General features: G+C 36.1%; 91 protein-coding genes, 1 rRNA gene and 1 other annotated feature. Of the genes, 73 read left to right on the forward strand and 19 right to left on the reverse strand.

What is annotated here, in order from left to right; all coding sequences use genetic code 11:
• Positions 1-180: 180 nt before the first annotated feature.
• Positions 181-738, reverse strand: coding sequence for a peptide deformylase (gene def / locus HNQ94_RS16975; RefSeq protein ID WP_174497435.1), 558 nt, complete (start codon positions 736-738; stop codon positions 181-183).
• A gap of 183 nt (positions 739-921) precedes the next feature.
• On the opposite strand from def, the gene HNQ94_RS16980 reads away from it, so the two are divergent.
• The 5 genes from HNQ94_RS16980 (at position 922) to lpdA (ending at position 6,826) form a co-directional block, all read left to right on the forward strand.
• Entirely contained in the window at positions 922-1,584 is a 663-nt protein-coding gene (locus HNQ94_RS16980) for a YkyA family protein (protein ID WP_246200060.1), read from the forward strand.
• Between the two features lie 449 nt (positions 1,585-2,033).
• Positions 2,034-3,116: a pyruvate dehydrogenase (acetyl-transferring) E1 component subunit alpha gene (gene pdhA, locus HNQ94_RS16985; protein WP_174497436.1), complete on the forward strand. Its 1,083-nt coding sequence runs from the start codon at positions 2,034-2,036 to the stop codon at positions 3,114-3,116.
• A gap of 3 nt (positions 3,117-3,119) precedes the next feature.
• Positions 3,120-4,097, forward strand: coding sequence for an alpha-ketoacid dehydrogenase subunit beta (locus tag HNQ94_RS16990; protein ID WP_174497437.1), 978 nt, complete (start codon positions 3,120-3,122; stop codon positions 4,095-4,097).
• A gap of 29 nt (positions 4,098-4,126) precedes the next feature.
• Positions 4,127-5,413, forward strand: a complete 1,287-nt coding sequence (locus tag HNQ94_RS16995) for a dihydrolipoamide acetyltransferase family protein (RefSeq protein WP_174497438.1) — start codon at positions 4,127-4,129, stop codon at positions 5,411-5,413.
• Positions 5,414-5,416: 3 nt separating this feature from the next.
• Positions 5,417-6,826 (forward strand): dihydrolipoyl dehydrogenase, encoded by a 1,410-nt coding sequence (lpdA, locus tag HNQ94_RS17000; protein WP_174497439.1) that lies wholly within the window; start codon positions 5,417-5,419, stop codon positions 6,824-6,826.
• A 25-nt stretch (positions 6,827-6,851) separates the two neighbouring features.
• Here the strand turns inward: lpdA and HNQ94_RS17005 are convergent, their stop codons facing one another.
• The 3 genes from HNQ94_RS17005 to HNQ94_RS17015 form a co-directional block, all read right to left on the reverse strand.
• Complete coding sequence (locus HNQ94_RS17005; RefSeq protein ID WP_174497440.1) at positions 6,852-8,378, reverse strand: serine hydrolase domain-containing protein; 1,527 nt, start codon at positions 8,376-8,378, stop codon at positions 6,852-6,854.
• A gap of 104 nt (positions 8,379-8,482) precedes the next feature.
• A complete protein-coding gene (locus HNQ94_RS17010; RefSeq protein ID WP_174497441.1) occupies positions 8,483-9,130 on the reverse strand; it encodes a response regulator transcription factor in 648 nt (215 codons plus the stop codon).
• Positions 9,131-9,144: 14 nt separating this feature from the next.
• Positions 9,145-10,311: a sensor histidine kinase gene (locus tag HNQ94_RS17015; RefSeq protein WP_174497442.1), complete on the reverse strand. Its 1,167-nt coding sequence runs from the start codon at positions 10,309-10,311 to the stop codon at positions 9,145-9,147.
• A gap of 499 nt (positions 10,312-10,810) precedes the next feature.
• Between HNQ94_RS17015 and HNQ94_RS17020 the strand changes: the two genes are divergently transcribed.
• The gene (locus tag HNQ94_RS17020; RefSeq protein WP_174497443.1) at positions 10,811-11,689 is read left to right on the forward strand and encodes a polysaccharide deacetylase family protein; all 879 of its coding nucleotides are present in this window, start codon (positions 10,811-10,813) and stop codon (positions 11,687-11,689) included.
• A 50-nt stretch (positions 11,690-11,739) separates the two neighbouring features.
• On the opposite strand, the gene HNQ94_RS17025 is transcribed toward HNQ94_RS17020, so the two are convergent.
• A complete protein-coding gene (locus tag HNQ94_RS17025; protein ID WP_174497444.1) occupies positions 11,740-11,916 on the reverse strand; it encodes an antitoxin VbhA family protein in 177 nt (58 codons plus the stop codon).
• Between the two features lie 32 nt (positions 11,917-11,948).
• Positions 11,949-12,332 carry a DUF1885 family protein gene (locus tag HNQ94_RS17030; protein ID WP_174497445.1) on the reverse strand — a complete coding sequence of 128 codons (384 nt, stop codon included), beginning with the start codon at positions 12,330-12,332 and terminating at the stop codon, positions 11,949-11,951.
• 244 nt (positions 12,333-12,576) lie between these two features.
• Here HNQ94_RS17030 and HNQ94_RS17035 point away from each other — a divergent pair, with 244 nt between their 5' ends.
• Positions 12,577-12,687, forward strand: a complete 111-nt coding sequence (locus HNQ94_RS17035; RefSeq protein ID WP_174497446.1) for a GapA-binding peptide SR1P — start codon at positions 12,577-12,579, stop codon at positions 12,685-12,687.
• A gap of 49 nt (positions 12,688-12,736) precedes the next feature.
• Here HNQ94_RS17035 and HNQ94_RS17040 read toward each other — a convergent pair whose 3' ends face one another.
• A complete protein-coding gene (locus tag HNQ94_RS17040) occupies positions 12,737-14,209 on the reverse strand; it encodes an aminotransferase class I/II-fold pyridoxal phosphate-dependent enzyme (protein WP_174497447.1) in 1,473 nt (490 codons plus the stop codon).
• 399 nt (positions 14,210-14,608) lie between these two features.
• Here HNQ94_RS17040 and HNQ94_RS17045 point away from each other — a divergent pair, with 399 nt between their 5' ends.
• Both HNQ94_RS17045 and HNQ94_RS17050 read left to right on the forward strand, forming a co-directional pair.
• Positions 14,609-15,586: an NAD(P)H-dependent flavin oxidoreductase gene (locus HNQ94_RS17045; RefSeq protein WP_246200061.1), complete on the forward strand. Its 978-nt coding sequence runs from the start codon at positions 14,609-14,611 to the stop codon at positions 15,584-15,586.
• A 4-nt stretch (positions 15,587-15,590) separates the two neighbouring features.
• On the forward strand, positions 15,591-15,869 hold the full coding sequence (locus HNQ94_RS17050) for a UPF0223 family protein (RefSeq protein ID WP_174497449.1): 279 nt from the start codon (positions 15,591-15,593) through the stop codon (positions 15,867-15,869).
• Positions 15,870-15,914: 45 nt separating this feature from the next.
• On the opposite strand, the gene HNQ94_RS17055 is transcribed toward HNQ94_RS17050, so the two are convergent.
• On the reverse strand, positions 15,915-16,538 hold the full coding sequence (locus HNQ94_RS17055) for a YktB family protein (protein ID WP_174497450.1): 624 nt from the start codon (positions 16,536-16,538) through the stop codon (positions 15,915-15,917).
• 173 nt (positions 16,539-16,711) lie between these two features.
• On the opposite strand from HNQ94_RS17055, the gene HNQ94_RS17060 reads away from it, so the two are divergent.
• The gene (locus HNQ94_RS17060) at positions 16,712-17,515 is read left to right on the forward strand and encodes an inositol monophosphatase family protein (RefSeq protein WP_174497451.1); all 804 of its coding nucleotides are present in this window, start codon (positions 16,712-16,714) and stop codon (positions 17,513-17,515) included.
• A 42-nt stretch (positions 17,516-17,557) separates the two neighbouring features.
• On the opposite strand, the gene HNQ94_RS17065 is transcribed toward HNQ94_RS17060, so the two are convergent.
• Positions 17,558-17,728: a DUF5325 family protein gene (locus tag HNQ94_RS17065; RefSeq protein WP_174497452.1), complete on the reverse strand. Its 171-nt coding sequence runs from the start codon at positions 17,726-17,728 to the stop codon at positions 17,558-17,560.
• 152 nt (positions 17,729-17,880) lie between these two features.
• Between HNQ94_RS17065 and HNQ94_RS17070 the strand changes: the two genes are divergently transcribed.
• Positions 17,881-18,228 carry a YlaH-like family protein gene (locus HNQ94_RS17070; RefSeq protein ID WP_174497453.1) on the forward strand — a complete coding sequence of 116 codons (348 nt, stop codon included), beginning with the start codon at positions 17,881-17,883 and terminating at the stop codon, positions 18,226-18,228.
• Positions 18,228-18,512, forward strand: a complete 285-nt coding sequence (locus HNQ94_RS17075; RefSeq protein WP_174497454.1) for a hypothetical protein — start codon at positions 18,228-18,230, stop codon at positions 18,510-18,512. Before HNQ94_RS17070 ends, HNQ94_RS17075 begins: the two co-directional genes overlap by 1 nt.
• A 76-nt stretch (positions 18,513-18,588) precedes the next feature.
• Here HNQ94_RS17075 and HNQ94_RS17080 read toward each other — a convergent pair whose 3' ends face one another.
• Positions 18,589-18,789: a YlaI family protein gene (locus HNQ94_RS17080; protein WP_174497455.1), complete on the reverse strand. Its 201-nt coding sequence runs from the start codon at positions 18,787-18,789 to the stop codon at positions 18,589-18,591.
• A gap of 140 nt (positions 18,790-18,929) precedes the next feature.
• Here HNQ94_RS17080 and HNQ94_RS17085 point away from each other — a divergent pair, with 140 nt between their 5' ends.
• Complete coding sequence (locus HNQ94_RS17085) at positions 18,930-19,160, forward strand: YbyB family protein (protein WP_174497456.1); 231 nt, start codon at positions 18,930-18,932, stop codon at positions 19,158-19,160.
• A 23-nt stretch (positions 19,161-19,183) separates the two neighbouring features.
• Here the strand turns inward: HNQ94_RS17085 and HNQ94_RS17090 are convergent, their stop codons facing one another.
• Complete coding sequence (locus HNQ94_RS17090) at positions 19,184-19,786, reverse strand: YhcN/YlaJ family sporulation lipoprotein (protein WP_174497457.1); 603 nt, start codon at positions 19,784-19,786, stop codon at positions 19,184-19,186.
• 123 nt (positions 19,787-19,909) lie between these two features.
• Between HNQ94_RS17090 and HNQ94_RS17095 the strand changes: the two genes are divergently transcribed.
• Positions 19,910-21,232: a PhoH family protein gene (locus tag HNQ94_RS17095; RefSeq protein ID WP_174497458.1), complete on the forward strand. Its 1,323-nt coding sequence runs from the start codon at positions 19,910-19,912 to the stop codon at positions 21,230-21,232.
• 213 nt (positions 21,233-21,445) lie between these two features.
• Here the strand turns inward: HNQ94_RS17095 and HNQ94_RS17100 are convergent, their stop codons facing one another.
• On the reverse strand, positions 21,446-21,943 hold the full coding sequence (locus HNQ94_RS17100; protein WP_174497459.1) for a hypothetical protein: 498 nt from the start codon (positions 21,941-21,943) through the stop codon (positions 21,446-21,448).
• Between the two features lie 115 nt (positions 21,944-22,058).
• Here HNQ94_RS17100 and glsA point away from each other — a divergent pair, with 115 nt between their 5' ends.
• From glsA to pyc, 4 genes are all read left to right on the forward strand, one after another.
• Positions 22,059-22,952, forward strand: coding sequence for a glutaminase A (gene glsA, locus HNQ94_RS17105; RefSeq protein WP_174497521.1), 894 nt, complete (start codon positions 22,059-22,061; stop codon positions 22,950-22,952).
• Between the two features lie 97 nt (positions 22,953-23,049).
• Positions 23,050-23,337, forward strand: a complete 288-nt coding sequence (locus tag HNQ94_RS17110; protein WP_174497460.1) for an Fpa/YlaN family protein — start codon at positions 23,050-23,052, stop codon at positions 23,335-23,337.
• 220 nt (positions 23,338-23,557) lie between these two features.
• Positions 23,558-24,763, forward strand: a complete 1,206-nt coding sequence (ftsW, locus tag HNQ94_RS17115) for a putative lipid II flippase FtsW (RefSeq protein ID WP_221452608.1) — start codon at positions 23,558-23,560, stop codon at positions 24,761-24,763.
• Entirely contained in the window at positions 24,751-28,194 is a 3,444-nt protein-coding gene (pyc, locus tag HNQ94_RS17120) for a pyruvate carboxylase (RefSeq protein WP_174497461.1), read from the forward strand. Before ftsW ends, pyc begins: the two co-directional genes overlap by 13 nt.
• A gap of 59 nt (positions 28,195-28,253) precedes the next feature.
• Here the strand turns inward: pyc and HNQ94_RS17125 are convergent, their stop codons facing one another.
• Positions 28,254-29,165 carry a COX15/CtaA family protein gene (locus HNQ94_RS17125; protein ID WP_174497462.1) on the reverse strand — a complete coding sequence of 304 codons (912 nt, stop codon included), beginning with the start codon at positions 29,163-29,165 and terminating at the stop codon, positions 28,254-28,256.
• Between the two features lie 558 nt (positions 29,166-29,723).
• Between HNQ94_RS17125 and cyoE the strand changes: the two genes are divergently transcribed.
• The 8 genes from cyoE (at position 29,724) to HNQ94_RS17165 (ending at position 36,982) form a co-directional block, all read left to right on the forward strand.
• Positions 29,724-30,677 carry a heme o synthase gene (gene cyoE / locus HNQ94_RS17130; RefSeq protein WP_174497523.1) on the forward strand — a complete coding sequence of 318 codons (954 nt, stop codon included), beginning with the start codon at positions 29,724-29,726 and terminating at the stop codon, positions 30,675-30,677.
• Positions 30,678-30,845: 168 nt separating this feature from the next.
• Entirely contained in the window at positions 30,846-32,000 is a 1,155-nt protein-coding gene (coxB, locus tag HNQ94_RS17135) for a cytochrome c oxidase subunit II (RefSeq protein ID WP_174497463.1), read from the forward strand.
• A gap of 50 nt (positions 32,001-32,050) precedes the next feature.
• Positions 32,051-33,913: a cytochrome c oxidase subunit I gene (gene ctaD / locus HNQ94_RS17140; protein WP_174497464.1), complete on the forward strand. Its 1,863-nt coding sequence runs from the start codon at positions 32,051-32,053 to the stop codon at positions 33,911-33,913.
• Entirely contained in the window at positions 33,910-34,545 is a 636-nt protein-coding gene (locus tag HNQ94_RS17145) for a cytochrome (ubi)quinol oxidase subunit III (protein WP_174497465.1), read from the forward strand. Before ctaD ends, HNQ94_RS17145 begins: the two co-directional genes overlap by 4 nt.
• A 3-nt stretch (positions 34,546-34,548) precedes the next feature.
• The gene (gene ctaF / locus HNQ94_RS17150; protein WP_174497466.1) at positions 34,549-34,869 is read left to right on the forward strand and encodes a cytochrome c oxidase subunit IVB; all 321 of its coding nucleotides are present in this window, start codon (positions 34,549-34,551) and stop codon (positions 34,867-34,869) included.
• Between the two features lie 203 nt (positions 34,870-35,072).
• Complete coding sequence (gene ctaG / locus HNQ94_RS17155) at positions 35,073-35,966, forward strand: cytochrome c oxidase assembly factor CtaG (protein ID WP_174497467.1); 894 nt, start codon at positions 35,073-35,075, stop codon at positions 35,964-35,966.
• 38 nt (positions 35,967-36,004) lie between these two features.
• On the forward strand, positions 36,005-36,463 hold the full coding sequence (locus HNQ94_RS17160; protein ID WP_174497468.1) for a DUF420 domain-containing protein: 459 nt from the start codon (positions 36,005-36,007) through the stop codon (positions 36,461-36,463).
• Positions 36,464-36,481: 18 nt separating this feature from the next.
• Entirely contained in the window at positions 36,482-36,982 is a 501-nt protein-coding gene (locus HNQ94_RS17165) for a GNAT family N-acetyltransferase (protein ID WP_174497469.1), read from the forward strand.
• Positions 36,983-37,037: 55 nt separating this feature from the next.
• On the opposite strand, the gene ytvI is transcribed toward HNQ94_RS17165, so the two are convergent.
• Positions 37,038-38,096, reverse strand: coding sequence for a sporulation integral membrane protein YtvI (gene ytvI, locus HNQ94_RS17170; RefSeq protein ID WP_174497470.1), 1,059 nt, complete (start codon positions 38,094-38,096; stop codon positions 37,038-37,040).
• A 127-nt stretch (positions 38,097-38,223) separates the two neighbouring features.
• Complete coding sequence (locus tag HNQ94_RS17175) at positions 38,224-38,598, reverse strand: YugN family protein (protein ID WP_174497471.1); 375 nt, start codon at positions 38,596-38,598, stop codon at positions 38,224-38,226.
• Between the two features lie 195 nt (positions 38,599-38,793).
• Between HNQ94_RS17175 and HNQ94_RS17180 the strand changes: the two genes are divergently transcribed.
• The 6 genes from HNQ94_RS17180 to HNQ94_RS17205 all read left to right on the forward strand — a co-directional run bounded on the left by HNQ94_RS17180 (position 38,794) and on the right by HNQ94_RS17205 (position 42,050).
• A complete protein-coding gene (locus HNQ94_RS17180; protein WP_174497472.1) occupies positions 38,794-39,234 on the forward strand; it encodes a CBS domain-containing protein in 441 nt (146 codons plus the stop codon).
• Positions 39,235-39,321: 87 nt separating this feature from the next.
• Positions 39,322-40,383, forward strand: a complete 1,062-nt coding sequence (locus HNQ94_RS17185; RefSeq protein ID WP_174497473.1) for a CAP domain-containing protein — start codon at positions 39,322-39,324, stop codon at positions 40,381-40,383.
• Positions 40,384-40,465: 82 nt separating this feature from the next.
• On the forward strand, positions 40,466-40,879 hold the full coding sequence (ylbD, locus tag HNQ94_RS17190) for a spore coat protein YlbD (protein ID WP_174497474.1): 414 nt from the start codon (positions 40,466-40,468) through the stop codon (positions 40,877-40,879).
• A 12-nt stretch (positions 40,880-40,891) separates the two neighbouring features.
• Complete coding sequence (locus HNQ94_RS17195; protein ID WP_174497475.1) at positions 40,892-41,134, forward strand: YlbE-like family protein; 243 nt, start codon at positions 40,892-40,894, stop codon at positions 41,132-41,134.
• Positions 41,135-41,197: 63 nt separating this feature from the next.
• The gene (locus tag HNQ94_RS17200) at positions 41,198-41,638 is read left to right on the forward strand and encodes a YlbF/YmcA family competence regulator (protein ID WP_174497476.1); all 441 of its coding nucleotides are present in this window, start codon (positions 41,198-41,200) and stop codon (positions 41,636-41,638) included.
• A gap of 136 nt (positions 41,639-41,774) precedes the next feature.
• Entirely contained in the window at positions 41,775-42,050 is a 276-nt protein-coding gene (locus tag HNQ94_RS17205) for a YlbG family protein (RefSeq protein ID WP_174497477.1), read from the forward strand.
• 47 nt (positions 42,051-42,097) lie between these two features.
• Here HNQ94_RS17205 and HNQ94_RS17210 read toward each other — a convergent pair whose 3' ends face one another.
• Positions 42,098-42,487 carry a DUF7147 family protein gene (locus HNQ94_RS17210; RefSeq protein WP_174497478.1) on the reverse strand — a complete coding sequence of 130 codons (390 nt, stop codon included), beginning with the start codon at positions 42,485-42,487 and terminating at the stop codon, positions 42,098-42,100.
• Between the two features lie 236 nt (positions 42,488-42,723).
• Here HNQ94_RS17210 and HNQ94_RS17215 point away from each other — a divergent pair, with 236 nt between their 5' ends.
• The 3 genes from HNQ94_RS17215 (at position 42,724) to coaD (ending at position 45,529) form a co-directional block, all read left to right on the forward strand.
• Positions 42,724-44,142 (forward strand): hypothetical protein, encoded by a 1,419-nt coding sequence (locus HNQ94_RS17215; protein ID WP_174497479.1) that lies wholly within the window; start codon positions 42,724-42,726, stop codon positions 44,140-44,142.
• A gap of 333 nt (positions 44,143-44,475) precedes the next feature.
• A complete protein-coding gene (gene rsmD, locus HNQ94_RS17220; protein WP_174497480.1) occupies positions 44,476-45,030 on the forward strand; it encodes a 16S rRNA (guanine(966)-N(2))-methyltransferase RsmD in 555 nt (184 codons plus the stop codon).
• Between the two features lie 16 nt (positions 45,031-45,046).
• The gene (gene coaD / locus HNQ94_RS17225) at positions 45,047-45,529 is read left to right on the forward strand and encodes a pantetheine-phosphate adenylyltransferase (RefSeq protein WP_174497481.1); all 483 of its coding nucleotides are present in this window, start codon (positions 45,047-45,049) and stop codon (positions 45,527-45,529) included.
• A 155-nt stretch (positions 45,530-45,684) separates the two neighbouring features.
• Here coaD and spoVV read toward each other — a convergent pair whose 3' ends face one another.
• On the reverse strand, positions 45,685-46,890 hold the full coding sequence (gene spoVV / locus HNQ94_RS17230) for a dipicolinic acid transporter SpoVV (protein ID WP_174497482.1): 1,206 nt from the start codon (positions 46,888-46,890) through the stop codon (positions 45,685-45,687).
• Positions 46,891-47,156: 266 nt separating this feature from the next.
• Between spoVV and HNQ94_RS17235 the strand changes: the two genes are divergently transcribed.
• Together HNQ94_RS17235 and HNQ94_RS17240 are read left to right on the forward strand one after the other, a co-directional pair.
• On the forward strand, positions 47,157-47,939 hold the full coding sequence (locus HNQ94_RS17235) for a patatin-like phospholipase family protein (protein WP_174497483.1): 783 nt from the start codon (positions 47,157-47,159) through the stop codon (positions 47,937-47,939).
• Position 47,940: 1 nt separating this feature from the next.
• A complete protein-coding gene (locus HNQ94_RS17240; protein WP_174497484.1) occupies positions 47,941-48,969 on the forward strand; it encodes a SepM family pheromone-processing serine protease in 1,029 nt (342 codons plus the stop codon).
• A 539-nt stretch (positions 48,970-49,508) separates the two neighbouring features.
• Here HNQ94_RS17240 and HNQ94_RS17245 read toward each other — a convergent pair.
• Positions 49,509-50,723, reverse strand: coding sequence for a nucleotidyltransferase (locus HNQ94_RS17245; protein ID WP_174497485.1), 1,215 nt, complete (start codon positions 50,721-50,723; stop codon positions 49,509-49,511).
• Positions 50,724-50,969: 246 nt separating this feature from the next.
• On the opposite strand from HNQ94_RS17245, the gene HNQ94_RS17250 reads away from it, so the two are divergent.
• The 4 genes from HNQ94_RS17250 (at position 50,970) to HNQ94_RS17265 (ending at position 53,383) form a co-directional block, all read left to right on the forward strand.
• Positions 50,970-51,485 carry a YceD family protein gene (locus tag HNQ94_RS17250; RefSeq protein ID WP_174497486.1) on the forward strand — a complete coding sequence of 172 codons (516 nt, stop codon included), beginning with the start codon at positions 50,970-50,972 and terminating at the stop codon, positions 51,483-51,485.
• A gap of 40 nt (positions 51,486-51,525) precedes the next feature.
• Positions 51,526-51,699 (forward strand): 50S ribosomal protein L32, encoded by a 174-nt coding sequence (gene rpmF / locus HNQ94_RS17255; RefSeq protein WP_174497487.1) that lies wholly within the window; start codon positions 51,526-51,528, stop codon positions 51,697-51,699.
• A 366-nt stretch (positions 51,700-52,065) separates the two neighbouring features.
• Positions 52,066-52,833 carry an enoyl-CoA hydratase/isomerase family protein gene (locus HNQ94_RS17260; RefSeq protein ID WP_221452609.1) on the forward strand — a complete coding sequence of 256 codons (768 nt, stop codon included), beginning with the start codon at positions 52,066-52,068 and terminating at the stop codon, positions 52,831-52,833.
• Between the two features lie 55 nt (positions 52,834-52,888).
• A complete protein-coding gene (locus HNQ94_RS17265; protein ID WP_174497488.1) occupies positions 52,889-53,383 on the forward strand; it encodes an RsfA family transcriptional regulator in 495 nt (164 codons plus the stop codon).
• Between the two features lie 9 nt (positions 53,384-53,392).
• Here the strand turns inward: HNQ94_RS17265 and HNQ94_RS17270 are convergent, their stop codons facing one another.
• Entirely contained in the window at positions 53,393-53,887 is a 495-nt protein-coding gene (locus HNQ94_RS17270) for an N-acetyltransferase (protein ID WP_174497489.1), read from the reverse strand.
• 169 nt (positions 53,888-54,056) lie between these two features.
• Between HNQ94_RS17270 and HNQ94_RS17275 the strand changes: the two genes are divergently transcribed.
• From HNQ94_RS17275 to HNQ94_RS17430, 32 genes are all read left to right on the forward strand, one after another.
• Positions 54,057-54,935: a 2-dehydropantoate 2-reductase gene (locus tag HNQ94_RS17275; protein ID WP_174497490.1), complete on the forward strand. Its 879-nt coding sequence runs from the start codon at positions 54,057-54,059 to the stop codon at positions 54,933-54,935.
• On the forward strand, positions 54,935-55,315 hold the full coding sequence (locus HNQ94_RS17280) for a DUF3397 domain-containing protein (protein WP_174497491.1): 381 nt from the start codon (positions 54,935-54,937) through the stop codon (positions 55,313-55,315). Before HNQ94_RS17275 ends, HNQ94_RS17280 begins: the two co-directional genes overlap by 1 nt.
• A gap of 84 nt (positions 55,316-55,399) precedes the next feature.
• Entirely contained in the window at positions 55,400-57,025 is a 1,626-nt protein-coding gene (gene bshC, locus HNQ94_RS17285; RefSeq protein ID WP_174497492.1) for a bacillithiol biosynthesis cysteine-adding enzyme BshC, read from the forward strand.
• A gap of 195 nt (positions 57,026-57,220) precedes the next feature.
• Entirely contained in the window at positions 57,221-57,652 is a 432-nt protein-coding gene (gene mraZ / locus HNQ94_RS17290; protein ID WP_174497493.1) for a division/cell wall cluster transcriptional repressor MraZ, read from the forward strand.
• A 26-nt stretch (positions 57,653-57,678) separates the two neighbouring features.
• On the forward strand, positions 57,679-58,656 hold the full coding sequence (rsmH, locus tag HNQ94_RS17295; RefSeq protein WP_174497494.1) for a 16S rRNA (cytosine(1402)-N(4))-methyltransferase RsmH: 978 nt from the start codon (positions 57,679-57,681) through the stop codon (positions 58,654-58,656).
• Positions 58,656-59,021: a cell division protein FtsL gene (ftsL, locus tag HNQ94_RS17300; RefSeq protein ID WP_174497495.1), complete on the forward strand. Its 366-nt coding sequence runs from the start codon at positions 58,656-58,658 to the stop codon at positions 59,019-59,021. The genes rsmH and ftsL overlap by 1 nt, the downstream gene beginning before the upstream one ends.
• Before the next feature lie 15 nt (positions 59,022-59,036).
• Positions 59,037-61,277 carry a penicillin-binding protein gene (locus HNQ94_RS17305; RefSeq protein ID WP_174497496.1) on the forward strand — a complete coding sequence of 747 codons (2,241 nt, stop codon included), beginning with the start codon at positions 59,037-59,039 and terminating at the stop codon, positions 61,275-61,277.
• Positions 61,278-61,361: 84 nt separating this feature from the next.
• Positions 61,362-63,305 (forward strand): stage V sporulation protein D, encoded by a 1,944-nt coding sequence (locus HNQ94_RS17310; protein WP_174497497.1) that lies wholly within the window; start codon positions 61,362-61,364, stop codon positions 63,303-63,305.
• Positions 63,306-63,807: 502 nt separating this feature from the next.
• Entirely contained in the window at positions 63,808-65,283 is a 1,476-nt protein-coding gene (locus HNQ94_RS17315; RefSeq protein WP_174497498.1) for a UDP-N-acetylmuramoyl-L-alanyl-D-glutamate--2,6-diaminopimelate ligase, read from the forward strand.
• Positions 65,283-66,647, forward strand: a complete 1,365-nt coding sequence (locus HNQ94_RS17320) for a UDP-N-acetylmuramoyl-tripeptide--D-alanyl-D-alanine ligase (protein ID WP_174497499.1) — start codon at positions 65,283-65,285, stop codon at positions 66,645-66,647. The genes HNQ94_RS17315 and HNQ94_RS17320 overlap by 1 nt, the downstream gene beginning before the upstream one ends.
• Before the next feature lie 38 nt (positions 66,648-66,685).
• The gene (gene mraY / locus HNQ94_RS17325; RefSeq protein WP_174497500.1) at positions 66,686-67,672 is read left to right on the forward strand and encodes a phospho-N-acetylmuramoyl-pentapeptide-transferase; all 987 of its coding nucleotides are present in this window, start codon (positions 66,686-66,688) and stop codon (positions 67,670-67,672) included.
• On the forward strand, positions 67,669-69,015 hold the full coding sequence (murD, locus tag HNQ94_RS17330; RefSeq protein WP_174497501.1) for a UDP-N-acetylmuramoyl-L-alanine--D-glutamate ligase: 1,347 nt from the start codon (positions 67,669-67,671) through the stop codon (positions 69,013-69,015). Before mraY ends, murD begins: the two co-directional genes overlap by 4 nt.
• A 61-nt stretch (positions 69,016-69,076) precedes the next feature.
• On the forward strand, positions 69,077-70,189 hold the full coding sequence (gene spoVE / locus HNQ94_RS17335; protein ID WP_174497502.1) for a stage V sporulation protein E: 1,113 nt from the start codon (positions 69,077-69,079) through the stop codon (positions 70,187-70,189).
• Positions 70,190-70,336: 147 nt separating this feature from the next.
• Positions 70,337-71,242, forward strand: coding sequence for a UDP-N-acetylmuramate dehydrogenase (gene murB / locus HNQ94_RS17340; protein WP_174497503.1), 906 nt, complete (start codon positions 70,337-70,339; stop codon positions 71,240-71,242).
• A gap of 188 nt (positions 71,243-71,430) precedes the next feature.
• The gene (locus tag HNQ94_RS17345) at positions 71,431-72,228 is read left to right on the forward strand and encodes a cell division protein FtsQ/DivIB (protein ID WP_174497504.1); all 798 of its coding nucleotides are present in this window, start codon (positions 71,431-71,433) and stop codon (positions 72,226-72,228) included.
• Positions 72,225-72,935, forward strand: coding sequence for a DUF881 domain-containing protein (locus tag HNQ94_RS17350; protein ID WP_174497505.1), 711 nt, complete (start codon positions 72,225-72,227; stop codon positions 72,933-72,935). The genes HNQ94_RS17345 and HNQ94_RS17350 overlap by 4 nt, the downstream gene beginning before the upstream one ends.
• Positions 72,936-72,942: 7 nt before the next feature.
• Complete coding sequence (locus HNQ94_RS17355) at positions 72,943-73,656, forward strand: DUF881 domain-containing protein (protein ID WP_174497506.1); 714 nt, start codon at positions 72,943-72,945, stop codon at positions 73,654-73,656.
• 1 nt (position 73,657) lies between these two features.
• A complete protein-coding gene (locus HNQ94_RS17360; RefSeq protein WP_174497507.1) occupies positions 73,658-74,023 on the forward strand; it encodes a small basic family protein in 366 nt (121 codons plus the stop codon).
• Between the two features lie 151 nt (positions 74,024-74,174).
• On the forward strand, positions 74,175-75,470 hold the full coding sequence (gene ftsA, locus HNQ94_RS17365) for a cell division protein FtsA (protein WP_174497508.1): 1,296 nt from the start codon (positions 74,175-74,177) through the stop codon (positions 75,468-75,470).
• A gap of 63 nt (positions 75,471-75,533) precedes the next feature.
• Positions 75,534-76,646 carry a cell division protein FtsZ gene (ftsZ, locus tag HNQ94_RS17370; protein ID WP_174497509.1) on the forward strand — a complete coding sequence of 371 codons (1,113 nt, stop codon included), beginning with the start codon at positions 75,534-75,536 and terminating at the stop codon, positions 76,644-76,646.
• 525 nt (positions 76,647-77,171) lie between these two features.
• Positions 77,172-78,092 carry a sigma-E processing peptidase SpoIIGA gene (spoIIGA, locus tag HNQ94_RS17375; RefSeq protein WP_174497510.1) on the forward strand — a complete coding sequence of 307 codons (921 nt, stop codon included), beginning with the start codon at positions 77,172-77,174 and terminating at the stop codon, positions 78,090-78,092.
• A 151-nt stretch (positions 78,093-78,243) separates the two neighbouring features.
• Positions 78,244-78,963 (forward strand): RNA polymerase sporulation sigma factor SigE, encoded by a 720-nt coding sequence (sigE, locus tag HNQ94_RS17380; RefSeq protein ID WP_174497511.1) that lies wholly within the window; start codon positions 78,244-78,246, stop codon positions 78,961-78,963.
• A gap of 148 nt (positions 78,964-79,111) precedes the next feature.
• A complete protein-coding gene (sigG, locus tag HNQ94_RS17385) occupies positions 79,112-79,891 on the forward strand; it encodes an RNA polymerase sporulation sigma factor SigG (protein WP_174497512.1) in 780 nt (259 codons plus the stop codon).
• 169 nt (positions 79,892-80,060) lie between these two features.
• Positions 80,061-80,333, forward strand: coding sequence for a YlmC/YmxH family sporulation protein (locus HNQ94_RS17390; RefSeq protein WP_174497525.1), 273 nt, complete (start codon positions 80,061-80,063; stop codon positions 80,331-80,333).
• Between the two features lie 113 nt (positions 80,334-80,446).
• Positions 80,447-81,253: a peptidoglycan editing factor PgeF gene (gene pgeF, locus HNQ94_RS17395; RefSeq protein ID WP_174497513.1), complete on the forward strand. Its 807-nt coding sequence runs from the start codon at positions 80,447-80,449 to the stop codon at positions 81,251-81,253.
• Between the two features lie 20 nt (positions 81,254-81,273).
• Positions 81,274-81,954, forward strand: coding sequence for a YggS family pyridoxal phosphate-dependent enzyme (locus HNQ94_RS17400; RefSeq protein ID WP_174497514.1), 681 nt, complete (start codon positions 81,274-81,276; stop codon positions 81,952-81,954).
• Between the two features lie 14 nt (positions 81,955-81,968).
• Positions 81,969-82,379, forward strand: coding sequence for a cell division protein SepF (locus HNQ94_RS17405; protein ID WP_174497515.1), 411 nt, complete (start codon positions 81,969-81,971; stop codon positions 82,377-82,379).
• A gap of 15 nt (positions 82,380-82,394) precedes the next feature.
• A complete protein-coding gene (locus HNQ94_RS17410; RefSeq protein ID WP_174497516.1) occupies positions 82,395-82,658 on the forward strand; it encodes a YggT family protein in 264 nt (87 codons plus the stop codon).
• A 27-nt stretch (positions 82,659-82,685) separates the two neighbouring features.
• Positions 82,686-83,459 (forward strand): YlmH family RNA-binding protein, encoded by a 774-nt coding sequence (locus HNQ94_RS17415; protein WP_174497517.1) that lies wholly within the window; start codon positions 82,686-82,688, stop codon positions 83,457-83,459.
• A gap of 78 nt (positions 83,460-83,537) precedes the next feature.
• A complete protein-coding gene (locus HNQ94_RS17420) occupies positions 83,538-84,053 on the forward strand; it encodes a DivIVA domain-containing protein (RefSeq protein WP_174497518.1) in 516 nt (171 codons plus the stop codon).
• 59 nt (positions 84,054-84,112) lie between these two features.
• Positions 84,113-84,340 (forward strand) — a binding site (T-box leader).
• A 130-nt stretch (positions 84,341-84,470) separates the two neighbouring features.
• The gene (ileS, locus tag HNQ94_RS17425; protein WP_174497519.1) at positions 84,471-87,221 is read left to right on the forward strand and encodes an isoleucine--tRNA ligase; all 2,751 of its coding nucleotides are present in this window, start codon (positions 84,471-84,473) and stop codon (positions 87,219-87,221) included.
• Between the two features lie 673 nt (positions 87,222-87,894).
• Positions 87,895-88,071: ribosomal RNA gene (locus tag HNQ94_RS17430) — 16S ribosomal RNA — on the forward strand; the annotation flags it as partial.

Consider the following 88,071-nt stretch of genomic DNA (forward strand, 5'->3'; position numbering starts at 1 on the left):
GGGAACCCGTGGAAAGCGAAGTATTCTGCCGGAGCGGCCGTTTAGCACCTAGCTGCTTCAAAGAGCAAACCCTACATAAGTTACGTCGCATTTTCTATCTATTGTGTAAAACTACATTCTATTCAAAAAAAATCAAATATAAAAGAGGGTTCGTTTTTAAACGAAACCCTCTTTTATTAGTTATTCTGGATCTGCAACGGAGGCATTTTCCGGAATTGAAAATGGTTCTTCTGAATTGATATGATCATAAAACATTACACCATTTAGATGATCAATTTCATGTTGAAACACAATAGCAGCATAACCTTTTAATCTTATTTTTAGTTCGTTACCTTCTAAATCAGTAGCCTTTACTGTAATGCGTGCATAACGTGGAACATATCCCGGAACTTCCCGATCTACACTAAGACAACCTTCACCAGTTGATAAGTAAGTTCCTTCTACTGAGTGGCTAACTATTTTGGGGTTGAAAAGGCCATAACTGTATTCCTTCTCATTAAAGTCAACAAAATGGACAGCAATCATTCTTTTGGAAAGACCTATTTGTGGGGCAGCAAGACCAACACCCGGTCGAAGGTTGTATTTTGTTGCTATTTCTTCATCCTGGCTATTTTTTAAGTATTGAAGCATTTCTTCTAATGTTTCTTTATCTTCTTTACTAGGAGGAAGAGAAACTTCTTTTGCTTTCTCCCTTAATACAGGATGACCTTCCCGTACGATATCATCCATAGTAATCATATGGTTCACTCCTCTGAAACTTCAATTATCCATAAACAATAGTGTAACATAATCTTCAACATAGCAGAATATATTTGGAATGTTGAATTTTATAAATTGTTTTTTTCTAAAACATATATATTATAAAAAATCAATTGTGTTATACTTAGTGAAGGGTAGTTCATCATAAGGAGGAAGAAGAAGTTGCGGAAAGTAAAAGGAATCCTAGTATTAATTTTCATAATGTTCGCAATGGCAGCATGTCAAAATGGTCCTTCTACTTCAGAACAAATGTACGAGCATTTGGAGAAGGCTGTAGAACTTGAAGAAAACTTCGAAGCGCAGCAGGAGCCAATGGCAACACTGGAAAATCAAGAGAAAGAACTGTACGATCAAATTATTGATTTAAGTGCAGAAGAAATTGAACAAATTGACCAGCTTTCAAATGATGCCATTGATTTACTTAACCAAAGAAGAGATATATTAGAATCAGAAAAAGAAAGCATTGAAACAGCAAAAGAAGAATTTGATAATGTATTACCGTTAGTAGAAGAAATAGAGGAAGAAAAAGTGAAAACTGCTGCAAGTGATTTAGTGACTGCAATGGATAATCGTTATACAGCTTACCAATCATTATATGACGCATATTCTGCTGCTCTAACATTAGATGAAGAGTTATACAATATGCTAAAAGACGAAGAATTAAAGAAAGAAGATTTAGAAGCACAAATAGAAAAAATTAATGAAAGCTACGATAAAATCTTTGAAGCAAACGATGAATTTAATGAAGCAACTAAACAATACAATCAGCTGAAAAAAGATTTTTATGAAACAGCTGGATTGGATGTTCAATACGAAGCTGAATAGTATTACCTAAGCCTTACTTCTTATATGGAGTAAGGTTTTTTTATTTTTATGTAACAAATCTTAAAAGTAGTGCAAAACTAATATGGATGTTTTGATTAAGGAACAAGAGGTATACAGGGTATAGAGATAATAACGGAAAACAATCATGGTACAGATTATGATTTGCACTAGTACAGTATGCATATATTACCATTTGTTATAAAACACAAAAACATGTCTACATACATGCTGTTCTAGAACGATTAATTGTTTGACGAAATAAACACTTTTGAGCTAAACTACAATCAGAGCGAAATTGTACTACTATGTTTCGTATATTTTTATGTAACAGTTTCTAAAAGAGAACAACATAGAGGTAGCAAAAAATAGATTAAGGTGTACATCTTAGTTGTTTTTGGGAAACATAATGATGGAATTAATTTTAATGTAGGAAGGAAGAGGTGACCAAGATGAAAAACGTACTTGAAAACATCGAGAACCAATTTGAAATTTTTCAAATATTAAATGAAGAAGGCGAAATTGTTAATGAAGATGCAATGCCTGATTTATCGGATGATGAGTTAAAAGAACTTATGCGTCGTATGGTTTATACACGAGTTCTGGATCAACGCTCAATCGCTTTAAATCGCCAAGGGCGCTTAGGCTTCTATGCACCAACAGCTGGTCAGGAAGCTTCACAACTAGGTAGTCACTTTGCAACAGAGAAAGAAGATTTTATTTTACCAGCATATCGTGATGTACCACAGCTTATTTGGCACGGGTTACCACTTTATCAAGCATTTTTGTTTTCACGTGGACATTACCACGGTAACCAAATGCCTGAAGGTGTAAATGCATTAAGCCCACAAATCATTATTGGAGCCCAAATTATCCAAGCAGCCGGTGTCGCAATGGGTATCCAAAAGCGTGGAGAAAAAGCAATCGCTATTACGTACACAGGTGATGGTGGAGCTTCACAAGGTGATTTTTATGAAGGTATGAACTTTGCGGGTGCATATAAATCTCCGGCAGTTTTTGTTGTACAAAACAACCACTTTGCTATTTCCGTACCAGTTGAAAAACAATCTGCTGCGAAAACAATTGCACAGAAAGCTGTAGCAGTTGGAATTCCAGGGATCCGAGTTGACGGTATGGATGTTTTAGCTGTATATAAAGCAGTTCGTGATGCGCGTGAACGTGCTATTAATGGAGAAGGTCCTTCTTTAATTGAAACGGTTACTTATCGTTATGGTCCTCATACAATGGCTGGTGACGACCCAACTCGATATCGTACAGAAGATCTTGATAACGAGTGGGAAAAGAAAGATCCGCTAGTGCGTTTCCGTAAACTTTTGGAAAAGAAAGGTCTATGGTCTGAAGAAGAAGAAACGAAAGTAATTGATCAGGCTAAAGAAGAAGTGAAAGCCGCGATTAAGAAAGCAGACGGAATAGAAAAACAAAAAGTTACAGACTTAATGTCTATTATGTATGAAGAACTTCCAGCAAACTTACAAGAACAGATGGAAGAATACAAAGCAAAGGAGTCGAAGTAAATCATGGCTCAAATGACGATGATTCAAGCGATAACTGATGCAATGCGTACGGAATTAAAAAATGATGAAAACGTCTTAGTCTTTGGTGAAGACGTTGGTCAAAATGGTGGCGTATTCCGTGCAACAGAAGGATTACAAAAAGAATTTGGCGAAGATCGCGTTTTTGATACTCCGCTTGCAGAGTCAGCGATTATTGGATTAGCTGTGGGCTTATCTACACAAGGATTCCGTCCTGTACCCGAAATTCAATTCTTTGGCTTCGTTTACGAAGCAATGGATGCTATTAGCGGGCAAGCAGCTCGTATGCGTTATCGTACTGGCGGAACAAGAAATGCCCCAATTACAATTCGTTCTCCTTTTGGTGGCGGGGTTCATACACCAGAATTACATGCGGATAGTTTAGAAGGACTCGTTGCTCAACAGCCAGGTCTAAAAGTTGTTATCCCTTCGACTCCATACGATGCAAAAGGACTTTTAATTTCAGCGATTCGTGATAATGATCCTGTTATCTTTTTAGAGCATATGAAATTATACCGTTCTTTCCGTGGGGAAGTACCGGAAGAGGAATATACAATTGAACTTGGTAAAGCAGATATTAAACGTGAAGGTAAAGATATTACTTTCGTTTCATATGGCGCAATGGTTCATTCAGCGTTAAAGGCAGCAGATGAGCTGGAAAAAGAAGGTATTAGTGCAGAAGTAATCGATCTTCGTACGGTAAGCCCAGTGGATTATGAAACAGTTCTTGAATCTGTTAAGAAAACGAATCGTGTTGTCGTTATTCAAGAAGCACAACGTCAAGCGGGTATCGGAGCTAATGTTGTTGCAGAAATTCAAGAAAAGGCAATCTTGCATTTAGAAGCTCCTGTATTACGTGTAACGGCACCGGATACCGTTTATCCATTTACGGCAGCGGAAGAAGTTTGGTTACCAAATCATACAGATATCGTAGAAAAAGCTAAACAAGTAATGAATTTTTAATAAATTCGATTGAATAGGAGGGAAATATAGTGGCCTACGAATTTAAGTTACCGGATATCGGTGAAGGTATTCACGAAGGTGAAATTGTAAAGTGGTTCGTAAAAGTTGGAGACGAAGTTAAAGAAGACGATACACTATGCGAAGTTCAAAACGATAAAGCGGTAGTGGAAATCCCATCTCCGGTTGAAGGCACAGTAACAGCTATTAAAGTAAATGAAGGCGAAGTTGCTATTGTAGGAGATACATTAATCACTTTTGACGCAGAAGGTTATGAGTCGGAAGATGCTCCAGCAGAAGAGCCTACAGAAGAACCTGCAAAAGAAGAAGTGAAAGAAGAAAGTCCAAAAACTACTACGGAAGCCTCAGATTCAGATGAACAAGCAGATGGAAAACGGGTAATCGCTATGCCGTCTGTTCGTAAATATGCACGTGAAAAAGGGGTAAACATTCAGCAAGTGAGTGGTAGTGGGAAAAATGAACGAGTTTTAAAAGAAGACATCGATCGTTTCTTAAGTGGTGACCAACCAGCTGCAGCTACAGAAGCAACTCCTGCACAAGAAGAGGCTCCTAAAGCAGAGGCTGCAGCACAAAAACCAGCTGCTCCACAAGGTCAGTATCCAGAAACTCGAGAAAAAATAAGTGGTATTCGTCGTGCAATCGCAAATGCTATGGTAAAATCAAAGCAGACTGCACCTCACGTTACATTAATGGATGATATCGATGTAACAGAACTTGTCAATCATCGTAAGAAGTTTAAGCAAGCGGCATTAGACCAAGAGATTAAACTTACTTATCTACCATATGTCGTTAAAGCACTTGTATCAACGCTTAAAAAGTACCCTGTACTTAACACTTCTTTTGATGACAATACAGAAGAAATCATTCATAAGCATTATTTCAATATTGGTATTGCAGCAGATACGGAAAAAGGGTTGCTCGTACCAGTTGTAAAAGATGCCGATCGTAAATCTATTTTTGAGATTTCGGATGAAATTAACCAATTGGCTGGCAAAGCACGTGAAGGAAAGTTATCATCTGATGAAATGAAGGGTGCTTCATGCACTATCACGAACATTGGATCTGCAGGCGGACAATGGTTTACACCAGTTATTAACCACCCTGAAGTAGCTATTTTAGGTATTGGTCGTATTTCTGAAAAACCGGTTGTACGTAATGGTGAAATTGTTGTAGCACCAGTACTTGCTCTTTCCTTAAGCTTTGATCACCGTATGATTGATGGTGCAACTGCTCAGCTTGCGTTGAATCACATTAAGCGTTTGCTGAACGATCCACAACTTATTATGATGGAGGCGTAAAGTATGGTAGTAGGAGATTTTCCAGTTGAAGTAGACACACTAGTCGTTGGAGCAGGCCCTGGGGGATATGTGGCTGCAATTAGAGCAGCGCAATTGGGTCAAAAAGTAACAATCGTTGATAAAGGAAACCTTGGTGGTGTTTGTTTAAACATAGGGTGTATTCCTTCTAAAGCACTAATTTCAGCAGCACATCGCTATGAACATGCTCAACATTCAGATGATATGGGAATTACAGCTGAGAACGTTACAGTTGATTTCTCTAAAGTGCAAAAATGGAAACAGAGCGTTGTAAATAAGCTCACTGGTGGGGTAGAAGGCCTACTTAAAGCAAACAAGGTTGATATCGTAAAAGGGGAAGCATACTTTGTTGACCAAAATACGGCAAAGATCATGGACGATAAGAATTCCCAAACTTATAAGTTCAATAATGCGATTATTGCGACTGGTTCTCGTCCAATCGAATTAGGAGCATTCAAATATACAAACCGTGTCCTAGATTCTACTGGAGCTCTTAACTTAAAAGAGATTCCAAAGAGCATGGTTGTTATTGGTGGAGGCTATATCGGTACAGAATTAGGAACTGCTTATGCTAATTTCGGAACAGAGGTTACTATCTTAGAAGGAACGGATGAGATTTTAGGCGGTTTTGAAAAGCAAATGTCTTCCATAGTGAAAAAGCGCTTGAAGAAAAAAGGTACGAATATTATTACAAAAGCGATGGCAAAAGGAGTTAAAGAAACTGATTCTGGAGTTACTGTTACGTATGAAGTTAATGGTAAAGAAGAAACAGTGGATGCAGAATATTTATTAGTAACTGTTGGTCGTCGTCCTAATACAGATGAACTTGGCTTAGAGCAAGCTGGAGTTGAACTTACTGACAGAGGCATTATTAAAATTGATAAGCAGTGTCGTACAAACGTAAGCAACATTTATGCAATTGGTGATGTAGTTGAAGGACCGCCACTAGCTCATAAAGCTTCTTATGAAGGTAAAATTGCAGCAGAAGCAATCAGCGGAGAAAAATCTGAGATTGATTACTTAGGTATTCCTGCAGTTGTTTTCTCTGACCCAGAGCTTGCAAGTGTTGGGTATTCAGAAAAAGAAGCAAAAGAAGCTGGTTATGAAGTGAAAGCTTCTAAATTCCCATTCGCTGCTAACGGCCGTGCATTATCATTAAATGATACAGACGGATTTGTGAAACTAATTACTCGCAAAGAAGATGGTTTAGTAATTGGGGCACAGGTTGCAGGTCCAAATGCAAGTGATGTTATTGCTGAACTTGGCCTTGCAATTGAAGCAGGAATGACTGCAGAAGACTTGGCACTTACTATTCATGCTCATCCTACATTAGGTGAGATTACAATGGAAGCTGCTGAAGTAGCACTTGGAATGCCAATTCATATTGCAAAATAATTAAACAAGACTCTCTGAATTAATTTCAGAGAGTCTTTTTATGTGGAAAATTTATTCGTTTAAAGATTCTCAAACTCCGAAAGCCTTTATATAAACCAATTAAGGCTATTACTATTAAAGTGATGAACAAAACGATCAAACTAGCAATCAAATCTGTTTGAATGCTGTATATAAAGGTCCAGGAAGGAACATGTAGTAAATGGGGTCCAAATAGGAGTAGGATTGTTGGTAAGATGAACTGTAATAATAATCCTACGAATGACCACACTTTCAATCTCGTTGGTTTTTTCCTTATCATTCGTACAAGGTAGAAAATTAGAGTAAGTACTAGTATGAAAGAAACAACATTAAAAATTAGATAATAACTTTTAAATGTTTGTGTATCATCATGTGTTGGTAATTTACCAGTCAATAAGTTGATGACACCATCTGTACTAATATGGGAATTACCTGGAGCGAAGGTTCCGTTATTGGTATTTGTCAGAACAACTAAACCTATGTCATGCTCAGGCAGAATGTACATGTCTGTTCTTGCAGCAGAAAATAAATCTCCTGAATGCCCTATAACACGAGTCCCATGTACAGTTCTTTCCCACCATCCCATTGCATAATGTCCAAAAAACTCATCATTTAGGTACATTTTTGCTTCAGCAATTGGTGTATGTAATGATTTGATACCTTCCTTACCAAGTAACTGTTTTCCTTCCACTTCTCCTTCATTCATATGCATTTTTACATATCGAGCCATATCTTCAGCACTAGAAACCATATATCCGCTTGCTAGAAAGTTAGGTAAATCACTCATCACTGTGGAAGTAGGTAACAAGAATCCAAACCATGATGTGTAGCCCTTAGATAAACCATTTTGTTCAGCATTTTTTACAGACACATATGATTCATTCATTTTCAATGGATGCAAAATATTTTTTTGTAAATAGGAAGCCAAAGGTTCACCTGTTACGTATTCGACTATTAAACCTAAAGTAATGTAGTTTAAGTTCGTATATTCGAATTTAACTCCAGCATGTTGTTTAAGCTCGATCTGCTTAAATAGCTTTACTGTTTCTTCTAATGAAAGGTCAATTAATTTTGTGCCTAGAATAATTTCACCTTCAGCTGGAATACCGCTTGTCTGATTTAACAAATTTCTAATTGATATTTGTTTAGAAAGATCTGTACTTTTAAAAGAAAACCAAGGAATATAAGTTGTTACTGGTGCATCTAAATCTATTTGCCCTTTCTCTACTAATTGCATAATGGCTAATGCTGTGAAAGATTTACTAAGTGAAGCTAGGCGCATTGGTGTTTGGGGTGTTAACTTTTTTTCAATATCGGCATTTCCGAAAGCACCTGAGTGGATAACACCTTTTTCGTCTACAATAGCATAAGATAAGCCAGCAATAGCTTGTTCCTCCATTTGTTGCTTTAAATACGTTTCAATTTTCTTTAAAGTGGATTCATTCACTTCTGCTTGTACCGGAAAACTTACATGGCTAAAAAACAAGCTAAACAACATACATATCAGGAACATTTTCCCTTTTTTCTGTTTCATTTTTCCAACTCCTTCTGTCGTCTATCACATTATCTGATATCGGAAAGAGCACGAATAGTGACTGAAGTCAGAAAAAAGAATGACAAGTTAGATTGTGACTGAAGTCATATAACCCCTTCATCTATAGCTTTTCTCGCAACCTTTAACCTATCATGGATTTCAAATTTCGAGTAAATGTTAGAAATATAATTTTTGACTGTCCCTTCTGATAAAAACAAATGGGATGCAATTTCTCCGTTGTTCATCCCATTTGCTAAACAGGTTAAGACTTCTGTTTCCCGTTCTGTTAGTTGATAGTTTTTTCCTTTTGTAAGTTCTTTAACTGGGGCAATTTTTATTTGATTGATCAATAAATTAGCAATTTCCTTGGAAATAAACGTTCCTCCATGGGAAATAAACTTAACTCCTGCAATTAAATCATTTGGTTTTATAGCTTTCAAAAGATACCCCTCTGCACCTGCTTTTAATGCTTCTGTTACTAATTCAATTTCACGGAAAGTAGTCAGTATGATGATTCGAATATGAGGCCATTTTTCTTTCATTATTTTTGTGGCCTCCACTCCGTCCATCATCGGCATATGTACATCCATTAAAATAATGTCCAGCTGTTCCTTCTCGATAAATTGAATAGCTTTTTGTCCATTTTCGGCTAATCCTATGACTTCAATGTCGTCATCTAAAAGGAAAATATCATTTAATCCCTCACGAATAATCTCTTGATCATCAACAATGAGTAACCTTATCTTTTTCATCTAATAACTCCTCTTTAGTTTGGAATGGAACAAGAGACTACCATCCCAACATTTTTTGTCGTTGAAATATGTAATGTGCCATGCAGGGATTGCAGCCGCTGTTTCATGCTGTTGATTCCAAATCCCAATTGAATTTGATCATTCCCTCTACCATCGTCCCTTATTGTTAAAATGGTCAAGTCTGTTCCATAGTCTAACGATATGTATACATTTTGAGCATTTCCATGCCGTTTTGAATTTGTAAGTGCTTCTTGTAAACAACGAAGAAAAGTGTGTTGAACATGACTGCTTAGCTCATGTTCTTCTCCGGTTTGCTGATAATGAATAGAGGTTCCTGTATGTACGCCAAATTCATTCGCCAAGGATGTTAACTTCCGATTCAAAGATTCCTTATTTTCTTGATCTACTACGCTATGAATGTTGGCTCTTATTTCATCGAGCCCTTTACTTGTGACATTGCGTAACAACTGTAGTTTTTTAAGTGCTCTTTCTTGATCAGACCGCTTTAAATTAGCAATAACACCGTCTATGCCCACAATAACAGAGGTAAACGTATGTCCTGCTGTATCATGTAATTCCCGTGCCATCCGGTTTCTCTCCTCTAAAAGTGTTAAGTATTCAACCTTGTCTGCGTACTGCTCCAATATAATTTTTTGGTCATGTATTAACGAATATTGCCTCTGATTTTCCCTTAACAGAACTCCCATAAAGTGAAAGGCATAGCCAACTCCCAAAGCTATACTATTATTTAAAAGGTGTGTGAGCATAACTGTATACGATTCCCCTAAAACAAGTCCGAAAATGGGAGTTAATAAAATAATCGAGCAAACAATCCACCACGTTTTTTTATTGTAAGTGAAATAAAGCCCCAAACCAATCAGAGGGATTAACAGCAAGGAAGAATCTGTTTTCGCAATTAATAATAAATAAGTATACAGACTCCACGTGAGTAACAGCTCTGATTGATAATAAGGAAGGCGTGATTTTGGAACAAATACTAATAGTAATTGTGGAACGAGATAAGCAACTGACAACCATACGATCAGTAACCAAAATGGGACAGAGAGTTGATGGAAAATATCAATGCTAATAAAAAGAAACATCCACAAAATAAACCAGCTAAGACGAATACTATAAAATAAAAAATTTATCAAATGCCCTTCTGATTGCTTCATCCCCATATCGGTTTCCTCCTACATGTATCTAAATCTATTATTTATTGCCATTTTCTATTTGTATAGTGTCCAAAGTCATATTCATTCACTAGAATTATTTTTTCATTACATTTACATAAAAATCAAAAATAGTCGTCCATATTCAAACATATATTGTATGGAAAAGGAAAATGTAGAAGGATGAAGATTATGACAAAGTGGATTTTTGTGCAATATATGTTGATTTTATGGAGTTTTTATATATTAATCATCCATATTTCTTCTAAGGATCACCCATTGGCAATCGTGCTATGTTTTGTGTGGTTTTTTCTAATGGCTTTTTATTTGGGAAGAAAATTTATTAGGCATCATGGTGTTCGTTGTTTATACATAATAGGTAGCTTTTTCGCTATATATACGGGCCATCAAATCTTTCAAGTACTAATTAATTGATACTTACTTTTAGAGCAAAATAATTTATAATGAAACAGAAAGCAGTATAATACACAGCATAGGGGGAGATCCAATGAGGAAAATAATTACGTTTATTATGTTAGTCTTATTATTAGTTGGTTGTACATCAAACGAAGATACAGCACCTAAGGAAGAACCAAAAGATACAGCTGAACAAGAGCAGACTGATAACAACCCAGAAGAACAAGAACCTATAAATAACGAAGAGGATACCCCTTCAGAAACAGAAACCCCCGTAGAGGAAGAGGAACCTTTGGAGCCCGAACCAGTAACTCCATTGTATGAGGTTTCCAGTGATTGGAGCATAAAACCTATAGAAGAAGGAACGAACGAGAAAGTGGTTCTCCTGACGATTGATGACGCCCCAGAAACTTACGGTGTTGAAATGGCAGAAACGTTAAAAAAACTGGAAGCACCTGCAATATTTTTTGTAAATGGTCATTTTATTGATACAGAGGAAGAGCAAGAAAAATTAAAGCAAATTGCCGACATGGGTTTTGAAATTGGTAACCATACTTATAGTCATACGAAGCTAGATACCATTTCAGAAGAACAACAACGTGATGAAATAATAAAATTAAGTGATCAAATTGAAGATATCACAGGGAAGCGCCCGAAGTTTTTTAGAGCTCCTCATGGTGTGAACACAGATTTTGCAAAGGAACTCGTAGCAGAAGAGGGTATGACATTAATGAACTGGACATATGGGTATGACTATTTTGCTCCATACATGGATGCGGAAAAACTAAAAACCGCCATGATTACAGGGGAAGGCCCATTAGTCGATGTCCCATATTCCTTACTAAAGCCAGGGGCGAATTTGTTGATGCATGACCGTGAATGGACAGCCGCAGCATTGGCAGACATTGTAAAAGGTTTAAGAGACCAAGGATATGAAATGGTTGATCCGAATTTAATTAAAACACCATAAAGATGTATTAAAAAAAGCACATCCTGTTAACTGGGATGTGCCATTTATTTTTATTCTGCTTTACTTGCTAATTCTAATGCGAGTTTATCAAACTGCTCTTGTGTTATTTCTCCCATTAGCTTTTTAAAAACTAAATCTTCCTGTTCTTTAGAAATCACAAATCCTTCAATTTCTATACTTGCCTTAGCTTGTTGCATGCTTTTTCTTACTTGTTCTTCTCTTTTCATACTATCACACTCCGCATCATGTATAGAGTTAGTTAATTCATTACTCTTCCATTAAACAGCTGAAGCTTGCCATTAAGTTTTTTCGTTAGAAATTTTGCAAATTCATTCGCTTTGGCTTTATCCCCGTGTGTAGCATCGATAGGTAAGGTGATTTGAACGAATTGCTTGTCGTCCCTTTTTCCAATCCCAATTAAAATGTGATGGTACCTGTCCTGCATACCTTTTAACCAAATGTAATGCCCTTTATTATCTTTTTGCACACTCATTACATATGGAAAAGCATGTTGTTGATAATTCCAGTCTAATTGTTCTCCTGTTTTGGTAGTGATGTCTTGGTAATAATGTAAATAGTCTCGTACTTGTTCTAAAGTTAGATTCTCTTCCTTGTCTACATAAATAAAGGTGCTCTTACTCATCTTATCACCCCTAACTTCATATATTCCTATCATAACATGTTGTTAATAGCTATGACAGAAAATTCAAATAAATAACATAGATAACGTATTAATAAACATAATAAGAAATAAAATTCGGTTCGTAAACATAATTAATCTTTATTTATTTAAAAATGTTATACTAATTAGGCTTGAAAAACTAATTGTGACATATTAAAATAAGAATTAAGATGTAAACGCTTTAAATAGGGGAGGAGAATCTGGGATGGGTATTATTGTTTGTCAGGACTGCCAACGAACAATTGAACATTTCGAGGATGAAAAAGTGACATACTTGTACGGAAAAGGTTGCGGCTGTAAAAAACAAGAGAAATAACAAACAAAAAGGTTACTGTCTAGGGCGCTGACAGTAACCTTTTTTCTTTTTATCGGAACGCTCGGTGTTCTTTAATGACTCGAATGTTTTTAAGCGATTCATCTTCCGGTCCTTGTACTGGTAGGCCAGCATCAATATTTTTAGTAATGTAATCAATGTTTTCTTCTGTAATAATTTCTCCTGGCATAAAAATAGGAATACCTGGTGGATAAACCATTACAAACTCAGCACTAATTTTACCTGCGGCATCCACTAATGGGATGCTTTCAGACTCAGCATAAAATGCATCTCTAGGTGAAAGAGCTAGTAATGGTATTTGCGGAACTTCTACTTGTACTTTTTTATGATTTTTTTCGGTGTTACTATGAAGTTCAGCTAATTCACGCAACGCTTTTACTAATAGTTCCGTTTCTTTTTCTGTATCACCATGTGTCACAATACACAGTATGTTATACAAATCAGATAATTCAACTTCAATATTGTATTTTTCCCTTAACCATAACTCCACATCATATCCAGTAATGCCTAACTCTTTTACAGATATAATTAATTTCGTTGGATCGTAGTCAAAGGTAGCTTCACTGCCGAGTATTTCATCCCCAACACAACGAAGGGAAGGGATTTCATTAATTGCTTTTCGGGTTTGGTCCGCTAATTGCAATGATTTATCAATAAATGTTTTCCCGTTCATTACTAAATGCTTTCTAGCTGCATCTAGTGATGCTAATAATAAATAAGAAGTGGATGTTGTTGTAAGCATGGAAAAAATCGATTGTGCTCTTTCCATGGATACTAGTCCATTTTTTATGTTAAGAACGGAGCTTTGTGTTAAAGAGCCACCTAGTTTATGCACGCTTGTTGCGGCCATATCGGCACCTGCTTGCATAGCAGACATTGGCAATTTTTCATGGAAATGGATATGGACTCCATGTGCTTCATCTACAAGTACTGGTATTTGATAAGAATGCGTGATATCCACAATCTTTTTTAGGTCAGCTGCAATACCAAAGTAGGTTGGATTAATAACGAGAACACCTTTGGCATCAGGATTAGCTTCTAATGCTCTCTCTACAGAGTTTGGGGTAATCCCATGGGATATTCCTAATTCTTCATCTAATTCTGGATGGATGAAAACTGGCGTTGCACCTGAAAAGATAATCGCTGACATAACGGATTTATGAACATTTCGAGGTACAATAATTTTATCGCCAGGTCCACACACAGACATAATCATCGTAATAATTGCTCCACTCGTTCCTTGAACAGAAAAGAATGTATGATCGGCACCAAATGCTTCTGCAGCAAGTGATTGTGCTTCTTTAATCATACCGTGGGGATGGTGCAAATCATCTAAAGGTCCAATATTAATCAAATCTATAGACAATGCATTTTCACCTATAAAGTTTCGAAACTGCTCGTCCATTCCAACCCCTTTTTTATGTCCAGGGATGTGAAATTGGATCGGATTTCTTTTTGCGTGTTCTAATATACCCGTAAACAACGGGGTATCTTGTTGTCCCATTAAATATCTTCACTCCTTCGTAATAAAACAAAAGAATTATAGCAAAAAGTGTTTTGTATTACTAGTATTTTTAAAAGATAAGCTAGTAATTTCTTGTTTTGCTCTTAATTCAGATAAACTGAGGGAAACGTCTTTTTATTACAGGTAGTCACTCATTCAGTTTAAGTAATTACAGGTTCAACATCTGAATTGAAGGCTTACTCCAATATAATTATCGATTCAGAAGTGATAATTGAAGGTTCAAGTCAAATACATACAAAGTTATGGTAATATTTGCAGTTTCACGCACTAATCACAGTCATGGCAGAACAAGTACTATATTCTTTTTCTTAGTTTGTACATATTTATTTCGTTCATGATAACATGGTTATTAGGATGGTGAAAATCGGAGGGATTTATGTGTTAAAAACGAAGGTTACAGAACTATTAGGAATTACATACCCAATCATTCAAGGTGGTTTAGCTCATTTAGCGTATGCTGACTTGGCTGCTGCTGTTTCAAATGCAGGTGGACTTGGTCAAATAACAGCTATGAGTTTACCAAATGCAAATGCTTTACGTGAAGAGATTGACAAGGTAAGAAAAATGACAAACAAACCTTTTGGTGTTAATTATGCAATTGGTCAACATGGACGTTCTTTTGAGGATATGGTGCATGTAGCAATTGAAAAAAAGGTATCAGCTATTTCTGTTACTGGAGGCAATCCAAAACCGGTATTAGATATGGTAAAAGGTACAGGGATTAAGACTCTCGTTTTAGTAGCTGCGAAAAGGCAAGCAGAGAAAGCTGAAGAACTTGGTGCTGATGCTGTCATGGTTGTTGGACATGAAGGGGGAGGTCACCTAGGTAGAGACGACGTAGGTACATTCGTTTTAACACCACAGGTGGTAGATGCTGTAAAAATTCCTGTTATTGCGTCTGGTGGAATTTCCGATGGAAAAGGCTTGATGGCTGCCATTGCATTGGGGGCAGAAGGTATCGAAATGGGTACTCGTTTTATTGCGACAAAAGAGTGTGTTCATGCTCATGAATTGTATAAAAAAGCTTTGATTGGCGCTGATGAAAAATCAACAGTAGTAATTAAACGCTCATTAGGTGCTCCTGCAAGAGCTTTAAAAAATGAATGGACAGAAAAAATTATTGAGTTGGAACAGGGAAATCCTGGCTTTGAAGTTTTAAAACCGTATATCGAGGGGAAAGCAAACAAACGATATATATATGATGGCAAAGAGAATGAAGGATTTGCTTGGGCAGGCCAGGTCGCTGCGCGCATAACTGATGTCCCTTCTGTTCAGGAATTGTTTGAAAGGATAATAGAAGAGTCGATTTATATTAGTGATAAATGGAATAGGATACGAAGCGGGAAGGAAGGGTGAAAAAGTGGATTACCATTATCCAATAGACGAAACATGGTCTAAAGAAGAAGTAGTTGATGTGATTAATTTTTTTCAACAAATAGAAAAGGCATATGAAAAAGGAGCAAAAAGAGAAGATATTTTGCTTACATATAAAAGGTTTAAAGAAATTGTACCATCGAAAAGTGAAGAAAAGCAGATTTGTGGCCAGTTTGAAAAGGGGTCTGGTTACTCCTGTTACCATACCGTAAAAACTGCTCGTGGATTGGAAGCTGGGGACAAGGTCGAAATGAAAGTGTCTTGATAACAAGAAGAGGAGGCTTACTCATTTTAGAGCAGCCTCCTCTTGCTAAAACTTTTTCGTTAATTGATACAAATCGTTAAGTGTAGTAAAAGTTTGTTCGCATTTTGAAAGAAATGCAGTGGGATCTTGCAAAATAGGGTCTTGACGGTCAATTGTAATACCACATAAAATTTCAGCTTTTTTTACATTTTCAAGACGATCAAATAAACTATGTAAATCAGCTTCTTTATGATGAATGACAGCAGGTTTTGTATGGTCAGTGGACCAAACATAATCGTTTGGTATAGAGCTTTTAATTTGTGATTCGTTTGTTTTTAATATTTTTGCAAAGTCTGCTTTAATTGGACTTTCATATATAACAGCAAACCACATAAACAAATGAGTTTCCCAAAGACCAATTTGAAAGTGTGGAAGTTTTTTATAGCCTCGCTTACTATTCGCTAAAGCAGCCCATGTATCATTTGGAGGATTTTTTGTTCTGCGTGCATGCTTTGCCACGTGAACAAACATTTCATCCCCTGTTAAAGCGGTAATCGTTGGTGCAAGTTCATTTGCAATGGCCTCTAATTTAGGGGATATATTCCCTCTTAACGCTTCCATTCTTTCATCAAGCCCGGATATAGTAAAAACATCAAAGTCTTTTTGTGTAAATCCATTAAATGTAGACATTATGTATTACTCCTTTCATACACTATGACAAAATATTATATTAATTTTATCATATAGCTTTTTAAAACCCAATTTAAGTGTCTTATTTTGAAGAAAGAAAGGATAAAAATGATTTCTTACGTAAATTTTGCTAACATATACGAATAAAAGAATAGGAAAAAGGAGTTTATCATATGGAATCTTCAGAAATTAAACAACTTTTCAACGATGCAAAAGCATGGGTGTTAGAGGCTGGGAAAGAAATGAGAGAAAGTGTGAACAAGCCTTATCAAATAAATACAAAAACAGATCATAAAGATTTAGTTACGGAAGTCGATCAAGAAACAGAAAAATTTTTCGCCGAGCATATTAGAAAAAAATATCCTCATCATCAAGTTTTAGGAGAAGAAGGTTTTGGTGATGATGTTTCCTCTTTAGATGGCGTTGTATGGATTATTGATCCAATTGATGGAACGATGAATTTTGTTCATCAAAAACGAAACTTTGCTATATCATTAGGTATTTATGTTGAGGGCGAAGGAGTAATTGGCCTTATTTATGACGTGATGAGTGATATTCTTTATTCAGCTATAAAAGGGGAAGGGGCCTATAAAAACGATGTAGCTCTTCCTTCCTTACAAAAGGGACGTAAGTTAGAAGACTCATTACTAGGTATGAATAACTTTTGGTCCCTTCCAAACCGACGGGTCGATGAAACTGGTATTCACGATTTAGTACGGAAGGTTAGGGGAACTCGTTCATATGGTTCTGCTGCTTTAGAATTTGCCTTTGTAGCGGAAGGGATAATGGATGCATATTTGACAATGCGATTATCACCCTGGGATATCGCAGCGGGTATCGTAATTGTCAATGAAGTAGGTGGGCTAACGAGTCGTGTTGATGGTACAGACATCAATATGCTGGAAGCTAATACCGTTCTTACCTGTAATCCAAATATCCATAAGGAAATAGTTTCGGAGTTCATAAGGGAGAAATAAAGGAAGAATGCCCAAAATATTTTTGGGCATTCTTCCTTTTATTTATGATTGCCTTTTCCTTTTTAAACGTAGACCAAAACCCATAATGATAAAACCTAATAAAAATAAAAGACCCGCAATTAAATAATTTCGATAAGCTAAAGCTACTCCTACCATGGAAAACGATAGGATAACGAAAATTGCTATGATGACCATTAGGACATTATTCCGCATCTTTTCACCTCAAATCTATACGTTCATAAGTTTACATGAAAAGGAAAGTCACAAACAAGTACTTTTGGCTAAAAACATTTTAGTAGTGGCGTAACCGGATAACTTTTAGTATGATGATTTACAGATGGACGAGTTATGAAGGAGGAACACCTATGCAAAACAATCAATCTGTACCAGATCAAGGGTTTAGACCTATATCTGAATTTTTTCTAGAACAAGTCGGTGGTGGAACCGGACTTTTGCTATTATACTTAACCATTCTTTTATTTAGCCTTATTACGTATAAATTAGGATTTGCAAGAAAATTACCTTTATTAAAAGCACTTGTTGTATATATACTGCTTGCCCTTGGGTGTTTGATGATAACCTTTTTTGCTATCGTCCTACCTATGGCAGAAGTACTCATTATTTGTGCAATTGTACTTGGCGTTTATCGTTTCCGTTTACACCGCGAGCGTCAAAATCGTCGGGGACAAAATGAAGGAGTTGAAGGGAATTAATGAATTCGTTACAGGATGTTGTTTACAATTGGCTTACGATTATGCTAGTTGCGGAAAAAAGACCTGATGACATTGCTGCTCAGGACACAACAACGTTTTTTCGTAATATGCTAACAAACGATCATCATGTCGACGACATCCAGGTTGAACGGAAAGAAGATATGTATTTTGTTTCCTGTCAACAACAGAACAATACACGGTCTTTTCGATTTCCTTTAGAACTCATAGACTGTATTCATGAACAAATTGAGCAAGAACCTCACAAGTTTAAAAATTACAAATAATCGATTAACAAAAAGACACTTCTACTGGAATTATTCCGGTAAAGTGTCTTTTTTTGTCAGGCAGTTTTACTGTTAGCTAAATGTAGTCGTCTCGTTTTTTCTGACGAAATACCTTAAAGTTTCCTGTAGCCATCCGTTCTTTCGTTCTATCTTCAATGCGTTCCTTGCAAGGATCGCACATATAAGTCATAACACGGCGTTTACGTAATTGTTTAGCTAAAAGGCCTGTCCCTTTTATATTGTCTACATTATCACATAGGATACATTTTACCCGCATGACATCACCTCATTAAAGTCGTACTTTGTTTAGTATAGCATGATTCAATGGATATGTAATTCTCTTCCTTCAAATCGCTTGTTTTATTCTGAAAATTTTGGGGAATGGACAAGTATAGCAATAAAAAGGAGGTAGTCATTGTGGGTAAAAAAGGTAAAGTTATTAGCTTTTTTGCTGTAGGTTTAAGCTCGTTAGCTTTATGGAAGAAATTTGGTAATAATAAAAAAGAGTACAAAGAGGATGTGAAATCGACATTTGAGAAAGCTGGTAAACCGGAATTAAGTCATCAGGAAAACGCTGATATGGTAGCAGAAGGATCACAATTTGGTGTTCAATATTATAATAAGAAGAAAAGTCACCAAGTCGGTTAGTTACCGGTCTTGGTGACTATTTTTTATTGATTCATATAATTATTAGATTGATCCTCTTGAATATTGTCTAACTCTTCTTTTTGCTGTTCTTCCAGCAATTTTTGATTTGTATTCGGTTCTTCAGGTTGATTATCTTTTTGTGGAACTTCTGGCATGTATCTTCCAACGATTGCCGCTAACTCGTCCATTATGGCATCTTCAGGGTGGCCTTGGCTAATTTTGTCACCCATTCTCCTAAGCCGTTCAGTAATATCTCCATCAGCCATAACCATAGCATTTGCACCGTTCTTTTCATGTTTAATTGCTTCTGCAACTGAATATTTTAGCGTTCCAACTCGAGTACGGTCTAATTCTTCATCAACATCAATACCAACAAGTGTATATGGACCAAACACAAGGGCTGAGGCACCATTTACCCCAGGAACATCTCCTGCAATGTTAGCTAAGTGTTCGGCCATTTCTTGATTTGATAAGTTTTCTTCATTTTGTTCCATTTCGGAATTTTTAACGTGTATTAAATCGTTTGTATTCGCATTGTTATTTTGACCCTCATCATTACCATTACAAGCAGTAAGGGAAAATGCTGAGAGAATAAATACAAATAACATGATAAATGGCTTTCTCATTGTGTTGTCACTCCTTTTATAAATTATTCTTTCTCATTCGTCTAACTTTATGTTTTAAAACATATATTAAATAACGGAAGCCTTGCCAAATCTTACAGAGCAAACAAATAGGAGGCGGCTTTTTTGAAAAAGACATATGTTTTGGATACCAATGTTTTGCTTCAGGATCCACAGGCCATTTTTACATTCGATGAGCATGAGGTAGTTATACCTGCAATCGTTCTAGAAGAAGTGGATTCCAAAAAGCGAAACATGGATGAATTAGGTCGAAATGCACGAGAAACTTCGCGCATTATAGACCGTTTCCGGGAGGCGGGAGAGCTATACAAAGGTGTTCCGTTACCAAACGGAGGAAAGTTCAGGATTGAATTAAATCACCGTTCTTTTTCAAAGCTAGAAGAAATTTTTTTAGAACGAACGAATGATAACAGAATCCTTGCAGTAGCATTAAATCTCCATTTAGAAGCAAAAAAGGAAAATAAAGAAGTGGTCCTTGTTTCGAAGGATATTTTAATGCGAGTAAAAGCAGATGCATTGGGACTAAAAGCAGAAGACTTTTTAAATGAACGAGCTGTTCAAGAGGATTCCATTTATGATGGATTTCAAGAATGGGAAGTTGGAGAAGAGCAGTTAAACGAATTTTATCGGGAGGGTAGATTACAAATACCGGAAGACAAAAAGAAAATGGTATATCCCAATGAATTTATTGTCATGAAAAATAGCATTAACCCATCTCAATCTGCGTTAGGTATAGTTCGTTCGAATCAACAAGTAATTGAAAAGTGCTGGTATCAGGAAGAAAATGCTTGGGGGATATCACCGCGAAATGCACAGCAAATAATGGCGTTTGAATTATTATTTCGCCAAGACATACAACTTATTACAATGGTTGGGAAAGCTGGTACTGGTAAAACACTGTTAGCACTTGCAACAGGACTTATGCAAGTTGAAGACCTAGGTTTATACAAAAAAATGCTTGTGGCAAGGCCGATCGTACCACTTGGAAATGACATTGGGTATTTACCTGGTGAAAAGGAAGAAAAATTAAAACCATGGATGCAGCCCATCTATGATAATTTAGAATTTTTATTTGATGTGAAGAAGTCCGAGGATTTGGATAAAATCCTTTCAGGGATTGGTTCTATACAGGTTGAAGCATTGACATACATACGAGGAAGAAGCATCCCTGAACAGTTGATTTTTATTGATGAGGCCCAGAACCTAACAAAGCATGAAGTGAAGACAATTTTGACTCGTGTAGGGGAAGGAAGTAAAGTAATCCTTCTTGGTGACCCACAACAAATCGATCATCCATACCTAGATGAATTTAATAATGGCCTTATACATGTAGTAGAAAAATTTAAAGATTATTCGTTAAGTGGACATGTGAAGCTGTTAAAAGGGGAAAGATCCTCCTTAGCCCAATTGTCTGCAGATTTATTGTGAAAAGGGAGTATCCGTTAAAAGCGGATACTTTCTTTTTTGTATAGAAGTGTACAGAAATTGTACAAGAGCTGACTGATTTATAGCGACTACGGTGATGACTGAAGAGAAAGGGAGGGGAATTGATAGTAATAATTGCACCAAACGGATGATCATTTGCACAAAACGATAAATTTTAGATAAGCAAAGAGCTTCCCAAATGGAAAGCTCTACTTTTTATTCAATGGTTATTTGTTTTACTCCACGAATCGGTGTATCTTTATTTGATCCATCGCCAAAATAAAAGTAAAGTGGTCCATCTTCTTTTAGCGGTTTACCTTCGACTGCGAACAAGAAATAACCATTTTCTAATTGTTCTATCGTGACAGTTTGATCACCTTGTTCGGTTAACAAAATAGCATTTGATGCATTATCTTTAACCTCTGCGTTTGCTAAGAAAGGTTTAATTGACATCACATATGTACTTTCTAATGCTTTTTTGCGCTCAGCTTTCGAAAGACTTTTATTAACTGGTGGTTTTATTTTTTGTTGCATATATACCTCACGGTTCCACCTTTCAGAGGCTTGTTCGAGATCATTTTCATTGTTTTCTACATTTTCGCCGCCAGTAGGATTAAAAGCTTGATCAAACTCTACTTTGCGATCATCAAATATCCATACACTTGGATCAAGTGTTATAGGAAATCCTACATTTCCTTTTAGTTGTACAATCACTGTTAGCCACCTCATTTCTACATCATCTCTATTAGTATATCGAAATTTACTTGCGCATGCATTAAGGAGGCTGTTAAATTTGAAAAAAGTTACGGAAGATGAATTGAAAAAGTGGATGGAACATGTTCGAATCTATGCAAATAATGGTAAGGTTGCAGATTATATTCCTGCTCTTGCAAAACAACAACCGGAAATTAATGCTGCTGCCTTTTATCACATTGATGGTCATTGTGTTGCCGCTGGACAGACGAAATACTTATTTACCTTACAAAGTGTATCAAAGGTACTTGCTCTAGCTGTCGCATTGATGGAGCATGGGGAGGATGCCGTTTTTTCAAGAGTAGGCTTAGAACCAACGAGTGAACCATTTTATACGATATCAAAATTAGAGTTAGAGAAACCTTCCAAACCAATAAATCCTATGATCAATGCTGGAGCTCTAGCTATTACTAATATGCTTTGTGGTGCGAATTCAGAGGAAATGGTTGGTCAGATACTTCAACTTATTCATAAAATGCTTGGTGACACTAGTATTGACTATGATCAAGAAGTGGCAAAGTCTGAGTATGAATCAGCTTTTTTAAATCGTTCCTTGTGCTATTTTATGAAACAAAATGGTGTAATTACTGGAAGTGTCGAGGAGCTTTTAGATGCCTATACGAAACAATGTGCTATTCGAATGAACATACAACAGCTTGCTAAAATCGCAGCTATATTTGCTAATGATGGGAAGGACATCCATTCGGATGAGCAAATTATTCCATTGTATTACGCTCGAATATGTAAGACCTTTATGGTGACTTGTGGTATGTATAATGCGTCAGGCTCTTTTGCGATTAAGGTGGGTATTCCTGCAAAGAGTGGAGTTTCCGGTGCCATTATGGGTGTTGTAAGGGATAGTGGTGGAATTGCTGTCTTTGGTCCTTCCCTAGATGAAAAGGGGAATAGCGTAGTTGGTATAAAACTTTTAGAACTAATGTCTAAACATTACAATTGGTCTATTTATTAAAACATATAGAAAAGAATAAAATCCCCTTCTTTGTTGCATTTTTACTGTGAAGACGGTAATATAATATAAGAGAAAGTCTTTAAGAGGGGGAATTCCCGTGTCATCTGAAGTAGCAACCGACCGCCAACAAGCTTTGGCACTTTTAAAGGAAGATGCTGATAAAATATTGCAGCTCATTAAAGTACAAATGGATAACTTAACGATGCCACAATGTCCTCTATATGAAGAGGTTTTAGATACACAAATGTTTGGCCTATCAAGGGAAATTAACTTTGCTGTTCGGTTAAACCTTGTTCATGAAGAAACAGGAAAGAAAATTATGGAAAACCTGGAAAGACAGCTGAGTGCTTTACACGATGCTGCACAGGCACAACGCTCGAAATAGAACTCAACTTACAACGATTTTGTTGTAAATTGAGTTTTTTTATTTGTCCTAAAGGTTATGGTATTTGTTTGTCAAGCAGGATTTTTACTATCTTATGTAGTAAATAAAGTATTATAGTATAAAGACAAGTTAGTAAAAGTGATTACATACATCCATTTTGAAACAACAGTAGAATCTTGATAAATCATGAAATTACACCTTAAGGATGGTTTGATAAATAATGAAAAATAGATTAAAATATTTTGATTTTGCTTTAATGTTTACCCCAATTGTTCTTACTGCATTTGGAATTGTAATGATTTACAGTGCTAGTATGGTCTATGCGGTGATTAAGTTAGAAGTTGGCAGTACTTTTTTTCTTTTTAAACAACTTCAATGGGCAATAATAGGGGTTGGCGCTTTTTTCTTTTTTGCCTTAATTCCTTATCAAAAGTACCAAAGGATTATTAAGTTCATCGTGTTGACGATGTTAGTACTATTAGGTTCTGTTCTCATTTTTGGTAATAATGTGAATAATGCGCGATCTTGGTTTGATTTTGGATTCATGAGTTTTCAGCCGGCAGAGGTTGCAAAATTAGGATTAATTATTTATTTAGCTTCTGTTTATTCCAAAAAACTAAAGTACATACATGATTTTGGAAAAGCGGTAATGCCACCTTTAATCCTCACGGCTGTAACGATCGGATTGATTGTGCTTCAGCCGGATATAGGTACAGCAGCTATTATTTTTCTTATTTCTTTAAGTGTAATAGTGAGCTCAGGTATTAAATTCCGTCACTTATTTATATTAGGGGCATTGGGGATATTTTTTATTACCATAGCTGTTCCACATTTAGTAACGGATGAAAGAGTAGCCAGATTTACTGGTGCTTATGAACCCTTTGAGGACCCCTCCGATGATGGGTATCACTTGATTCAATCTTATGTCGCAATTGGGACTGGTGGACTAACGGGTGAAGGTCTAGGAGGATCTGTTCAAAAACTTGGCTATTTATTAGAAGCACATACTGATTTTATTATGGCTGTAATCGCTGAGGAACTAGGCTTAGTTGGAGTAGGTATAACGATTGGTCTTCTAGCATTAATTGTTTTAAGGGGTTTATATTTTGCCAAAAAGTGCGAAGATGCCTTTGGATCCCTTTTAGCCATTGGGATTTCCTGTATGATAGGTATTCAAACATTCATTAATGTAGGGGCAGTAAGTGGCTTATTGCCAATTACAGGAGTTACCCTTCCTTTTATAAGTTACGGGGGTAGTTCTTTGTTAATATTAATGATTTCCATGGGAATATTAAATAATATTGCTATGCAAATTCGTAAAGCCGAATTTACGAACACAAAACAAACCGAACCAATACCACAACAGTCTAATAATCAAACTGTTGTTTCAATAAGTGAAAGTGGGGGGAAAAGATGGGTGAAATAAAAAAGATTCAAAAGGTACTAGTAGCAAATAGAGGGGAAATAGCTATTCGTGTGTTTAGAGCTTGTACAGAGCTTAATATTCGTACAGTTGCAATTTATTCTCAAGAAGACACAGGTTCTTTTCACCGCTACAAAGCAGATGAGGCTTATTTGGTAGGACAAGGTAAAAAGCCGATTGATGCGTATTTAGATATTGAAGGTATTATTGAAATTGCAAAGAACGTAGATGTTGATGCTATTCATCCCGGCTACGGTTTTCTATCGGAAAATATTCATTTTGCAAGAAGATGTGAAGAAGAAGGAATTATATTTATTGGTCCAAACAGCAAGCATCTTGATATGTTTGGAGATAAAGTAAAAGCTAGGCATCAAGCAATACAAGCAAATATCCCTGTAATACCTGGGAGTAATGGACCTGTTACAAGTTTAGAAGAAGTAGAGAACTTCACAGAAGAGCATGGATATCCAATCATTATAAAAGCCTCCCTTGGGGGTGGTGGACGTGGTATGCGAATCGTCCGAACGCCAGAATCTTTAAAGGATTCCTTTGAGCGAGCAAAATCTGAAGCAAAAGCGGCTTTTGGTAATGATGAGGTGTATGTAGAAAAGCTAGTAGAAAACCCTAAACATATTGAAGTTCAAATTCTTGGTGACCACAACGGCAATATTGTTCACCTATATGATCGAGATTGTTCCGTGCAAAGAAGGCATCAAAAAGTAGTTGAAGTTGCTCCAAGTGTATCTTTAACGACGGAGTTAAGAGAAAGAATTTGTGAAGCGGCTGTTCAATTAATGGAAAAAGCACAGTACATAAATGCTGGAACTGTGGAGTTTTTAGTTACTGATAATGAATTCTTTTTTATAGAAGTTAATCCAAGAGTACAAGTAGAGCATACCATTACGGAATTAATTACGGGAGTAGATATTGTACATTCACAAATATTAATTGCAGAAGGACACGATCTTTTTGGCGAAGTAATTGGTATTCCACATCAAGAACATATCAAAACAAATGGGTATGCAATTCAATCACGTGTCACAACAGAAGACCCGCTAAATAACTTTATGCCAGATACAGGCAAGATAATGGCATATCGTTCTGGTGGCGGTTTTGGGGTGAGACTTGATGCAGGTAATGGCTTCCAAGGAGCTGTTATTTCACCTTATTATGATTCCCTACTCGTGAAAGTATCCACATGGGCCCTATCTTTTGATAAAGCGGCTAAAAAAATGGTGAGAAATTTAAAGGAATTCCGGATTCGTGGAATTAAAACAAACATTCCGTTTTTAGAGAACGTTATTCAGAATGAAAAGTTTTTGTCTGGGGATTATAACACGACGTTCATTGATCAATCACCTGAGCTATTTGTATTCCCGAAAAGGAAAGACCGTGGAACCAAAATGCTAACGTACATTGGCGATGTAACTGTTAATGGTTATGAAGGAATGACTCAAAAGAAAAAACCAGCCTTTCCGAAACCACGTGTCCCTAAAATAAAGCATTCAGATCCAATTCCTACTGGTACCAAACAAATATTAGACGAAAAAGGACCAGAGGGTCTTGCCAATTGGTTATTGGACCAAAAGGAAGTTTTATTAACAGATACTACTTTCCGTGATGCACATCAATCACTATTAGCAACTAGATTTAGAACAAAAGATTTATTACAAATTGCGGAACCAACGGCACGATTATTGCCTAATTTGTTTTCTGTAGAAATGTGGGGAGGGGCTACATTTGATGTTGCCTACCGCTTTTTAAAAGAAGACCCTTGGGATCGTTTATTAAAACTTAGAGAAAAAATGCCAAATGTACTATTTCAAATGTTGCTCCGAGCTAGCAATGCAGTTGGATACAAGAACTATCCTGACAATGTTATCAAAGAGTTTGTTGAGAAGAGTAGTAGTGCTGGCATAGATGTATTTCGAATTTTTGATAGTTTGAATTGGGTAGAAGGTATGAAACTGGCAATTGAAGCAGTTCGTGAAAATAACAAAGTTGCAGAAGCTGCAATCTGTTATACAGGAGATATACTAAATAGTAGTCGTACAAAATATGACTTAAACTACTACAAAAACATGGCAAAGGAATTGGAAAAATCAGGAGCACATATTTTAGGAATTAAGGATATGGCAGGACTTTTAAAACCTGAAGCCGCCTACCAACTTATTTCTAGCTTAAAAGATACCGTGCAAATACCAATCCATTTGCACACCCATGACACGAGCGGCAACGGTATTTTTACATATGCTCGAGCTATCGATGCTGGTGTTGATGTTGTGGATGTTGCGTGTGGCCCGATGGCAGGTTTAACGTCACAGCCTAGTGCTAACAGCTTATTTTACGCTCTTGATCATCATGAAAGGCAACCAAAAGTTAACATCGGTTCATATGAAAAAATAGGCCATTATTGGGAAGATGTAAGGAAGTTTTATCACGAGTTTGAAAGTGGTATGATGTCTCCGCATTCAGAGGTTTATGAACACGAAATGCCTGGTGGTCAATATAGCAATTTACAGCAACAAGCAAAAGCAGTAGGTCTAGAACATAGATGGGACGATGTGAAACGAATGTACCGCCGAGTAAACGAGTTATTCGGTGATATTGTAAAAGTAACCCCATCATCTAAAGTAGTAGGCGATATGGCTTTATATATGGTTCAAAATGAATTAACAGTGGATGATATTTATGATCGTGGGGAAACACTTGATTTTCCAGATAGTGTAGTTGAGTTTTTCCGTGGAGATTTAGGTCAACCATACCAAGGTTTTCCACAGGAACTTCAACGAATTATTTTAAAAGGTCGTAAACCACTAACGGTAAGGCCAGGAGAGCTCATGCAAAATATTGATTTTAAGGAAATGCAAGAATCCTTGTTCCAAAAATTAGATCGCCAAGTGACAAGCTTTGATTTAATAAGCTATGCACTATACCCGAAAGTGTTTATGGATTATAACAAATTTTATAATCACTATGGTGACATGTCTGTGTTGGATACCCCTACTTTCTTCTACGGTATGCGTTTAGGTGAGGAGATTGAAGTGGAAATTGAACAAGGTAAAACATTAATTGTTAAGCTTGTGTCGGTTGGAGAACCTCAACAAAATGGAATGCGAGTCATCTATTTTGAATTAAACGGACAGCCGCGTGAAGTTGTGGTTCCAGATAGAAGCATAAAGGATGTCGTGCAGGAACGTCCAAAGGCTGATAAAGGCAATGGTAATCATATTGGGGCAACGATGCCTGGGACGGTAATAAAAGTAATTGTAGAAAAAGGGGAAAAAGTGAATAAAGGTGATCACCTCATGATCACGGAAGCAATGAAAATGGAAACAACTGTTCAAGCCCCTTTTGAAGGGAAAATCAAGGAAATATATGTGAAAAGTAATGACGCGATAGGAACAGGAGATTTACTAATTGAAATGGAATAAGGTATAGAAAAAAGCTCTGATTCCTTTATAAAGGAATCAGAGCTTTTTTCCTGTGTCCGTTACTTTTTTTCATATTGTCTACTTCTGTTGGACAAAAGAACAAAATAGCTTAAAAGTCCAAAGAAGCAACAGATAACAAGAGCATGTAACAATGCAATGTATAAATTAAGAATGGTAAAAATAATGAGAGCACCTAATAGTACTTGTGAAAAAATAAAAAGGAAGGCAATGGTCCACCCATACATCATCACTTTTTGATGACGATAGTTTTTAATAATACGGATGTATAAGTAAACTACCCATATAAATAGAATCCCTGCGGCTGCACGATGTCCCATTTGTATCCATTGGTCAAAACGCAAATCAAACAAGGTAGAACTGTTGTCGCATAGTGGCCAATCTTTACATACTAGACTTGCATTCACGTGACGAACGAGGGCACCAGTATATACAACTATTAATGTATAAACCGTTAAGGCATAAAATTGTCTTCGCATCTTTTTATCAATAATTAATGATTTTGCATCAAATTTCTTATCTATCTCAAAAATTAATAAAGTAAGCAAGAAGACTGCAGCAAAGGAAATAAGAGAAATACCGAAATGCATTGCTAGTACAAAATCAGACTGAGACCAGACAACTGCAGCTGCACCAATTAATCCTTGCAAAACAAGAAAGAAAATAGATATAAAGGATAATAGCTTTGTTTCACGTACGTTCCCATAATACTTCCAAGCTAATATGGATAAAGCTAAAACTAGGATGCCTACAGTTCCCGATACTAATCGGTGACTAAGCTCAATAAGTAATTCAGGTGAAATTTTGGTAGGGACTAACTCCCCATCACATAAAGGCCAAGTACGTCCACAACCTAAACCTGATTCGGTTTTGGTAACGAGTGCACCACCGACTAGTACGAATAGCATACCAATAGTTGATAATACAGAAAGCCATTTTAATAATTTAATCATCTTTCATTACCTGCCATTCTACTAGAAGTCAATCATGTCCATACTAATACAAAACAAGCTAAAAAACAAAAGAATTTTTTGTGAACTACCTCTTACACTGATTATAGCAACAACAAATATCAATTATTTTTCATATAACTTGTTAAGAAAAACTTGCATTGTGTTTATATGTTTGCTAGAAATAAATAGTGGTAAATTACTGATGGGAATTAACTTTTACCACATTTGTCCAATATAGGAACTTATCGGTTTTTTGATGATATTTTCCTGGATGTTCACAAAAATGTCACACACTAGACTTAATTGTGTGATTAAATAGATGTAAAAGGTTTTCCATGATACAATATAATTGTTTGCTTGTGCTTAATTAGGTAAAACCGATAATAGGTTACAAAACCGTTCAAAATGACAACAAGATTATGATTTTTCACAATAATTTCGAACCCTGAATTTGGTATTTGATAGTGGGTATACGCACAATATAATAGAACGTTATAATTAAGGTCGGGTTTTAACGTTAATTGTCGAAAGTACAGAGCAACGGAGAGGAAGGTTATGATGAATAACCCTAGAACCTTTAATACAGCATCACAAATAGCAGAACCATCAACGAAGGGCCAGAGTAGTACAACTTCCACTACCACTTTGTGGTCTGATTTTTTGGCGTTGATTAAAATAGGAATAATTAATTCTAATTTAATGACAACTTTTGCGGGATTTTGGCTAGCCTTATATTATACAAACTCTTCCTTCTTTGCTCATTGGGAAACGTTTCTATTGACAATGTTTGGAACAGCTTCTCTAATTGCTGGGGGATGTATAATCAATAATTATTATGATCGGGACATTGATATCGTTATGAAACGAACGAAACAACGTCCAACGGTTACCGGAACTATATCAGAACAGAATATTTTAATAATGGGAATTGGTTTTACCGCTCTCGGAGTCATTTTATTGTTATTAACTACTTGGCTTGCAGCCGTGGTTGGTTTACTAGGCTGGTTTGCTTATGTTGTTTTATATACGATGTGGACAAAAAGACGTTACACATTAAACACCGCTATTGGTAGTATTTCTGGTGCAGCACCACCATTAATTGGTTGGTTTGCAGTCGATGCAACATTTCATCCAGTAGCTTTTGTGTTGTTTTTAATTTTGTTTATTTGGCAAACACCTCACTTTTTGTCGTTAGCCATGATGAAAATGAAGGAATACAAGGAAGCTGGTATTCCGATGTTACCTGTCGTACATGGCTTTGAAATCACAAAAAGACAAATAGCTATATATACGGTTTGTTTGTTGCCATTACCGCTTTACCTAATTTCGTTGGGCCCAATCTTTTTAACGATTGCTACTATATTAAATGTAGGTTGGCTTGCTTTATCAATTAGCGGCTTTTTTGTGAAGGATGATGTAAAATGGGCTAAGTGGATGTTCATCTATTCTCTTAACTATTTAACAATCATTTCACTTGTAATGGTTGGTGTGACGATTCCATCATTTTTTTAATACTATCTAAACATGTATGAGTCGATGATAGTGTATGTAAGTCATTCGCCAATAACAGGGCGACAAAATAAGATTTATTTAATAAAATTAGGAAAGTTAATCACTTGCTTTCCTAATTCTATAATAAATATATAAATCACATAAAAAGAGAAAGAGGGGTATTAATTCATGAAAGGATGGATGGGACGGTTTCGCGCTCTATTTTTACTTAGTAGTTTAGCGCTTGTTTTATCAGGCTGCGGGAAACCATACTTAAGTGCCTTACAACCTAAAGGTGAAGGGGCAGATATGATTTATGACCTTATGATGTTAAGTGTCATAATAATGGCCTTTGTATTCTTGGTTGTAATGATCATTTATACTATAGTGATTGTCCGTTTTCGTCAGAAAAAAGGGCAAGAGGACTTTGTTCCAAAGCAAGTGGAAGGAAATCACTTGTTAGAGACAGTTTGGACAGTTATTCCAATTATTTTACTTCTTATCTTGGCAGTACCTACTGTTCAGTACACGTTTGCATTAGCTGATACAACACCAGAAACAGAAGATGGTGAACCTGTCGAAGATGCATTGTGGATTGATGTTACTGGTAACCAATACTGGTGGCATTTTGATTACAGAGATTTGGAAATCCAAACGAGTCAAGATTTATACATTCCAACAGATAGAAGAGTATATATTAAGTTAAGTTCTAATGATGTCATCCATTCATTCTGGGTACCATCAATCTCCGGTAAAATGGATACTAATCCGGGGAAAAATGAAAACGAAATGTTTATACATGCTTATGAAGAAGGCGTATTCTGGGGGCACTGTGCCGAATTTTGTGGGCCTTCCCATTCTCTAATGGACTTTAGAGTGGTAGCAGTAAGTCCAGGAGAGTTTGATGAGTGGGTTGCAGACATGCAAGCGGTTGATCCTGAGGCAGTACCTGAAAATCCTGTTGCTGCAGAGGGTAAAGATTTGTTCCAAGAAAATAGCTGTTTAGCTTGTCACGCAATTGGTTCATCACCTGCAGCTGTAGGTCCAAACGTAACTAGCTTTGGTGATCGTTCTAAGATTGCGGGTATTTTACCATATGACAAAGAACATCTGGTTAGCTGGATTTTAGATCCAGAACAACATAAGCCTGGGAACTTAATGACAGGCAAATATCCAATGCCTTCAAAAGAGGATGCGGAAAAAATTGCAGAATATTTAATGTCATTACAACCAAGTGATATTGGTCCAGATGATGCAGAAGACGGCGAATACATTCAGCCTAAGCCAAAAGAAGAGACAGAAGCTGAAGGTGACGAAGCCGAAGAAGATACAAACGAAGAATAATACTTAAATAAATTGTTTAGGTAATGATGTCTTAAGGGAGGTTAATAGGTGTGAGTACAGCTACTGTAGGAAAGCGTAGCTTTGGAGCTGTAGTTTGGGATTACTTAACTACAGTAGACCATAAGAAAATTGCTATTCTGTACTTAGTTGCCGGTGGTTTCTTTTTCTTACTCGGTGGTCTAGAAGCAATGCTTATCCGTTTACAATTGATGGCACCAGATAGTGAATTGATTGGTGCTCAATTTTATAATGAATTGTTCACGATGCATGGAACAACAATGATTTTCTTAGCAGCAATGCCATTATTGTTTGCGCTTATGAACGCCATCATGCCATTACAAATTGGTGCTCGTGATGTTGCGTTCCCATTTATCAACGCTTTAGGTTTTTGGTTATTTTTATTTGGTGGTTTGCTTCTTAACTGTTCATGGTTTTTAGGAGGAGCACCAGATGCAGGATGGACTGCTTATGCACCACTTTCTGTTATTTCACCAGGCCATGGGGTGGATTTTTATGCCTTAGGTCTACAAATATCAGGTTTTGGTACGTTGATGGGTGGTATTAACTTTATCGTTACTATTATTACGATGCGTGCACCTGGTATGACATACATGCGTATGCCACTATTCACGTGGTCTACATTTGTTGCAAGTATACTTATTTTATTTGCTTTTCCAGCCTTAACAGTTGGATTATTCTTGCTTACATTTGACCGTTTATTCGGAGCAAACTTCTTTGTTCCTGATATGGGTGGAAATGAAATTATTTGGGAGCATTTATTCTGGATATTCGGACACCCTGAAGTATATATCTTAATACTTCCAGCGTTTGGGGTATTTAGTGAAGTGTTTTCAACTTTTTCTAAGAAGCGTTTATTTGGATATTCATCCATGGTATTTGCAACAGTGTTAATTGCATTCTTAGGATTTATGGTATGGGCTCACCATATGTTTACAGTAGGTATGGGGCCAATTGCAAACTCTATTTTTGCGATTGCAACAATGGCGATTGCAGTACCAACTGGTATAAAAATATTTAACTGGCTATTAACGATGTGGGGCGGTAGTATTCGTATGACTACTGCGATGCTGTACGCGGTCAGCTTTATTCCAACCTTTACACTAGGTGGTATTACTGGGGTAATGCTAGCATCAGCTGCGGCTGACTATCAGTACCATGATTCTTATTTCGTAGTTGCCCATTTCCACTACGTTATCGTAGGTGGGGTAGTATTTGGTATACTTGGTGGTCTAACATATTGGTGGCCATTAATGTTTGGCAAAATGTTAAATGAAAAATTAGGTAAATGGACATTCTGGTTATTCTTTACTGGTTTCCATTTGACTTTCTTTATTCAACACTTCTTGGGTCTAATGGGTATGCCTCGTAGATACTGGAAATTCTTAGAAGGTCAAGGATTAGAAACAGGAAACTTAATTAGTACAGTAGGTGCCTTTTTAATGGCGATAGCTACCTTTATATTGTTATATAACGTCATAATAACAACGGTTAAAGGGAAAAAATCTCCTGCTGATCCATGGGATGGACGTACGTTGGAATGGTCATTACCTAACCCAACACCATTCTATAACTTTAAACAGCTACCACTTGTGCGTGGTTTAGATCCTTTATGGGTTGAAAAAACACAAGGAAATGGCAAAATGATTCCTGCAGAGCCATTAGATGATATTCATATGCCAAATAATTCGTTCTTACCATTTACAATATCATTAGGCCTATTCATTGCAGCATTTGGATTTATGTATCGTGTAGATGCTGGGTTCCCTGCATATGTTGCTATAGGAGTTGGTTTGGCAATTACATTAGGTAGTATGTTAATCCGTTCTGTAAAAGACGATTTAGGGTATCATATTCATAAAGAAGATCTTGAAAAAGAGGGGGCTGGGGAATGAGTACACATGAAGATGTATTAAGCTCTGAAAACCTTCCGCATGAACCCGAAAAAGCTACCCTTGAAGGTAAAAATAAATTTTTAGGATTTTGGTTTTTCCTTGGTGGTGAAACAGTCCTATTTGCTAGCTTATTCGGTACGTATTTAGCATTAAAAAATTCGTTTGGTGCTGCTGAGCATACAACACCAAGTCAAGAATTGTTTGGTTTAGAGCTAGTATTCATTATGACTATGCTTTTACTAACAAGTTCATTAACTAGTGTTTATGCTATGTATCATATGAAAAACCATGATTTCAAGAAAATGATGGTTTGGTTAGGCATTACTGTTTTATTAGGTGCAGCATTCTTAGGCCTAGAGATTTATGAGTTTTATCATTACGTTCATCACTATCACCATACGTTTACGTCTTCAGCTTTTGGATCAGCCTTCTATACTTTAGTTGGCTTTCACGGAGCGCACGTAGCATTTGGTTTACTTTGGATTATTACACTTATGATACGTAATGCAAGAAGAGGTTTAAACCTATACAATGCACCTAAGTTTTATGTTGCTAGTCTTTACTGGCACTTCATTGATGTTGTGTGGGTATTCATCTTTACTGTAGTTTATTTGATGGGGAAGGTGGGTTAATAAATGGCAAAAGACACCAATTCCAATCATGCAGACCAATATTATAAAGCGAAGAAAAAAGAGGAAATGAAACATCAGGTTATCACTTTTGCTTTAATGATTGTTTTCACAATTATTGCATTTGGTCTGGTAATAGGTGAGTTTGATAAACTATTCGTTTTCCCAGTTCTATTAGTTCTGGCAGCAGTTCAAGTAGGATTCCAGTTCTATTACTTTATGCATATGAGTCATAAAGGGCATGAGTTTCCAGCGCTAATGATTTATTCCGGAATCTTTGCTGCCATTTTGACTATCCTAGCTTTAACTACGATAACTTGGGTTTAATAAGCTTACAAATAACTTTATATTAAATAATTTAAGCAAAAACGAGCTCTTAGTAGCTCGTTTTTGCATGTTTTATTAAGTTAGTTAGTTTATTGTCGTATTTGTGACATTTCTATGAATAAAGAGGACAAATTTAGAATCTCCTATTAAAATCAGTTATAATAGGAATGATGTATATTCAGTTTAAAATGGAGTGACATAATATGTGGGCAAAAATACAAATTTTTGGTTTTAGAGCACTATGGAGTCCATATTTCTTTCTATTTATATTGGCTCTTGCAGTATTGTATTATCTCGTCACTGGTCCATTGCGTCATAAATTTGGTGGCAATGAAGAGGATATCCCATCTGTTAAACAACGGATTTCTTTCTATGCAGGTTTAGCTTTACTCTATATAGTGAAAGGTTCTCCTGTTGATTTATTATCCCATATCATGTTTATGGCACATATGATTCAAATGGCTTTTTATTATCTAGTTTTCCCTATACTAATTATTCGTGGGATACCGGTGTGGATTTGGAAAAAGGTTTTTAATACAAAAGGTTTACGTCACGTTTTAAATTTATTAACGAAACCGTTAATAGCAATTTTTCTATTTAACTTTTTATTTTCTATCTACCATCTGCCTGACATATTAGATTATTCTAAGTCACATGAAATATCTCATTCAGTCATTTCTGTTGTGCTTCTATTTGCAGCTTTTTGTATGTGGTGGCCTTTATTAACACCAATTAAAGAACAACAAATTATGAAGCCATTATACAAAATTTTATATATCTTTGGTAACGGTGTATTAATTACGCCTGCTTGTGGGCTTATTATGTTTTCAAGTATCCCACTTTATAGCACGTATTCAGATGTACAGGCGTGGTCGAATGCATTAAGTCTGTGTGTCCCGCTCGATGTTTTACAAGGGATCACTTTAAGTGGCCCTGAGTTGTTTTCTAATATTTCCTTATTGCATGATCAACAAGCAGGAGGAATACTTATGAAAGTTCTACAAGAGGTTATTTATGGTATTATTTTAGGAAGTGTGTTCTTTAAATGGTTTAGAAGCGAAAATCGGGGAGTAGACCCTATACCAAATCAATCTTAAATTTTGATTTAAATATGTTGCTGGAGGAATGGACGAGTATGGTACCTATTTTACCTACAATTAGTACTTTTTTTATCGTGTTAAGTGCAATATTAGTTGCTATTGGCTGGGTTTTAATTGCTAAAAACAAAAAAGAAGCACATAAAAAAGTGATGATTTCTGGAGCTATTGCTGCTCTTATTTTCTTCATTATTTATTCTTCTAGAACAATTTTTATGGGAAATACAGCCTTTGGTGGTCCTGAGGATATAAAAATTTACTACACAATATTTCTAGTTTTTCATATCATCTTAGCAACAACAGGAGCAGTTTTTGGCTTAACGACCTTATATTTGGCCTTTAAACGTAATATTAAGAAACACCGTAAGATTGGTCCTATCACAAGTATCATTTGGTTTTTCACTGCTATTACGGGAGTAGTTGTTTATTTATTGCTTTACGTATTATTTGATGGTGGGACAACCACAAGTTTAATAAAAGCGATCTTCGGATTTTAATCATGTTGGATAGTAACGATGATCATTTGTTCGGATAGATTATTTTTTCACCCTATAACAAGAACAGAAGCCAATTTGTTAATGATTAGCCCGAATGACTTTGAATCAATTAGTGGGCTTTCGTTAAATAAAGATTGGCCACATGATGGACTAAGAGCATATCTACCGATTTATGTAGAACAATTACTGAAAAATAATCATGTAAAAGGCTATGGTCCATGGATAGTCTATACAAATGAAAAAAAGGTTATAGGCGATATTGGATTTAGAGGCGTTCCTGGCGCGAATGGCTATTTGGAGGTTGGTTACTATATAACTCCTGCAGAACGCAAAAAGGGGTACGCTAGTGAGTCCCTAGGGGTACTGTGTGACTGGGCCTTTTCTCAAACGGGTGTTAAAGGAATCCTTGCGGAATGTGAAATGAAAAACAGAGGCTCACAAATGGTTTTGGAAAAAAACCGTTTTGTAAGGATAGCAAATGATGGCTATAGCATTTCCTATGAGCTACTAAAAATATAAAGAAAATGACCAACATTAAATTGTTGGTCATTTTTTCATATGGAACGATTTTTCATTAAATTTTTAAGTTCCATTTTATTATCCCTGCTTCTTTTGCAGAATTATATGCAATGACAAGAAGAGGACCGAGAATAAAGCCTAGGATTCCTATTAATTTTAAACCTAAGTACATAGCTATTAATGTCACTAATGGAGACAAGCCCATATGTCGACCCATCACTTTTGGTTCTACTGTACGCCTTATACCTAAAAGAATAATGGCCAGTATAGCAAGCTCTGTTCCCATCACAATATCACCGGCTAAAAACATGTAGAGAGCCCAAGGGCCTAATATGACAATAGAGCCAATGATTGGGATAAAATCAATTAACCATATAATAATGGACATAATGATGGCCACTTCAGGAGCTATATATAGTAAACCGATTAAACTCACAATAAAAATAATAATACTAACTAGAAATTGAGCCTTTAAAAACCCTAATATAACATAAGCAAATCTTGCATTCATGAACTTTACTTTTTCAGCAGTTTCTTCTGTCATTAGATCATACATTTTATGCTTTAACCTTGGTAATTCAAGCATGAACATGAATAAGGCAATAATGTAAACAAGGAAACTGACTAAAAACTCTGGGATTTTGGCTGCGAAACTCGCAATGTTTTCAATCGTAACGTTGTTAGAAATGGAAGTTTTTATTCCCTCCAAATTCCCTTCTAGTGTTGACCTTACTTCCGTAACAAAATTATGTGGCATATCTTGAGTAAATGTATTCATATTAGCTTCTAAGTCATTAATTAGTTCTGTCATATCATTTATGTAATCAGGTGCATTTTCGGAAATTTTTATGAGTTGGGCTACGGCCTTTGTTGTTACGTATGTACCAATCGTACTAAATACAATGAGAAAGCTAATGAAAACAATAATGACGCTAATTTTCCGATTGATTCGGAGTCTAAATCGCACAAATCGCACAATAGGATTTAACATCATAGAAGTTAAAATGGCAAGGATTAAAGGTACAGATACAGGTAATATGAAGAAAAAGACGAGTAATAATAATATGATATAAAATAATATTGTCCAATGGCGTTTCGTTATTTTATTTAACAAGAATTATGTAACTCCTTTCAAAAAATCCCTTAGTAAAAATATAGCATAACCCTGACTGTTTGAACATTAAAAAACAGTTAAGAAAATAAAAAGACTGTTGAATAAAAATTATTCAACAGTCTATGTTTTACTTTTGTTCGTTTTTATAAACTTCTAATTGTTCTTTTACGCGATTAAGAATTTGATTTGACTTTTCCACGATATTTTCCGGAAAATCTTCACCATCACCATACTCAATACCGTGTGGGTAGTAATGTTTCCCTAAAAGAGGCGTTAACAATTTAATAACCGCATCTCTTTTGTCCACGTCACCTTCAATAGCATAGCCTTGAACACGAAGGTAGTACGTTTCATTTTTCATAGGTGTTTCCATTTTAAAATCATATGTAACACGCTCATAATCCCATGCAGATGCTCGTACTAGACCAGCATTGGACATAAGATGATCTAAAGGTTTAAGGTCTACAATTGCTCCCTCAATTCCTGTTTCTTCAAATTTCATTTATTCCACCTCACAATATTTTTCTCAAAAATAATCTAAAACCATAATAGTATGAAATCAAACAAGAATCAATTCTTTCTGTATAAATCCCCTTATTTTACGAAAATTATGTTACAAAATGGACACAATAAATAAGAGGGAGTGGTTGACGATTATCATTCTCTGTTAATTCATAAAACAGGAGGGAACGATTTCATGAAATTGGTCCGTGATATTATGACAACTGGTGTAGAATGCTGTTCAACAAATGATAACATTTATGAGGCAGCATTGAAAATGAAGCAATTAGATGTAGGGGCAATTCCAATAGTGGATGAGAATAAAAATTTGTTAGGCATTGTAACCGACCGCGATCTTGTTCTGAGAGGTTATGCAAACAAAAAACCTGGTTCAACATCTGTTTCTGAATGCATGAGCGAAGATCTTTACTCTGTTACACCAGATACAGATTTACAAGAAGCAAGTAAAATGATGTCTGATAAGCAAATTCGTAGACTTCCAGTAGTTGAAAATGGAAAATTAACTGGAATTATATCACTAGGTGATCTTGCATTGGATAAACAATCTGATCAAGCAGCAGGAGAGGCTTTAGAAGATATTTCTGTACCAAATGAAAATTCACGTGCTATGCATTAAAAAAAACCGCCCATCGTGGCGGTTTTCATATTTTTCATTTTTTATTATAAAATGAAAATATATTGATTTAAGGGAGACGGAGTTAATATGAAACGATTGGGGATTATTGCGGTACTGTTATTCGTCTTTTATATTTTTATGGAAGAGGAAGCGTTATTAAATGATTTCATTCACAATTTGAAAGAACCAAGTGTTAAAGAAGAAGAATTAATCAAAGATGAAATAAAAGTGGAACAACAAGAGAAGTTACCTTCCAATGTATTTTCTGGAGATTTATTTGAATTGTTTGCTTCGTCTGAACAGAAGATTATAGACAAACTCGGTCAACCAAATCGTAAAGATCCCTCGCCTTATGGTTACGATTGGTGGATTTATGAGAAAATTGAAGATCAGTACATACAGATAGCAATGGAAAATGGGCAATCGGTATCTGTTTTTGCTACTGGCGATAGTATACCGATGAGTCCTGTTACGATAGGGGATCAGTATGAAAAAGTAATGGAACACTTTCCTTTCGAGGAGGAAGTACAATTTGAAACAACTGATGGTAGCTATCAGTTTCTGTTAAAGGAAGGGGATTTAAAAATAAATCCTTTAGTGAGTTTGTCAGACGATTACTTTATCCAGTTTTATTTTGATACGTTTACAAATGAATTATCATCCGTACGTTTGCTAACCAGTGATGCATTACTCCGAATAAAACCATATGCAGTGAAGTATAGAGGTGATTTACCAAAGGTGGAGGATCTGGACGAACAGCAGTGGGAAAAGGTACAGAATGGTAGAGAAAGGCAAATTCTAGCTATTTCAAACATCATTCGTCAGCGATTTGATTTAAGCCATTTACAATGGGAAAATCAAGTGTCACAAGTTGCATTTTCTCACAGTAAAGATATGTCTATTAATCAGTATTTTTCTCACTTTTCTTTAAACGGGGACGGCTTAAAGGAGAGGTTGGCAAAATATGATATAGCTTATCGTTCAGCAGGAGAAAATATTGCAGCTCAATATCCAGATGCACCAGCAGCTGTAGAAGGATGGTTAAATAGTGAAGGGCATCGCAAAGCATTGTTAAATAGAGATTATACGCATTTAGGCGTAGGTGTTTATCGGGATTACTATACACAAAACTTTGTGCAAGCACAGTAAACTTTTTTACAAATAGAAGAACGTTTTGGGCTCACCTTACATAAAGTATGGTAGTAAAGTGTGTATAGGTGAGGTGAGGAAAATGGGGAATCTTCATCCGAAAGTATCCAAATTCAAAGCATTTGTTGAAAAGCATCCAAAACTAATTAAACAGGTAAGAAAAAACAAAGAAGGTTGGCAACCTTACTTTGAAAAATGGGTTTTATATGGAGAAGAGGATGAATACTGGAAGCAGTTTAAATCTGAATCAGAAAAAGAAAAGAAAAAGTCCGAATCTAAAGCAAGTAACCAAGAATTACTGAAAAAACTATCTTCCATGTTTAATAATATGGACATGGATAAACTGCAAGAACAAATGAACCAACTAAATGGTGTTATTACCAATGTTCAATCGATGATGACACAATTCCAACAAAATAAACAGCAAAACCAAAATCAAAACCCTAATGTAAGTCAACAAAACAGGCCAAATCCATTCCATTTTGGAAAGGATTAGGAGGGGTTTAGCATGCAAGCACATGTCCATAAATATTTATTACAAAGACCAGATTTGTTACATTTCGTTCGAATGAACCCAAGTTGGTACCGGTTATTGACACGTAATCCAGAACAGGTGGCTACATTGGAAAAAGCGTCTAAAATATTTTATGGTAAGACGTTTTCACAAAGAGTCGGACGAATACAGGAGAGTATGAGTTTAATACAGATGCTTTTATCGATGTCTAGTGCGATGAATGAACCGACAGAATAATGCATAGTTTAACCATTTCCCTTCTCTATCAGAATTTGGTATGATAGAGAAGGAGGTGACAGCATGCTTGCCACTATAGAAATTGTTGAATTATTGGATGAGGCAGAGAACATTGGTAAAATGATTCTTCAATCAGAAACAATGAAAAATTTTGAAAGTGCTAAAAAGCGACTCCTTGAGGATAAAGAAGCTCAAGATCGTATAGCTGCTTTTCTTAAAATAAAAGATCAGTATGAAGACGTTCAACGTTTTGGCCGTTACCATCCTGATTATAGTACGATTATGAAGGAAGTAAGAACAGTGAAAAGAGAAATGGATGTTCATGAAACAGTTGCCGCTTATAAGCGAGCGGAAACAGAACTTCAGGCTCTTTTAGATGACGTAAGTGGCTTACTTGCTGAAACAGTTAGCCCTTCCATTAAGGTCCCGAGAGACGGTGCCGCATTTACAGACAAGGGCTGTGGTTGTGGAAGTGGCGGTTCTTGTGGTTGTAGAGCATCTTAATAGAGTTTATTTTGTATAAAAAACGTCTTCCTTCGATAAGAAAGAAGACGTTTTTCGTCATTATTCATACGTAAATAAATTGCTGAATGTTTAGATATTTGCTAAACTTAGTATAAAAAATGAATGGAGAAAAAATATGCTGACAAAAAGGCAAGGGCTGGTCATATGGTTACGTAATATGAAAAATGTCCGTAAGTTGCGTAAATATGGTCATATGATTTATGCATCCAAAAAGCAGAAATATATCCTCATATACGTAAATCAAGATGAAATAGAAGATTATATGAAAACAATTGAAGAATTACCTTTTGTCACAAAAGTGGAGCCTTCCTTTAAACCATTCATTAAAACGGAATATGAAAAGGCTTCGATAGATAAGGCGAAAGAATATGATATTAGGTTCGGAATGTAAAAAGTCATTGCTCTGATAGCAATGGCTTTTTTTCTTTCTTCACAATTTTACTGTAAAGGAGCAATATAATGATTTGTACGAAGTATCGCAATCAAGTATTGGAAATAAAGTTCTCGTTCCCCAAAATGTGACGAAGGTTGAACTTGAATCGAAATCACTTTTTTATGTTGTTCTTCAGCAAGCTTCTCAAACATTTCATATCGCTTACTTGCTTTTACAGATGGAGAAGGAATACCTTCTAAACAAATATAGATGGGTTGAAACTTGCCAGGATCTGTCGGGTTCATAACAATAGCTATAGATGTTTTTGACTCATCCTTTTTAGTTGAATGAAAAGCAATAAAATGCTTTACTCGATTTGACATTGTTTTTCCTAGGGTAAGTAGTTCGTAAAAATCTGCATACCCTTCACCTAATGGAATAAATTTTTGAATCATTTTTTCACCTCTTAAGAAAATAATCATCCATCCTTACTGTAGCACGATTATAAGATTGTCGAAAGTAGTCTTGAAAAAGGAAATGTTTTAAAGAAGCCCTGCACAGTTGCAACAGTATACCCTTTTTGTAAACATATGAAGAAGGATATAGTATCTTCTTGTACTATTAACAACTATACATATAAATATTGATAGTATAAAATATCACTAACTTATACACATCGGAGCGATAATCAATGAGAAGAGTATGGTTTTGGAGTGTTTTCTTGCTTTTTATTTGTATCCTACTATTAACGTATCAATGGACTATTCGGGAGGCTCAATCATCCTTACCTTCTGAAAAAAAAGAGGTTGTTGTGCACGTCGAAATAATTGAAAAGAACAACAAACTTGTTATAACAAATATATTTGAGGAGTTAGAAGAAGTAAGCTATGAGCTTAAACTCCCAGAAAATTTTTCTGAATTAACATGTAGTGTAAGAGATAATAAAGAGGCTTGCTCAATAGAAGATAACCAATTGACTGGTACGTATGATGGACCAGTAATGATTTCTTATCATGTTCCAATAGAGCAAAAGGATATTTTTCTTTTGTCCGATTGGCAAGCTGCTATATTTATGAAAAAGGAAAAAATTCCATTGTCAACAACTGTCTCCCTAACAGCGCCTGTTGATTCTGAGTATAAATGGGTGATGAGTAGGACGAAGGATAATACCCCTGTTCAAAAGGAATTAATAACATTTTTTGAATGGAAAATACCTAGTCTAATACAATCTCCTACATTGTTTCGAGTCCCTATAGATTATCAATATGTATACGAATATGAGCAAATAAAGTGGCTTGCAAAAACACCCTTGGATAAAAATCAAGTAATAAATCGTTTACCTAAGGGGTATAATGCTTCTGCTTTCATCTTGATTGATAAAGCTTTACCAGTAAACATATCGGAGCATTACATCAGTTTACCTAATGTAAGTGATTATTCCCTAGAGGCTGCTTTATTAGAAAGTTTTATAAAACAAAAAATGCGTGTTTCAGAAGACGAACAATGGATCTTAAATGTTATTGCAAGTACTTTGTATAATCAGCAGGTCAATACAGAAAGAGAACAAAAACTAACTGCTTCCTTAGCAAATGCACTTGATAGAAAAAAAGTAGATTGGGAGTTACTACTGTATGAAATGACGTTTTTAGAAGAAAAAAGTTTGGCAAAAATAATAGATGACTCGCTTACAGAAATTTTTGAACAAGAGGTCGCTTTTTTTTCACTTAATCACAACAATGAAAATATAGTTCCTTTTTATTTATTGGATACACGGACAGTTTTTTGGAATGAAAGTAAAGTCGAGAAGAAATGGTACCCTATTATACTTAAACAGCAACTTTATTTTCCTATAGCAGGAATTGTTTTGATTGGGGACATGGAGTTGTATGTGCTAGAAGATAAAACAGAATTTATTATAAGAAATGGTACGAATACTTACCGTTTATACTTAAATGAAAATACGTATATATATAACGAAGAGCAATATGGGTTTATGGACGATTGGTTAATAAATAATAATGATGAGATTTACCTTCATAAAGATGGAATTAAGCAGATTTTCAAAATAGATGTTCAGGAAGATAATCGTTCTATACGATTGGATCAATAAATAGCCTATTCACCAACGAGCTGAAATAGAGATATGTATATATAATGACTAAAAAAAATGCCTGCAGAATACTTTCCGCAGGCTCTCTTTGACTATACAAAGAGATCAAAAAAGGGAGAGGAGAAACCGGAGGAAGAACTTATGGGGAAACGTAAGTCTTCTCCGTTTAGAACGAATTACTTCGTCCTCATCTATCATTGTGACCATAGGTTAGATTTCTTATTCATGTTTGTTTATTTTTTTGTTGGGATTTTTCGCTCGTTGGATAACTATATTTTTTATCTTTAATTGTGATAGGATAAGTTCGAGAATACTTATTGGAGTGAAATGCTAATGCGTGTTATTTCAGGGAAATATAAAGGACATCCATTAAAAGCTGTTCCTGGAAAAAATGCTAGACCTACGACGGATAAAGTGAAGGAAGCAATCTTTCAAGTTATAGGGCCATATTTTGATGGGGGACTAAGCCTAGACTTATTTGCTGGAAGCGGTGGGCTAGGTATTGAGGCGTTAAGCCGTGGCGTTGACAAAGTCATCTTTGTCGATAAACATCCTCGTTCTATTCAAACTATTTATGAAAATATTAAAGCGGTAAAGGAAGAAGAGAGAACAGAAGTTTATCGGACAGAAGCTTTTCGGGCATTAAAAGCTGCGTCAAAAAGAGAACTTGTTTTTGATCTTGTGTTCTTAGATCCGCCATACGGAAAAATTTCATTTGAGCAATTGTTTGAGACCTTAATACAAGGGAATTTAGTTAAGCAAGGCAGTATATTAGTTTGTGAGCATACTGCAGAAGAAGCATTACCAGAAAAAATTGACAAATTAGAGCAATTTAAGAAAGAAACATACGGAAGTGCTATTGCAGTGAGTATTTATCGCTATTTATAAAGTTGGAGGTATTTATATGACAAATAAAGTAATTTGTCCTGGTAGTTTTGATCCTGTTACATATGGCCATTTAGATATCATAGAACGAGCCGCTAAGGTGTTTGATCATGTTACTGTAGCTTTATTTATAAACCAGTCTAAAACGCCTTTATTTACCTTGGAGGAACGTATTTCATTGCTTAATCAAGTTACGGATCACTTGGACAATGTAACGATTGATGCTTGTTCTGGGTTATTAATGGATTATGCGAAGGAGCAAAATGCAACAGCCATTGTAAGAGGTCTACGTGCTGTGAGTGATTTTGAATATGAAATGCAAATTACATCAATGAACAGAAAGCTAAACGAGGATATTGAAACATTTTTTGTCATGACAAAAAATGAGTACTCTTTCTTAAGTTCTAGTATTGTAAAAGAAGTAGCAAAATACCATGCCAGTGTTACGGACCTTGTTCCATCAGTTGTAGAGGAAGCATTAAAAAAGAAGTTTGCAAAATAACAAACAAACGAATATAACACCCTTTACCCTCCGAAAAGTATATGTTAGTAAAGGCGTATTGACTTCTTCTCCAAACACTTCACGCTTTGATGAAAGAAAAAGAGCTGTCGCAAAAGTTATTTTATCACTTTTGGTCAGCTCTTTTTCTATTTCCATTATGTTGTCATACGACGTTTATATAAGGTGATAATCCCGATTAAGATACAAAGCATAGTAAAAATTGGTCCGAAGTGCTGGAAAAATTCCAATATTTCACTCCAAATAGATATACCTTTTGGTTCTCCGCTAACAGGTAGATCCCCTGTTTGAACCGTATTTTGATCAATATATAGTGGCTTGAATAAGATAATCGCTAATACACTAGCAAATACTCCATGTAATAAACGGGCAAAAAAGTAAGGAGCAAAACGAATATCTGTTTCTGCTAAAATACTTGCGACTTGTGCTTGAACGGAAAAGCCATTAAAGCCGAGTACAAAAGAAACTAAAATAACCTGCTGCAGTAAAGTGGCTTGGTCTGTTTGGGCGGTCATTTGAGCTCCTAGTGTAATTTCAAATAATCCTGATATGAAAGGAAGAGCTAATTCATTGGGAAGCCCTAATATTGCAAAAATAAAGTGAAAGATATTCGCGATAAAGGGTGTAATGTTAACGAGAAATAATAACTTATTCATAACAGAAAAGATAATAATAAATCCGCCAATCATCATTAACGTTTGAATGGAATTAACTACTGCATCCCCAAATATCTTTCCAAAAGGACGTTGATCACTAATTCTCGTAATGTGTAAAACATGAAAGGCTCTCCGAATCGAAAACCTAGGTCTTTTCGTTTTGGAATTAAATTCGTTTTTCCCGTAAAATCTCATACAAATTCCTACAAAAAAATTCCCAACATAATGACAAGCAGCAAGAAGTATACCTAACTTCGGATCATGAAAAAATCCTACCGAAATGGCCCCAATAATAAATAGTGGATTTGAGGCATTAGTAAAGGATACAAGTCTTTCTGCCTCAATTTTGGAAATTTGCCTCTCTTGTCTTAATCTTGCAGTCAATTTAGCTCCAGAAGGATAACCACTAGCCATTCCCATCGCCCAAACAAATCCACCAGCTCCTGGAACATTAAATAAAGGTCTCATAAATGGTTCACATAAAATACCAAAGAATTTAACAACGCCAAAAGCAATTAATAGCTCAGACGTAATAAAAAATGGTAAAAGGGAGGGAAAAACAATTTCCCACCATAAATCTAGTCCCCGTAGGGATGCTTCTAACGCATCTTTTGGAAACTGAATTAATGCTACACCTAGAAATATAACGCCTGATGCAAGCAGTAAAGATTTAAATTTTCCATTCATCTAGCAGATCCTCCTGCCCTCGTGATTGTTATGAAAAAATAATGTTTAGTTCTTAATGGTGTATGTTAATCCCAAACATTCTCCGTTTCGAGGGGAAATTAAGGTATATTGAGATTATCTGTACGAATAGATGTTTAGATAGTAAAATGTTGTTTAGGAAAAACCCCCTTTTTCCATCGTACAAGCATGCTACTATACCACTATACGCTCATGAATGTTTTTGTTATGCATAAATATGTTAAAAAAGAGTTGGAAGGGGTATGGTAATGGGGAGGCCAACAGTAGGTCTAGCGCTTGGTTCTGGTGGGGCTAGAGGATTTTCCCATTTAGGCGTAATAAAAGTTTTGGAAAAAAACAATATACCGATTGACTATATAGCAGGAAGTAGTATGGGTGCATTGATTGGGGCATTATATGGAGCTGGTCAAAAGATAGATCATTTGTATCAACTTGCAAAGGTTTTTAAAAGAAAATATTTTTTTGATGTTGGTGTCCCAAAAATGGGACTTGTCCAAGGAAACAGAATTACTGAATATGTTCGTTTGTTTACATATGGCAAGAAACTAGAAGATTTCATCATCCCTGTCGCCATAATTGCAACAGAATTAAAAACGGGTAAAAAGGTTATTTTTAAAGAAGGGGATGCTGCTGATGCTGTAAGGGCGAGCATTTCCATCCCAGGAATATTTGTGCCAAAAACTATTCAAAGTCAATTGTTAATTGATGGTGGTGTAATCGATCGAGTTCCTGTCTCTACAGTGCGTGATATGGGGGCTGACATTATTATTGCAGTAGATTGTGCGCATTATAAGCCTAATGCGGAAATACAATCAATATATGATGTCATTATTCAAAGTATTGATATTATGCAGGATGAAATCGTAAAAAAAACAGTGATGGATGCAGATATATTATTGCAACCGGATGTTTCCGAATATAGTTCCATGGCCTTTACTAATATTCCAGATATAATTACAGAAGGGGAAAAAGAGACAGATAGTCAAATAGACAAAATTTTAAAGCTTGTGAATGACTGGAAGGAGAAATAAAATGAAACAACGCATAACCCAACTAATCTTTGCAACTTTAGTCCTTATAGCAATAATCTTTTTAACAACTTATAAATTGCCCTACTATATTTATCAACCAGGGAATGCGTCCCCTCTTAACCCGATGATTGACATAGAGGGGAGTCAAAATAGTAAAGGAGATATGCATCTTGTAACGGTTAGAGGCGGTCAAGCTACACCAATCTATTATTTATGGGCCAAACTAAAGCCGTTTTATCAAATATATCCACTAGAAGAAATAAGACCTGAAGGAATTAGTCAAGAAGAATATAACCATATTCAAATTGAATATATGGAATCATCTCAGGATCAAGCTATAGCTGTTGCTTTTAAGGCAGCAAATAAAGAAGTGCAATATGAGTTTGACGGGGTTTTTGTCTCTTATGTTGATGATGAAATGCCTGCAGCACAGGTTTTACAAGGTGGGGACGAAATTCTTTCTGTAGATGGTCAGTTAGTAGAACAAACTGAGGATTTATCTCAATATGTTGGTTCATTGGATGTAAATGAAACGGTACATTTAACCTTGCTTAGAAATGGTAGTGAGGTAGAAGTAGATGTTGGATTAGCTACATTTCCTGAAAATCCTGACAAAGTTGGGATGGGAGTAGGACTTGTAACGAAGAGAAATGTCGTTACAGAACCTGAAGTAATATTTAACAGCGGTGAAATAGGTGGACCAAGTGCCGGATTAATGTTTAGTTTAGAAATATTCGATCGTATTACTCCGGTAGATTATACGAAGGGGTACCAAATTTGTGGAACAGGGACTATTGATGGTGATGGAATCGTTGGAAGAATCGGTGGGATTGATAAAAAAGTAGTTGCTTCTGATCAGGATGGCTGTGATGTGTTTTTTGCACCTAATGAAGAAGGGGCTATTGAATCCAATTATAGTGTAGCTTCTCAGACTGCTAAAGAAATTGAAACAGATATGGTTGTAGTACCAATAGATACATTTGATGAGGCAGTAGATTACTTAGAAAAGCTTCAACCAAAATCAGCCTAAAAGAAAACCCCTGCATCTGTATGGACCAGATGGCAGGGGTTTTGACTTTAATTAAGGTTCTTTTCGAAAAGATTATTTGTTTCGCATTTGATAGAAAATGAGACTTAACTTTTACAGGAATTGCTCTTTGAAGCAGCTGGGTGCTAAACGGCCGCTCCGGCAGAATACTTCGCGCACCTTAGGGCACGGCCTCAGCCTCCTCGCGGAAAAGCACCGCTGGCGGGGTCTTCAGACACGTGCTGTCCCGCTGGAGTCTTCGTATTCGGCCTACGCTAGTAGTAATTTTCTGATTCAAGATTAGTGATAATCATAAAGCCATCTATGAGAGTGCTGTATTTGGCTATATTTCGACTCTGTCCCAATCATTAGTACTTTGAATTAAAACAAGTCATGAAGCACATTTTGAGCGAAGGAATACACGTGGACTCCAGCGCGAGCCGGCTGAAAGCGTAGTGTATTTCCGTAGCGGTAGGAATTACACATATTAAGTTACGTCGCAGTTTAAATAAATAACGCAACAAAGCTTTTAACATGCATGCTTAATTTAAAATGATAGGTGCTTCTATATCTCTGTTTTTTACTCGGGCTCTTTTTTTTGCTTCAACAGCAAGGTAATAACTATGGTTTGCTCTTTCTTCTATCGTCAAATAAGGATGATCAAATTGTTGCAGCTTTGATACGAGAGGGATATCCAAATTCTTTTTTCTCTCATTTATGTACTGACGACCTTTTTCATTCATTCCAAGTATCCTTATATAAGGAATGGACTTTAACATATGAATAGATTCCATTTCTAACTTAGTTGTCATCGTTAGTAAGTGAACAAACATCCGCTGAAGCCTTGTCCACGTATATCTTTTCGTTTTTAAAAGTTCCATCCAATGCTGAAAGGACTCTGCATGATTTACCGTTTTCTTTAAACGGTATTCCAATCCTTCTTCCATTCCATGAATAGTTCGAAGGGTTTCTAAATCTAACGTCCAAACAGTATGCTGTAACAAAGTGAAATAATGCTCCCAATGATGTAGCACACTCGTTTTTTCGAGGTATGTAAGAAAAGCATGATAAGTTGATAAAGGAATGGCGCTTTTCGCTTTTTCACTAAGATTTTTTGAAGAAATGATTTCTCTGCGTATACTTGTTGCACTTGCAATTTGATTTTCAATTTCTTCATCATGGTATTGACTTTTTGTTCGTTGAATAGTCTCAGGCTTGAGGGAAGTTTTTAAATCAAAAATAGATTTTACGTAACTAAACCCTAAAATATTGTTTGGTTGTGAAAGGTTTAGTTCATTTGTCGTTAAATTAATTTGTTCATAAGCTCTACGGCTAGCTTCTGGAAACGATAGGCCTTCTTTAAGCCCTATTTGTAACTGATAAGTAAAATTACCTTCATTCTGCTTAAAGTGGCTGTAAGCGTTATGAAACGGAGTTATGTCGCCCTGTTCACTCCCGAAGCAAACGGTATCGACTTGAAGAGCATCTAAGGTTAAAATGGCACCCTTTGCAAACAAATCAGCATGTTGGACAGCGAAAACATAGGGTAATTCCACGACTAAATCAACGCCAGTTTGAAGAGCCGCTTCTGCTCGATGCCATTTGTCTAAAATAGCAGGTTCTCCTCTTTGCAAAAAATTACCACTCATAACAGCTACCACACAGTCTGCGTTTGTTTTCTTTTTGGATGACTCCAGATGATATACATGTCCATTATGAAATGGATTATATTCCACAATAAGCCCACAAGCTTTCATCTATAGCACTCCTTATAAGTTTCCTTTTATTAGTAATTCAGAAGGAATAGGAGCAAAAAGTCAAGCTTATCCTCCTTTCTTTCTTTTCATTGACGTCTTTTTTTGTTAAAGTTACTAGAGCGGTTAATCTTTGAATTGTTCGTATGCTTCTCTACGTTTTATGGATAGGATTAGACTGTTAAGAAAAAATATTGACAAAACCTTTTTTTCCTTTTAAAATAACTTTTGTTGCCCTGAGGTGATAGGATGAAATTTTCTCTTCAGAAAATACGAACGAAAGCACCATTTCAATTTGAAGAAGATGTGGATGTATCGGAGTTGGAAACGTTAAATAATGATATTCGCCGGATCCCACCAGTTAAGGTGCAAGGCGAGGTGACCATGCGTGGTCAAACGATTACGTTTCAGTTTTCTATTTCCGGTATAATGGTGTTACCATGTGCCAGAACATTGGTAGATGTGGAGTACCCTTTTACAATTGATTCCATTGAAGTGTTTTCGACTTCTCAACATCATCAAGAGGACGAAAACGAAATTCATGAAATTCATGGAGAAGTTCTTGACTTAATGCCTTATATTAAGGAAAATATTTTATTAGAAGTCCCTTTGCAAGTTTTTGCTAGTAATGAAAGCTTGAGTGAAAACAATTTAGATGAAGGTCAAGGATGGCAATTTCTTGATGAAAATAAGGAAACAGAGCAAAAAGTAGATCCAAGACTTGCAAAGTTGAGTCAGTTTTTTGATGAAAAGAAGGATGACTAGGATTGATTTTTGCTTTCTCGTCTTGAAGGAGGTGTAACACATGGCTGTACCAGCTAGAAGAACTTCTAAAAAAGTTAAGCGTCAACGCCGTACTCATAAAAAACTTCATGTACCTGGCATGGTTGAATGTCCAAATTGCGGAGAGTACAAGAAGACTCACCACGTATGTAAAGCATGTGGTCATTACGACGGAAAACAAGTTGTTGAAAAATAAAACATCTTGGCTAGTGTCAGAAAGTTAGCCTTATGTAAACATAAATGGTGAATGGACGTTTGCTTGCAGCGTTTATTCACTTGAACGTCATATAAGGTAACAACAAAAGGATGTCTCATAATGAGGCATCTTTTTTTGGTGGAAGCTTTTGTGTGAATGAAGCAAATAATTGTGAGGATTGCTTTCGTTTTTGTGTGAAGGTAGAGATTAATTGTGATAAAGTCAATAATAATTGAGGATTTAGTGTAATATTGCACGTTTTGAGTCCAACAATCCAACTATTTTAGCGTTACACTTTCTATCTTTTTTTAAAAACAGTAAACCTTATAGAAAATACTATTTCCTATTAAAGAAAAGAGGGAGAACTTGTATAAAACTATTTTATATGACTGGAATGAGAAAGACGGTTACATAACAATCACTTTAAATCGACCAGAAAAACGAAATGCTGTTTCAGGGTTGATGTGTGAGGAACTTGATGAGGCATTGGAAAAAGCAAAAAAAGAAGATTTGAAATTTCTTATTCTTACTGGTGCTGGGGAGAAGGCTTTTTGTTCTGGTGGAGATTTAGAATTTTTTCATGCTGATTTAGATGGGGATGAAGCTGCAGAAAGATTAGGGAAAATGAAGGATCTTTTATATAAGATAGCGACATTTCCTGTTCCAACGATTTGCATGTTAAATAGGGATGCAAGGGGCGGTGGGTGTGAACTTGCTTCCGCTTGCGATTTTCGTTTTGCTGATGAAGATTCTTCTCATGGGTTTGTGCAAGGAAAATTAGGCATTTTACCAGGATGGGGAGGGGGAACACTTCTATACCATCGTATGGATACAGCAAAAGCATATTACTGGCTGACTACATCAGTTATTCATCATGCTTCTACTTTAAAAGATTGGGGCTGGATCCAGCAAACCTATAAGAGAGATAATCCTAGTAGCATAGATGAGCTATTTTCACCGTTTGTGGAGAAAAACGGTAATCAAATGCGTATTTTAAAAAGCCAGTGGCTCAAATCTTTTATAAATATAAAAGCAAAAATGGAAGAAGAGTTAATGCAATGTATGGAACTATGGGGATCCAAAGCGCATAAAGAAGCAGTAAACAGTTTTCTCAAAAAGCAAGGAAAAAAATAGTCTATCACTCCTGTTTCTTGCATAGATTCATAGTAAAAGAAATAGGAGGGATAGAATGGTCCATAACAGACAGGATGCCTGGACAGACGAAGAAGATGTTCTTCTAGCGGAAATTGTCCTTCGATTTATAAGAGAAGGGAAAACACAATTGGAAGCTTTTGAAGAAGTAGCAAAGCAATTGTCTCGTACACCCGCAGCTTGTGGGTTTCGGTGGAATGCTACGGTAAGAAAACAGTATGACAAAGCAATTCAAATGGCAAAAGAGGCAAGACGGAAAAAGGATAAACCAAAAGTGAAAACGGAGAATGTTAGTAATACCCATCAACCATTCGAATTTGATGAAGCTATTGAGCTTCTTAAGAAAATAAAAGAAACGTATGAAACTAGTGCAGTCTCCTATGACATGGTAGATGAACGGATAAAACAAATCTCCCAAGAAAATGAAATATTAAAGAAAAAGATTGAGCGTTATGAAAATGCACTAGAAGAAATTGTGAATCTTTGGAAGGGCGCAGATGCAGATCTTCTGAAATCAAAAAAACAAGGCTGAAGCACGTGTTCAGCCTTGTTTTTTTGATTTTGTATTTTGTTCTTCTACGCCTTCTGGTAGCCAGATTAAAGGGTTTTCCCCTAAGTCTCTTTCCATATCATAATGAACCTTTTGGAAACCCATTTTTTCCCAGAATCCATGAGAATTAATTCTTGGATTTGTTTTGATTGGTAAGCTATATTCCTTCGCAAAATCAACTAGTTTCTTACCAAATCCTTTACCACGATAATCATACATGACTTCTAGCTTCCATAATTCTAAGTAATCTTGAGGTGGTTCAAAATATTGGTCGTACTTTTTACTTACACGATACAAGCTCATTCTAGCAACGAGTGAACTTCCATAATAAATCCCGTAAAATGGGGATTCGCTATCATTTTCAATCATATTACTTTGTAAGTCCTCTAACATTGATAATTCTTGAACTCCATATTCTTTAAAACGTTTAAATTCCTCTAATGTTTTATAGTTAATTAAGAGGCGTTCGACAGATATATTTTCCATAATTAATCCCCCTCATTCCATTACTACACAATTCCATTATAATATAAAAAATAGGTAAACAAAATGAATAATAATTCAAATTTTTCGAAAATATATTATTTTCTACCGAATGTAGGAAGAAATTTGATAAAATTAGCAAATAGACTTTTTATAAAGGTGAGTGTAAATCTTGAATATAGCAATCATTGGGGCTGGATCAACAGGATTGCTCCTAGCAGCGCATTTATCCAATAAACATCAAATAACTTGTTATGTACGTCGACCAGAACAACAAAAGGAAATTTCACAGAGAAGTATTCATTTATATCCTGAAAATGAGCGATATTCAGTTCACGCTGAATTAATAGACCGTATTGACGTGCATGACCTTTATATAATATGTGTTAAACAACCGAACTTATCCGATATTATCAAAACAATTTATAAAAATGTCCCGATTGATAAGCCTTTGTTATTTTTGCAAAATGGAATGGACCATATAGCAAAGCTACATGATGTTAAAAATCCAATTTTAATTGGAGTTTTAGATCATGGTGCTAATCGTGTAAACGACTATACAGTTGAACATACTGGCAAAGGCTCTATTCGAATTGGTGCAAAGAATAAAGAGGATAAAAAATTAGAATCTCTAATAAAATCGTTGCACAGTAATACATTTCCTGTTTTTTGGGAGAACGATTGGTTGCGTATGGTGAAGAAAAAGTTGTGTGTAAATGCTGTTATTAATCCTCTTACAGCACTGTTTAATGTAGTGAATGGGGAAATAGTAGCAAATGACAACATTCGTTTCTTAGCATCTAAACTATGTAAGGAAGCTTGTGAGGTACTACAATTAGATGAGGAAGAAATGTGGGTCTATATAACTGAAGTTGCACAAAAAACAAAAACAAATATATCATCTATGCGTAAGGACGTAATCCATCATGCTAAAACAGAAATAGATGCTATATCAGGTTATTTAGTTAAAGTATCACAAAAGGAAATACCCTATACAAACTTTGTTTATTACGCGATAAAATCGCTTCAAACAGAAAGAGAGGACTACTAGTGATTGACTTTATGACATATATAATTGCCCTCTTTATTACAATACCTATCTTATCTTTTTTTATTATCTTTTTTGTGATGCTAAAACTAACACAGCAAAAGTCCAAAGCGGTTAGACGTGCTGCGGATATGACGACCATTTTACTTTTAATAGCAGTAGCAACAGCTCTAAGAATAACGTTTGGGACCTTTATTTTACCTTGGCTAATCATTTTTCTCATTTTGATGTTCGGAACTATTTTATATTTTCAATGGAAAACCCAAGAGGAAGTATTGTTTTTAAAAGCCTTTAAAAGCTTTTGGAGAGTTTCTTTTTTACTATTTACTTGTGTTTATTTTGTTACGGTCTTTTATGGGATTCTCATTCGAATTATCGCATGATAAAACATATTAGGTGAAAGATAGAGAAGGATTAAGGTACAATGACGACATACATAGCTTAGGAAGTAAAAAGGAGAAGGTTATATGCGAATACAACCTGTTTCATTAGAAGGATTAAGTGGTCTAATAAAAGACTACCGTCAAATAGATGATCGTGCCATGCAATTTTTTGATTATAATCCTTTTGTTCAAAATGGTTTTTATCAACGTTTAGACGAGTTGACGAATAAAACATACGAAAGAAAAAAACTTACGGATGTTTTGTTAGAAAGCAATAAAGGTTGGGGTGCTCCAGCTGCAACTATAGACAATATTAATAGGTTAAAGCAACCAAATAGTGTTGTAGTAGTAGGAGGTCAGCAAGCAGGATTGCTTACTGGTCCAATATATTCCATTCACAAACTAATAAGCATTATTAAGCTCGCAAAAGAGCAGGAAGAAAAACTTGGTGTCCCTGTAGTTCCATTATTTTGGGTTGCAGGTGAAGATCATGATTTTGAGGAAATCAATCATATATCTTTGCCGATAGCTCCACATATGAAAAAATATAAAATTTTACAACGCCAAACAAAGAAAGAATCTGTTTCTCATATGGAACTCGATCAGGAAGAAGCGGTAAAATGGCTTGAAAATATTTTTCGTAATTTAGAAGAAACTTCGTGGACGAAACCCCTTTTAACCAAGTTGACATCGTTAATCGAGCAAAGTAAAACGTTTGTGGACTTTTTTTCTCGAGTTGTTTTTACTCTGTTTGAACAAGAAGGAATTGTTTTGTTGGATTCTGGTGATCCAAAAGTACGTGAACTGGAAAGTGAATTTTTTGTCGAAATGATTCATAAAAGACCGGAGATAGCAGAAGGCGTTCGAAGTGCATTGAATAAGGTTAGCAGCCTTGGCTATTCTGTTGCGTTAGATGCTGAAGTAAATGATGGCCATCTATTTTATCACCTAAACGGAGAAAGAATTCTACTACATGTCGATGAGGGTGGCTCTTGGGTTGGTAAAAATGAAGAATGTAAATTTACAGAGGAAGAGTTAATAAGAGTGGCGAAAGAACAGCCTTCCCTTTTAAGCAATAATGTTGTAACACGTCCACTAATGCAGGAAAAGCTATTACCAGTTTTAGCATTTATTGGTGGACCAGGTGAAATAGCATACTGGTCTGTATTAAAGCCAGCCTTTGAGGTGTTAAACGTAAAGATGCCTCCAGTTGTCCCTCGTCTCTCCTATACGATAGTTGAACCGAAGACGGAGAAAGTACTTAGACAGTTAGCGGTTAGGATAGAGCATGTCATCCAAAATGGTAGTGCTGTGGATAAGCTGTCCTGGTTGAAAGGAAGAACGACTCCACCAGTGGAAGAATTAAGTGATCAAGTGAAGCTAACGATTGAAAAAGCACATAAACCATTAAGGGATATTGCGAAAGGACTACAAGCTGATTTAGGCCAGATGGCAGAAAAAAACTTGCTTAATATCTTAAATGAGCTTGATTACTTAGAACAAAGAATTTCTTATACGATTAAGGAAAAGAATTTTCAAACAATTCAAAAGTTTGATTGGATAGAAGCAACTCTTAAACCAGATGGTGGCTTACAGGAGCGAATGTGGAACGTCGTTTATTGGTTGAATTTATATGGTGAAAACTGGTTAAAAGAGCTTATTGTACAAGAAATAGACTGGGAAGCGGACCACTTTTGTGTTTATATATAATACTTAACCACTTTCCTCCACTTTTATAGAAAATATGTTTAAACCCTTGATATAAAAAGGATTTCTATTTAGTCAAAAAGGAAGATCTACCTAATTCAGGTAGGTCTTTTTTATTATTCCCAAAAATATGAAATTTTTGGTGGTGGAAAGTGGGGGATTGTGGTACACTATATTCAGAAAGTGGGGGCGATGTTCATGTTCATGGGGGAATTTCAACATAATATAGACACAAAAGGCAGAATTATCGTACCTGCCAAGTTCCGAGAAGGACTAGGTAATGAATTTGTCATTACACGTGGTCTTGATAAGTGTTTATTTGCTTACCCCATGAGCGAATGGCGCCATTTAGAAGAAAAACTAAAGAAACTTCCCCTTACAAAAAAAGATGCCCGATCTTTTACACGGTTTTTCTTTTCTGGTGCTGTTGAATGTGAAGTGGACAAACAGGGTAGAATAAACATCCCATCGCCCCTCAGAAAATATGCTGAACTCGACAAGGAATGCGTCGTGATCGGTGTATCAAATAGAATTGAATTATGGTCTCAAGAGAAATGGGATGTTTACTTTGAAGAATCTGAGGAATCTTTTGCCGAAGTTGCAGAGAACATGATGGATTTTGACATTTAACAAAACGGTAAAAGCAGGTGAAAACAATGTTTGAACATTATAGTGTATTAAAAAATGAATCAGTTGAGGGATTAAATATTAAACCTAATGGTACATACGTAGATTGCACGTTAGGAGGCGGAGGACACTCCGAACTAATTGCAAGCTCGCTTAATAGTGAAGGTAAATTAGTTGCATTCGACCAAGATACGCAGGCACTAGAATTTGCGATGAAAAGACTTCATGAATACAAAGATAGGTGTTTGTTTGTTCATGCGAATTTCCAACAACTAAAAGAAAAACTTTTTGAAAACGGAATACATGAAGTAGATGGTATTTTGTTTGATTTAGGTGTTTCATCCCCACAGCTAGATCAATCAGAACGAGGATTTAGCTATCAGCATGATGCGCCGTTGGATATGCGCATGAACCAATCACAAGCCTTATCAGCATTTGAAGTGGTTAATGAATGGGCATACGAAGATTTAGTGAGAATTTTTTTCCAATATGGGGAAGAAAAATTTTCGAAGCAAGTGGCAAGAAAGATTGAACAACGAAGAGAAGAACAACCGATTCAAACAACAGCGGAATTAGTTGATATTATCAAGGATGCTATTCCTGCATTTGCGAGACGAACAGGTGGGCATCCTGCAAAAAGGATATTCCAAGCTGTACGAATTGCTGTTAATAATGAGCTTAATGTTTTCGAGGACGCATTACACCAAGCAGCTGAGGTTGTTGCTATCGGTGGACGTATTTCCGTGATAACCTTTCATTCCCTTGAAGATCGTACGTGTAAAAAGGCAATGAAAAAATGGAGCACACCACCACCTGTACCAAGAAATATTCCAGTAATGCCAGATGTAATTAAACCACCTTTTAAAATGATAACGAAAAAACCAATATTACCTAATGAACATGAGGTAACAGAAAACCGTCGTTCCAGATCTGCAAAACTAAGAATTGTTGAAAAAATCAAACCATGGGAAGAGCAATTCCGTTATACTGAGAGGAGTAATAAATAATGGCTTCCGTTTATGCAAAAAAACTCGAACAATACCAACCACAAGAGCAACGACAAACAAAAGTACAAGTAAAAGTACATAAAAACCCTTGGATTTCAAAAGGGGAAAAACTTGTTTATTCTTTATTTGCAATGTTGACTGTTACTGCTTCCATTTTTATTATTTCTTATTCTTCCACTCTAGATTTAGTTAATCGAGACATTCAAAAAATGGAAACAGATATGGAACAACAACACTTGCAAAATGATACGTTACGTTCTGAGGTGAAGGATTTAAGTAAACCAAGCAGAATTTTGGAAATTGCAAAGGCTAATGGTTTAGACATTAAGAACACAACGGTTGAACAGGCTGATATTGTACGCTAAAGGTGGCGCATGAAGATGAGAAAACTTAAAGCGACAAATATAACTACCATTCTATTAATGGTAGTTTTTACAGGTTTATTTTTACTTTTATTTGGGCGTTTGTTATACATCCAAGCAGCTGGAGAAGTAGAAGGAGTAAATCTTCTTAATTGGGCTGATGAACAACGGACGAATTCCTACAGTTTAGCAGCAGAACGGGGAAAGATTTTAGATCGAACAGGTATGGTTCTAGCTGATAATAAACCAGCCTACAATATGTATGCCATTTTAAATGAAGAATACTCTCAAAATTCTGAGGAGCCGCTGCATGTCGATGATCCAACGACCACTGCAAACAAGCTGGCTCCTCTATTAAATATGGACGAAACGAAAATGTTACAAATTTTAAATGATGGTATTAGGGCGGAGAAATTTCAGGTTGAGTTTGTACCGTATGGTCAAAATTTAAATGAACAGACGAAGCAAGAAATAGAGGCTCTTTCGTTACCGGGTATTTATTTCTCAAAGGTTTCCGAACGTTACTATCCAAATGGTCAATTTGCTTCCCATTTAATTGGTTTTGCTCAAAAAACAGATGAAGGTAATTTTGAAGGTGCTATGGGAATAGAAAAATACCAGGAGGAGTTCTTGTCGGGAGAGCCGGGATATATATCCTTTCAACGGGATAATTACGCAGTAAAACTATTAAATCCTGAAGAAGTGGTGAAAAAACCAATACATGGTAATGATATTTATTTAACAATTGATCAAAAAGTGCAAACATTTTTAGAAGATGCGATGTCTCAAGTCCATGAACAGTATGAGCCTGAGCGAATTATGGCAGTAGTGATGAACCCGAAAACAGGGGAAATACTAGGAATGAGTAGTAGACCAAGTTTTGATCCAAACATTAGAGCAAATATAGAGAACTGGTACAACGACATTATTTCTTATCCCTTTGAACCGGGATCAACAATGAAAATGTTTACGATTGCTGCAGCTATTGATGCTGGTGTTTATAATGGAAGTGAAACCTATCAGTCTGGAAAATTTACATTTTTAGAAGATGTTAGACCTATTTATGACCATAAGAAAGAGGGATGGGGCCCAATCACTTATGATGAAGGGTTCCAAAGATCTTCAAACGTTGCTGTTTCTAAACTTGTTTGGGAAAAGCTTGGAACAGAAGCATTTTTAGAATATTTGAACCGTTTTGATTTTGATACGAAAACAGGTATCGATGTCGCAGGAGAAATAGAGGGTCACATTTTATTTGATTGGCCTTCAGAAAAGCTTGCCTCCACTTTCGGACAAGGTACTACTGTTACACCGATTCAATTAATGAAAGCTGCGTCAGCCATTGCAAATGAAGGAAAAATGATTAAGCCTTATGTCATTTCTAAAGTAATAGACTCTCAATCAGGGGATATTTTACAGGAAAGTAAGCCTGAAATTGTAGGAGAACCAATTAGTGCAGAAACAGCAAATCAAGTAATGGATTTGTTGGAGACAGTTGTGACATCTGAAGTTGGTACAGGAAAAGTTTACGGTTTAGAAAATTATTCTGTTGCAGGTAAGACAGGTACTGCTCAAATACCGGATCCAGAAACGGGAGGCTTTTTATCCGGAAAAGAGAATTATATTTTCTCCTTCCTTGGTATGGCACCAAAAGAGGATCCTGAATTAATGATGTATGTTGCTGTAAAAAGACCGAAACTAGCAGACACAGAAATAGGAAACGAACCGGTATCCTATATATTTAAAACTGTAATGGAAAATAGCCTACATTATTTAAATATTAAACCGGATTTAGAAAAAAACGATTTTGATGTTCAACCTTATGTGTTACCAGACTATACAGGTCAATCCATCGAATCAGTTCAACAAGAATTGGTTAGTAAACAAGCAAATGTAAAAGTAGTTGGTAGTGGAGATACAGTGAAGTCTATACTCCCTTCAGCTGGAGCTGAAATAATTCCGGGAAGTAACACCATTCTTTTAACGGATGGTGATGTGCTTATGCCTGATTTAACCAACTGGTCTCTACGCCAAGTTTTACAGTTAGGAACGTTACTCAACATAAAGGTAGATTATATTGGGACTGGTTATGTTGTAAAACAAAGCATTCCTGTAGGGACGAAAATGAATGGAAATCAGTATTTAAGTATAGCTCTCGAACCACCTAACACAGTGCTACCTGCTGAAACAGAAGACACTGTGGAGACTAACGAAGATTTAGAAGATGAAGAAGTAAATAACTCTACAACCACCGAGTAAACCTAATAAGACAGTGTTCTAATTTTGTTTTTCGCTACATATAGTGTGATACAAGCTTACCTTGTACAAAAGGATGATGATCAAATGAAGCGAGTATCTCAAGTAACAGTGCGAAAACGATTAGTCACTGTCTTTCTGTTTGCGTTAGTCTTTTTTATAATAATGAGTTTTCGATTGGGTTATGTTCAGTTTGTAATCGGTGATATGTTAATGGACAAAGCGGAAGAATTGTGGAGTCGTGATATTCCATTAAAACCTGATAGGGGAGAAATTTTGGATCGAAATGGAAACGTTTTGGTTGAAAATGTGTCTGCCCCATCTGTTGCTATTGTACCAAGACAAATTAAAAACCCTCAAGACACTGCAGAGAAGCTATCGGAAATACTTAATATGTCCGTAAAAGATGCTTACGATGTATTAACGATGACTGCTTCTGTCCACATCATACACCCGGAAGGAAGAAAATTAACAGAAGAACAAGCGATAAAAATCCAAGAATTAAATTTAGAAGGTGTATACATAGCGGAAGATTCAAAGCGTTTTTATCCTCATGACGAAATGTTAGCTCATGTGTTAGGGTTTACAGGAATAGACAACCAAGGTTTAGCTGGTATTGAGCTGTCTTATGATGACAAATTAAATGGTGAGAAAGGGTCACTATCTTTCTTCTCAGATGCCAAAGGCCATAAGATGAACGATATGGCAGACCTATATACTCCTCCAAAGGATGGGTTAAATCTAAAGCTAACAATCGATGAGCGTGTACAAACGATTATTGAAAGAGAGTTGGATTTGGCAGAAGCAAAATATAACCCAGATGGAGCAATTGGAATTGCTATGGATCCAAACACAGGTGAAATACTAGCAATGTCTAGTAGACCAAATTTTCATCCAGCTGAATTTCAAAATGTACCTGCAGAGGTTTATAACCGAAATTTACCTGTATGGAGCACATATGAACCAGGGTCTACGTTTAAAATAATTACCTTAGCTGCTTCCTTAGAGGAAAAGCTAATCGATTTAGAAGAAGATGAGTTTAATGATACAGGTTCCATTGAAGTTGGTGGAGCTCACTTACATTGCTGGAAAAGTGGGGGACATGGCCATCAAACCTATTTGGAAGTAGTACAAAACTCTTGCAACCCAGGTTTCGTGACAATGGGAGAAAAACTAGGTAAAGAAAAACTATTTACGTATATTAAAAATTTCGGTTTTGGACAAAAAACCGGAATTGATCTGTCAGGAGAAGGTAAAGGAATTTTATTTAAAGAAGAAAATGTTGGATCTGTTGAGCTTGCAACCACGGCATTCGGGCAAGGGGTTTCTGTAACACCAATTCAACAGGTCACAGCAGTATCTGCCGCTATTAACGGAGGGTATTTATACCAACCATATGTGGCAAAGGAATGGATAGATCCTATTACGGGAAAAGTAGTGGAAGAAACGAAGCCTATTATGAAAAAGAGAGTAATATCTCAAGAGACATCAGAACAAATCCGTTATGCACTTGAGAGTGTTGTGGCCCAAGGAACTGGTGGGAAAGCATTTGTGGATGGGTATCGAGTTGGTGGTAAAACTGGTACTGCCCAAAAGGTTGGAGCTGATGGAAACTATATGAGTAACAATCATATCGTATCTTTCATCGGTTTTGCCCCCGCTGATGATCCGAAGATCGTTGTTTATCTAGCAATCGATAACCCTAAAAATACAGTACAGTTTGGTGGAGTGGTAGCTGCACCGATCGTAGGCACCATCATGGAAGATAGTCTACGTGCTTTAGGTGTTGAAGAACGGGAAAATGGTTTCGAGAAAGAGTATAATTGGCCTGAAAAGCCGAGAGTGGAAGTGCCAGATTTAATTGGTCTTACAAAGAAAGACCTACAAAAATATTTAACAAACCTTTCTATTGAGGCAGAAGGAGAAGGGGAGTATATTATTCAACAAGCTCCTAAGGCAGGAGAAACAGTTGAACAAGGCTCTACCATTAGAATATTCTTAAGCGACGATAACTCCAAGAGCAGGGAATAAAAAACGGATACAGTAGCTAGATAATCTAAGACTTTAATAAAGAAACTTTTATAAGGATTGTTGTTTTTGATCGCTGTTGATAGAAAATGATACTTAACTTTTACAGGAATTGCTCTTTGAAGCAGCTGGGTGCTAAACGGCCGATCCGGCAGAATACTTCGCGCACCTCAGCGCAAGCCCGTGGAAAGCGTAGTATATTTCCGTAGCGGTAGGAATTACACATATTAAGTTACTTCGCAGTTTAAGTATATTGCGAACAACACAACCTTTTAGAAAACACCTTTAATCAATAGGGCTTTTTCTTCATCCCCTCCTGAATGTAGCAAAGTTAAACGGGGTATTAACGTCCTTGAGCTCTACAGACTCCATCAACAGAATTTTCTCTTCGTCTAGAAGTGGTTGTCTTACGGACGATTCTCTAAGAAAAAAAGTTTATCGTCTCGACGCCTTAAATTTGCTATAATAAAAAACGAATGTTTTTAGTGAGGCAGGAGATTACTTGATGAAATTAATAGATCTTATATCAGTGTTACATTTTTATAAGTGTGATCAAGAATTAAATCATATAGAGGTATCAGGAATTGAAATGGATTCTCGCCAAGTTAAAAAAGGAGACGTGTTTGTTTGTATTACGGGATATACAGTAGATGGACACGATTTTGCTGAGCAAGTTGCAGAGAAGGGGGCTTGTGCTGTTATAGCAGAGCGCCCTCTTTCCCTTGATATACCCGTTATTGTAGTAAATGATACAACGAAAGCTCTGTCACATCTAGCTAATCGTTTTTACAATAATCCTAGTCAAGCATTTCGATTAATTGGGGTAACGGGAACTAATGGTAAGACCACGTTAACTTACCTCCTAAACGAAATTTTTGAAATACAAAAGGAAACGACAGGGTTAATTGGTACCATTCAAATGAAAATTGCAGAGAAAAAGTACTCTGTTCAAAATACTACTCCTAATGCTTTAGTCTTACAAAGGGCCTTTCATGATATGGTAAAGGAAAAGGTCACAACTGCAGTGATGGAAGTTTCTTCCCATGCATTAGATTTAGGAAGAGTATATGGAACAGACTTTGATATAGCTGTATTTACCAATCTTTCACAAGACCATTTAGATTATCATAAAACGATGGATGACTATTTCCGGGCAAAGAGTTTGCTGTTCTCGCAAATGGGGAATGTTTACACGGGGAAACCTAAATATGCTGTGATTAATGCTGATGATCCATATGGAGAAAAACTCGCTAGAAGTACTCCGTATGAAGTGGTAAAGTATGGTTTAAACGAAAATGCAGATGTACAAGCAAAAGACCTTGAGTTACATGCAAATGGAACGTCATTTAACATGATTACTCCTGTTGGAAATGTACATATTAAAAGTCCATTAGCCGGTAAATTCAGCGTTTATAACATATTAGCAGCTAGTAGTGCAGCCATTTGTGCAGGAGTTTCGCTTAAGACACTTCAGTACGCTTTTGCTAATACGAATGGTGTGCCTGGTAGATTTGAAACGGTTCAAAAAGACCAAGAATTCGGGGTCATTGTTGATTATGCGCATACACCTGATTCTTTAGAAAATGTACTTACTACTGTCCAAACCATTGCTACTGGCAAAATTTATGTTGTTATTGGGTGTGGTGGAGATAGGGATAAAGGAAAAAGACCTAAAATGGCAGAAGTAGCTGTAAAAGGCAGTCATTTAGCTGTTTTCACTTCGGACAACCCTCGAACAGAGGACCCATTTGCTATTTTAGAAGATATGACACGAGACATTTCCTCTCAAAATTTTGTGGTAGAGCAAGATCGTAAAAAGGCGATTGCATATGCTATAAATAAAGCAGAAGCTGGAGATGTAGTACTAATTGCTGGCAAAGGGCATGAAACGTATCAAGAAGTTGATAAACAACGTTTTGAGTTTGATGATCGTGCAATTGCTGGACAATTGATAGAGGAAAAGCTAAAGGGGCGTATATAATGGTCAAATTTACAACAAATTGGCTCACTACTATCTTTCCAAATTATAAGGGGAAAGCATTAGATTCTATTAATATCTATGAAGTATTTACAGATAGTCGAAAAAAAGCAAAGTTTAGCCTATTTGTTCCCATAGTAGGAGAAAATTTTGATGCTCATGATTATTTAAAAGATGCGATCAACATGGGAGCGGTTGCTTCACTTTGGCAAAAGGATAAAGAAATACCGCGATTCCTACCAACTGATTTCCCATTGTTTTTTGTTGAAGACACAATAGTAGCAATGCAGCAGCTGGCAATGGCATATCGAGAGCATGTAGATCCAAAAGTAATAGGAATTACAGGTTCTAATGGAAAAACAACGACGAAGGACTTTTTCGCAAAAGTTTTTGAAACGACGTATAAAACAGAGAAAACAAAAGGTAACTTTAATAACCATATTGGACTTCCATTAACTATTCTTAGCATGGAACCAAACACAGAAGTGCTAATACTAGAAATGGGAATGAATCACTTTGGGGAAATCGAAACGTTGTCTAATATAGCCAAGCCAGATATTGCAGTTATTACGAATATTGGGGAATCCCATATTGAATATTTAGGTTCCAGAGAAGGAATAGCAAAAGCTAAGAGTGAAATCACTTCTGGATTAAAAGAAAACGGAAAACTAATCATCGATGGGGATGAGCGATTACTTCAAATATTAGTAAATAAATATGATACGGTTCGAATAGGATTTAATAAAGAGAACGATGTCGTTATTGAAAATGTAGGAGTAAACAATGATGGTACTGTGTTTACCATTGAAGATCAGTCTTTTGAAGTGCCATTACTAGGAAGACATCAAGCGAAAAATGCAGCATTTGCTATTATTGCTGCAAGATTCTTTGGATTAGATGATAATCAAATTCGCGATGGTTTAAAAAATGTTGAATTAACAGGGATGCGTTTTGAGAAAATAGAAACAAAAGAAGGGGCTATCCTAATTAATGACGCTTATAATGCATCTGCTACCTCTATGAAAGCCTCTATCGAAGTTGTTAAGGAAATGAATGCCAATCGTAAGGTACTAATCCTTGGTGATATCTTAGAATTAGGTGAACATTCGAAAAGTTTCCACCGCTCTATCGCAGAGGTAATTACCCCTCCAATACATGCAGTTTATACGTATGGTGTGGAAAGTGAAGAAATTTTAAAAGAACTTAAAAAGAGAGATAGTACTATTCAGACCTTTGCGTTTCAATCAAAGGAGAAATTAACTAAAGAGCTTCGCAAAGAGTTAAAAGCTGATACTCTGCTACTATTTAAGGCTTCAAGGGGAATGAAGTTAGAGTCGATTATTGAACAGCTTTCATCAGGGGAGTAGTATGTAAGGACTTTAGTCCAAAAGGGAGGAGCCCAACAATGTCACAAACAATCTTACTCATTACAATGGCTGTTTCTTTTCTTATAACTGTATTAATATCGCCCTTTGTTATACCATTTTTACGAAGACTGAAGTTTGGGCAAAGTATAAGAGAAGAGGGGCCAAAGTCACATCAAAAAAAATCTGGTACACCTACTATGGGTGGGCTAATGATCTTGATTTCCGTATCAATCACAACCCTTATTATGGCAACAAAATTTAATCCGAATCCAATTAGTTTTGAAGTTTTTTTACTTCTATTCGTTTTAATAGGATACGGACTACTTGGATTTTTAGATGATATTATTAAAATTGTTAAAAAACGGAACCTAGGATTAACATCCAAACAAAAAATGCTCGGTCAATTGATTATTGCCATTATTGTTTATCTTATATTAGACCAGCATGATTTTCCCACTTATATAGGTATTCCAGGGACAGATTGGCAAATTAATTTAGGTGCAGGCTATGCCCTATTTATTTTATTTATGTTAGTAGGGTCATCAAATGCGGTGAATTTAACAGATGGTTTAGATGGTCTTCTTGCTGGGACTGCTGCTGTCGCATTTGGTGCTTTTGGAATTATGGCTTGGCATGGAAACCCACAATTTGAAATAGCAATATTCTCCCTTGCTATTGTAGGTGCTTTATTAGGTTTCCTAGTTTTTAATGCACACCCAGCAAAGGTATTTATGGGGGATACGGGATCGCTAGCTCTTGGGGGAGCAATTGCGATAGTAGCTATTTTAACAAAATTGGAATTATTACTCGTTATTGTTGGTGGCGTATTTGTCATCGAAACGTTATCTGTCATGATTCAAGTTATTTCTTTTAAAACAACAGGAAAGCGTGTGTTTAGAATGAGTCCTCTCCATCACCATTATGAACTGAAAGGATGGTCAGAGTGGAGAGTAGTCGCGACGTTTTGGGTAGTCGGAATCTTATTCGCAGCATTAGGCATATATATTGAGGTGTGGTTAGGTTGAATACATTAAAACAATTTCCTTATGAACGGGTTCTCGTATTAGGTCTTGCTAAAAGTGGTGAGGCTGCAGCACGTATTTTATTTGAAAATGGCAAAAAAGTACGTGTCAATGATATGAAGAAAGAAGAAGAGAACCAAGCAGCAAAAGAATTGAAGGCACTTGGAATGGAAGTTATAACAGGGGGCCACCCTTTATCTGTTCTAGATGATGTAGAAATTATTGTTAAAAACCCTGGAATTCCATACGACAATGTCATAGTCAAAGAAGCGTTAAGTCGAAATATTCCTATCATCACCGAGGTTGAACTAGTAGGCCTTCTGTCAAGGGGTAGTTTTGTTGGGATTACAGGTTCTAACGGTAAAACGACAACGACGACATTAATTTATGAAATGTTAAAAGCGAGTGGAGAAAAAACAAAAATTGCTGGAAATATTGGAACAGTTGCTTGTGAGGTGGCAAAAGATGTGCAGGAGGATGAAAAGTTAGTCATTGAGTTATCATCCTTTCAATTATTAGGAACACAAACATTTCGGCCACATGTTTCTGTGTTTTTAAACTTATTTGAGGCTCATTTAGATTATCATAAAACATTAGACCATTACGCTTATGCGAAAGCGAAAATATTTGCTAATCAAACGGAAGAAGATTATGTGGTTTATAATGCAGATGATGGATTAGTTACTTCTTTAGTTCAGGAAGCAAATGCTCAAACTGTTCCTTTTTCTGTAAATGAAAAGGTGAACAACGGAGCGTGGGTGGATAATAAGTACGTCTACTTTCAAGATCAAAAGATCATTGAGCTGAAAGAGATTGTGCTAGTCGGTAAGCATAATTTAGAAAATGTTTTAGCTGCTATTGCAGCGTCTCGTTTAATGGGAGCAACAATTGATGGAATTCAAAAGGTACTAACAACATTCCGTGGTGTTCCTCACCGATTACAATTTGTCAGAGAACTTAACGGAAGACTGTTCTATAATGATTCAAAGGCTACAAATATACTTGCCACTTCTAAAGCATTATCGGCCTTTAACCAACGTGTTATTTTACTTGCTGGTGGTTTAGATCGTGGAAATAGTTTTGAGAGCTTAACTCCTTACTTGACTAATGTAAAAGCGATGGTTTTATTTGGCCAAACGGCAGAAAAAATTAAAGAATCAGGAGAAGTTGTAGGGATAGATCAAATTGAAATTGTCGATAATGTAGAACAAGCTGTTCATAAAGCTTATCAAATTTCAAATGAAGAAGATATTATTTTACTATCACCAGCATGTGCTAGTTGGGATCAATATCGTTCATTTGAAGAACGTGGTGACATGTTTGTCAATACGGTGCATAAGCTATAATAGGGGCTTGTTTCACTCATAGCCCCAAATTCCAGATAAAGAGGAATTGGGGGTGTTTTTTTTGGCAAAAAGATCATCTGGAAAACTCCGAGCGCCAGATTATACATTGTTAATAATCATTTTTTCCTTGCTATTAATTGGGGTTATTATGGTTTATAGTTCGTCTGCTATATGGGCGGAATACAAATTAAATGATCCGTTTTTTTACGCGAAACGGCAGCTTTTATTTGCATTTGTTGGTTTATTTGTTATGTTTTTTATGATGAATGTTCCCTATCAAAAATGGAGAGATTATTCAAACATTATTTTGATTGTCTGCTACGTTTTATTAATCGCCGTGCTAATTCCAGGGATAGGAATGGTACGTGGTGGGGCAAGAAGTTGGATTGGTGTAGGGGCATTTAGTGTTCAACCAGCAGAATTTATGAAGTTCGGCTTAATTATTTTCATGGCAAAAGTACTTTCAGAAAGACAAAAATATATTACTTCATTTAAGCAAGGTTTTTTACCATCTTTACTTTTAGTTTTTGTTCCTTTTGGTTTAATCATGTTACAGCCAGATCTCGGAACGGGTGTCGTTTTAGTTGGGACATGTTTCGTCATGATTTACATAGCTGGAGCAAAAATATCCCATTTTGCTGGATTAGGTTTATTAGGATTAGTTGGATTTGCTGGCCTTATTATTTCGGCTCCATATCGTATTGATCGAATTCGGGCATTTCTAAACCCATGGGAAGATCCATTAGGTGATGGGTTCCAAATTATTCAATCCTTATATGCGATAGGGCCAGGTGGTTTAATGGGAATGGGGTTAGGGCAAAGCTTACAAAAATTCTTCTATTTACCCGAACCCCAAACAGACTTTATTTTTTCTATTTTAGCCGAAGAACTTGGATTTATCGGTGGTGCATTTGTCATATTACTTTTCTTCTTATTAATGTGGAGAGGGATTAGAATTGCCCTTCATGCGCCTGACTTGTTCGGTAGTTTATTAGCACTAGGTATTGTTGGGATGCTAGTAATTCAAGTGTTCATCAACATAAGTGTTGTTATTGGTCTAATTCCAGTTACAGGGATTACGTTGCCATTCATAAGTTATGGTGGATCATCATTGACCCTAACCTTGTTATCTGTTGGGGTATTGTTAAATATAAGCAGGTATGCAAAAATTTAAGAAATTCCTTGCCACTTTAGGCAAGGAATTTTTTCTGTGAAAAGATAATATGGGTTCATGTCACAAAAAGAGGGAAACCATGATAAAATAATGGATGGGTATTTATTTTATGAACAATGATACAGTAACATATAAAGGAGGATGCTCATGGAAACAATCATTCAAAAGCTGACAGAAGCAAATGTAGGAAAAGTAAAAGAAAATGAACTACTATCAAAACATACAACTATTAAAATTGGCGGACCAGCTGATTTATTTATAGAACCAAACAGTATTGAGGGACTAAAAAAAACAATTGAAATTTTAAATGCGTTTAACACGCCTATTCGCGTAATAGGAAGAGGATCCAATTTATTAATTCCCGATGAAGGTCTGCGTGGTGCTGTTATTAAGTTCGGCGTAGGTCTTGATCATTTGGAGGAAAATGAAGACCATATTACAGTAGGCGGGGGTTATCCCCTAGTCAAACTAGCGACGATTATGAGTAGAAAAGGAAAGCGAGGATTAGCATTTGCTGGTGGTATTCCTGGTAGTGTCGGTGGTGCAGTTTATATGAACGCAGGAGCCCACGGTTCTGACATGTCGAACATTTTAGTCAAATCACTAGTTCTTTTTCCGGATGGAACATTAGAATGGCTTACTAATAAAGAAATGAAATTTTCCTATCGGACATCAGTTTTACAAGAAGAAAGAAGAGGATACTGTGTAGAAGCAGTTTTGAAGCTTGAGAATGGAGATAAGGAAGAAATAGTAGAAGAAATGAAGAAATATAAGGATTATCGTAGGGATACACAGCCTTGGAGTCATCCTTGCTGTGGAAGTGTGTTTAGAAATCCACTACCTAACCATGCCGGAAAACTTGTGCAAGATGCCGGTTTGAAAGGCTACCAAATTGGAGGGGCTAAAATTTCTGAACTACACGGGAACTTTATTGTAAATGAAGGAAACGCAACGTTTGAGGATGTAATGGCCTTAATTGATCATATTAAAAAAACAATAGTAGAAAAATATGATGTTAAAATGGAAACCGAAGTAGAAATCTTAGAAAACTAGGTACCTTCTCTTATTTCATTCTGCTTTTAGTGTGATATAATTATTTATTATAGTTGTAGACTTTCTGTATTGAAATCTTTTGGGAAGTACTAAAAGTGACAACCGAAAAACGGCATGGTTTCATGCCGTTTTCTTATACGTAAGGATAGTTATCACAATGAAATTAGTTAAGGGGAAGTAAAAGGATTATGGCTGATAAAAAAATAGTATCCATTGAAGACCGTATTCCAAAATTAAAAGCGGCTAGAAAGAAAAAGGCTAATAGACGATTAGTTTTTTATTTATTTTTATTTTTCATTTTAATCCTAATTATTTTGTATCTTCAGTCACCTCTTAGCCATGTGAAGCATATTGTTGTCCAGGAAAACACCTTTTTAGAGACTGGTGAAATAATCAACCAAAGTGAGCTTAAAAAGGGAAGTAATATTTGGAATTTAAAGTTTGAAGAGATAGAAAATAGTATTTTGGAGCTTCCCGAAATAAAAAACGTAGAAATAAGAAGGAAATTGCCGAATACTGTTGAAATAAAGGTTGAAGAATATTTGAGAGTTGGGTATGTTAAGTATGAAGGAAGTTTTTTTCCAATACTCGAAAATGGACAAGCATTAAAAAACAAACCAGTTGATACTCCTGGTGGAGATGCACCTATATTGATAGGTTGGGAAAATAGTACCTATTTAGCTGAAATGACAAAAGAGCTACGTTCACTAAATAATAGCTTGAGTGCACAAATTTCAGAAATTCATTGGGCACCAGAGGATACAAATCCGTATAAAATTCAATTATACATGGTAAATGGGCGAGAAGTTATTGCCTCTATCCGAAATTTTTCAGATAAAATGAGAGCTTATCCTTCCATTGCAGCTCAAATTGACCCTGAACAAAAAGGTGTTATACATATTGACTTAGGGGCTTTCTTTGTACCATATGGTGAAACGATAGAAGAAGATATGGAGAATGCGGAAGAAGGAGAGAGTGTGGAATGAAATTGAAGGGTAGTCATGTTATATTCTCCTTCATTTTACTTGTTACTGGTTTTCTAGCAGCCTTTAGTTACCAAATAACAAAAGAAGAATCAAAGGTTGTGAAGCTAGAAAGTGATCAATTAGAACAAGATTATTTTTATAGACAACAATTAAACGAAGTAGAACAGAAAAATAAACAATTGCGCAATGAACTAGTTGCACTTAAAGAGCAGATTAATAATTTTGAAGAAGAATTAGGAAAACAAGAGGAAGTTGTTGCTGGTTTTTTAGACGATAAACAAAAGCTTCAAATGTTAACGGGTGAAGTACCCATTCGTGGTTCGGGAATTTCTGTCACGTTAAAAGATGCAGAATATGTACCGGACGATGAAAGTGTTAACGTTAATGACTATATTGTACATGATCTTCATGTGCACAAAGTGGTGAATGAACTGTTGTCTTCTGGTGCATCTGCCATTTCTATTAACGGACAAAGATTACTAAAAAGTAGCTTTATTACTTGTATAGGTCCTGTTATATCGGTAGATGGTGTTCAACACCCAGCACCGTTTGTCATAAGTGCGATAGGAGATGCAGATATTTTAGAGACAAGCTTAAAACTACAAAATGGTGTCTTAGAGCAATTAGTGATGGACAATGTTGAGGTTACTATTGAGAAGAAAAACGAGTTAAAAATGAATGCTAGGGTTTCTGGTGAAAGGTGGTAAGTTTTTCTTGAGGAGAAAAATGTTATTAGCATTTGTCTCTTTGTTGGCTGGACTTATGGTTGCTGTTCTTTTTCAGTCCAACCAAACAACAGAAGTCAGGGATACAAGGGATTTATGGGAAGTTCGTACAGACTTACGTGAAGAACAGTTAAAGCAGCAAAACTTGTATAAACAAATAAGGGATGCTGAGATAATAATTGAACAATATGAAGGTAAATCAGATCGTGAAAAGCTGGAGACATTAAAGGAATCTGTTAATGTATTAAAAGAGAAAGCAGGATTGACAGAAATTAAAGGCAAAGGTCTTGTCATTCGTGTAAATCCACTTTACCAAGATTTACAGTTTGGTCAAGTGTACCCTACGGTACCACCTGAATTATTACATCGTTTAATTAATGAATTAAACACATATGGGGCCAACAACATCGCTATTGCAAACGAACGTTATACGAGTATAACACCTATACGTTCTGTTAATGAATATACGTATGTAAACAATCACCCTTTACCTCCTTTACCAATGGAAATAAAGGTGCTTGCCTCAGATGTAGAAAAATTACTTGATTATATGCAGGTTAGCCGGGTGAATGATTATTTTGCTGTAGAAAATTTAGAACTTGAATACGATATAGAACATAATTTAACGTTGCCAAAGTACGACCAAAGCATTGACTTCAAGTGGTTAAATTCGGCAGATTTTGACGAAACAGGAGAATCGTAATATGTGGCTTACATTAATATTTCTCATTATTGGTATAGTATTAGGCTTATTAACAGACTTTCGTATTCCAGAAATTTATGAAAATTATCTATCCATTGCAGTATTAGCTGCTTTTGATACATTAATTGGGGGCATACGCTCTCACTTAGAACATAAGTTTGACGAAAAAGTATTCGTAACAGGTTTTTTTGCTAACGTTTCTTTAGCTGCACTTTTAGCCTTTGTTGGTGTACAACTAGGAATCGATTTATATTTAGCGGCCGTGTTTGCTTTTGGTGTTAGACTTTTTAATAATATCGCTTTGATTAGAAGGCATTTGTTGGTAAAGTTAGAAAATAATACAAGGCAGAAAAAATCGAAAATTTAAAAGGAAATCTTTATTTCTTTGTTGAATTAATTAATAATATATAATAGGAATGTATAATTCCAATTCAACAGCTTTTATGAACAAAAAGAATGAAAAGTTTCCTAAAAATTAAAACGAACATTTTGGATGCCCTTTTCAGGAGGTGCGAATTTTGAACAACAATGAAATACTAGTAAGTTTAGACATCGGAACATCCAGAGTAAAAGTTATTATTGGAGAAGTCGCAAAGGATTCCTTAAACATTATAGGAGTCGGGACAGCTAAGTCAAATGGCATGAAAAAGGGAGCCATCGTTGATATAGATCAAACTGTTCAAGCTATTCGAACTGCCGTAGAGCAAGCGGAAAGAATGGTAGATATGCAAATTGAACGTGTCGTTGTAAGTGTCAACGGAAACCATGTTCAATTACAGCCATGCCATGGTGTAGTAGCTGTTTCTAGCGAAAACCGTGAAATAGGTCAAGAGGATATTGCTAGAGTTATAGATGCTTCTCAAGTGATGTCCATTCCACCAGAAAGAGAAATCATTGATGTTTTTCCAAAGCAATTTATTGTTGATGGTCAGGATGAAATTACAGATCCAAGAGGCATGATAGGTGTCCGTTTGGAAATGGAAGGCACCCTTATCACTTGCTCTAAAACGGTTCTACATAATACGCTTAAATGCATTGAAGGAGCAGGGTTGGAAGTACAAGATGTATGTCTTCACCCATTAGCATCAGGTTCAGTTGCGTTGTCTAACGATGAAAAAAACCTAGGTGTAGCTCTAATTGACATCGGTGGCGGTAGCACTACCATTTCCATTTATGAATCTGGATTTTTAAAAGAGGCTGCTGTTCTTCCGCTTGGTGGAGATAACATAACGAAAGACTTGTCTATCGGGATGAAAACTTCTACAGAAGAAGCAGAGGAAATTAAACAAAAATTTGGACATGCTTATTACGATCATGCTTATGAAGATGAAGTATTTGAAGTAAGTATTATCGGTAGTAATCAAAAACAAACTTTTAATCAGTTACAAATATCTGATATGATTGAAGCAAGATTAGAAGAAATTTATGTTTTTATAAGTCAAGAAATAAGAAAAATGGGATATTATGACCTGCCGGGAGGGTACGTACTAACTGGTGGTATTATGAATATTCCAGGAGTATTAGAACTAGCACAAGTAGTTTTTCAATCTAATGTCCGAATCGCTATTCCAGATTATATAGGTGTTCGGGAACCACAATATACTGCAGCTGTTGGAACGTTACAGTTTGCATATCGAAATGCGAAAGTGCAGGGGAAAGAACTTTATCCTTCAGTGAAAATGCAAAGTTTTGAACAAAAAACGGTTAAACAACGCAAGAAACCGAAGACAACTAGCTCTACTAATAAAAGTGTGGAAACGAAAAAGAACAAAGAATCAGGCTTCGCGAAATTATTTAGCTACTTTTTTGACTAATTTGGCGTTTCCTTCATTACAGAAAATCTAATCTGGTAAACTTGCAAATTGGGAGGAACGAATATGTTAGATTTTGATACGAATATGGATCAACTAGCAACGATAAAAGTTATTGGTGTAGGTGGCGGTGGAAGTAATGCTGTGAACCGCATGATTGAACATGGTGTACAAGGTGTTGAGTTTATTGCAGTTAATACAGATGCACAAGCTCTTAACCTATCAAAAGCAGAAGTAAAGATGCAAATTGGTGGCAAATTAACGAGAGGTTTAGGTGCAGGTGCTAATCCTGAAATTGGTCGTAAAGCTGCTGAAGAAACAAAAGAGCAAATTGAAGAAGCTCTTCAAGGTGCAGATATGGTATTTGTTACAGCAGGAATGGGTGGAGGTACAGGTACTGGTGCTGCTCCCGTTATTGCTCAAATCGCAAAAGAATTAGGTGCACTTACTGTTGGGGTTGTTACTCGTCCGTTTACTTTTGAAGGTAGAAGACGTTCCACACAAGCTGTAGGTGGAATTGACGCTCTAAAAGCGAGTGTTGATACACTTATTGTAATCCCTAATGATCGTCTATTAGAAATGGTGGATAAAAACACACCAATGCTTGAAGCTTTCCGTGAGGCTGATAATGTACTTCGTCAAGGTGTACAAGGTATTTCTGATTTAATTGCTGTTCCTGGTTTAATTAACGTAGACTTTGCAGACGTTAAAACGATTATGGCTAATAAAGGTTCTGCCTTAATGGGAATTGGTATTGCTACAGGTGAAAACCGTGCTACCGAAGCAGCGAAAAAAGCAATATCTTCTCCATTATTGGAGACTTCTATTGATGGTGCTCATGGTGTGTTGATGAACATAACTGGTGGTATTAATTTAAGCCTTTATGAAGTACAAGAAGCAGCTGATATTGTTACTTCTGCAGCAGACCAAGAAGTAAACGTTATTTTTGGTTCTGTCATTAATGAAGAATTAAAAGATGAGATTATTGTTACAGTTATTGCTACAGGTTTTGATGAAAATCAAAATACGCAAAGTCCAACGAAACAACGCCCAGGCGCTGTAAATGATAAAGTGAGCCGTGGCAATGAGGAACGTCGCGGTAAAACAGTAAAAGCTGGATTGGAAGAAGAAACGTTAGATATCCCAACGTTCCTAAGAAATCGAAATCGTAGACCATAACAAACAAGTAAGTAGTAGAAGCTGGCGTATAGCCAGCTTCTTTTTGTTTGCTTAGGAAATTATAAAATTTCGGACTTGTGGATAAGTTAGTTGCACGGGGGAGCCACGTCTAGCTCCAGCACCTACCCCCTCGGGACATAAGTCAATCCCTTCTGTGGCAAAAACCTCCACGGCAGGTCTTGCCTTATGCCTGCCTTAGGCTGAGCAAGGCGCTTGCGCTTTTGTTCTTATTCCCTTAGGTTTATCTCTTTTTGACCATTTGGTTTTAAGAAAGTTAACCTTATGATTGGAATTAGGATCAACTTCAAAAGTTTCTTCGTAATATTTTACTACTAAAACTTCTTTTAACTACTATATAGGTCATCCAATCTATACTTTCTTCTATTATGAAAACGAATTAAAAATAGTTAGACAAAATGAGAAAAAATAAGTACATTTTTGCAAACAGAATTTGACAGACTTTTTAGGCTATGTTTTCTATACTTACCCGTAAGAGTAAAGTTGTCCAAAGAAAGGCGGAAAAACGTGACAATCTATTTGGATGCTGTCTGGATTCTAAACTTTTTGATTGATTGGATGATTTTACAGTTAGTGCACTGGCTGACAAGAGCATCAACACCAAGAGTTAGACTTATTGCCGGGGGTATTGTTGCATCACTACTTGTGCCGATTACACTTTTATATCCAAATAACTTTTTTTCAACTTTACCTGGAAAGATTATATTTTCCCTTATTATTTTGGTCGTCTCTTTTGGTTTTAAAAATTTAAGGCAATATATGAAACAATTCCTTAGTTTCTATTTTGTTTCGTTTGCTATTGGTGGTGGTTTATTCGGAATTTACTTTCTCGTTGGACAACAATTGCATAATTCGAATGGACTTTTTGTCACCTACACGACAGGTTTTGGTGATATGGTCAGTTGGACATTCGTTGCTATATTTTTTCCGATAGTATGGTGGTTTACAAGAACGAGATTAGACCAAATAACTTTTGAGAAAATTAGGTACAGTGAAATGTGTCCCGTAAAATTTGAATTGGACGGTAATCAATATGAAACGACTGGATTTTTTGATAGTGGAAACAGCTTAATGGATCCTTTCACAAAAAAACCAGTTATCGTTTGTGATGAAGTTGTGTTAAAAAGATGTTTTTCAGATAGTGACTGGCTTCAATTAAAAAAATGTCAGGAGGATTGGTCCTTTGAACACCTTCCCGATAAATGGTTATCCAGAATAAGGATGATACCATACCAAGGAGTTGGAGGAAGAAGAGCCTTTATACTTATATTCAAGCCAGATAACTTTTATGTAAAATACCAAAATCAAAATTACTGCCTAGATAAAGTGTATATTGGTATCCAGTTTGGTGAACTATCGGCAGATGGAAGTTACCACTGTTTATTGCATCCGAAAATCATGCAAGCTCCAAAGCTCAAAATATCCTAATTTCTAATACCATGCAATTTATACCTATCCTAGTACTTATGTGCATGGACCTACTTCTTAAGACTTTTGCTAGCTAAGTTTTCTATAAATACCCTTTAACATACTTGAAGGCTTTGTAAGATAAAAAATCGAAGGGGAGAGATAGGGCAATATGAAAAGATGGAAAATTAAACTTCAACTAATATGGTATAAGTTATTATTTAAACTTCGAATTAAATCTGATGAGATTTATTATATAGGGGGAAATGAGGCCCTTCCTCCACCACTTTCTAAGGAAGAGGAACAGGAATTATTAGAAAAATTACCGAGTGGGGATATGGCAGCACGTTCTATTTTAATTGAGCGGAACTTGCGATTAGTTGTTTATATAGCTAGGAAATTTGAAAATACAGGTATTAACATTGAAGATCTAATTAGTATTGGAACAATTGGTTTAATAAAGGCGGTTAACACATTTAATCCAGAGAAAAAAATTAAACTTGCAACATATGCGTCTCGCTGTATAGAGAATGAAATCCTAATGTATTTAAGAAGAAACAATAAAATACGTTCTGAAGTTTCCTTTGATGAACCATTAAATGTGGATTGGGATGGAAATGAATTGTTATTATCAGATGTTTTAGGGACAGAGGAGGATATTATTACGAAAGGTCTGGAATCAAATGTGGACAAAAAGCTATTACGAAGTGCTTTATCTACATTAAACGATCGTGAAAAACAAATAATGGAATTACGCTTCGGGTTAATTGGTAAGGAAGAAAAAACCCAAAAAGATGTGGCGGATATGTTAGGTATTTCCCAATCTTACATTTCTCGTCTTGAGAAAAAAATTATAAAAAGATTACGTAAAGAATTTAATAAAATGGTTTAGTGAAAATGCTTATATGATGGAGTTTTCGTATTTTCTTACTCAATATTTTGAAAGTTTGAAAACAATTGAATAGGTGAATCACTGCATAAAAATCCCTCCGATGGAGAAACTTATTGTTGACACTAGCTCCACTTAGGAGGGGTTTAGATTGACACGACATAAAGTAGAAATATGCGGTGTCGACACATCAAAACTACCAGTATTGAAAAATGAAGAAATGCGGAAATTATTTAGACAAATGCAAGCAGGTGATCAATCAGCCCGGGAGGAACTGGTAAACGGGAACTTAAGACTTGTTTTAAGTGTGATCCAACGATTTCATCATCGAGGAGAGTATGTTGATGATTTATTCCAAGTTGGCTGTATCGGATTAATGAAATCCATTGACAATTTTGACTTAGGCCAAAACGTAAAATTTTCAACATATGCTGTGCCGATGATTATTGGTGAAATTCGCCGTTACCTACGTGATAACAATCCGATTCGGGTTTCTCGTTCACTTCGGGACATTGCCTATAAGGCACTTCAAGTAAGAGAACGATTGATGAGTAAAACATCAAAAGATCCAACACCGATGGAAATTGCAGAAGAAATGGACATACCACATTCAGATGTCGTTTTCGCATTAGATGCTATTCAGGATCCTGTATCTTTGTTTGAGCCTATTTACAACGATGGTGGAGATCCAATCTTTGTGATGGATCAATTAAAGGATGATAAAAACAAGGATACGATTTGGATAGATGAAATAGCATTAAAAGAAGGTATGCGGAGATTAAATGACCGAGAAAAAATGATACTTAACAAGAGGTTTTTCCAAGGAAAAACGCAAATGGAAGTAGCAGAAGAAATCGGGATATCACAAGCGCAAGTGTCGAGGTTAGAAAAAGCAGCAATTGAACAAATGAATAGGAACATAAATCAGTAGTCATTCCATTACTGATTGATCCAGAGCCCTTGAACGTTTAATACGTCAAGGGCTTTTTCAATGCTAAAGGAAGGGGCTATTCCATGGCTTTACGCTTTTCTTATTAATTTTCTAACTTTGTATGAATGAAAGGAGGTGCCTGCATATATTTATAATAAGGTAGGTGATTATAATGACCATTTCTGAATTACAAGTGAAGGATATAGTGGCGATAGAAGATGGGAAGAAGTTAGGTTACATTACAGATTTAGAAATTGATGTAGATAGAGGGTACATTGTTGCCATTATTATTTCGTTAAGAGGAAAAATGTTTGGCCTTTTTGGAAAAGATGAGGAAATGATTATCCCTTGGAATCACATTGTTACAATAGGAGCCGATGTTATTTTAGTGAGAACGGAAAATCCTAGGATGACGCACACAAGTAGAACCGAATTAGAATAGGGTACAGATTCGTTCGTTTTTCGACTTAATCAACATCAACTTAGGAACTTGCAAGAAATCCAACGAAAAATATGATAAAATAAATAAAACTCCTATTTAGGGGGAACCGTCAAATGAAAGATCCTTTTACAAAAACAAAAAATTCCCGGTTTCTACAAATTAATAATTGGAAAAACGCTAATATTATAGCGGGGATTACGACCAGATTAAATGGTACTAGTAAGGAAGCTTTCTCCTCTTTAAATATGGGTTGGCATGTAGATGACAATGATGCGCATGTCAGAAACAACTATGAAATAATGGAAAAGGAAATAAAAATACCACTAAACCAATGGATTAGCTCAAAACAAGTGCACGATACGGAAATATTTCATGTCAAAAAGGACCAATCTTTTTTTCCGCTTCCTAATTTTGGTTTAGAATGTGATGGTTTTGTTACTAGTGAAAAGGACAGATTGCTAACAGCAGTGTTTGCTGACTGTGTACCATTATTTTTTGCTGCTCCTAACTACGGATGGATAGGGCTAGCCCATGCAGGTTGGAAGGGAACAGTTAAGGGAATAGGTTTAAGTATGATTGATAAAATGGTATCGGTAGGAATCCCGTTAAAAGACATTCAAGTAGTAATTGGCCCTTGTATAAGTGCTGATCATTATGAAGTTGATATGCACGTCGTTGACCATATTCCTGAAAAGTTTCAAAGAAAAGGAAATGTTTTAACAAAGACGAGAGAAAATCATTATTTACTTCATTTAAAAGCACTACATAAAGAATTGTTTTTAGACAAGGGATTACAAGATAATCAAGTTCAAATGACTACTTATTGCACGTTTGAACAGGAAGAACTTTTTTATTCTCATCGTAGAGATAATGGACATACTGGTCGAATGATGGCGTTTATCGGAATGAATAGTCGCTAGGAAAGGAGCTTCTCTTTTACATGAATGTTGTAACAAGCTTAGCTGATATCAAAGAATACATTGAAGAAGCATGCAAAAAACATGGTAGAAATACAGAGGAAGTAAACATCATTGCTGTCACAAAATACGTCTCCATCGATCGAGCAAAACAAGCTGTTGAAGCAGGGGTAGTGGACCTAGGAGAGAATAGGGTAGAAGGTTTTCAATCAAAATATGACGCATTAGGAAATCGAGCTAAATGGCACTTTATCGGTACATTACAGTCTAGAAAGGTAAAAGACATTATCGAGCAAGTTGACTATGTTCACTCTTTGGACAGGCTCTCTCTTGCAAAAGAAATAAATAAACGCGCAACAAGAAAAATTTCATGCTTTATTCAAGTTAATGTAAGTGGCGAAGAATCAAAACATGGGATGGATCCTGAAAATGTACTAACTTTTGTTGAAAAATTGAAAGCGTACGAAAACATTCAAGTGGTCGGGCTCATGACAATGGCTCCATTCACGGAAGATGAATCTCTATTAAGAAACTGCTTCCGAAGCTTAAGACAGCTTAGAGATAATGTACGTGAGCTTGGACTGGAGTATGCTCCTTGTGCGTATTTGTCAATGGGAATGAGTAATGACTTTCCTATTGCCGTAGAAGAAGGAGCAACCCATATAAGGATTGGCACGAAATTAGTTGGTAAGGAATTAGAATAAGAGGGTGAAGGAAAATGAGTATAAAAAATAAGTTGAAATCATTTTTTGCTTTTGATGATGATGAGTATGAATTCGTAGAGGTGCCAATAGAGGAGCAAGAATCCAATTCTCTTCATAAAAAAAGCGGCAAACAAAATGTAGTCCGGTTGGAAAGTGTTCAGTCGACTTCAAAAGTTATTCTTTGTGAACCTAGGGATTACGATGGCGCTCAGGAAATAGCGGACCATTTAAAAAACCGCCGTTCTGTCGTTATTAACTTGCAAAGAGCAGATCATCATCAAGCCCTCCGTATTGTAGATTTTTTAAGTGGAACTGTGTATGCTATTGGAGGTAACATCCAAAAGTTAGGTCAGCACACATTCCTCTGTGCTCCAGATAATGTAGATGTATCTGGTACCATATTAGCATTAGAAGACTTTGAATAAAGGTGGTTGATTAATTTGGAACAACTTTATTATGTGATCTATCAAGCGCTTACGATTTACATGTATGCCATTATTGTTTACATATTAATGTCCTGGTTCCCAGGAGCAAGAGAGTCATCTTTCGGGAGAATTTTAGGGAAAATTGTGGAACCTTATCTTGAACCTTTCCGTAAAATTATCCCTCCATTAGGAATGATTGATATTTCACCTATCGTAGCAATTTTCACATTGCAATTTGCCCTAATTGGTCTAGGTGAGCTATTCAGCATGCTAATGTAATTAAAAAAAGAACTAGAGGAAACAACGATGGATATTTATCAGCACTTTCGAGTAGAAGAACAACCTTTTATTGACAAAGTTCTTTCCTGGAAAGAAGAAGTAGAAAGAATGTTTGTCGCAAAATTAACGGATTTTCTGGATCCTAGAGAACAACATATAGTAAACTCCCTCATAGGAAATAATGGTGACATTCAGGTCCACTTTTTCGGTGGTAGTTCTACCTCTGAAAGAAAGCGTGCCATCATTGCTCCGTTATATGAACAAATAGACAAACAGAATTTCAACATTTGTTTATTAGAGGGGAAGTTCCCTAATAAGTTTGTTACCCTTGAACATCGAGACGTCCTTGGGGCACTAATGTCTTTAGGGATAAAACGCAAGAAAATGGGAGATATTCTCGTTGGTGATGGCATTGTGCATCTGTTAGTGGACCAAGAAGTTTCTACATATGTACAAATGCATTTAACGGGTATTAAAAAAGCATCTATTTCCCTAGTAGAAACAGCTATTTCAAATCTTGTCCCATCTACAGATCAATGGATAGAACAAGAAGGTACCGTTTCTTCTTTGCGATTAGATGCTATCATCAAGGAAATATATAACGTATCGAGAAAGCAAGCTGCAGATTATATATCCAAAGGTGCTGTTAAAGTGAATTTCAGGGAAGTAGAAAATAGTGCCTTCTCCATAGAGCAAGGGGATATTATTTCAATCCGAAAAAAAGGTAGAAGTAAAGTGGTACGTATAGAAGGTAAGACAAAGAAAGAAAAATGGCGAATTACTACAGCAAAACTGAAATAATGTAGAAATTTTGCAGGATATATGGGGACTAAAGTCGAATAACAAATAAATAAAGAATTTGCTAAGGGGGTTACCTTTGTGTCTTTAACACCACTTGATATTCATAATAAGGAATTTACACGCACATTTAGAGGGTATGACGAGGACGAGGTTAATGAATTTTTAGACCAAGTGATCAAGGATTATGAGAAAGTTATTCGTGAGAAAAAAGAGTCTGAAGAGCAAGTGGCCGAGTTAAAAGAAAAGATTGGTCATTTCAATAATATTGAAGCAACGTTAAATAAATCGATTCTCGTAGCTCAAGAAACTGCAGAAGAAGTAAAAGGTAATGCAAACAAAGAGGCGAAATTGATTCTTAAAGAAGCAGAAAAAAATGCTGATCGGATAATAAATGAAGCTTTATCAAGATCTCGCCGTATTGCTATTGAAGTAGAAGAACTGAAAAAACAAGCAAAAGTGTTCCGTACCCGTATGAAAATGATAGTTCAAGCACAATTAGACATGATTGAAAGTGACGATTGGGAAGATTTGTTTGATCAAGAGATAGAAGAGCCAGCAACAGAAAACAAAAAATTCAACTTTATGGATAGCTAATCTTGACGATGCACTTATTTTTAAATATAATTCAATAACATAACAGACAAATTAAATCGTTCAAAACGATGACAGGGAAAGTACAAAGAATTGGTTGTCCCAAGCGAACTGGGGATGGTGTAAGCCCAGTACAAACATTCTTTCGAAAATCACCCTTGAGTTTCCAGGTGAACAGTTTGAACTAAGTAACCGAGGACGCCTCATTCCCGTTAAGAATGACTGAGAGGGTAAAAAAGGACACTTTTTTATCAACTAGGGTGGTAACGCGAGACTTTCTCGTCCCTTTATGGGATGGGGAAGTCTTTTTTTACTTTAAGAAACTCTTCTTAAAGGATAATATAGCAATGCTTTCGTCATTAGTATTTTTCGTAAGCAAATGCTTATGTGGACGATTGAACTTTTCAAGGAGGAACTAAAATGAGCTACAAAGAGACTTTATTGATGCCACAAACTGAATTTCCTATGCGTGGTAACTTACCAAAGCGTGAACCTGAAATGCAACAGCATTGGGAAGACACGAACATTTATGAAAAAGTACAAAAGCGTACAGAAGGCCGTCCATTATTCATTCTTCATGATGGACCTCCATATGCCAATGGTGATCTTCATATGGGTCATGCACTTAACAAAATTTTAAAGGATATGATTGTAAGGTATAAGTCCATGTCAGGCTATCATTCACCATATGTACCTGGTTGGGATACACACGGTCTTCCTATTGAGGTAGCTTTAACGAAAAATAAAAAAGTCGACCGAAAATCCATGAGTGTTGCCGAATTTCGTGAGCTTTGTAAAGAATATGCTTTAGAACAAATTGACCGTCAACGAGTACAATTCAAACAACTGGGTGTAAGAGGGGACTGGGATAATCCTTATATAACGTTAGATAAGGATTATGAAGCTGCACAAATTGAAGTTTTTGGAGAAATGGCGAAAAAAGGCTACATCTATAAAGGATTAAAACCTGTTTATTGGTCCCCATCCTCTGAATCAGCACTTGCAGAAGCGGAAATTGAATACCAAGATAAGCGCTCTCCTTCTATTTATGTAGCTTTTAATGTAGTAGATGGCAAAGGCGTTTTAAATGGTGATGAAAAAATTGTTATTTGGACGACAACTCCTTGGACAATTCCAGCTAACTTAGCTATCGCTTTGAATCCGGAATTAGAATACGCTGTTGTTTCTGTTAATGGCGATAAATTGGTTGTTGCAGCTGACATGGTAGAACAGTTAGCTCAAGTATTTGAGTGGGAAAGCTATGAAGTAACAAATAAATATTTAGGTAAGGAGCTAGAAAGAGTTGTTGCGAAGCATCCTTTCTACGACCGTGAATCACTTGTTATTTTAGGGGACCATGTGACGACAGAGTCTGGAACTGGGTGTGTTCACACTGCTCCAGGACACGGGGAAGAAGACTTTTGGGTTGGTAAGCAATATGGTCTTGATGTCCTATGTCCAGTTGATGAGAAAGGTCATTTTACTTCAGAAGCTCCTGGTTTTGAAGGCGTATTTTATGATACAGCTAACAAACAGATCACAGAAAAATTAGAAGAAGTGGGAGCATTATTAAAGCTTAACTTTATTACACACTCTTACCCACATGATTGGCGTACGAAAAAACCGACAATCTTTAGAGCAACATCTCAATGGTTTGCTTCTATTAAAGACTTCCGTGAAAACTTATTAGATGAGATTAAAGCTGTAAAGTGGGTACCAGAGTGGGGTGAAACTCGACTTCATAACATGGTTAAGGATCGAGAAGATTGGTGTATTTCCCGTCAACGTGTATGGGGTGTTCCAATTCCTGTGTTCTTTGGTGAAAATGGCGAACCAATTATCACAGATGAAACAATCACTCATGTTTCGAAGTTATTCCGTGAGCATGGTTCAAATGTTTGGTTTGAGTGGGATGCGAAAGATTTATTACCTGAAGGCTTTACTCATCCTTCTAGCCCCAATGGTAAGTTTACGAAAGAAACAGATATTATGGATGTTTGGTTTGATTCAGGTTCTTCTCACCAAGGTGTTCTTGTGGAAAGGCCAGAACTACATCGTCCAGCAGATATGTATTTAGAAGGTTCTGACCAGTATCGTGGTTGGTTCAACTCATCTTTATCTACATCTGTGGCAGTAACAGGAAAAGCACCATATAAATCCATCTTAAGCCATGGTTTCGCTTTAGATGGTAACGGAAGAAAAATGAGTAAATCTTTAGGCAATGTTGTCGTTCCAAATAAAGTAATGAAACAACTAGGTGCAGATATTCTTCGCTTATGGGTAGCTAGTGTGGATTACCAAAGTGATGTAAGAATTTCTGATGACATCTTAAAACAAGTAGCAGAAGTGTATCGTAAAGTACGTAATACATTCCGTTTCCTTTTAGGTAACTTACATGACTTTGATCCTGCGAAGCATGCTGTGAAAGTAGAAGATTTACAAGAAGTAGATCGTTATATGTATATTCGTTTACAAGAATTATCTAAGAAAGTACAAAATGCTTATGATACGTATGAGTTTTCTGTAATTTATCATGCTGTTCATAATTTCTGTACTATTGATTTAAGTTCTTTCTATTTAGATTTTGCAAAAGACATTCTTTACATTGAAGCTGCGGAAGATGAACGTCGCCGTAGCATTCAAACAGTATATTACGAAATCTTAACTACTTTGTCTAAACTGTTATCACCAATTCTTTCACACTTAACAGATGAAGTTTGGGCGTTTATTCCTGGTGTTGAAGAAGAAAGTGTTCAATTAACAGATATGCCAAAGCCTCAAAGTGTATCTGGCCAAGAAGAATTAAAAGTGAAGTGGGATCATTTCATTGAAGTAAGAGATGACGTCTTAAAGGCTTTAGAAGAAGCAAGAAATGAAAAAGTAATTGGTAAGTCTTTAGAGGCAGCAGTAACAATTGTTCCTAAAGATGAGAAAACAAAAGAAGTATTACAAAGCATTGAGCATTTACATCAATACCTAATTGTATCTAGTGCAGAAATTGTAACGGACAGTAATGATACAAAAGAGTATGATTGGGTCCATGTAAAAGTGGAAAAACACGATGGTGAAAAGTGTCAACGTTGCTGGGTTTCTTCCTATACAGTGGGTCAACTAGAAAGTCATCCTGATTTATGTGATCGTTGTGCTGATATTGTAGAGAAACATTATTAAAATTTTTAAAGAGGTTGATTTGGGTTGATTTGAGTTAATCAAATCAACCTCTTTTTTATTTAGAAATTTTAACTTAGTTAAAGGATTAAAGTATAAGAAAAACCAAGGCTTTCGCCATAAGGATTTGGCGACAAGCCAAGTTTTTCTAATGACTCTACCTTGAATGTTTGTTAGTGATAATAATGTGATAAACTATAGCCAGTGAGGAGATTCTCGCGAGCTATAAGGCAATAAAGTCTACCCAGTTCTGTAATGCTGTATTAGCCACTTACTCTTTATAGGAACAATTTATAAGAATAGAGCTTTTAGGTAGAATCATTTACTATTTCCAAATTTTACATGCATAATAGATATTGTATTAGGGTATATTTCATGATATATTATTAATCCGCCACAAAAACGGCGGGTAATAAAACAACTTAGAAAAAATTGGTTGTTGCAAGGATAGATCAAATCATGATATATTAGTTTTTGTCGCTTTTAACAGCTGACTAAAACATTTCAAAAAAGTGTTGACTTATAATTTTGAAAGTGTTATGATTGTAAAGTTCGCTTCAAACGAAGCGCGCCTTTTGAACTTTGAAAACTGAACAAAATAACCAGTACGTCAATTCGCTATTTTTTAAATAGCAAAGCAACAAACGAGTTACAAGGATGTCAGCATCCAATACATTTATTGGAGAGTTTGATCCTGGCTCAGGACGAACGCTGGCGGCGTGCCTAATACATGCAAGTCGAGCGCGGGAAACAAGCAGATCCCTTCGGGGTGAAACTTGTGGAACGAGCGGCGGACGGGTGAGTAACACGTGGGTAACCTGCCTGTAAGACTGGGATAACTCCGGGAAACCGG

The organism is Salirhabdus euzebyi (assembly GCF_014207435.1).
Classification (GTDB): Bacteria; Bacillota; Bacilli; order Bacillales; family Alkalibacillaceae; genus Salirhabdus; species Salirhabdus euzebyi.

Bases quoted from the DNA above. Each gene is read 5' to 3' on its own strand.
- def (WP_174497435.1), bottom strand. From the start codon at position 738: ATGATTACTATGGATGATATCGTACGGGAAGGTCATCCTGTATTAAGG.
- pdhA (WP_174497436.1), top strand. From the start codon at position 2,034: ATGAAAAACGTACTTGAAAACATCGAGAACCAATTTGAAATTTTTCAA.
- HNQ94_RS16990 (WP_174497437.1), top strand. From the start codon at position 3,120: ATGGCTCAAATGACGATGATTCAAGCGATAACTGATGCAATGCGTACG.
- lpdA (WP_174497439.1), top strand. From the start codon at position 5,417: ATGGTAGTAGGAGATTTTCCAGTTGAAGTAGACACACTAGTCGTTGGA.
- HNQ94_RS17005 (WP_174497440.1), bottom strand. From the start codon at position 8,378: ATGAAACAGAAAAAAGGGAAAATGTTCCTGATATGTATGTTGTTTAGC.
- HNQ94_RS17010 (WP_174497441.1), bottom strand. From the start codon at position 9,130: ATGAAAAAGATAAGGTTACTCATTGTTGATGATCAAGAGATTATTCGT.
- HNQ94_RS17015 (WP_174497442.1), bottom strand. From the start codon at position 10,311: ATGGGGATGAAGCAATCAGAAGGGCATTTGATAAATTTTTTATTTTAT.
- HNQ94_RS17020 (WP_174497443.1), top strand. From the start codon at position 10,811: ATGAGGAAAATAATTACGTTTATTATGTTAGTCTTATTATTAGTTGGT.
- HNQ94_RS17025 (WP_174497444.1), bottom strand. From the start codon at position 11,916: ATGAAAAGAGAAGAACAAGTAAGAAAAAGCATGCAACAAGCTAAGGCA.
- HNQ94_RS17030 (WP_174497445.1), bottom strand. From the start codon at position 12,332: ATGAGTAAGAGCACCTTTATTTATGTAGACAAGGAAGAGAATCTAACT.
- HNQ94_RS17035 (WP_174497446.1), top strand. From the start codon at position 12,577: ATGGGTATTATTGTTTGTCAGGACTGCCAACGAACAATTGAACATTTC.
- HNQ94_RS17040 (WP_174497447.1), bottom strand. From the start codon at position 14,209: ATGGGACAACAAGATACCCCGTTGTTTACGGGTATATTAGAACACGCA.
- HNQ94_RS17055 (WP_174497450.1), bottom strand. From the start codon at position 16,538: ATGTCTACATTTAATGGATTTACACAAAAAGACTTTGATGTTTTTACT.
- HNQ94_RS17060 (WP_174497451.1), top strand. From the start codon at position 16,712: ATGGAATCTTCAGAAATTAAACAACTTTTCAACGATGCAAAAGCATGG.
- HNQ94_RS17065 (WP_174497452.1), bottom strand. From the start codon at position 17,728: ATGCGGAATAATGTCCTAATGGTCATCATAGCAATTTTCGTTATCCTA.
- HNQ94_RS17070 (WP_174497453.1), top strand. From the start codon at position 17,881: ATGCAAAACAATCAATCTGTACCAGATCAAGGGTTTAGACCTATATCT.
- HNQ94_RS17075 (WP_174497454.1), top strand. From the start codon at position 18,228: ATGAATTCGTTACAGGATGTTGTTTACAATTGGCTTACGATTATGCTA.
- HNQ94_RS17080 (WP_174497455.1), bottom strand. From the start codon at position 18,789: ATGCGGGTAAAATGTATCCTATGTGATAATGTAGACAATATAAAAGGG.
- HNQ94_RS17090 (WP_174497457.1), bottom strand. From the start codon at position 19,786: ATGAGAAAGCCATTTATCATGTTATTTGTATTTATTCTCTCAGCATTT.
- glsA (WP_174497521.1), top strand. From the start codon at position 22,059: ATGGAACATGTTCGAATCTATGCAAATAATGGTAAGGTTGCAGATTAT.
- ftsW (WP_221452608.1), top strand. From the start codon at position 23,558: ATGAAAAATAGATTAAAATATTTTGATTTTGCTTTAATGTTTACCCCA.
- pyc (WP_174497461.1), top strand. From the start codon at position 24,751: ATGGGTGAAATAAAAAAGATTCAAAAGGTACTAGTAGCAAATAGAGGG.
- HNQ94_RS17125 (WP_174497462.1), bottom strand. From the start codon at position 29,165: ATGATTAAATTATTAAAATGGCTTTCTGTATTATCAACTATTGGTATG.
- cyoE (WP_174497523.1), top strand. From the start codon at position 29,724: ATGAATAACCCTAGAACCTTTAATACAGCATCACAAATAGCAGAACCA.
- coxB (WP_174497463.1), top strand. From the start codon at position 30,846: ATGAAAGGATGGATGGGACGGTTTCGCGCTCTATTTTTACTTAGTAGT.
- HNQ94_RS17145 (WP_174497465.1), top strand. From the start codon at position 33,910: ATGAGTACACATGAAGATGTATTAAGCTCTGAAAACCTTCCGCATGAA.
- ctaF (WP_174497466.1), top strand. From the start codon at position 34,549: ATGGCAAAAGACACCAATTCCAATCATGCAGACCAATATTATAAAGCG.
- ctaG (WP_174497467.1), top strand. From the start codon at position 35,073: ATGTGGGCAAAAATACAAATTTTTGGTTTTAGAGCACTATGGAGTCCA.
- HNQ94_RS17160 (WP_174497468.1), top strand. From the start codon at position 36,005: ATGGTACCTATTTTACCTACAATTAGTACTTTTTTTATCGTGTTAAGT.
- HNQ94_RS17165 (WP_174497469.1), top strand. From the start codon at position 36,482: ATGATCATTTGTTCGGATAGATTATTTTTTCACCCTATAACAAGAACA.
- HNQ94_RS17175 (WP_174497471.1), bottom strand. From the start codon at position 38,598: ATGAAATTTGAAGAAACAGGAATTGAGGGAGCAATTGTAGACCTTAAA.
- HNQ94_RS17180 (WP_174497472.1), top strand. From the start codon at position 38,794: ATGAAATTGGTCCGTGATATTATGACAACTGGTGTAGAATGCTGTTCA.
- HNQ94_RS17185 (WP_174497473.1), top strand. From the start codon at position 39,322: ATGAAACGATTGGGGATTATTGCGGTACTGTTATTCGTCTTTTATATT.
- ylbD (WP_174497474.1), top strand. From the start codon at position 40,466: ATGGGGAATCTTCATCCGAAAGTATCCAAATTCAAAGCATTTGTTGAA.
- HNQ94_RS17195 (WP_174497475.1), top strand. From the start codon at position 40,892: ATGCAAGCACATGTCCATAAATATTTATTACAAAGACCAGATTTGTTA.
- HNQ94_RS17200 (WP_174497476.1), top strand. From the start codon at position 41,198: ATGCTTGCCACTATAGAAATTGTTGAATTATTGGATGAGGCAGAGAAC.
- HNQ94_RS17205 (WP_174497477.1), top strand. From the start codon at position 41,775: ATGCTGACAAAAAGGCAAGGGCTGGTCATATGGTTACGTAATATGAAA.
- HNQ94_RS17210 (WP_174497478.1), bottom strand. From the start codon at position 42,487: ATGATTCAAAAATTTATTCCATTAGGTGAAGGGTATGCAGATTTTTAC.
- HNQ94_RS17215 (WP_174497479.1), top strand. From the start codon at position 42,724: ATGAGAAGAGTATGGTTTTGGAGTGTTTTCTTGCTTTTTATTTGTATC.
- rsmD (WP_174497480.1), top strand. From the start codon at position 44,476: ATGCGTGTTATTTCAGGGAAATATAAAGGACATCCATTAAAAGCTGTT.
- coaD (WP_174497481.1), top strand. From the start codon at position 45,047: ATGACAAATAAAGTAATTTGTCCTGGTAGTTTTGATCCTGTTACATAT.
- spoVV (WP_174497482.1), bottom strand. From the start codon at position 46,890: ATGAATGGAAAATTTAAATCTTTACTGCTTGCATCAGGCGTTATATTT.
- HNQ94_RS17235 (WP_174497483.1), top strand. From the start codon at position 47,157: ATGGGGAGGCCAACAGTAGGTCTAGCGCTTGGTTCTGGTGGGGCTAGA.
- HNQ94_RS17240 (WP_174497484.1), top strand. From the start codon at position 47,941: ATGAAACAACGCATAACCCAACTAATCTTTGCAACTTTAGTCCTTATA.
- HNQ94_RS17245 (WP_174497485.1), bottom strand. From the start codon at position 50,723: ATGAAAGCTTGTGGGCTTATTGTGGAATATAATCCATTTCATAATGGA.
- HNQ94_RS17250 (WP_174497486.1), top strand. From the start codon at position 50,970: ATGAAATTTTCTCTTCAGAAAATACGAACGAAAGCACCATTTCAATTT.
- rpmF (WP_174497487.1), top strand. From the start codon at position 51,526: ATGGCTGTACCAGCTAGAAGAACTTCTAAAAAAGTTAAGCGTCAACGC.
- HNQ94_RS17265 (WP_174497488.1), top strand. From the start codon at position 52,889: ATGGTCCATAACAGACAGGATGCCTGGACAGACGAAGAAGATGTTCTT.
- HNQ94_RS17270 (WP_174497489.1), bottom strand. From the start codon at position 53,887: ATGGAAAATATATCTGTCGAACGCCTCTTAATTAACTATAAAACATTA.
- bshC (WP_174497492.1), top strand. From the start codon at position 55,400: ATGCGAATACAACCTGTTTCATTAGAAGGATTAAGTGGTCTAATAAAA.
- mraZ (WP_174497493.1), top strand. From the start codon at position 57,221: ATGTTCATGGGGGAATTTCAACATAATATAGACACAAAAGGCAGAATT.
- rsmH (WP_174497494.1), top strand. From the start codon at position 57,679: ATGTTTGAACATTATAGTGTATTAAAAAATGAATCAGTTGAGGGATTA.
- ftsL (WP_174497495.1), top strand. From the start codon at position 58,656: ATGGCTTCCGTTTATGCAAAAAAACTCGAACAATACCAACCACAAGAG.
- HNQ94_RS17305 (WP_174497496.1), top strand. From the start codon at position 59,037: ATGAGAAAACTTAAAGCGACAAATATAACTACCATTCTATTAATGGTA.
- HNQ94_RS17310 (WP_174497497.1), top strand. From the start codon at position 61,362: ATGAAGCGAGTATCTCAAGTAACAGTGCGAAAACGATTAGTCACTGTC.
- HNQ94_RS17315 (WP_174497498.1), top strand. From the start codon at position 63,808: ATGAAATTAATAGATCTTATATCAGTGTTACATTTTTATAAGTGTGAT.
- HNQ94_RS17320 (WP_174497499.1), top strand. From the start codon at position 65,283: ATGGTCAAATTTACAACAAATTGGCTCACTACTATCTTTCCAAATTAT.
- mraY (WP_174497500.1), top strand. From the start codon at position 66,686: ATGTCACAAACAATCTTACTCATTACAATGGCTGTTTCTTTTCTTATA.
- murB (WP_174497503.1), top strand. From the start codon at position 70,337: ATGGAAACAATCATTCAAAAGCTGACAGAAGCAAATGTAGGAAAAGTA.
- HNQ94_RS17345 (WP_174497504.1), top strand. From the start codon at position 71,431: ATGGCTGATAAAAAAATAGTATCCATTGAAGACCGTATTCCAAAATTA.
- HNQ94_RS17350 (WP_174497505.1), top strand. From the start codon at position 72,225: ATGAAATTGAAGGGTAGTCATGTTATATTCTCCTTCATTTTACTTGTT.
- HNQ94_RS17360 (WP_174497507.1), top strand. From the start codon at position 73,658: ATGTGGCTTACATTAATATTTCTCATTATTGGTATAGTATTAGGCTTA.
- ftsZ (WP_174497509.1), top strand. From the start codon at position 75,534: ATGTTAGATTTTGATACGAATATGGATCAACTAGCAACGATAAAAGTT.
- sigE (WP_174497511.1), top strand. From the start codon at position 78,244: ATGAAAAGATGGAAAATTAAACTTCAACTAATATGGTATAAGTTATTA.
- pgeF (WP_174497513.1), top strand. From the start codon at position 80,447: ATGAAAGATCCTTTTACAAAAACAAAAAATTCCCGGTTTCTACAAATT.
- HNQ94_RS17400 (WP_174497514.1), top strand. From the start codon at position 81,274: ATGAATGTTGTAACAAGCTTAGCTGATATCAAAGAATACATTGAAGAA.
- HNQ94_RS17405 (WP_174497515.1), top strand. From the start codon at position 81,969: ATGAGTATAAAAAATAAGTTGAAATCATTTTTTGCTTTTGATGATGAT.
- HNQ94_RS17415 (WP_174497517.1), top strand. From the start codon at position 82,686: ATGGATATTTATCAGCACTTTCGAGTAGAAGAACAACCTTTTATTGAC.
- ileS (WP_174497519.1), top strand. From the start codon at position 84,471: ATGAGCTACAAAGAGACTTTATTGATGCCACAAACTGAATTTCCTATG.